At 67.5% G+C, this 114,243-nt stretch carries 100 protein-coding genes and 1 pseudogene (1 of these 101 only partly in view); 51 read left to right on the top strand and 50 right to left on the bottom strand.

Annotated features, from left to right (window positions below; all coding sequences use genetic code 11):
- Nucleotides 1-325: the 3' portion of a DUF2239 family protein gene (locus RKE40_RS10670; RefSeq protein ID WP_316018220.1), read on the top strand. It extends 245 nt beyond the left edge of the window; 325 of the gene's 570 nt are visible here — the last part of the coding sequence; the start codon falls outside the window, past its left edge; it ends in the stop codon at nt 323-325.
- Here the strand turns inward: RKE40_RS10670 and eda are convergent.
- The 8 genes from eda to RKE40_RS10630 all read right to left on the bottom strand — a co-directional run bounded on the left by eda (nt 322) and on the right by RKE40_RS10630 (nt 8,840).
- Nucleotides 322-972: a bifunctional 4-hydroxy-2-oxoglutarate aldolase/2-dehydro-3-deoxy-phosphogluconate aldolase gene (eda, locus tag RKE40_RS10665; RefSeq protein WP_390893311.1), complete on the bottom strand. Its 651-nt coding sequence runs from the start codon at nt 970-972 to the stop codon at nt 322-324. The two genes, RKE40_RS10670 and eda, sit on opposite strands and share 4 nt — an antisense overlap.
- Before the next feature lie 104 nt (nt 973-1,076).
- Complete coding sequence (gene pgl, locus RKE40_RS10660) at nt 1,077-1,766, bottom strand: 6-phosphogluconolactonase (protein ID WP_316018218.1); 690 nt, start codon at nt 1,764-1,766, stop codon at nt 1,077-1,079.
- On the bottom strand, nt 1,763-3,271 hold the full coding sequence (zwf, locus tag RKE40_RS10655; RefSeq protein ID WP_316018217.1) for a glucose-6-phosphate dehydrogenase: 1,509 nt from the start codon (nt 3,269-3,271) through the stop codon (nt 1,763-1,765). The genes pgl and zwf overlap by 4 nt, the downstream gene beginning before the upstream one ends.
- A gap of 259 nt (nt 3,272-3,530) precedes the next feature.
- Nucleotides 3,531-4,286, bottom strand: coding sequence for an ABC transporter ATP-binding protein (locus RKE40_RS10650; RefSeq protein ID WP_316018216.1), 756 nt, complete (start codon nt 4,284-4,286; stop codon nt 3,531-3,533).
- Nucleotides 4,283-5,122, bottom strand: a complete 840-nt coding sequence (locus tag RKE40_RS10645; RefSeq protein WP_316018215.1) for an ABC transporter ATP-binding protein — start codon at nt 5,120-5,122, stop codon at nt 4,283-4,285. The genes RKE40_RS10650 and RKE40_RS10645 overlap by 4 nt, the downstream gene beginning before the upstream one ends.
- A 5-nt stretch (nt 5,123-5,127) precedes the next feature.
- Nucleotides 5,128-6,045 (bottom strand): nickel transporter permease, encoded by a 918-nt coding sequence (nikC, locus tag RKE40_RS10640; RefSeq protein ID WP_390893309.1) that lies wholly within the window; start codon nt 6,043-6,045, stop codon nt 5,128-5,130.
- 5 nt (nt 6,046-6,050) lie between these two features.
- Nucleotides 6,051-7,118: an ABC transporter permease gene (locus tag RKE40_RS10635; protein WP_316018213.1), complete on the bottom strand. Its 1,068-nt coding sequence runs from the start codon at nt 7,116-7,118 to the stop codon at nt 6,051-6,053.
- Between the two features lie 132 nt (nt 7,119-7,250).
- Nucleotides 7,251-8,840: an ABC transporter substrate-binding protein gene (locus tag RKE40_RS10630; RefSeq protein ID WP_390893308.1), complete on the bottom strand. Its 1,590-nt coding sequence runs from the start codon at nt 8,838-8,840 to the stop codon at nt 7,251-7,253.
- A 254-nt stretch (nt 8,841-9,094) separates the two neighbouring features.
- On the opposite strand from RKE40_RS10630, the gene RKE40_RS10625 reads away from it, so the two are divergent.
- The 4 genes from RKE40_RS10625 to RKE40_RS10610 all read left to right on the top strand — a co-directional run bounded on the left by RKE40_RS10625 (nt 9,095) and on the right by RKE40_RS10610 (nt 16,720).
- Nucleotides 9,095-12,481, top strand: coding sequence for a transglutaminase family protein (locus RKE40_RS10625; RefSeq protein WP_316018211.1), 3,387 nt, complete (start codon nt 9,095-9,097; stop codon nt 12,479-12,481).
- Nucleotides 12,482-12,604: 123 nt separating this feature from the next.
- Nucleotides 12,605-15,124, top strand: a complete 2,520-nt coding sequence (locus tag RKE40_RS10620) for a circularly permuted type 2 ATP-grasp protein (RefSeq protein ID WP_316018210.1) — start codon at nt 12,605-12,607, stop codon at nt 15,122-15,124.
- 10 nt (nt 15,125-15,134) lie between these two features.
- A complete protein-coding gene (locus tag RKE40_RS10615) occupies nt 15,135-16,013 on the top strand; it encodes a transglutaminase family protein (protein ID WP_316018209.1) in 879 nt (292 codons plus the stop codon).
- The gene (locus tag RKE40_RS10610) at nt 16,010-16,720 is read left to right on the top strand and encodes an HAD family hydrolase (RefSeq protein WP_316018208.1); all 711 of its coding nucleotides are present in this window, start codon (nt 16,010-16,012) and stop codon (nt 16,718-16,720) included. The genes RKE40_RS10615 and RKE40_RS10610 overlap by 4 nt, the downstream gene beginning before the upstream one ends.
- A gap of 252 nt (nt 16,721-16,972) precedes the next feature.
- On the opposite strand, the gene RKE40_RS10605 is transcribed toward RKE40_RS10610, so the two are convergent.
- The gene (locus RKE40_RS10605) at nt 16,973-18,418 is read right to left on the bottom strand and encodes an aldehyde dehydrogenase family protein (RefSeq protein ID WP_316018207.1); all 1,446 of its coding nucleotides are present in this window, start codon (nt 18,416-18,418) and stop codon (nt 16,973-16,975) included.
- A 205-nt stretch (nt 18,419-18,623) separates the two neighbouring features.
- Between RKE40_RS10605 and RKE40_RS10600 the strand changes: the two genes are divergently transcribed.
- Nucleotides 18,624-20,078 carry a GGDEF domain-containing protein gene (locus tag RKE40_RS10600; RefSeq protein WP_316018206.1) on the top strand — a complete coding sequence of 485 codons (1,455 nt, stop codon included), beginning with the start codon at nt 18,624-18,626 and terminating at the stop codon, nt 20,076-20,078.
- A 6-nt stretch (nt 20,079-20,084) separates the two neighbouring features.
- Here RKE40_RS10600 and RKE40_RS10595 read toward each other — a convergent pair whose 3' ends face one another.
- From RKE40_RS10595 to RKE40_RS10575, 5 genes are all read right to left on the bottom strand, one after another.
- Nucleotides 20,085-20,237 (bottom strand): hypothetical protein, encoded by a 153-nt coding sequence (locus RKE40_RS10595; protein WP_316018205.1) that lies wholly within the window; start codon nt 20,235-20,237, stop codon nt 20,085-20,087.
- Between the two features lie 61 nt (nt 20,238-20,298).
- Entirely contained in the window at nt 20,299-21,009 is a 711-nt protein-coding gene (locus RKE40_RS10590; RefSeq protein ID WP_316018204.1) for a phosphatase PAP2 family protein, read from the bottom strand.
- Between the two features lie 48 nt (nt 21,010-21,057).
- The gene (locus RKE40_RS10585) at nt 21,058-22,008 is read right to left on the bottom strand and encodes a diacylglycerol/lipid kinase family protein (protein WP_316018203.1); all 951 of its coding nucleotides are present in this window, start codon (nt 22,006-22,008) and stop codon (nt 21,058-21,060) included.
- 2 nt (nt 22,009-22,010) lie between these two features.
- Entirely contained in the window at nt 22,011-22,910 is a 900-nt protein-coding gene (locus tag RKE40_RS10580) for a transglutaminase-like domain-containing protein (RefSeq protein WP_316018202.1), read from the bottom strand.
- Nucleotides 22,911-23,118: 208 nt separating this feature from the next.
- Nucleotides 23,119-23,502, bottom strand: a complete 384-nt coding sequence (locus tag RKE40_RS10575) for a PRC-barrel domain-containing protein (protein WP_316018201.1) — start codon at nt 23,500-23,502, stop codon at nt 23,119-23,121.
- A gap of 342 nt (nt 23,503-23,844) precedes the next feature.
- Between RKE40_RS10575 and RKE40_RS10570 the strand changes: the two genes are divergently transcribed.
- The gene (locus tag RKE40_RS10570; RefSeq protein ID WP_316018200.1) at nt 23,845-24,108 is read left to right on the top strand and encodes a glycine zipper domain-containing protein; all 264 of its coding nucleotides are present in this window, start codon (nt 23,845-23,847) and stop codon (nt 24,106-24,108) included.
- A gap of 57 nt (nt 24,109-24,165) precedes the next feature.
- On the opposite strand, the gene RKE40_RS10565 is transcribed toward RKE40_RS10570, so the two are convergent.
- Entirely contained in the window at nt 24,166-24,915 is a 750-nt protein-coding gene (locus RKE40_RS10565; RefSeq protein WP_316018199.1) for a UTRA domain-containing protein, read from the bottom strand.
- Between the two features lie 14 nt (nt 24,916-24,929).
- Complete coding sequence (locus RKE40_RS10560) at nt 24,930-26,297, bottom strand: formimidoylglutamate deiminase (protein ID WP_316018198.1); 1,368 nt, start codon at nt 26,295-26,297, stop codon at nt 24,930-24,932.
- 124 nt (nt 26,298-26,421) lie between these two features.
- Between RKE40_RS10560 and hutI the strand changes: the two genes are divergently transcribed.
- The 5 genes from hutI (at nt 26,422) to RKE40_RS10535 (ending at nt 32,490) form a co-directional block, all read left to right on the top strand.
- Entirely contained in the window at nt 26,422-27,630 is a 1,209-nt protein-coding gene (gene hutI, locus RKE40_RS10555; protein ID WP_316018197.1) for an imidazolonepropionase, read from the top strand.
- On the top strand, nt 27,627-29,153 hold the full coding sequence (gene hutH / locus RKE40_RS10550) for a histidine ammonia-lyase (RefSeq protein ID WP_316018196.1): 1,527 nt from the start codon (nt 27,627-27,629) through the stop codon (nt 29,151-29,153). The genes hutI and hutH overlap by 4 nt, the downstream gene beginning before the upstream one ends.
- A gap of 121 nt (nt 29,154-29,274) precedes the next feature.
- Nucleotides 29,275-30,084 carry an N-formylglutamate deformylase gene (gene hutG / locus RKE40_RS10545; RefSeq protein WP_316018195.1) on the top strand — a complete coding sequence of 270 codons (810 nt, stop codon included), beginning with the start codon at nt 29,275-29,277 and terminating at the stop codon, nt 30,082-30,084.
- Nucleotides 30,081-31,748, top strand: coding sequence for a urocanate hydratase (hutU, locus tag RKE40_RS10540; protein WP_316018194.1), 1,668 nt, complete (start codon nt 30,081-30,083; stop codon nt 31,746-31,748). Before hutG ends, hutU begins: the two co-directional genes overlap by 4 nt.
- A gap of 163 nt (nt 31,749-31,911) precedes the next feature.
- A complete protein-coding gene (locus RKE40_RS10535) occupies nt 31,912-32,490 on the top strand; it encodes a HutD/Ves family protein (protein ID WP_316018193.1) in 579 nt (192 codons plus the stop codon).
- A gap of 129 nt (nt 32,491-32,619) precedes the next feature.
- On the opposite strand, the gene RKE40_RS10530 is transcribed toward RKE40_RS10535, so the two are convergent.
- The gene (locus tag RKE40_RS10530) at nt 32,620-33,696 is read right to left on the bottom strand and encodes a citrate synthase/methylcitrate synthase (protein ID WP_316018192.1); all 1,077 of its coding nucleotides are present in this window, start codon (nt 33,694-33,696) and stop codon (nt 32,620-32,622) included.
- A 95-nt stretch (nt 33,697-33,791) separates the two neighbouring features.
- Between RKE40_RS10530 and RKE40_RS10525 the strand changes: the two genes are divergently transcribed.
- The gene (locus tag RKE40_RS10525; protein ID WP_316018191.1) at nt 33,792-34,949 is read left to right on the top strand and encodes a citrate synthase family protein; all 1,158 of its coding nucleotides are present in this window, start codon (nt 33,792-33,794) and stop codon (nt 34,947-34,949) included.
- On the opposite strand, the gene RKE40_RS10520 is transcribed toward RKE40_RS10525, so the two are convergent.
- The 5 genes from RKE40_RS10520 to RKE40_RS10500 form a co-directional block, all read right to left on the bottom strand.
- Nucleotides 34,907-36,121 carry a class I SAM-dependent methyltransferase gene (locus RKE40_RS10520; RefSeq protein ID WP_316018190.1) on the bottom strand — a complete coding sequence of 405 codons (1,215 nt, stop codon included), beginning with the start codon at nt 36,119-36,121 and terminating at the stop codon, nt 34,907-34,909. The genes RKE40_RS10525 and RKE40_RS10520 overlap by 43 nt on opposite strands.
- Nucleotides 36,122-36,335: 214 nt before the next feature.
- The gene (locus tag RKE40_RS10515) at nt 36,336-37,121 is read right to left on the bottom strand and encodes an ABC transporter ATP-binding protein (protein WP_316018189.1); all 786 of its coding nucleotides are present in this window, start codon (nt 37,119-37,121) and stop codon (nt 36,336-36,338) included.
- On the bottom strand, nt 37,118-37,891 hold the full coding sequence (locus RKE40_RS10510; RefSeq protein ID WP_316018188.1) for an ABC transporter permease: 774 nt from the start codon (nt 37,889-37,891) through the stop codon (nt 37,118-37,120). The genes RKE40_RS10515 and RKE40_RS10510 overlap by 4 nt, the downstream gene beginning before the upstream one ends.
- 2 nt (nt 37,892-37,893) lie before the next feature.
- Complete coding sequence (locus RKE40_RS10505) at nt 37,894-38,385, bottom strand: mismatch-specific DNA-glycosylase (RefSeq protein WP_316018187.1); 492 nt, start codon at nt 38,383-38,385, stop codon at nt 37,894-37,896.
- A 20-nt stretch (nt 38,386-38,405) separates the two neighbouring features.
- Nucleotides 38,406-39,359, bottom strand: coding sequence for an ABC transporter substrate-binding protein (locus RKE40_RS10500; RefSeq protein WP_316018186.1), 954 nt, complete (start codon nt 39,357-39,359; stop codon nt 38,406-38,408).
- A 241-nt stretch (nt 39,360-39,600) separates the two neighbouring features.
- Here RKE40_RS10500 and RKE40_RS10495 point away from each other — a divergent pair, with 241 nt between their 5' ends.
- Together RKE40_RS10495 and msrA are read left to right on the top strand one after the other, a co-directional pair.
- Nucleotides 39,601-41,157, top strand: coding sequence for an acetolactate synthase large subunit (locus tag RKE40_RS10495; RefSeq protein WP_316018185.1), 1,557 nt, complete (start codon nt 39,601-39,603; stop codon nt 41,155-41,157).
- Nucleotides 41,158-41,264: 107 nt separating this feature from the next.
- Entirely contained in the window at nt 41,265-41,771 is a 507-nt protein-coding gene (gene msrA, locus RKE40_RS10490; protein ID WP_316018184.1) for a peptide-methionine (S)-S-oxide reductase MsrA, read from the top strand.
- A gap of 222 nt (nt 41,772-41,993) precedes the next feature.
- Here the strand turns inward: msrA and RKE40_RS10485 are convergent, their stop codons facing one another.
- The 6 genes from RKE40_RS10485 to RKE40_RS10460 form a co-directional block, all read right to left on the bottom strand.
- A complete protein-coding gene (locus RKE40_RS10485) occupies nt 41,994-43,037 on the bottom strand; it encodes a histone deacetylase family protein (RefSeq protein ID WP_316018183.1) in 1,044 nt (347 codons plus the stop codon).
- Between the two features lie 75 nt (nt 43,038-43,112).
- On the bottom strand, nt 43,113-45,434 hold the full coding sequence (locus tag RKE40_RS10480; protein WP_316018182.1) for a putative bifunctional diguanylate cyclase/phosphodiesterase: 2,322 nt from the start codon (nt 45,432-45,434) through the stop codon (nt 43,113-43,115).
- Nucleotides 45,435-45,522: 88 nt separating this feature from the next.
- Nucleotides 45,523-46,143: a TetR/AcrR family transcriptional regulator gene (locus RKE40_RS10475; RefSeq protein ID WP_316018181.1), complete on the bottom strand. Its 621-nt coding sequence runs from the start codon at nt 46,141-46,143 to the stop codon at nt 45,523-45,525.
- On the bottom strand, nt 46,140-47,324 hold the full coding sequence (locus tag RKE40_RS10470) for an acyl-CoA dehydrogenase family protein (RefSeq protein WP_316018180.1): 1,185 nt from the start codon (nt 47,322-47,324) through the stop codon (nt 46,140-46,142). The genes RKE40_RS10475 and RKE40_RS10470 overlap by 4 nt, the downstream gene beginning before the upstream one ends.
- Nucleotides 47,325-47,503: 179 nt before the next feature.
- The gene (locus tag RKE40_RS10465) at nt 47,504-48,517 is read right to left on the bottom strand and encodes a TRAP transporter substrate-binding protein (RefSeq protein WP_316018179.1); all 1,014 of its coding nucleotides are present in this window, start codon (nt 48,515-48,517) and stop codon (nt 47,504-47,506) included.
- A 173-nt stretch (nt 48,518-48,690) separates the two neighbouring features.
- Nucleotides 48,691-50,565, bottom strand: a complete 1,875-nt coding sequence (locus tag RKE40_RS10460; protein WP_316018178.1) for a TRAP transporter large permease — start codon at nt 50,563-50,565, stop codon at nt 48,691-48,693.
- A gap of 204 nt (nt 50,566-50,769) precedes the next feature.
- Between RKE40_RS10460 and RKE40_RS10455 the strand changes: the two genes are divergently transcribed.
- Genes RKE40_RS10455 through RKE40_RS10445 form a run of 3 tightly spaced genes read left to right on the top strand, consistent with a single transcriptional unit; the run spans nt 50,770 to nt 54,121 of the window.
- Complete coding sequence (locus RKE40_RS10455) at nt 50,770-51,621, top strand: IclR family transcriptional regulator (RefSeq protein ID WP_316018177.1); 852 nt, start codon at nt 50,770-50,772, stop codon at nt 51,619-51,621.
- Complete coding sequence (locus tag RKE40_RS10450) at nt 51,621-53,264, top strand: acyl-CoA synthetase (RefSeq protein ID WP_316018176.1); 1,644 nt, start codon at nt 51,621-51,623, stop codon at nt 53,262-53,264. The genes RKE40_RS10455 and RKE40_RS10450 overlap by 1 nt, the downstream gene beginning before the upstream one ends.
- Nucleotides 53,261-54,121, top strand: a complete 861-nt coding sequence (locus RKE40_RS10445; protein ID WP_316018175.1) for a PCC domain-containing protein — start codon at nt 53,261-53,263, stop codon at nt 54,119-54,121. The genes RKE40_RS10450 and RKE40_RS10445 overlap by 4 nt, the downstream gene beginning before the upstream one ends.
- 108 nt (nt 54,122-54,229) lie before the next feature.
- Here the strand turns inward: RKE40_RS10445 and RKE40_RS10440 are convergent, their stop codons facing one another.
- Nucleotides 54,230-55,861 carry a GMC family oxidoreductase gene (locus RKE40_RS10440; RefSeq protein ID WP_316018174.1) on the bottom strand — a complete coding sequence of 544 codons (1,632 nt, stop codon included), beginning with the start codon at nt 55,859-55,861 and terminating at the stop codon, nt 54,230-54,232.
- 166 nt (nt 55,862-56,027) lie between these two features.
- Between RKE40_RS10440 and RKE40_RS10435 the strand changes: the two genes are divergently transcribed.
- A complete protein-coding gene (locus RKE40_RS10435) occupies nt 56,028-56,231 on the top strand; it encodes a hypothetical protein (protein WP_316018173.1) in 204 nt (67 codons plus the stop codon).
- Between the two features lie 148 nt (nt 56,232-56,379).
- Here RKE40_RS10435 and RKE40_RS10430 read toward each other — a convergent pair whose 3' ends face one another.
- Nucleotides 56,380-57,573, bottom strand: coding sequence for a Gfo/Idh/MocA family protein (locus RKE40_RS10430; protein ID WP_316018172.1), 1,194 nt, complete (start codon nt 57,571-57,573; stop codon nt 56,380-56,382).
- 11 nt (nt 57,574-57,584) lie between these two features.
- A complete protein-coding gene (locus tag RKE40_RS10425; protein ID WP_316018171.1) occupies nt 57,585-58,544 on the bottom strand; it encodes a PDR/VanB family oxidoreductase in 960 nt (319 codons plus the stop codon).
- A gap of 129 nt (nt 58,545-58,673) precedes the next feature.
- On the opposite strand from RKE40_RS10425, the gene RKE40_RS10420 reads away from it, so the two are divergent.
- The 3 genes from RKE40_RS10420 (at nt 58,674) to RKE40_RS10410 (ending at nt 62,689) form a co-directional block, all read left to right on the top strand.
- Complete coding sequence (locus tag RKE40_RS10420; protein ID WP_316018170.1) at nt 58,674-60,008, top strand: Rieske 2Fe-2S domain-containing protein; 1,335 nt, start codon at nt 58,674-58,676, stop codon at nt 60,006-60,008.
- A gap of 118 nt (nt 60,009-60,126) precedes the next feature.
- On the top strand, nt 60,127-60,846 hold the full coding sequence (locus tag RKE40_RS10415) for a class II aldolase/adducin family protein (protein WP_316018169.1): 720 nt from the start codon (nt 60,127-60,129) through the stop codon (nt 60,844-60,846).
- 34 nt (nt 60,847-60,880) lie between these two features.
- Complete coding sequence (locus RKE40_RS10410; RefSeq protein WP_316018168.1) at nt 60,881-62,689, top strand: thiamine pyrophosphate-binding protein; 1,809 nt, start codon at nt 60,881-60,883, stop codon at nt 62,687-62,689.
- 74 nt (nt 62,690-62,763) lie between these two features.
- Here the strand turns inward: RKE40_RS10410 and RKE40_RS10405 are convergent, their stop codons facing one another.
- On the bottom strand, nt 62,764-63,369 hold the full coding sequence (locus tag RKE40_RS10405) for a hypothetical protein (protein WP_316018167.1): 606 nt from the start codon (nt 63,367-63,369) through the stop codon (nt 62,764-62,766).
- On the opposite strand from RKE40_RS10405, the gene RKE40_RS10400 reads away from it, so the two are divergent.
- From RKE40_RS10400 to RKE40_RS10385, 4 genes are all read left to right on the top strand, one after another.
- Complete coding sequence (locus tag RKE40_RS10400; RefSeq protein WP_316018166.1) at nt 63,358-63,924, top strand: TetR/AcrR family transcriptional regulator; 567 nt, start codon at nt 63,358-63,360, stop codon at nt 63,922-63,924. The genes RKE40_RS10405 and RKE40_RS10400 overlap by 12 nt on opposite strands.
- 70 nt (nt 63,925-63,994) lie before the next feature.
- The gene (locus RKE40_RS10395) at nt 63,995-65,185 is read left to right on the top strand and encodes an efflux RND transporter periplasmic adaptor subunit (protein WP_316018165.1); all 1,191 of its coding nucleotides are present in this window, start codon (nt 63,995-63,997) and stop codon (nt 65,183-65,185) included.
- Nucleotides 65,186-65,190: 5 nt separating this feature from the next.
- Complete coding sequence (locus RKE40_RS10390) at nt 65,191-68,346, top strand: multidrug efflux RND transporter permease subunit (RefSeq protein WP_316018164.1); 3,156 nt, start codon at nt 65,191-65,193, stop codon at nt 68,344-68,346.
- A gap of 140 nt (nt 68,347-68,486) precedes the next feature.
- A complete protein-coding gene (locus RKE40_RS10385) occupies nt 68,487-69,044 on the top strand; it encodes a LysE family transporter (RefSeq protein WP_316018163.1) in 558 nt (185 codons plus the stop codon).
- A gap of 51 nt (nt 69,045-69,095) precedes the next feature.
- Here RKE40_RS10385 and RKE40_RS10380 read toward each other — a convergent pair whose 3' ends face one another.
- The 3 genes from RKE40_RS10380 to RKE40_RS10370 form a co-directional block, all read right to left on the bottom strand.
- Nucleotides 69,096-69,620: a hypothetical protein gene (locus tag RKE40_RS10380; protein ID WP_316018162.1), complete on the bottom strand. Its 525-nt coding sequence runs from the start codon at nt 69,618-69,620 to the stop codon at nt 69,096-69,098.
- A 227-nt stretch (nt 69,621-69,847) separates the two neighbouring features.
- Nucleotides 69,848-70,063 carry a DUF1059 domain-containing protein gene (locus RKE40_RS10375; protein ID WP_316018241.1) on the bottom strand — a complete coding sequence of 72 codons (216 nt, stop codon included), beginning with the start codon at nt 70,061-70,063 and terminating at the stop codon, nt 69,848-69,850.
- Between the two features lie 392 nt (nt 70,064-70,455).
- Nucleotides 70,456-71,235, bottom strand: a complete 780-nt coding sequence (locus RKE40_RS10370; RefSeq protein ID WP_390893307.1) for a cupin domain-containing protein — start codon at nt 71,233-71,235, stop codon at nt 70,456-70,458.
- 192 nt (nt 71,236-71,427) lie between these two features.
- Here RKE40_RS10370 and RKE40_RS10365 point away from each other — a divergent pair, with 192 nt between their 5' ends.
- Together RKE40_RS10365 and RKE40_RS10360 are read left to right on the top strand one after the other, a co-directional pair.
- Nucleotides 71,428-72,708: a 4-aminobutyrate--2-oxoglutarate transaminase gene (locus RKE40_RS10365; protein WP_316018160.1), complete on the top strand. Its 1,281-nt coding sequence runs from the start codon at nt 71,428-71,430 to the stop codon at nt 72,706-72,708.
- Between the two features lie 4 nt (nt 72,709-72,712).
- Entirely contained in the window at nt 72,713-74,191 is a 1,479-nt protein-coding gene (locus RKE40_RS10360; protein WP_316018159.1) for an NAD-dependent succinate-semialdehyde dehydrogenase, read from the top strand.
- Here the strand turns inward: RKE40_RS10360 and RKE40_RS10355 are convergent.
- Nucleotides 74,188-74,850, bottom strand: coding sequence for a TetR/AcrR family transcriptional regulator (locus RKE40_RS10355; protein WP_316018158.1), 663 nt, complete (start codon nt 74,848-74,850; stop codon nt 74,188-74,190). The genes RKE40_RS10360 and RKE40_RS10355 overlap by 4 nt on opposite strands.
- A 152-nt stretch (nt 74,851-75,002) precedes the next feature.
- Here RKE40_RS10355 and RKE40_RS10350 point away from each other — a divergent pair, with 152 nt between their 5' ends.
- The 9 genes from RKE40_RS10350 (at nt 75,003) to RKE40_RS10310 (ending at nt 86,191) form a co-directional block, all read left to right on the top strand.
- Complete coding sequence (locus tag RKE40_RS10350; protein WP_316018157.1) at nt 75,003-76,097, top strand: ABC transporter ATP-binding protein; 1,095 nt, start codon at nt 75,003-75,005, stop codon at nt 76,095-76,097.
- Nucleotides 76,098-76,154: 57 nt separating this feature from the next.
- The gene (locus RKE40_RS10345; RefSeq protein WP_316018156.1) at nt 76,155-77,261 is read left to right on the top strand and encodes an ABC transporter substrate-binding protein; all 1,107 of its coding nucleotides are present in this window, start codon (nt 76,155-76,157) and stop codon (nt 77,259-77,261) included.
- Nucleotides 77,262-77,356: 95 nt separating this feature from the next.
- Nucleotides 77,357-78,238 (top strand): ABC transporter permease, encoded by an 882-nt coding sequence (locus tag RKE40_RS10340; RefSeq protein WP_316018155.1) that lies wholly within the window; start codon nt 77,357-77,359, stop codon nt 78,236-78,238.
- A gap of 4 nt (nt 78,239-78,242) precedes the next feature.
- Nucleotides 78,243-79,037 carry an ABC transporter permease gene (locus tag RKE40_RS10335; RefSeq protein WP_316018154.1) on the top strand — a complete coding sequence of 265 codons (795 nt, stop codon included), beginning with the start codon at nt 78,243-78,245 and terminating at the stop codon, nt 79,035-79,037.
- Between the two features lie 21 nt (nt 79,038-79,058).
- Nucleotides 79,059-80,657 (top strand): zinc-binding metallopeptidase family protein, encoded by a 1,599-nt coding sequence (locus RKE40_RS10330; RefSeq protein WP_316018153.1) that lies wholly within the window; start codon nt 79,059-79,061, stop codon nt 80,655-80,657.
- Nucleotides 80,658-80,704: 47 nt separating this feature from the next.
- Entirely contained in the window at nt 80,705-81,712 is a 1,008-nt protein-coding gene (locus tag RKE40_RS10325; protein ID WP_316018152.1) for a dimethylarginine dimethylaminohydrolase family protein, read from the top strand.
- A 180-nt stretch (nt 81,713-81,892) separates the two neighbouring features.
- Nucleotides 81,893-83,434: an acetolactate synthase large subunit gene (locus RKE40_RS10320; protein ID WP_316018151.1), complete on the top strand. Its 1,542-nt coding sequence runs from the start codon at nt 81,893-81,895 to the stop codon at nt 83,432-83,434.
- Between the two features lie 8 nt (nt 83,435-83,442).
- Nucleotides 83,443-84,714, top strand: a complete 1,272-nt coding sequence (locus RKE40_RS10315; protein WP_316018150.1) for a Zn-dependent hydrolase — start codon at nt 83,443-83,445, stop codon at nt 84,712-84,714.
- A 91-nt stretch (nt 84,715-84,805) separates the two neighbouring features.
- Nucleotides 84,806-86,191: an FAD-binding oxidoreductase gene (locus tag RKE40_RS10310; RefSeq protein WP_316018149.1), complete on the top strand. Its 1,386-nt coding sequence runs from the start codon at nt 84,806-84,808 to the stop codon at nt 86,189-86,191.
- Nucleotides 86,192-86,228: 37 nt separating this feature from the next.
- Here the strand turns inward: RKE40_RS10310 and RKE40_RS10305 are convergent, their stop codons facing one another.
- Together RKE40_RS10305 and RKE40_RS10300 are read right to left on the bottom strand one after the other, a co-directional pair.
- Entirely contained in the window at nt 86,229-87,128 is a 900-nt protein-coding gene (locus RKE40_RS10305) for a polysaccharide deacetylase family protein (RefSeq protein WP_316018148.1), read from the bottom strand.
- Between the two features lie 467 nt (nt 87,129-87,595).
- Nucleotides 87,596-88,261 (bottom strand): GntR family transcriptional regulator, encoded by a 666-nt coding sequence (locus RKE40_RS10300; RefSeq protein WP_316018147.1) that lies wholly within the window; start codon nt 88,259-88,261, stop codon nt 87,596-87,598.
- Between the two features lie 324 nt (nt 88,262-88,585).
- On the opposite strand from RKE40_RS10300, the gene RKE40_RS10295 reads away from it, so the two are divergent.
- The 8 genes from RKE40_RS10295 to RKE40_RS10260 all read left to right on the top strand — a co-directional run bounded on the left by RKE40_RS10295 (nt 88,586) and on the right by RKE40_RS10260 (nt 98,143).
- The gene (locus tag RKE40_RS10295) at nt 88,586-90,214 is read left to right on the top strand and encodes an amidohydrolase (RefSeq protein ID WP_316018146.1); all 1,629 of its coding nucleotides are present in this window, start codon (nt 88,586-88,588) and stop codon (nt 90,212-90,214) included.
- Between the two features lie 58 nt (nt 90,215-90,272).
- Nucleotides 90,273-91,310, top strand: coding sequence for a polyamine ABC transporter substrate-binding protein (locus RKE40_RS10290; protein ID WP_316018145.1), 1,038 nt, complete (start codon nt 90,273-90,275; stop codon nt 91,308-91,310).
- 65 nt (nt 91,311-91,375) lie between these two features.
- Nucleotides 91,376-92,509, top strand: coding sequence for an ABC transporter ATP-binding protein (locus tag RKE40_RS10285; RefSeq protein WP_316018144.1), 1,134 nt, complete (start codon nt 91,376-91,378; stop codon nt 92,507-92,509).
- A complete protein-coding gene (locus tag RKE40_RS10280; RefSeq protein ID WP_316018143.1) occupies nt 92,506-93,414 on the top strand; it encodes an ABC transporter permease in 909 nt (302 codons plus the stop codon). Before RKE40_RS10285 ends, RKE40_RS10280 begins: the two co-directional genes overlap by 4 nt.
- Complete coding sequence (locus tag RKE40_RS10275) at nt 93,414-94,226, top strand: ABC transporter permease (protein WP_066477921.1); 813 nt, start codon at nt 93,414-93,416, stop codon at nt 94,224-94,226. Before RKE40_RS10280 ends, RKE40_RS10275 begins: the two co-directional genes overlap by 1 nt.
- A gap of 34 nt (nt 94,227-94,260) precedes the next feature.
- Nucleotides 94,261-95,421 (top strand): M24 family metallopeptidase, encoded by a 1,161-nt coding sequence (locus RKE40_RS10270; protein WP_316018142.1) that lies wholly within the window; start codon nt 94,261-94,263, stop codon nt 95,419-95,421.
- Nucleotides 95,422-95,472: 51 nt separating this feature from the next.
- Nucleotides 95,473-96,783 (top strand): NAD(P)/FAD-dependent oxidoreductase, encoded by a 1,311-nt coding sequence (locus tag RKE40_RS10265; RefSeq protein WP_316018141.1) that lies wholly within the window; start codon nt 95,473-95,475, stop codon nt 96,781-96,783.
- Between the two features lie 91 nt (nt 96,784-96,874).
- Nucleotides 96,875-98,143 carry a M20/M25/M40 family metallo-hydrolase gene (locus RKE40_RS10260; protein ID WP_316018140.1) on the top strand — a complete coding sequence of 423 codons (1,269 nt, stop codon included), beginning with the start codon at nt 96,875-96,877 and terminating at the stop codon, nt 98,141-98,143.
- A gap of 212 nt (nt 98,144-98,355) precedes the next feature.
- Here the strand turns inward: RKE40_RS10260 and RKE40_RS10255 are convergent, their stop codons facing one another.
- The gene (locus RKE40_RS10255) at nt 98,356-98,802 is read right to left on the bottom strand and encodes a PPC domain-containing DNA-binding protein (protein ID WP_316018139.1); all 447 of its coding nucleotides are present in this window, start codon (nt 98,800-98,802) and stop codon (nt 98,356-98,358) included.
- A gap of 300 nt (nt 98,803-99,102) precedes the next feature.
- Here RKE40_RS10255 and RKE40_RS10250 point away from each other — a divergent pair, with 300 nt between their 5' ends.
- Nucleotides 99,103-99,324 carry a hypothetical protein gene (locus tag RKE40_RS10250; RefSeq protein WP_316018138.1) on the top strand — a complete coding sequence of 74 codons (222 nt, stop codon included), beginning with the start codon at nt 99,103-99,105 and terminating at the stop codon, nt 99,322-99,324.
- 285 nt (nt 99,325-99,609) lie between these two features.
- Here RKE40_RS10250 and asnB read toward each other — a convergent pair whose 3' ends face one another.
- Nucleotides 99,610-101,139 carry an asparagine synthase (glutamine-hydrolyzing) gene (gene asnB / locus RKE40_RS10245; RefSeq protein WP_316018137.1) on the bottom strand — a complete coding sequence of 510 codons (1,530 nt, stop codon included), beginning with the start codon at nt 101,137-101,139 and terminating at the stop codon, nt 99,610-99,612.
- A gap of 278 nt (nt 101,140-101,417) precedes the next feature.
- On the opposite strand from asnB, the gene RKE40_RS10240 reads away from it, so the two are divergent.
- The 4 genes from RKE40_RS10240 to RKE40_RS10225 are packed head-to-tail and all read left to right on the top strand — an operon-like array spanning nt 101,418 to nt 104,836.
- The gene (locus tag RKE40_RS10240; RefSeq protein ID WP_316018136.1) at nt 101,418-102,071 is read left to right on the top strand and encodes an ABC transporter permease; all 654 of its coding nucleotides are present in this window, start codon (nt 101,418-101,420) and stop codon (nt 102,069-102,071) included.
- Nucleotides 102,068-103,180, top strand: a complete 1,113-nt coding sequence (locus RKE40_RS10235) for an ABC transporter ATP-binding protein (protein ID WP_316018135.1) — start codon at nt 102,068-102,070, stop codon at nt 103,178-103,180. Before RKE40_RS10240 ends, RKE40_RS10235 begins: the two co-directional genes overlap by 4 nt.
- On the top strand, nt 103,173-103,910 hold the full coding sequence (locus RKE40_RS10230; RefSeq protein ID WP_316018134.1) for an ABC transporter permease: 738 nt from the start codon (nt 103,173-103,175) through the stop codon (nt 103,908-103,910). The genes RKE40_RS10235 and RKE40_RS10230 overlap by 8 nt, the downstream gene beginning before the upstream one ends.
- A gap of 41 nt (nt 103,911-103,951) precedes the next feature.
- The gene (locus tag RKE40_RS10225) at nt 103,952-104,836 is read left to right on the top strand and encodes a glycine betaine ABC transporter substrate-binding protein (protein WP_316018133.1); all 885 of its coding nucleotides are present in this window, start codon (nt 103,952-103,954) and stop codon (nt 104,834-104,836) included.
- 147 nt (nt 104,837-104,983) lie between these two features.
- Here RKE40_RS10225 and RKE40_RS10220 read toward each other — a convergent pair whose 3' ends face one another.
- The 9 genes from RKE40_RS10220 to RKE40_RS10180 all read right to left on the bottom strand — a co-directional run bounded on the left by RKE40_RS10220 (nt 104,984) and on the right by RKE40_RS10180 (nt 113,853).
- Nucleotides 104,984-105,979 (bottom strand): MDR family oxidoreductase, encoded by a 996-nt coding sequence (locus RKE40_RS10220; RefSeq protein WP_316018132.1) that lies wholly within the window; start codon nt 105,977-105,979, stop codon nt 104,984-104,986.
- 32 nt (nt 105,980-106,011) lie between these two features.
- A complete protein-coding gene (locus RKE40_RS10215) occupies nt 106,012-107,586 on the bottom strand; it encodes an AMP-binding protein (protein ID WP_316018131.1) in 1,575 nt (524 codons plus the stop codon).
- 58 nt (nt 107,587-107,644) lie between these two features.
- Nucleotides 107,645-108,901, bottom strand: a complete 1,257-nt coding sequence (locus RKE40_RS10210) for an ABC transporter substrate-binding protein (protein WP_316018130.1) — start codon at nt 108,899-108,901, stop codon at nt 107,645-107,647.
- Between the two features lie 40 nt (nt 108,902-108,941).
- Nucleotides 108,942-109,643 (bottom strand): ABC transporter ATP-binding protein, encoded by a 702-nt coding sequence (locus RKE40_RS10205; protein ID WP_316018129.1) that lies wholly within the window; start codon nt 109,641-109,643, stop codon nt 108,942-108,944.
- Entirely contained in the window at nt 109,636-110,352 is a 717-nt protein-coding gene (locus tag RKE40_RS10200) for an ABC transporter ATP-binding protein (protein ID WP_316018128.1), read from the bottom strand. The genes RKE40_RS10205 and RKE40_RS10200 overlap by 8 nt, the downstream gene beginning before the upstream one ends.
- Nucleotides 110,345-111,355 carry a branched-chain amino acid ABC transporter permease gene (locus tag RKE40_RS10195; protein ID WP_316018127.1) on the bottom strand — a complete coding sequence of 337 codons (1,011 nt, stop codon included), beginning with the start codon at nt 111,353-111,355 and terminating at the stop codon, nt 110,345-110,347. Before RKE40_RS10195 ends, RKE40_RS10200 begins: the two co-directional genes overlap by 8 nt.
- Nucleotides 111,356-111,357: 2 nt before the next feature.
- On the bottom strand, nt 111,358-112,242 hold the full coding sequence (locus tag RKE40_RS10190) for a branched-chain amino acid ABC transporter permease (RefSeq protein WP_316018126.1): 885 nt from the start codon (nt 112,240-112,242) through the stop codon (nt 111,358-111,360).
- Entirely contained in the window at nt 112,239-113,111 is an 873-nt protein-coding gene (locus tag RKE40_RS10185) for a hypothetical protein (RefSeq protein WP_316018125.1), read from the bottom strand. The genes RKE40_RS10190 and RKE40_RS10185 overlap by 4 nt, the downstream gene beginning before the upstream one ends.
- Nucleotides 113,112-113,277: 166 nt before the next feature.
- On the bottom strand, nt 113,278-113,853 hold the full coding sequence (locus RKE40_RS10180) for a TetR/AcrR family transcriptional regulator (RefSeq protein WP_316018124.1): 576 nt from the start codon (nt 113,851-113,853) through the stop codon (nt 113,278-113,280).
- 56 nt (nt 113,854-113,909) lie between these two features.
- Here RKE40_RS10180 and RKE40_RS10175 point away from each other — a divergent pair, with 56 nt between their 5' ends.
- Nucleotides 113,910-114,119 carry a hypothetical protein gene (locus RKE40_RS10175; RefSeq protein WP_316018123.1) on the top strand — a complete coding sequence of 70 codons (210 nt, stop codon included), beginning with the start codon at nt 113,910-113,912 and terminating at the stop codon, nt 114,117-114,119.
- Nucleotides 114,120-114,135: 16 nt separating this feature from the next.
- On the opposite strand, the pseudogene RKE40_RS10170 reads toward RKE40_RS10175, so the two are convergent.
- Nucleotides 114,136-114,243, bottom strand: a pseudogene (locus tag RKE40_RS10170) (IS5/IS1182 family transposase); the annotation flags it as partial.

Genomic DNA, 114,243 nt, shown 5'->3' with positions numbered 1-114,243 from the left:
CGTGGTGGCGCGCGAGGTCACCTTGCTGCCGCGGCACTGGGAGTGGCTGTCGGCCCAGCCGGGCGGCGCCTCGCAGGCACTGCGGCGGCTCGTCGACGAGGCGCGACGCGGCGATGGCGGGCAGACGCAGGCGCGTATCGCCCGCGAGACCGCCTATCGCTTCATGTCGGCGATGGCCGGGGACCTGCCCGGTTTCGAAGAGGCGTCACGCGCCCTGTTCGCCGGCGACGAGGCCGGGTTCAGGGATCATGCGGCAAGCTGGCCCGGCGACATCCGGACCTATGCGCAGGAGCTCGCGTTCAGCCGCCTGCGTAGGGCGGACTAGCCGCGCAGCTCCGCAACCTTCTCGCGCGCTTCGCGGGCGAGCTTGGTCACCTGCGCCCAGTCGCGGTTCTTCACCGCGTCGGCCGGGACGAGCCAGGACCCGCCGACGCAGAGAACCTGCGGCAAGGCGAGGTAGTTGCCGAGATTGGCGAGCGAAACGCCGCCGGTGGGGCAGAACTTCATCTGCGGGAACGGGCCGGAGAGCGCCTTCAGGCCGGGCACGCCACCGGCCTGCTCGGCCGGGAAGAATTTGCAGTGCAGACGCCCCGCCGAGACGGCGCGCATGCAATCGGAGGCCGTCGCGACGCCCGGCAGCCAGGGCAGCCCGGTCTTCTTCATCGCCTCGTCGACGCTTTCGGTGAAGCCGGGGCTGACCACGGCGCGGGCCCCGGCATTCTGCACCTCGGCCGCCTGGGCCGGCGTCACCACCGTGCCGGCGACGGGCAGGATGCCAGCTACCTTCTTCGCTACGACCTCAAGCGCGGCCATGGCGGCCGGGCGGCGCAACGTGATCTCGATCACGTCAATGCCACCGGCGAGCAGCGCTTCGGCCAGCGGAACGGCGATCTCCGCCTCATCGATGACAACGACGGGCACGACGCCACAGGCGCCGAGGCGCGCGATCTCGGGGGCGGTGGACATCGACATCTCTCCTGATCTCTCCTTCAGCCCTCATCCTGAGGAGCGCGCTGTAAGAGCGCGGCTCCTCAGGATGAGGGCTGAGGATGTTCGCTGCTTCTCTAGGAGCCCGCTTAAGCCTTCGCCCAGTAGACGTCGAGCCCCTGCGGACCGCCGAGCAGCAGTCCGACCGGGAAGGCTCCGGGCAATTCGACCGCCGAGGCCAGAACCTCATCCTTCTCCTGGCCGGAAATCAGCAGGCAGACATGCTCGGCGCCGCGCAGCCGCGCCGGCGAGAGCGAGAGCCGCGGCGGCAGGTCGGGCGGGCTCGCGGCGATGGCGTGCACGCCGGGGCCGGCCGACAAGCCGCGCTCGTCGCCGGGAAAGAGCGAGGCGATGTGGCCGTCCGCCCCCATGCCGCTGACCACGACGTCGAGCGCCGGCAGGCCGGCGAGCAGACGGTCGAGGCTGGCGGCGGCGGCGGCGAGATCGTCGCCGGCATTGTGGAAGGAGACGAAGCCGGCGCGCCCGTCGCGCAAGGGCGCGAAGGCGGCGCGGATCATCCGCTCGTTCGAGGCGGGATCGCTGGGGGCGACGAAGCGCTCGTCGGTCGGCAGCACCGTGACCTTCTCCCAGGGCAGCTCGTGCTCGCCGAGGGCTGTGAGGAAGCGCGCCGGCGTCGTGCCGCCGGGCACGGCGAGAAGCGCCCTGCCCCGCGCGTCGATGCAGGCGCGCAGCCTGACAGCGACGGCCTCGGCCAGTGCCGCGGAGGCATCGGCCAGCGTCTCGAAGCGATGGCGCAGCAACGGGCCGGCAGCGCTCATTCGCCGAACTCCGGATCGGCCCAGGAGCGGCCCTCGCGCTCGATCAGCCCGATCGACTGCGACGGGCCCCAGGAGCCGGCGGCATAGCGATGCGGCTGGGGATAGTATTCCTGCCAGCCGGCCAGGATCGGGTCGATCCAGGTCCAGGCCTGCTCGACCTCGTCGCGGCGCATGAACAGGGTCTGGTCGCCGCGGATCACGTCGGTCAGCAGGCGCTCATAGGCGTCGGGCGTACGCACGTCGAAGGCGGTCTCGTAGCGCAGGTCGAGCTGGCGCGGCACGATCTTAAGCTTGCCGGAGCCCGGCACCTTCATCATCAGCTGCATCTGCACGCCGTCATTGGGCTGCAGGCGGATGACGAGGCGGTTGGCGTCGAGGCGGCCGCAATCGGCGGCATGGCCGAAGATCGAATGCGGCACCGGTTTGAAGGTGACGGCGATCTCGGAATAGCGCTGCGCCATGCGCTTGCCGGTGCGCAGATAGATCGGGACGCCGGCCCAGCGCCAGGTGTCGAGCTCGCAGCGGATCGAAACGAAGGTCTCGGTGTTGCTGGCGTGGCCGAGTTCCTCGGCATAGCCCTTGACCCTCTGGCCCTCGATGGCGCCCGGCCCGTACTGGCCGCGCACGGTCCAGCGCTGGACATCGGGGCCGACGATCGGCCTGAGCGCCTTGAGCACGCGCACCTTCTCGTCGCGCACCGCATCGGCCTCGAGCAGGTTCGGCGGCTCGATGGCGAAGAGGCAGAGCAGTTGCAGGACATGGTTCTGGACCATGTCGCGCAGATGCCCGGCCTTGTCGTAATAGCCGGCGCGGGATTCCAGCCCGACCGTCTCGGCCACGGTGATCTGGACATTGTCGATGTCGCGGCTCGACCAGGAGCGCTCGAACAGCGTGTTGGCGAAGCGCAGGACGAGCAGGTTCTGCACCGTCTCCTTGCCGAGATAATGGTCGATCCGGTAGGTCCGGCTTTCCGGCAGGATGCGGGCGACGGCGTCGTTGATCGCCCGCGCGGAGTGAAGATCGCGCCCCAGCGGCTTCTCCAGGATGACGCGTGAGGTCGGCGTCAGGATGCCGGCCGCCGCGAGATTCTCGCAGATCGGTATGAACAGGTCCGGCGGCGTCGAGAGATAGAAGGAGCGAACATGCTCGGAATCGCCGAGCGCCTCCTTCAGCGCGCCATAGGTCTCGGGCTTCACGGCATCGAGCATGACCATGGTCAGGCGGCGCTGGAAGGCGGCGATGCGCTCGGGCGACAGGCCCGCCGCGGCGAGCTTGTCGGCGATCTCGCGCGGGATGCCCTCGATATCCTCCTGCTTGCGGACGATGCCGAGGATGCGGCTCTCGGCCGGCAGCACGCCTTCCTCATTGCGCTGGGCCAGCGCCGGAAAGAGCTTGCGCAGAGCAAGATCGCCGCCGGCGCCGAAGATCACCAGGTCGAAGGGCGGCACCGGCGTGCGCTCGGGCGCAGCCTCCGGCTTCAGAAGGCGTTCGGCGATGGCATCCATGACGGCATACTCCTGGGCGGCCCGACGCGCGGTCGGCGCGCATTCTATCCGCTCGACCCGTTCCGCGGTCGAACGAAATGCGCGCGCCAGTCGAACCGAATCCTGCGACGACAATGCGACCAAGCACGCAGCTTGCCAAACGCTTTGGGTGGCAGGGCCCCTATGCCGTCCTTGCGAGGAGCGAAGCGACGAAGCAATCCAGGGGCGGCAGAGCTCTACGTCCCGCTGGATTGCTTCGCTACGCTCGCAATGACGGGGTCTACCCCGCCCGGCGAAAGCCCTCGCTCGCGATCAGCAATTGCCGGGCATAGTCCGTCTGCGGCGTGCGGGCGGCGAGCGTTTCGGCGCTCATCTCCTCGACACCGCGGCCGAACTGCATGACCAGCAGCCGCTCGCACATATGCGCGACGACGGCGAGATCGTGGCTGACCAGGATGTAGGTGAGCTTGCGCTCCTGGCGCAGCGCCTGCAGCAGGTTCAGCACCTCGGCCTGGATCGAAACGTCGAGCGCCGAGGTCGGCTCGTCGAGTAGGAGGATCGTCGGCTCCAGCACCAGAGCGCGGGCGATGGCGACGCGCTGGCGCTGGCCGCCGGAGAGCTGATGCGGGAAGCGGAAGCGGAAGGAGGACGGCAGGCCGACATCCGCCATGGCGCGGGTGATCTTCGCCTCGGCATCGCGGATGCCATGGATGGCGAGCGGCTCGGCCAACGTATCGTCAACGGTTTTCTTCGGGTGCAGCGAACCGTAAGGGTCCTGAAAGACCATCTGGACGGCACGGTAGAAGGCTCTGTCGCGGATCTTGGGCTGGCGCTTGCCGAGGATATCGACCTCGCCACTCCAGTCGCGGTTGAGACCGGCGAGCACGCGCAGCACCGTCGACTTGCCCGAGCCGGACTCGCCGACGATGCCGTAGCTCTCGCCCGGCGAGACCGCGAAGGAGAGGTCCTTCACCACATGGGAGTCGCCGAAGGAGACGTTGAGCCGCTCGACGTTGATCGCGGAGTTCGTGCTCATGCCAGCCATGCCGGGTCGCGGGTGAGGGTCGCGAGCTTTTCGCGGGGATGGTCGAGATCGGGCAGGCAGCCGAGCAGCCCGCGCGTATAGGGGTGCTGGGCCCGGTCGAGTTCCTGCGCCGGCAGGGTCTCCATCGCCTTGCCGCCGTACATGACGATGACCCGGTCGCAGAACGACTTCACCAGATGCAGGTCGTGGCTGATGAAGATCAGCCCCATGCCGCGGCTGGAGACGAGATCGTCGAGGATCTTCAGGATCTGAAGCTGGACGGTGACGTCGAGCGCCGAGGTCGGCTCGTCGGCGATCAGGATCTCCGGCTCGGCGATCAGCATCATCGCGATCATGACGCGCTGGCCCATGCCGCCCGAGACCTCGTGCGGATAGAGCCCGTAAACGCGGGCGGGCTCGCGGATCTGCACAGCCTCCAACATGGCGAGGCTGCGCTCCTTCGCTTCGCTCGCGCTCGCCTTGTGATGGACGCGATAGGCTTCGGCGATCTGGTCGCCGACGGTCTTGACCGGGTTCAGCGAGAACTTCGGGTCCTGCATCACCATGGAGATGTGGCGGCCGCGCAGTTTGCGGCGGCTGCCCTTGTCCATCGCCGTCAGATCCTTGCCGCGGAACTCCATCCGCTTGGCGCTGACCACGCCGGGATGCGGGATCAGGTCGAGGATGGCGCGGCCGGTCATCGACTTGCCGGAGCCGGATTCACCGACGATGCCGAGCCTTTCGCGGCCGAGCGTGAACGACAGTCCACGCACTGCATTGACGATGCCGGTCGGGGTGTGGAAGTCGACGCGCAGGTCGTCGAGCGTCAGCAAAGCTTGTTCAGACATGCCGCTCACCTCGCATCCAGCACGTCGCGCAGCCCGTCGCCGAGCAGGTTGAAGCCGAGGGCCACGACGCAGATGGCGATGCCCGGGAAGGTCGCGACCCACCACTGGTCGAAGATCTGCTCGCGGCCGGTCGAGATCATCGCGCCCCATTCCGGGATCGGCGGCTGGGCGCCGAGGCCGAGGAAGCCGAGGCCAGCCGCGATGATGATGACGCCGGCCATGTCATAGGTGGTGCGCACGATCAGCGAGGGCACGCACATCGGCACGACATGCTTCAGCACGATGCGCATCTGGCTCGCGCCCTGCAGGCGCATCGCCGAGATGTAATCGGCATTGCGGATGATCATCGTCTCCGCCCGGGCGACGCGGGCGTAGGGAGGCCAGGCGGTGAAGGCGATGGCGATGACCGCGTTTTCCAGCCCCGGCCCCAGCGCGGCGACGAAGGCGAGCGCCAGGACGAGGCGCGGGAAGGCGAGGAAGACGTCGGTGATGCGCATCAGCACCGTGTCGACCCAGCCACCGAAATAGCCGGCGGCGCAGCCGATCAAGAGGCCGAGCGGCCCGACCGTGATCACGACGAGCATAACGATCACCAGCGTGACGCGGGTGCCGTAGACGACGCGGCTGAAGATGTCGCGGCCGAGCGCGTCAGTGCCGAACAGGTGCTTGGCGGACGGCGCCAGCAGGCGCTGGTCGAGCGCCTGGGCGAGCGGATCGTGCGGCGCGACCAGCGGCGCGAAGGCCGCCAGCAGCAGCAGGGCAAGGACGATCAGGAGGCCGACCATGGCGGCCGGATTCTTCCTGAAGGCGAGCCATTGCCGGTAGAGCTGGCCGAGCTTGGCCTGACGACGCGATTCCGGCGAGGTCGTGGTCAGCCAGGCCTGCCAAGTGACGGGGGCGGAGACTTGATCGCTCATGGCCATCCTCCTCAGCGCGCCCGCGGGTCGGCCAGCCGGCCGAGAATGTCGGAGAACAGGTTGACCGCGATGAAGACGGCGCCGACCACCAGCGTGGCGCCGAGCACCGCGTTCATGTCGGCGTTGAGCAGCGCATTGGTGAGATAGCGGCCGAGCCCCGGCCAGGCGAAGATCGTCTCGGTCAGCACCGAGCCTTCGAGCAGGTGCATGTAGGAAAGCGCGATCACGGTGACGAGCGGCACGAAGGCGTTGCGCAGCGCATGGCCGCAGACCACCCGCCATTCCGAGAGCCCCTTCACCCTTGCTGCCACGACATATTGCTGCTGCAGCTCGGTGATCATGAAGCTGCGGGTCATGCGGCTGATATAGGCGACGGAGAGCAGGCCGAGCACGGACGCCGGCAGGATCAGGTGCCAGAACGCGTCCACGACCGCTTCCCATTCACCCTGCATCGCCGCATCGAGCATGACGATGCCGGTCATCGGGGTGACGAAATCCTGATAGGCGACCGAGAGGCGCCCGGGCCCTGCGACCCAGCCGAGCTTGGCGTAGAACAGCAGCAGGCCCATCAGGCCGAGCCAGAAGACGGGGATCGAGTAGCCGATCAGGCCGATCACGCGGGCGACCTGGTCGATCCAGCGGCCCTGGTTGACGGCGGCGAGGATGCCGAGCGGGACGCCGAGCGCGACACCGATCAGCGTGCCGAGTGTCGCCAGCTCCAGCGTAGCCGGAAACACCGTCTTGATATCGTCGGTGACCTTCTGCGCGGTCAGCACGGAGGTGCCGAGATCGCCGCGGAAGACCTTGCCGACATAGATCGCGAACTGCTCCCAGAGCGGCTTGTCGAGGCCGAGCTCGAGCCGCGCCTTGTCGTAGACATCGGCGGGTGCGCGGTCGCCAACCACGGCGAGGACCGGGTCGATCGGCATCACGCGGGCGATCAGGAAGGTCACCAGCAACAGGCCGAAGATCGTGATCGCGACCGTGGTCAGCTCGCGGCCGAGGATCCTGCCCCAGCGCAGGGCCCGGTTGCCGGATCGGGAAGCGGCAGGCGGTGTCGGTGCGGTAGTCGAGGCCATGGGCGGCTCCGTTTCTTGTTCTTGGCTCTTCTTGTTGTTTTTGGGCTTTCGCTGACGCCGCCTCGCGTCAAAGCAGAAAACCCGCCGCAGCCTCCTATCGGGCTACGGCGGGTTGCGGCGGCGACAGACGCCTCAGTTCTTGGCGATCGGCGCGTAGAAATTGGTGTCGGAGCTCGGTCCGATCACCCAGTTGTCGACGTTCTTGCGCTGCGCCGAGACTTCGACCTGCTGGAACATGATGACGAAGGGCGAGACCTTCTGGTGTTCGCGCTGCAGATCGCCATAGACGGCGGCGCGCTTGGCCGCATCGGTTTCAAGCACATTCGCCTGCGTGACCTTGGTCATCTCCGGGATGTCCCAGGCATTGCGCCAGGCCAGCGTCTTCGACTTGGCGTCCTCGCCATTGTTCTCGTTGATGGCGAAGGTCTCGGCATTGGTGTGCGGATCGAGATAGTCCGGGCCCCACTGGCCGATATAGATGTCATGGGTGCGGGCACGGTACTTGGTCAGCGTCTGCTTGCCGTCGCCCGGGATGATCTCGAGCTTGATGCCGGCCTGGGCCCAGGTCGACTGGATCGCCTGGGTAATGTCGGTGATCGGATTGACCGAGCGGGTGTCGATGGTGACGGTGAAGCCGTTCGGCAGCCCGGCCTTGGCGAGCAGCTCCTTGGCCTTGGCGACGTCGAGCTTGTAGGGCTTGTCGTCGATTGCGCCGAGGAAGCCCTTGGGCAGGAACGCCTCGTGGCCCTTATAGGTGCCCTCGACGATGTTCTTCTCGATCGCGTCGTAGTCGACCAGCCATTTCAGCGCCTCGCGTACCTCGGGCTTGGCGAGGTTCGGGTTCTTCTGGTTCAGGCCGAGATAGAGGATGTAGCCCTTGTCGCCCTGGACGATCTCGACATTGGCGTTGCCCTTGACCGCGGCAAGCTGGTCCTTGGAGAGGTTGCGGGCGATGTCGATGTCGCCCTTCTCCAGCAGCAGGCGCTGCGAGGCCGGCTCGGCGACATGGCGGACGATGACGCGCTTGGTCTTGGGCGCGCCCTTGTACCAGCCCTCATTGGCGTCGAGCGCATATTGCTCGTTCGGACGATAGGCGCGGACCTTGTAGGCGCCCGAACCGGCCGAGGCCAGCTTCAGCCAGCCATTGCCCCAGTCGCCATCCTTCTCATTGGCCTTGACCAGCTTGGAGTCGACGATCGAGGCGACGCCGGAGGTCAGACAGTTCAGGAAGAAGCTCGGCGCGAACGGCTTGGAGACGGTGATGACGACGGTGTTGTCGTCGGCGGCTTTCACCTTGTCGAGCACCGTGTCCTTCGTCAGGCCGAACTGGGTGAGGATGAAGCCCGGCGACTTGTTGAGCGTCACGGCGCGCTGGAAGGAATAAACCACGTCGGCGGCGGTGAGCGGGTTGCCGGAATGGAACTTGACGCCGGGCCGCAGCTTGAAGGTGTAGGTCAGGTTGTCGGGACTGACGGTCCAGCTCTGGGCGAGCTCGCCGATCAGCGCGTTGTTGTTCTTGAGGTCGACGCCGATCAGCTTGTCGTAGAGGTTGGTGACGACCTCGACGCCGGAGAATTCGAAGGCCTCGGCCGGGTCGAGCGTGATGATGTCGTCGATCTGCTTGGCCATGACGATGGTGTCCTTCGGCGTCTGGGCCTGGGCCGTCGAGGCCATCAGGACGGCGAAGGCCGAAGCCGCCATCAATTTCGCGACATGACGCATGGAAATCCCCATTGTGCGGTTTTGCGGGCGCTCGGGTGCCCGTTGGGGCGCAATGTGGAGCCAGAGCGGGGCGGATGTCCAGCGCCTCGCAATGCGTCCAAAATGCCCCGCCAGGACTGCTCGCTTCTTGCGCATACGAAGCGGGTTTCCGGCGCATTCTTGCGCAAGGACGGGCTTGCTCCGGTCCACTCCCCGATTATCGTGGACAGGTCAGGCCGCCCGGCCCGGCGAACCCTGAACGCAGGCGCCCGCCCTTGGCCATCATCGCTGCTCTGCATCACGTCACACATTACCGCTACGACCGGCCGGTCACGCTCGGGCCGCAGATCATCCGCCTGCGTCCGGCCCCGCATTGCCGCTCGGCGGTGCAGAGCTATTCGCTGAAGGTCACGCCGGCGCAGCATTTCGTGAACTGGCAGCAGGATCCGAACGGCAACTGGCTCGCGCGCTATGTCTTCCCGGAGCCCGTCAGCGAGTTCCGGATCGAGGTCGACCTCGTCACCGAGCTCTCGATCATCAACCCCTTCGATTTCTTCGTCGCGACCGAGGCCGAGAACTTCCCCTTCGCCTATCCCGAAGAGCTGCACGACGAGCTCGCGCCCTATCTTGTCACCGAGACGGCGGGACCGCTGCTGAGCGGGCTTCTCGCGACCATCCCGCGGGAGAAGACCAACACCGTCAACTTCATCGTCGACCTCAACGCACGTCTCCAGAAATTGATCGCCTATGGGATCCGCATGGAGCCCGGCGTGCAGGAACCGGAGCAGACGCTGACGCTGAAGGCGGGCTCCTGCCGCGACACCTCCTGGCTGCTCGTCCAGATCCTGCGCCATCTCGGCCTCGCCGCCCGCTTCGTCTCCGGCTACCTGATCCAGATGAAGGCCGATATCGACCCGCTGGAAGGGCCGCGCGGCACCGACAAGGACTTCACCGACCTGCACGCCTGGGCCGAGGTCTACATTCCCGGCGCAGGCTGGATCGGGCTCGACCCGACCTCGGGTCTGCTTACCGGCGAGGGCCATCTGCCGCTGGCTGCGACGCCGCACTACCGCTCGGCCGCGCCGGTCAGCGGCATGGCGAGCTATGCCGAGACGCAGTTCGACTTCGAGATGGAGGTGACGCGCGTCCACGAGGCGCCGCGCATCACCCTGCCCTTCTCCGACGAATCCTGGACACGGCTCGATGCGCTCGGCGAGCAGGTCGAAACCGACCTTGCAGCGCAGGATGTCCGCCTCACCATGGGCGGCGAGCCGACCTTCGTCTCGATCGACGACCAGTCGGGCGAGGAATGGAACACCGCCGCCGTCGGGCCGACAAAGCGCCAGCGCGCCGATGTGCTGATCCGGCGGCTGCGCGAGCGCTTCGCGCCGGGCGGCATGCTGCATTACGGCCAGGGCAAATGGTATCCCGGCGAGAGCCTGCCGCGTTGGGCGTTCGCCCTGTACTGGCGCCAGGATGGCGTGCCGATCTGGCGCAATGCGGCGCTGATTGCGCGCGAGCCCGGCGCCCTCACCGGCAGCGACCGCGAGCATGAGGTCGTGCCGACGCCGGCCGCCGTCGAGACGCTCGCGACGGGCCTCGCCGAGCGGCTCGGCATCGGCCCCGATCATGTGCTGCCGGCCTATGAGGATACCGGGCACTGGCTGGTGAAGGAGGGGCAGCTACCCGCCAATGTCGACCCGCTCGACCCGAAGCTCTCCGACCCCGAGGAGCGCGCCCGGATGGTGCGGGTCTTCGAGCGTGGCCTCGACAAGCCGAGCGGCTACGTCATCCCGGTACAGCGCTGGCAGGCAGCGGCGAACGACCGCCGCTGGCGCTCCGAGAAATGGAAGCTGCGGCGCGGCAAGCTCTTCCTGGTGCCGGGCGATTCCCCGGTCGGCTATCGCCTGCCGCTCGGCTCGCTGCCGCATCTGCCGAAGAGCGACTATCCGCACATCCACCCGCAGGACCCGCTGGAGCCGCGCGGCCCGCTGCCGGGCTCCTCGGCCGCGGCTCCGGCTCCGCCGGCGGGAATCAGTGCCGTCGCAGCTGCGCCTCCCGCGAGCCCGATCCAGCCGTCCCGCACTGTCGATAGTGCCGGTCCGACCGCACGGCAGGACGTGGTCGAGCAGGACCTCACGGCCGAGGCGGTGCGCACCGCGCTCAGCATCGAGGTTCGCGACGGAGTGCTCTGCGTCTTCCTGCCACCGGTCGAGCGGCTGGAGGATTATCTCGACCTGATCGCCAGCATCGAGGCCGCCGCCGAGGAGAGCGGCCAGCCGGTGCATATCGAGGGTTATGCGCCACCGCACGATCCCCGCCTTGCGGTCATCAAGGTGACGCCCGATCCCGGCGTGATCGAGGTCAACGTCCATCCGGCGCGAAACTGGGCGGAGGCGGTCGCGATCACGCGCGGCGTCTATGAGGACGCAAGGCAATCGCGGCTCTGCGCCGAGAAATTCATGGTCGACGGGCGCCATACCGGCACCGGCGGTGGCAACCATGTCGTGCTCGGCGGCATCACCCCCGCCGACAGCCCATTCCTGCGCCGACCGGACTTGCTCAAGAGCATCGTGCTCTACTGGCAGCGCCACCCGTCCCTGTCCTACCTGTTCTCCGGCCTGTTCATCGGCCCGACCAGCCAGGCGCCGCGCATCGACGAGGCCCGGCACGACCAGCTCTACGAACTCGAAATCGCGCTGGCGCAAACGCCGGGGCCAGGCGAGCCGGCGATCCCGCTCTGGCTGGTCGACCGGCTCTATCGCAACCTGCTCGTCGACGTCTCCGGCAACACCCACCGCACCGAGATCTGCATCGACAAGCTCTATTCGCCGGACGGGCCGACCGGTCGGCTCGGGCTGATCGAGTTCCGCTCCTTCGAGATGCCGCCGGATGCGCGGATGTCGCTCGCCCAGCAATTGCTGATCAGGGCGCTGGTCGCCTGGTTCTGGCGCATGCCGCAGCGCGGCAGGCTGGTGCGCTGGGGCACGGCCCTGCACGACCGGTTCATGCTGCCCGAGATGGTGGCGCAGGATTTCCGCGAGGTGCTCGATGACCTCGCCGGCGCCGGCTACGCTTTCGATCCAGCTTGGTTCGCCGCGCAGCAGGAGTTCCGCTTCCCGTTCTTCGGCAAGGTCGCCCAGGGCGGCGTCGAGCTCGAACTGCGGCAGGCACTCGAGCCCTGGCACGTCATGGGCGAGGAAGGCGCGATCGGCGGTACGGTGCGCTATGTCGACTCTTCAGTCGAGCGCCTGCAGGTCAAGGCCAGCGGCCTCGTGCCCGGCCGGAACGTCATCACCTGCAACGGACGGGCGCTGCCGATGAGCGAGATCGCTTCGGGAGTCGCTGTCGCCGGGCTGCGCTTCAAGGCGTGGCAGCCGGCCTCGGGCCTGCACCCCACGATCCCGGTGCATGCGCCGCTGACCTTCGACATCGTCGACATATGGGCCGGCCGCTCGCTCGGGGGCTGCGTCTACCATGTCGCCCATCCCGGCGGGCGCAACTACGAGACGCCGCCGGTGAATTCCTACGAGGCCGAGGCGAGAAGACTCGCCCGTTTCGAGGCGATCGGCCATAGTCCCGGTCCGCTGGCGATTCCCGCCGAAGAGCGCAATCCGGAGTTCCCCATGACCCTCGATTTGCGTCGCCCGATCGGGGCCTAGAGTATGGCGCGGAAAAGTGGGAACCGGTTTTTCGCCGATGCCATGCTCTAAACCAAAGTGGACGATCACGGTTTTCACATTCGGACGATACCGTCCGAATGCGCTGTGATCTAGGGTCGCGCCATGGCGCTGCACGGCAGGTTGAACTCGGCGCGGACACGGGGTGAGCGGCGCAATGCGCTGCTGGCGGGCTATCGTCCGCTGCCCGGCGCCTATGACGAGCTGATGGCTCCGGACGGAACCGTGCGTCCGCAATGGGAGCCATTCCTCGCCGAGTGGTCCGGTCTCTCCGCCGACGAATTGCAACGCCGCTTCGGCCTTGCCGACCGCCATGTCCGCGACACCGGCGTGTCCTACCGCGTCCATGGCGACGTCGATGCCAACGACCCGCTCGCCGGCGAGCGCGCCTGGCCGCTGAACCATGCCCCGCTGGTGATCACCGGCGCCGAATGGCAGGTGATCGCCGCCGGCGTCGCCCAGCGCGCGCAATTGCTGAACGCCGTGCTCGGCGACATCTACGGGCCGGGCCGGCTGGTCCGCGAAGGCGCGCTGCCGGCCGCGGCTATCACCGGCAGCCCCGACTATCTGCGGCCGCTGCAGGGAACGAACGGCGCCGGCCAGCTCCAGACCTACGCCGCCGATCTCGGGCGCGGGCCGGACGGGCGCTGGTGGATACTCGGCGACAAGACGCAGGCACCATCGGGTGCGGGCTACGCGCTGGAGAACCGGCTGGCGCTCGGCCGCGCCTTCCCCGACCTGTTCCGGACGATGAATGTCGAGCGGCTGGCAGCCTTCTTCCAGAGCTTTCGGACCGGGCTCGTCGCCCGCGCCAGGCGCGTCGAGCCACGCATCTGCCTGCTGACCCCGGGCCAGCTCAACGAAAGCTATTTCGAGCAGGCCTATCTCGCCCGCTATCTCGGCTTCCTCCTGGTCGAGGGCGGCGATCTCGTGATGCGCGACGGGCTGGTGCATGTGCGTACCATCGCCGGCTTCAAGCGCGCCGACGTGATCTGGCGCCGTATCGACGGCGATTTCGCCGACCCGCTCGAGCTCAATGCCGCCTCGGCGCTCGGCGTGCCCGGCCTGGTCGAAGCGATCCGCCAGGACAATGTCGTCGTTGCCAACGGGCTCGGCTCGGGCGTGGTCGAGTCTCGCGCCCTGATGAGCTTCATGCCGGCTTTGGCGCGCGACATCCTCGGCGAGGAGCTGATCCTGCCGAACATCGCGACCTGGTGGTGCGGCCAGCCGCACGAGCGCCGGATCGTGCTCGACCGGCTCGACGAGATGAGCATCGCGCCCGCCTTCCGCGCCAATGGCGGAAGCCTCGACGACCAGCCGGTTCTGGTCGCCGACCTCGACCGCACCGCGCGCGAGCGGCTGCGTGCCGCGATCGAACAGCGCGGGCTCGACCATGTCGGCCAGGAGGTGGTGCGGCTCTCGACCATGCCCGTCCTCCACGACGGACGGCTGGAACCGCGCCCGATGACGCTGCGGGTCTTCGCCGCCGCGACACCGGAGGGCTGGCAGGTGATGCCGGGCGGCTTTTGCCGCATCTCCGACGAGACCGATGCGCGCGCCGTGACGATGCGCTCGGGCGTGCGCTCCAGCGATGTCTGGGTGACCTCGGACCAGCCGGTCGAGCCGGTGACGCTGCTGCCGAGCCCCGACAAGATCGCGATCCGCCGCATCGTCGGCATCCTGCCGAGCCGCGCGGCCGACAACCTGTTCTGGCTCGGGCGCTATCTGGAGCGAACCGAGGCGACGCTGAGATTGGTGCGCGCCGTGCTCGGCCGGCTGATCAACGCCGACGACCAGGCACCCGGCCACGCCGAGACGATCAAGCGCCTCGTCAACCTGCTGGTGGCCTGGGGCGCTGCTCCCGCCGGCCGCGGGAAGGCCATCGCCAGCCAGGCGACCAGCGCCCTTTTCGGACTGGAAGAATACGGCGCCGCCGCGGCGTCGATACGCGAAGCGCGCCGGACCGCATCGGTGATCCGCGAGCGGCTCTCGGTCGATGCCTGGCGCCTCTTCGGCGACCTGCAGCGCCAGCTCACCGCGCCGCGCAAGCCGGTGAGCGAGGGCGAGGCCTTCGAGGTCGCCGACAGCGCCCTGAAATCGCTCGCCGCCTTTTCCGGCCTGTCCCAGGAGAACATGGTGCGCGGCGCCGGCTGGCGCTTCCTCGACATCGGCCGGCGGCTCGAACGCGGCGTCACCACCTGCCGCTATGCCCGGCATTTCGCCGAGAGCGGCACGCCCGGAAACTGCCTCGACGCCCTGCTCGACCTGACGGATTCGCAGATCACCTATCGCTCGCGCTATCAGCTCGGCGCGGCGCTGCAGCCGGTTCTCGATCTCGTCATGCTCGATCCCTACAATCCGCGCTCGGTCGCCTTCCAGGTGGAGCGGCTCGACCAGGAGATCGCGGCATTGCCGACACTCAGCGACGACGGCATGCTGGAAGAGCCGCGCCGGCTGGCGCTCCGGCTCGCAGCAGAATGCCGCACGGCCGAGGCGAGCCGGCTCGACCGCGCCAGCATTCTTCTGTTCGAACAGTTGCTGATGGGGCTGTCGAACGCCGTCGCCGACCGCTACTTCCTGCAGAACGCGCATCCGGAAGGGTCGCGGATGACGCAGCTCGCATGACGGCAGCCGAGTGATCTACGAAATTCGACATCTCACCAGCTACGCCTATGCGCGGCCGGTGCCGTTCGCGCGCTGCATCCTGCGCGTGCTGCCGCGCGAGGGCGACGGCCAGCACGTCGTCGCAAGCGAGCTCAGCGTGACGCCACGCTCCGTCGAGCGGCATGACGGGATCTGCTTCTTCGGCAACCGCACGACCACGTTGACCATCGCGAAGCCGCACCGCGAATTGCGGATCGAGACCAGATCGCGGGTCGAGGTGAACCGCGCTGCGGCGCCTTTTCCGGCGCTGACGCGGAATTGGGAGGAGGTGACGGCCCTGGCCCAGGGCGCACAGAGCCTCGCCCCGGATTCACCGGCGCAATACATCTATCCCAGCCGGCTGGTGCCGACCGTCGACGAGATCACCGCCTATGCGCAGGAGAGCTTCCAGGCCCGGCGCCCGGTGTTCGAGGCGGCTCGCGAGCTCATGGGCCGGGTCCGCCGGGACTTCACCTACGACCCCGAGGCGACGGAGGTCTCGACGCCGATCCGCGAGGCCTTCGCCCAGCGCCACGGCGTCTGCCAGGACTTCGCCCACATCATGATTGCCGGACTCAGGGGCCTCGGCCTGCCGGCGGCCTATGTCAGCGGCTATCTGCGCACCATCCCGCCGCCGGGCCAGCCCCGCCTCGAAGGCGCCGACGCGACCCACGCCTGGGTTATGGTCTGGTGCGGGCCGGAGACCGGCTGGATCGGCCTCGACCCGACCAATGACCTGATCGTCGGCGACGACCACATCATCACCGCCACCGGCCGCGACTATGCCGACGTCTCCCCTCTCGATGGCGTGTTGGTCGGGCCCGGCAGCCAGAAGCTCGACGTCAAGGTCGACGTGATCCCGGTGTCATGAGCGCGCTTCCGACGATACGCGGCATCCTGTTCGACAAGGACGGCACGCTGCTCGACTACCAGGCGAGCTGGGCCCCGATCAATCTGCGCGCCGGCCGCCTCGCGGCGCAGGGCGATGCGGCGCTGGAAGAGCACCTTCTCGTCCTCGCCGGCGTCGATCCTGCGACCGGCTTCTCGACCTCCGACGGGCTGCTCGCGGCCGGCAATACGCGCGAGGTCGCGCAGGCCTGGCACGTGGCTGGCAGCCCGTTCGCCATCGCCGAGCTGACCTTGCGGCTCGACGCGCTGTTCCAGGCCGGCGTCGCCAATGTCGTGCCGGTCTGTGATCTCGGCGCCCTCTTCGCCGGCCTGTCGGGCCGCGGTCTCGCGCTCGGGATCGCGTCCAGCGACAGCGAGGCCGCCGTCGCCGCCACCGCCGAGCGCTTCGGCATCGCCGGCCGGCTCGATTTCCTCTGCGGCTACGATTCCGGCCATGGCGCCAAGCCGGAGCCCGGGATGGTCGAGGGCTTCTGCCGCGCGACCGGACTGCCGGTGGATGCGGTCGCCGTGATCGGCGATTCAGCCCATGACATGCATATGGCTACTGCGGCCGGTGCCGGCCTGCGTATCGCCGTGCTGACCGGGGCCGGCAGCGCCGAGACCCTGCGCCCGCTCAGTCATCTCGTGCTGCCGAGCGTCGCCGATCTCGAGCAGGCGCTGTTCGCGTAGCCGGGCCAAAAGCTCAGACACCAGTCAAGTCGTTATCCCGGACAAGCCGCAGAGCGGCGCCGATCCGGGGTCCATTCCGGAGCGCTTCCGAAAGCGGTTCGGGAATGGATCCCGGGTCTGCGCTTCGCTCCGCCCGGGATGACCGCGCATTCTTCGAAGACAGCGGGAACGGCATTCCGGGAACGCGCAATCCGCCACGAAAAAGGGCCGCGCCTCGCGGCGCGGCCCTGACGTTCTGAATGACGCCCCGGCTTAGGCGAGCGTGTAGGCGGTCTTCACCGTGGTGTAGAACTCCTTGGCATAGGCGCCCTGCTCGCGCGGGCCGTAGCTCGAGCCCTTCCGGCCGCCGAACGGCACGTGATAGTCGACGCCCGCCGTGGCCAGGTTGACCATCACCATGCCGGCCTCGCTGTTGCGCTTGAAATGCGTCGCATGCTTCAGCGAGGTGGTGCAAATGCCGGCCGAGAGGCCGAAATCGGTGTCGTTGGCGAGCGCGAGCGCCTCGTCATAATCCTTGACGCGGATGACGTTGGCGACCGGGCCGAAGACCTCCTCGCGCGAGATGCGCATGGCATTGGTGGTCTCGGTGAACAGCGCCGGCTGGAGATAGAAGCCGGGCGTCTCGCGGTTGAGCAATTCGCCGCCCCAGGCGAGCTTGCCGCCCTCGTCGCGCGCGATCTGAATGTACTTCAGGTCCTGGTCGAGCTGGCTCTGGTCGACCACCGGGCCGATATGGGTGCCGGCCTTCAGGGCGTCGTCGATCGACAGGCCCTTGAGACGCTCGATCGCGGCCTCGACGAAACGGTCATGGATGCCGGCCTGGACAATCAGGCGCGAGGAGGCGGTGCAGCGCTGGCCGGTGGAGAAGAAGGCGCCCTGGACGGCGGCCTCGACCGCGACCTTGAGGTCGGCGTCGTCGAGCACGACGAGCGGATTCTTGCCGCCCATCTCCAGCTGGACCTTCTTCATCGGGTTGCCCGCGATGCAGGCCGCCGCGACCTTGCGGCCGGTCGCGACCGAGCCGGTGAAGCTGATCGCGTGCACGTCCTTGTGCTCGAGTAGCGCCTGCCCGACGACCGAGCCGCGGCCCATCACCAGGTTGAGCACGCCCTTGGGCAGGCCAGCGCGCTGGATGATGTCGACCAGCGCCCAGGCGGAGCCCGGAACGAGGTCCGCCGGCTTGATCACGACGCAGTTGCCGTAGGCCAGCGCCGGCGCGATCTTCCAGGCCGGGATCGCGATCGGGAAGTTCCAGGGCGTGATCATGCCGACGATGCCGACAGGCTCGCGCGTCACTTCGACGCCGACGCCCGGACGGACCGAGGGGATGCTCTCGCCGCCGAGACGCAGACACTCACCGGCGAAGAAAGCGAAGATCTGGCCAGCGCGGCCGGCCTCGCCGATGCCCTCTGCGAGGGTCTTGCCCTCTTCGCGCGACAGCAGGCGACCGAGTTCGTCCTTGCGGGCGAGGATCTCGTCGGAGGCCTTCTTCAGGATCTCGTAGCGCTCCTGCGGCGTGGTGCGGCTCCAGGCCGGGAAGGCGGCCTTGGCGGCAGCGACCGCATTGTTGGCATCCTCGACGGTCGCCTGGGCGTACTCGCCGACGACGTCATTGGTGTTGGAGGGGTTGATGTTGCGCGAAGCGTTCTGCGAGCCGGCCCACTCGCCGGCGATCAAATTCTTGAAGGGAGCATTCATCGAGAAACCTCGCGCCTGATCGGAAGAGGAGGTGGTCTTAACGCCTTTGGCTGGCCAAGGCCATGCTAGAGCGCCTGCCGAAATGCCCGGCGGTCGCGCCGCCAGCGCATGCTTTGGCCACGACGAGATCGGCCATGCTAGGGAGGAGTATTCGCTGCGAAGCGACAGCTGCCCTTAACCTTTTGCGGGCACGGTTCGAATCGATATGACCGTAGGCCGGGATCCATCCCCTTCGCGCGAAACCAGCGCAGCCGAAATCGGCAGGACCACGTCTCCGGCCCTCCTCGCCCTGCGCCGCGCCGCCCTGCTCGCGGTCGTGACTTTCGGCGCCGCGCTGTTCGGCCATCTTACCCGCCCCGTCGGCTTCCTCGCCTCGTTCTGGGTGGCGAATGCGCTGCTGATCGGCATTCTGGTCCGCGCCCCGCAACTGGCGACGTTCACAGGCTGGCTCGCCATTGCCGCGGGATATCTCGCCGCGGATTTCGCCATGGGCGGCGGATTCCTGCTGACGCTCTGGCTGACCGCCGCCAATCTCGCCGGCGTCGTCGCCGGCTTCGTGCTGTTCCAGCGCATCGACCCGACAGATCGCAGGCTCGAACGGCCGCAATCACTGCTCTTCCTGCTGCTGATCAGCGCAGCCGCCGCAGGTGCGGCGGCGATCGTCGGCAGCGGCAGCATCATCGTCTTCTTCGGCGGGAGCTTGCGGCACGCCGTCGAGCTTTACCTGACCAGCGAGCTCGCCAGCAATCTCGTTGTGCTCCCCATGGTGCTGACCGCGCCGCCATTGCGCACGCTGCGCGAGCACGCCGGCGCCCTCGGCCGCTCGGTCCGCCCGCTGCTGCCGGTAGCGGCGCTGCTCGTCTCGATCGCCGCGGGCAGCATGATCGGCGGATCAGGCGCCATCTCGGCCCCGATGCCCGCTCTGCTGTGGTGCGCGCTGAGCTATGGCGTGTTCCCGACGGCGGTGCTGACCTTTGCCACCGGTCTTTGGCAAGGCACGGCTCTGGTGACCAACCTGCCGCCGAGCGCGGCGGAGTTCCTGCCCGCGGTCATCGCGCATCGTCTCAGCCTCGCCCTGCTGGCGCTCGGCCCAATCATGGTTTCCAGCATCAACAGCGCGCGCAGCGAGCTGGTGAAGGAGCTGAACCGGGCGGCCAACGAGGATTCCCTGACCGGAACCTTGTCGCGCAGGGCATTCATGCTGCGCAGCGAAGCCGTGCTGGCGGAAAGTGCCCGCAGGGGCGCCAGCCTCGCGCTGCTGATGCTCGATGCCGACCAGTTCAAGCGCATCAACGACGAGCACGGCCACGCCGCCGGCGATGCCGCGCTGGTCGCGCTGACCCGGCAGATCGGCGCAATGCTCAGACCGCAGGACCTGTTCGGGCGGATGGGCGGCGAGGAATTCGCGATCGTCCTGCCAGAAACCGAACCCGTCGACGCCCTGGCCGTGGCGGAGCGCCTTCGGGAGGCCTGCGCCAACATCGAGCTCATGCTCGATAATGGCAGGCTTGTTCGCATCACGATGAGCATCGGTCTGGTATGCCGCCCGGCGGCCACCGTCTCGCTGCAAAGCCTGCTGAAGCAGGCCGATGAAGCGCTCTATGCCGCCAAGCGGGACGGGCGCAACCGGGTGGTGCAGGCCGCGCCGCTCGCAGCCTGAGTGGCCTCACTTCTCCTTAATCGAGAGCCCGTTCTTTCCGACCGAGATCTCGACGCCTTCCGGCTGCTTCTTCTCCTGATAGAGCGCATAGCTCGTCGCGGCGAGGCCTGCGATGAGCAGGCCGACGAGGAGGAAGAGAAGGTTGCGCGAGACGGTCATGAATTAGGACTCCAGTCATGAAAAAGCGCCGCTCTCGCGCGGCGCTCTGACTGGAACGCGCTTATTCGCGTGCGGTTCCCGGGGGCATGCCGAGTTCGGCGCCACCTGCCCCCGCCTCGCGTGCCTCCGCCTGGGCTGCGAGCCTGCCGAGCCAGGCGACCGCGACGCTCGACCAGGTGATGCCGAGGCACCAGCCGCCGAGCACGTCGCTCGGCCAGTGCACACCGAGATAGATGCGGCTGACGCCGATCGCGATGATCAGGAGCCAGGCGACCCAGAGACAGATCCGCGAGATATCGGCCCGGCGCGAAGCGATGCCGACGAAGCCAGCAATGCCGAGCAGCACGACCGCCGAGAGGAAGGCGTGCCCGCTGGGAAAGCTCGCGGTGAAAGTCAGGGCCGCATGCTCGACGATGTCGGGGCGTTCGCGCCCGATCGCGATCTTCAGAAGCGTGCTGGCCGCCACCCCCGACAGCACGGTCACGATGAGCCCGAGCGCCAGGCGCCAATGGCCGCAGAGCCGCAAAGTGAGGGCCGCCACCACCGTCATCGTGCCGAGCGCGACGAAGCTGCCGAGCGCGGTGACATCGCGCATCATCTCGCGAAACCAGGCCGGCCCGAGCGGGGTCGACGGGTCGGCGGCGTCGCGAAACAGCATCACCAATCTGGTGTCGAAGGCGAAATCACGGCCGGCGATGACGAAGATCGCGAGGCCGAGGAAGCCGAAAGCCGCGGCGGTCGGCAGGAGAAAACGCGGCTGCAGGAGAAACATCGAGAGCTATCCAGGAGGGAGTGGCGGCGGCCTATGACGAAAGCGTGTTCAGATTTCGGCCGGCCGCGCAGCGATGACCTGCAGCGCGGCGGGCAGCAACCGGTATTCGAGCGAGCCAGCGCGGCGTTCGACCTCGCCATCGAAGGTGACATGGCCGCGTCTCTTGTCGCGACGCGTCAGCGTCACCGCTTCGGCGGTCAGCGAGACGAGGTTGCGCGAGGTGCGCCAGCTTCCGGTCAGCATCGAAAGCGCCGCCTTGGCGCGCGAGAGCAAGCCACCGGTATCGAGGATGTGCACCTCCAACTGGCCGCCATCCAGCCGGTTGCGACGCCACTCGGCGCCGTCGAACTGGTTGACCGTGACCAGCACGGCGTCAGCCTCGACCTGGCGCTGCTCGCCGCCGATCTCCATCGCGACGCGGATCGGACGGGTGAACAGGATCGAGCGCGTCGCGGCAAAGGCGAAGGCGATGGTGCGGCTGAAGGGAAAGCGCCGGCGGGCATGCTCGCGTTCGCGGGCCATCAGGCTGAAGAAGCCCATGCCGGAAATCGAGTGGAACGGTCTCCCATTGATGCTACCGAGGTCCATGGCAACGGGCTCGCCCCGGCAGAGCGCCGCGACCCGCTCCTCGATCGTTCCGAGCAGGCCGAGATCGCGGCCGAGCACGTTGACGGTGCCGAGCGGCAGGATGCCGACCGGCCGCGTGCAACCGAGCAGCACGGGCAAGGCGCCGTTGACGGTGCCATCGCCCCCGGCGATCACGGGAATGATGTTCTCGTCCTCGATCGCCGTGCGCAGGCGCTCCTGAATCTGGCGCGGCGGCAGCAATTCGATCTCGGCACTGCAACCGGCCGCGGCGAAAGCCTCCTCGAGGCGATGCGAGAAATTATCGGCCCCGGCCTCGAGCACGGTACCCGCACGCGCATTGGCGATGACCCGGAAGCAGCGGAGCTGCGCCCTCGCCTCAGGCTCGACCGATGGTTCCGACAGGTCCGGCATGGCTAGGCGGCGATATGGGCACCCCTTTCGTCCGGCACAAGGCGCGGCCGCGGCGACGACGCGCACAGCGGAATCTCCTCGGCGACTTCCTCGGTGACCACTTCAAAACGCTGCAGGAGGTGGGAGCCGAAGGAATTCAGCATCGGCACGTCGGTGGCGTCGCGGCCGCGCGCGATGACGACCCGGCCGATACGGGGTTGGTTGTGCCGCGCGTCGAGCGTGTACCAGCGCCCGTCCAGCCAGACCTCTAACCAGGCGTTGAAATCCATGGGCGCCGGGTTCGGCGGCACACCGATGTCGCCGAGATAGCCGTTGCAGTACCGGGCGGGAATGTTGAGGCAGCGGCAGAAGGCGACGGCGAGGTGCGCGAAGTCGCGGCAGACGCCGATGCGCTCCTCATAGGCCTCGGCGGCGGTGCGGGTGCTGCGCGCGAAGGCATAGCCGAAAGTCAGGTGGTTATGGACGAAATCGACCACCGCCTGCACCCTGCCCCAGCCCGGCTGGAGATGGCCGAACAGGTTCCAGGCCGTGTCCATCAGCTTGTCGGTCTCGCAATAGCGGCTGCCGAGCAGGAAGACCATCAAGTCAGCGGGAATCTCGGCGGGCGACAGCTGGCGCGCAGTGGGCGCAACGACGTCGGGCCGGCCGCCATCATAGATCAGGCCGCTCGCCTCGAGCCGAACGCCGCCAGCCGGCGCAACCATGCGGCGGCAAATGTTGCCGAACATGTCGAAATGCCGCTCGACACGCAGCGGAACGCCAGCGTCCGCAAGGCCGGTCGCGCAGATATCGTCCGGCGCCAGCCGGTCGTTACGCCGAGAAGGGTGGACGTCGAGCATGGTCACCAGCGGGGTCGGCCGGTCACAGACGATCTCGATGCGATAGCCGTAGCGGATCTGCATTCCCGTCTCCTCTATCACTCTGGAATTCGCCGGTGGGCCCCGGCGCGTCTTCTGCGGACACCGCCATGCGCGCCTGCCCGGAGCCGGAGCGCCTGCCCTAAAAAAGATGCGGGCCTTTCGGCCCGCATCACGCTGTCGCAGCGATCCGGCTGGGGGGATAGCAATCGCCGCGACGGGCGCCTTGGAGAAGCGACAGCCGCAGGGGCCGTCACATCATCCAGTAGGGCATGGTGCCGTAGTAGTCGTGCACGCGCTTGCCGTATTCCTTGTCGTGCCAATCGGGCTCGCCATCGCTGCCGTACATCGGCGCGGCCTCGAGCTTTTCGCGCGTCAGCGGCACGACATAGCCGCCACGGTCGACATCGTAGTCGAGCATGCTCCACGGGACGGGATGATACTTCTCGCCGAGCCCGAGGAAGCCGCCGAACGACATGATGGCGTAGGCGACCTTGCCGGTCGCCTTGTCGAGCATGACGTCATAGATCGAGCCGAGATGCTCGCCTGCGGCATTGTAGACGTCGGTGCCGGCGACGCGGGCGCCGGCGATCAGCGGGTTGGCAGCAGTCGCAGCCGCGGTCATCGTTGCGCTCATCGTTTCCCTCCATCGAATTCACGGGCCAGCGCGAACCGGCCTGCCAAACCAACGCCGCAACTTGGTCGCTGTTCCACGGCAAGAGAGACAAATTCGACGAGCCTGCCGGCCGGACGGGTTCGCCCGCTGCAGGCACTGGCTTGGAGTTCCGGACCTGCGACCCGCAGGCCTCATCCGGAACCTTTGCCGACACGGTTCGTTGATGCCGCAGGTGATGGGCCGTTGCCGTCTCGCTGCGGTGGCTGCCCGGAGCGTGTCGGACCATGCCCCGGCGAAAGACGACCCAAGCCGAGGAGGCGAGGCAGCCCCTCCCGCCTCCGGCGCAAAGCAAGGACTAAAGCCATGAAAAAACTCATCATCGTCGCCCTGGCCGCCGGTTCTCTCGGCGCCTGTACGGCGCGTGAGGAAAACACGGCGACAGGCGCCCTGATCGGTGCCGGCACGGGCGCCGTCATCGGCGGCCTTGCGACCGGCCGCGCGGGTGGTGCAGCGGCAGGCGCAGCGATCGGCGGCGTCGGCGGTGCCATCATCGGAAATGCGACCACGCGCGACCGGGTCTGCGTCGGACGAGACGAATGGGGTCGCCGCGTCAGCTACGCCTGCTGAGCCGGCCAGGATATTCTCTAGCCGCGAGGGGCGGTGCCCAACCGCTCCTCGTCGGCGCTAGACTTTGCCATAGGGCCCGAAGCGGCCGATGAAGCGATGGCGGCCACCCGGATAAAGCAGGCGCACCGCGGTTACCGGTTCGCGCTGGTTCCAGGTCCGCCGCTCGACAAGCAGGCAGGGCTCTCCCTCGCCGATGGCGAGGAGCTGTGCCTGATCGATCTCCGCCGCGACGGCGCTGATCGCGTGCTCCGCCTGCGACCACAGGCTGTTCTGCAGCAGCCAGTCCCCCGGCGGCATGGCGGCAAACTGCTCCTGTCCGGCCGCCAGCACGGTGGCGAGATGGATCACCCGCTCTTCCAGCACATGCGGCACGCCGTCAGCGAAGTGCAGCACCGTCAGATGCACCACCTCGACGGCTCGGCCGAGTTCGAACAGGGCGACGACCGGCCGTTGCGCCCGGCCGTCGCGCCGCGCCAGGATCCTGTAGGAATACTCATGGCCCAGCCCGCGCACCTCTTCGGGAATCGAGAGGATGTCGAGCATGGCATGGCTCGCCGGCGGGCTCGCGACGATGGTGCCGGAGCGGCGCCGGCGTGTGATCAGCCCTTCGCGCGCCAGCTGCCCCAAAGCGCGGTGCACCGTCATGCGGGAGGCACCGAGGCGCTCCATCAGGGCATGCTCGGGCGGCACGACCGTCCCCGGCGGCCAGGCGCCGTTCAGGATGAGGTCGCGGATGGCGCGCCGGATCTGGTCATAGAGCGGACCGGCGCCATCGAGAGCTACGGCGTCGATCTGGCTTGCGGACATGGACTCTTTCCGGCTCAGGCGAGCAGATTTCGGATGACTGCGCCATAGCGCGCGGCGATGCGCGCCCGGTCAATGTGCCGGCCGCCGCTGACCACAGTCTTTCCACCGACGATCACGGTCTCGACCGGCAGGGCGGACGCCGCGAAGACCGCGCTGTCGAGCGCGAAGTCGCCGGACTTGCCGACCACGGCCGGATGGTCGGCAGCGAGCGTCACGAGATCGGCCCTCGCGCCCGGGGCGATGACGCCGATGGCCCGCCCGCAGGCCTGGGCGCCACCGGCGCAGGCATCCTGCCAGAGCCTGACGCCGGCCGATGTGCCGGGTTCGGCCCAAAGCGCGCGGCGTCGGTCGCGCAGGCGCTGCGAATATTCGAGCAGGCGCAGTTCGCCGCCGGCCCCGATCTCGATATTGGAATCGCTGCCGACACCGATGCGCCCGCCGGCGGCGCGATAGCGAACGCCGTCGAAGATGCCATCGCCGAGATTGGCCTCAGTGATCGGGCACAGGCCCGCCACCGCGCCGCTGCGCGCCATGGCGTCGCGCTCGGCGTCGCTCAGATGCGTCGCATGGATCAGGCACCAGCGCCCGTCGACGGCGACGCTCTCCAGCAGAAGCTCGACCGGGCGGTGGCCGGTAATGGCGATGCTGTCCTCGACCTCGCGCATTTGCTCTGCGACATGGATATGCACCGGGGTTTCAGGCCTGAGCGCGGCGATCCAGGGCAGGTCGTCGAGCGCCACCGCCCGCAGCGAATGCGGCGCGACGCCGACCCTGGCGTCCGGCAAAGAAGCGACCGCCTTCTCGCTGCTCTCGAGAAGCCGCTGATAGGCGTCGCGATCATTGAGGAAGCGGCGCTGGCCGGGCGCGGCCGGCGCCTTGCCGAAATTACCGTAGCGATAGAGCACCGGCAGCAAAGTGAGGCCGATGCCGGCCTCTCCGGCTGCCGCCGCGATCGCCCCGCCCATCGCGGCGATGTCGGCATATTCGCCGCCATCCTTGTCGTGATGCAGATAGTGGAACTCGGCAAGCGCGGTGAAGCCGCCTTCAAGCATCTCGACCATGGCCTGGGCGGCGATCGCCTGGACATCGTCGGGGTTCAGCCGGTCGAGGAAGCGGTACATCACCTCGCGCCAGGTCCAGAACGAATCCTCGGAAGCGCCGCGCCGCTCGGAGAGACCGGCCATGCCGCGCTGGAAGGTGTGGCTGTGCAGATTGGGCAGGCCGGGCAAGGTCAACCCCGGCAGGCGGGTCGCGGCCGCCGGGGCCGCGCCATCGCGGGAGACCGAGGCGATGACGCCGTCCTCGACATGCAGCGTGACGCCCTGGGCAAACCCCTCCGGCAGCAACGCTTCCTCGAGATACAGTTCCTGCCTGACCGCCATGCCATCCACCTCTCTAATTGCATATGCAATTAAGCGCTTGCCTTTTGCATATGCAATTGGCTAGCTTACCCGGAACGAAAGCGAAGTCGAGAGGGTGCGACGGGCAATGGTGGCGGAAACGTCTTTGAGCTGCGACCGGCTCTGGCTGAATGCGCGACTGGCGACGATGGCCGAAGGCGCCTCCTCCGCCTATGGCGCGATCGAGGACGGGGTCATTGCAGCACGCGACGGGCGCATCGTCCATGTCGGCCCGCGCGCCACGGCGCCCGCCTTTTCGGCGGCCGAGACCATCGATTGCGAGGGCCGCTGGATCACCCCCGGCCTGATCGATTGCCACACCCATCTCGTCTATGGCGGCGATCGCGCCCATGAGTTCGAATTGCGTCTGAAGGGCGCGAGCTATGAGGAGATCGCCCGCGCCGGCGGCGGCATCGTCTCCTCGGTCAAGGCGACGCGCGGCGCGAGCGAGGACGAGCTCTTCGCCAGCGCCGACAAGCGCCTCGCCGCCCTGATCGCCGAGGGCGTCACCACCGTCGAGATCAAGTCGGGCTACGGGCTCGATACCGCTAGCGAGGTCAAGGTGCTGGCCGTCGCGCGCCGGCTCGGCCGTGAGCGCCCCGTCCGGGTCCTCACCACCTTCCTCGGCGCGCATGCGGTGCCGCCGGAGTTCAAGGGCCGGTCCGGCGATTATATCGACCTCGTCACCGGGCCGATGCTCGACGCCGTCGCGGCCGAGAACCTCGCCGACGCCGTCGATGTGTTCTGCGAAGGCATCGCCTTCTCGCCGGAGGAGACCGCGCGTGTCTTCGCCGCGGCCAAGGCGAAGGGTCTGGCGATCAAGATCCATGCCGAGCAGCTCTCTAATCTCGGCGGGGCGGCGCTCGCCGCCGGCATGGGCGCGCTCTCGGCCGACCATCTCGAGCATCTCGACGAGGCCGGCGTGATCGCGATGGCCAAGGCCGGCACCGTCGCGGTGATCCTGCCCGGCGCCTTCTACTTCCTGCGCGAGACGGTGAAGCCGCCGATCGAGCTCTTGCGCAAGCACGGCGTGCCGATCGCGCTCGCCACCGACGCCAATCCCGGCACCTCGCCGCTGACCTCGCCGCTCCTGACGATGAACATGGGCTGCACCCTGTTCCGGCTGACGCCGGAGGAGGCGCTGGCCGGCATGACCCGCAACGCCGCCCGCGCCCTCGGGCTCCAGGACGAGACCGGCACGCTGGAAGCCGGCAAGGCCTGCGACCTCGCGATCTGGGAGATCGAGCGCCCGGCCGAGCTTGCCTATCGCATCGGCTTCAACCCGCTTCACGCCCGCATCCGGAACGGACAATGACCACGCTCTCTCTCACCCCCGGCGAGGCCCGCCTCGCCGATTGGCGCCATGTTCTCGACGGCGCCACCGTCGCTCTTTCCGACACCGGCGCGATCGCCGGCGCCCAGGCGATCGTCGACGAGATCGTCGCCAAGGGCACCGTGACCTATGGCGTCAACACCGGCTTCGGCAAGCTCGCCAGCGTCCGCATAGCCGACGCCGACCTCGCCACGCTGCAGCGCAACCTCATCCTCTCTCATGCGGTCGGCACCGGCCCGGCCCTGCCGGACGAAGTCGTCGCGCTGATCCTTGCCATGAAGGCGGCGAGCCTGGCGCGCGGCGCCTCCGGCATCCGCCCCGTCGTGGTCGAGGCCCTGGTCGGCGCGCTCAGGGCCGGCGCATTGCCGGTCGTGCCGGCCAAGGGCTCGGTCGGCGCCTCCGGCGACCTTGCCCCGCTCGCCCATCTCACCGCCGCGCTGATGGGCGTCGGCGAGATCAGGCTGAAGGGCGAGGTGCTGCCGGCCGCCGAGGCGCTGAAGCGCATCGGCCAGGAGCCGCTCGCGCTAGGGGCCAAGGAAGGCCTCGCGCTGATCAACGGCACGCAAGTCTCGGCCTCGCTGGCGCTGGCCGGCCTCGCCAGCATCGCCCGTGTCTTCGACGCGGCGCTGATCGCCGGCGCGCTCTCGGTCGACGCTCTCAAGGGCTCCGACACGCCATTCGATCCACGCATCCAGAAGCTGCGCGGCCAGCCCGGCCAGATCAAGGTCGCGGCCCTGCTGCTCGACCTCGTCGCCGGCAGCGAGATCCGCGAGAGCCACCGCTTCGGCGACAGCAAGGTGCAGGACCCCTATTCGCTGCGCTGCCAGCCCCAGGTGATGGGCGCGGTGCGCGACCTCCTCGGCAACGCCGCCGCGACGCTCGCGATCGAGGCCAACGCCGTCACCGACAACCCGCTGGTGCTGGGGCCCGGCGAGATCGTCTCGGGCGGCAATTTCCACGCCGAGCCGGTCGCTTTCGCCGCCGACATGCTGGCGATGGGCGTCTGCGAGATCGGCAATCTCGCCGAGCGCCGCATCGCGCTGCTGGTCGACCCCGTGATGAGCGGCCTGCCGCCCTTCCTCGCCCGCGATGCCGGCCTGAACTCGGGCTTCATGATCGCGCAGGTAACCGCCGCGGCACTCGCCTCCGAGAACAAGCAGAAGGCCTATCCGGCTTCCGTCGACACCATCCCGACCTCGGCCAATCAGGAAGACCATGTCTCGATGGCGACGCATGGCGCCTTCCGCCTGATCGAGATGGCGAAGAACGCTGCCAGCATCATCGCGGTCGAGCTGATGGCCGCCGCCGAGGCGATCGAGCATCACCTCCCGATGAAGACCTCGCCGCGGCTCGAGCCCGTACTGGCGCTGATCCGGGCCAAGATCGCGCCTCTGACCGAGGACCGCTATCTAGCGCCCGACCTCGCCGCAGCGACGGAACTGGTGCTCTCGGGTGCGCTCGGCAAGGCCGCCGGCGTCGACAGCTACGGGGAGCTCTCGGCGTGAAGAACTCACCCTTTCCGTCATGGTCGGGCTTGTCCCGACCATCCACGTCTTCCTCGGTCGAGCGTGGTGTTCAAGACGTGGATGCTCGGCACAAGGCCGAGCATGACGAGGGAGGAAGCGCATGAGCGCCGGCATCGTCTCCGTCACGCGTGGCGCCTCGCCGCTCGTCCTGTCGATGCCGCATCCCGGCACCGGCCTGCCGGCCGAGGTTGCGGCGCAGCTCAATGCCCGCGGCAAGCAGGTCGAAGACACAGACTGGCACATGCGCCAGCTCTATAGCTTCGCCGAGCGCTTCCAGCCGACCATCGTCGAGGCCTCGCTGTCGCGCTTCGTCATCGACCTCAATCGCGACCCGGCCGGGGTCTCGCTCTATCCCGGCCAGGCGACCACCGAACTCGTGCCGACCACGACCTTTTCCGGCGAAGCGATCTGGACGATGCCTCCCGGAGAGACCGAGATCGAGCGGCGGCGAAAAGCCTATTTCCAGCCCTATCATGACGCGCTCGCCGCCGAGATCGCGCATGCCAAGGCGCAGCACGGCTTCTGCCTGCTCTGGGACTGCCACTCGATCAAGTCGGCGATCCCACGCCTGTTCCCCGGCACGCTGCCGACGCTCAATCTCGGCACCAATTCCGGCCGGAGCGCCGCGGCCGCAGTCGAAGCCGCCGCGGTCAAGGCCATGGCCGGCAGCGCCTTCACCCAGGTCGTCAACGGCCGCTTCAAGGGTGGCTGGATCACCCGGCATTACGGTCATCCCAGTGACCATGTGCACGCGCTCCAGATGGAGATCGCGCTCAGCGCCTACCTCGCCGACGAAGCTCCGCCCTGGACCTTCGACGCGGCCCGCGCCGCCAGCCTGCAATCCGCCCTCTCCGCCATGATCGAAGCCGCGCTCGCAGCGGCCAGCCACATCGAACGGACGAAGTCATGACCCGCATCGACAACAGCCGCGTCATCCGCAGCCCGAAAGGCACCGACCGCACCGCCAAGTCCTGGCTGACCGAAGCGGCGCTGCGCATGCTGATGAACAATCTCGACCCGGATGTCGCCGAGAAGCCTGGCGAGCTCGTGGTCTATGGCGGCATCGGCCGCGCCGCCCGCACCTGGGAGGATTTCGACCGGATCGTCGGCGCCCTGCGCGGGCTCGAGGCCGACGAGACGCTGCTGGTTCAGTCGGGCAAGCCGGTCGGCGTCTTCAAGACGCATCCGGACGCGCCGCGCGTGCTGATCGCGAACTCCAACCTCGTCCCGGCCTATGCCAACTGGGAGCATTTCCATCATCTCGATAAGGCCGGGCTGATGATGTACGGCCAGATGACGGCCGGCTCCTGGATCTATATCGGCACGCAGGGCATCGTTCAGGGCACCTACGAGACCTTCGTCGAGGTTGGCCGCCAGCACTATGATGGCAGCCTCAAGGGCAAGTGGATCCTGACCGGCGGCCTCGGCGGCATGGGCGGCGCCCAGCCGCTCGCCGCGACCATGGCCGGCGCCTCGATGATCGCGGTCGAGTGCAAGCCGTCCTCGATCGATTTCCGCCTGCGCACCCGCTATCTCGACGAGAAGGCGGACAGCGTCGACGAGGCGCTGAAGATCATCGAGGCCGCCCATGCCAAAGGCAAAGCCGTCTCGGTCGGCGTGCTCGGCAATGCCGCCGAGATCTTCCCGGACATGGTTCGCCGCGGCATCCGCCCGGATGTCGTCACCGACCAGACCTCGGCGCATGACCCGCTCAACGGCTATCTGCCGGCCGGCTGGACCCTGGAAGAATGGGAAGAGCGCAAGGAGCGCGACCCGGCCGGCACGATCGAAGCGGCGAAGAAGTCGATGGCCGAGCACGTCAGGGCGATGCTCGACTTCCAGCGCATGGGCGTGCCGACGCTCGACTACGGCAACAATATCCGCCAGATGGCCAAGGATATGGGCGTCGACAACGCCTTCGATTTCCCGGGCTTCGTGCCGGCCTATATCCGCCCGCTGTTCTGCCGCGGCATCGGCCCGTTCCGCTGGGCCGCGCTCTCCGGCGACCCCGAGGACATCTACCGCACCGACCAGCGGGTCAAGGAGCTGCTGCCGGACGACAAGCACCTGCACAACTGGCTCGACATGGCGCGCGAGCGCATCCAGTTCCAGGGCCTGCCGGCGCGGATCTGCTGGGTCGGCCTCGGCGACCGCCACCGGCTCGGCCTCGCCTTCAACGAGATGGTGGCCAAGGGCGAGCTCAAGGCCCCGGTCGTGATCGGCCGCGACCATCTCGATTCCGGGTCGGTCGCCTCGCCCAACCGCGAGACAGAGGCGATGAAGGACGGCTCGGACGCGGTCTCCGACTGGCCGCTGCTCAACGCGCTGCTCAACACCGCCGGCGGCGCGACCTGGGTCTCGCTGCATCATGGCGGCGGCGTCGGCATGGGCTATTCACAGCATTCGGGCGTGGTGATCGTCGCCGACGGCACGCCGGAAGCGGCCAAGCGCCTGGAGCGCGTGCTCTGGAACGACCCCGCCACCGGCGTGATGCGCCATGCCGATGCCGGCTACGACATCGCGCTCGACTGCGCCCGGGAGAAGGGGCTGAAGCTGCCCGGGATTTTGGGCTGAACCCACCTGTCATTCCGGGGCTCCGCGTAAGCGGAGAACCCGGAACCCACGACCGGGCGAGCATTGCCCAGACACGGCGTTGTACCCCGTCGTGGGTTCCGGGTTCGCCCTTCGGGCGCCCCGGAATGACAAGGGTGGCTGCTTGAATTCGAAGGACCGTTCCATGCGCATCATCCGCGCCGCCGACTGCCTGGTCATGCCGTGGAAGAACGGCGGCGGGACGACGACCGAGATCGCGGTGGCGCCCGAGGGCGCCTCGCTTGATAATTTCGACTGGCGCATCAGCATGGCCCATGTCGGGCAGGACGGGCCGTTCTCGTCCTTCCCGGGCATCGACCGGACGCTGTCGGTGCTGACCGGCTCGGGCATTACCCTCGCCTTCGGCGATGGCGAGCGCGTCAGGCTCGATCGCAGCAGCGCGCCCTACCCTTTCGCCGCCGACCGGGCCGTCGACGGGGTGCTGGTGGATGGGCCGATCGACGACCTTAATGTGATGAGTCGGCGCGGCCGCTGGCGCCACCGGGTCGAGCGGCTCTCCGGCGCAGGCGTGCTCACCGCAGCTGAGGGCTTGCTGATGCTGGTTGCCCGCAAGGGCGACTGGTTGGTGAATGGTGCGGCGCTACCCGCTGGCGACAATGCGATCCTGGAGGCGTCGGGGCATGTGGAGCTGGTCGTGCGCGGCAATGAGGCAGAGCTTTATGCGGTCTGGCTGACGATGAAGACGCGGGGAACCCTCTCCTGAAAGGAGAGGGCAGGGTGAGGTGTTCGGGAGAGATATCGCGAGCCTGAACCCATCCGCGTTCGACGTTCACGCAACTGGTCGGGCGGCCTACCCCTCTCCTTACAGGAGAGGGGATCCCGCGCGTGACATTCAGGCCGCCTGCCTCGGCTGCGGGCCGACATAGACCGATTGCGGCCTGATCAACCGGCCGGTCTCGATCTGCTCGCGGGCATGGGCGAGCCAGCCGGTGGTGCGACCGAGCGCGAAGACGCAGGTGAAGGCCTCCGGCGGGAAGCCGAGTGCCTCCAGCAGCAGCGCCGTGTAGAACTCGACATTGGTCTCGAGCGAGCGGCCCGGCTTGCGCTCGCGCAGGATGGCGAGCGCCGCCTGCTCGACCGCCTCGGCATGGCGCAGGCGCCCGGCATCGGCGCCGAGTTTCGCGATCGCCTGCTTCAGTGCATCGGCACGCGGATCGCGGACGCGATAGATGCGATGGCCGAAGCCCATCAGCCGCTCGCCGCGACCCAGCGCTTCTTCCAGCCAGGCGCGGGCATTGGCCGGCTCGCCGATCGCATCGAGCATCTCGATCACCGGCCCCGGCGCGCCGCCGTGCAGCGGCCCCTTGAGCGCGCTGATCCCGGCGAGCACAGCCGAAACCAGCCCGGCGCGGGTCGATGCGACGACGCGCGCCGCGAAGGTCGAAGCGTTGAGGCCGTGATCGGCGACCGTGACGAGATAGGTGTCGAGGGCGGCGGCCTGAGCTGCGGTCGGTGTCTCGCCGCGCAGCATGCGCAGCGTGTCGACCGCCTGCGACAGCGCCGGATCGGGGGCGATCGGGGCAAGGCCGCGCCGCTTGCGCACGGCGGCAGCAGTGAAGACGGCCGGCGCGGCGAGCAGCTTCAGCGCGGTGTCGGGCCCCTCGCCATCCGCGATCTGCGCCGTCCAGGCACGGATCGCCTCGACCGGCCCGAGATCATCCGACAGCGCAGTACGCTCGACGATGCCAAAGAGATCGGCGCGGGCCTGGCCAAGCGCTGCCGTCAGGTCACGCCTCTGCGGCAGGCCGGGCAGCAGGCCGTCGAACATCAGCGCCGCCATCTCCTCGAAGCTGGCGCGGCCGGCGAGCTCGGCGAGGCTGTGGCCCCGGATCACCAGGCGGCCGGCGGCGCCGTCGACTTCGGAGAGCACGGTATGGGCGGCGACGACGTCATCGAGACCATCGGACATGTCAGGAACTCCTCAAAGGCTTCGCCTGAGGATCGGCTCCCGCATTGCAACAATCAATCTTGAACAATATAATCAATATATCCGATGGAGGGGCGATGCAGGACTGGCTAACGGCACAGGAGGCGATGGCCCGGCTGCGCCTGAAGCCGCAGACGCTCTACGCCTATGTCAGCCGCGGGCTGATCGAGGCACGCGGCGATAGCGAGGATTCGCGCCGCAGCCTCTACCGAGCCGAGGACGTCGCCCGGCTGGCGCATCGCAAGGCGCGCGGGCGCCGTCCCGCCGCGATCGCCGAGGATGCGATCGCCTATGGCGAGCCGGTGCTCGCCTCCGCCATCACCACGATCGAGCGCGGCGGCCTCTGGTATCGCGGACAGGATGCGGCGCACCTCGCAGAGTGTGCCAAGCTGGAGGATGTCGCCCGCCTGCTCTGGGATTGCGGAACCCAGCGCTTCCCACCCTTGGCGACGATCGTCCCGCCGGGCGAACCGCTGGCGCGCATCTTCGCGGTTATCGCCGCACGGGCGGCGAGCGACCGTCCTATGGCCGGGCGGGCCAAGAAGGCGCTCTATCTCGAGGCTGCCGCGGTGCTCGACGCGCTGGTTGACGCCATCGCCGGCGGGCCGGGCGAAGGGCCGATCCATGCGCGGCTGGCGCGGGCCTGGGGTTGCGAAACGGAGGGCGCTGAGCCGATCCGGCGGGCGCTGGTCCTGCTCGCCGATCATGAGCTCAACGCCTCGACTTTCGCGGCCCGCGTCACCGCCTCGACCGGCGCCTCGCTCGCGGCCTGCGCCATGGCGGGCCTCGCCGCGCTCTCCGGCCCCCTGCATGGCGGCGTCGCGCCGCGGGTGCTGGCGCTGATGCGGGATATCGAGCGCGACGGGCTGGAGACCACCCTTGCGGCGCGGCTGGAGACCGGCGCGGGGCTGCCGGGCTTCGGCCATCCGCTCTACACCGACGGCGATCCGCGGGCGCGGGCCCTGCTCGCCGCCTTCGAGGCGCCGCCGGCCTATGCGCGGGCGCAGGGCGCCATCGGCGCACTGACAGGCGAGGAACCGAACATCGACTTCGCGCTGGCGGCGCTCGCTGCGCGGTTCGGCTTGCCGGCGGACGCGCCCTTCCAGATCTTCGCAGCCGCGCGCTGCACAGGCTGGCTCGCCCATGCGCTGGAGCAGAACGAGACCGGAAGGCTGATCCGGCCGCGCGCCCGCTATGTCGGCCCGGCACCTGCGGCTGCGGCCGGAGCCATGTAGTCGCGCGTCATCGGCAAGGTGTCGAGACGCTTGGCGAGCTGGAGCTGGAAGACCACCAGCCCGTCATAGCGGAAGCTCGCCTCGGAGGCGGCGAGGTAGAACTCCCACATCCTGGCGAAGCGCTCGTCATACATCGCGACAGCCTCGCCACGGCGCGCCAGGAAGCGCTCGCGCCAGGCCTTCAGCGTCTGCGCATAATGCAGGCGCAGCACCTCGACATCGGCGATGACCAGCCCCTCCTTCTCGACGGCCGCCGATATCTCCGACAGCGCGGGGATATAGCCGCCCGGGAAGATGTGCTTGGCGATGAAGGGGTTGGTCGCGCCGGGTGGCGTGGCGCGCCCGATCGTGTGGATCAGCGCGACGCCATCATCGACGAGCAGTTCCGAGATCTTGCGGAAATAGTCACGGTAGTAGCCGACGCCGACATGCTCGAACATGCCGACCGAGACGACCCGGTCGAAGCGTTCCTTGACGTCGCGATAATCCTGCAGGCGGAACTCGACCGGCAGGCCAGACTCCGCCGCGCGTTCGCTGGAGCGGGCGAACTGCTCCTCCGAAAGCGTGATGCCGGTGACGTGGCCGCCGGTCTGTCGGGCGATGCTCAGGCCGAGCCCGCCCCAGCCGCTGCCGATGTCGAGAACCCGCTGGCCGGGCTCCAGCGCCAGCTTCGCCGCGATCCGGCGCTTCTTGGCCTCCTGGGCCTCCTCCAGCGTGGCATCCGGCCGCTCGAAGAAGGCGCAGGAATATTGCTGGTCACCATCGAGGAAGAGCTCGAAGAAGGCGCGCTTGAGATCGTAGTGGTGATGGACGTTGCTTTTCGCCCAGCTCGGGGTGTTGTGCTGCTTGATGCGGCGGATCGAGGTCCGCAAGCGCCCCAAAGCCCCGGCCCAGGCCGAGGGCGGCTGGCGCGACAGCCCGCAGACCAAGGCTTCGAGCAGTTGATAGAGCGTGCCGCGCTCGACGATGACGCGGCCGTCCATCACCGCCTCGCCGAGGGCAAGCTCGGGATCGAGCGCGAGCCGCCATTCGGTCTCGCGGTCGGCAATCCTCAGCCGCACGGCCGCGGTCGAGCCCGACCCGGCCGAATGCAACGATCCATCGGCGAAGACGACGTCAATCCTGGGCTCCCGGACCAGCCGGGACAGCATTCTCGCAATCAGTGCGCGCATGGCCCCACCTCATGGCAGTGCCCCTTTGCAGTGTAGAATGGCAACGGCACCCGGCCTTGCGGCAGATGAGCCGATGCAATTCCGCTCTACACTGGCCGCATATCGCGGCCGTCAGCCCCATTTGCAGGAAAGATGGTGGTGCGCTTCACCTGTCGCCAGTGCCGCCGGCCACTACGCCGCTGCAACTGCAGGGCGGTACCGCAACCGCGCCGCCTCAGTGCCCCTCGGCGGCCAGCACGGCCTCGACGCGGATCTCCTCGACCAGCCGCTCCTTGAGCGCGACGAAGTTCGGCGTGGTCTTGATGGTGTAGGGGCGCGGATGCGGCAGGTCGATGGCGATGTCGGCCTTGATCCGGCCGGGCCTCGCACTCATCACCACGACGCGCGAGCCGACGAAGATCGCCTCCTCGATGTCGTGGGTGACGAAGAGCACGGTCTTCTGCTCGCGCTCCCAGATGCCGAGCAGCATTTCCTGCATCAGCGCGCGGGTCTGGTTGTCGAGCGCGCCGAAGGGCTCGTCGAGCAGCAGGATCTTTGGATCGTTGGCGAGGGCGCGGGCGATCGCGGTGCGCTGCTGCATGCCGCCGGAAAGCTGCTTCGGGAAATGATCGACGAAGCCGGACAGGCCGACGCGCTCCGCCCATTTGCGGGCGATGTCGAGCCGCTCGCGCTCCGGAACGCCCTTCTCGCGCAGGCCGAAAGCGATGTTCTGGACCACGGTCAGCCAGGGGAAGAGCGTGTAGCTCTGGAAGACGAAGCCGCGATCGGCGCCCGGCCCGGTGACCGGTGCACCGTCGAGCAGGATCTTGCCTTCGCTCGCCGTCTCCAGCCCGCCGATGATGCGCAGCAGCGTCGACTTCCCGCAGCCGGAAGGACCGAGGATGGTGATGAAGTCGTTGTCGGCGACCTTCAGCGAGGTCGGCATCAGCGCCCGCGTCGGCTGACCCTTGCCGCGCGCCGGAAAGACCTTGCCGACCTGGTCGATCAGAAGCTTGCTCATGCCTGCGCCCACGGAAACAGGCGCTGGTTGACCGCCTTGAACAGGAAATCGGAGATCAGGCCGATCAGGCCGATGACGATGATGCCGAAGATGATCTGCCCGGTGTTGAGCAGCGCCTGGCTGTCGACGATCATATGGCCGATGCCGGAGGAAGAACCGATCAGCTCGGCGACGATGACATAGGTCCAGGCCCAGCCGAGGACGAGGCGGAAGATCTCGGCGATCTCGGGGGCGGCATTGGGCAGGAGCACCCGGCGAACAACCGAGGAATCGCTGGCGCCGAGCGTATAGGCCGCATCCACCAGGTCACGCCGGATCGAGCCGACCGAAACGGCGATCATCAGGATGAGCTGGAAGACCGAGCCGATGAAGATGACGAGCAGCTTCTGGGTCTCGCCGATGCCGGCCCAGAGGATCAGCAGCGGAATGAAGGCAGAGGCCGGCAGATAACGCGCGAAGGAGACGAAGGGCTCGAGGAAAGCCTCGATCGGCTTGTAGGCGCCCATCAGGATGCCGAGCGGCAGAGCGACGAGCACGGCAAGGACGAACCCCCCGAGCACCCGCCAGATCGTCATGCCGATATCGAACATGAAGCCGTGGACGGTGAGCAGGTTCCAGCCCTCCGCCACCATGGTCAGCGGATCGGCAAGGAAGAGCTTCTGAACATAGCCGCCGAAGGTCGCGACCGACCAGAAGGCGACGAAAAGCGCGAAGAAGGCGACGCCGTAACCGATGCGGACGCCGCCGGAGACCGGCTGGAGGGGTTTCATCGTCAGAAACTTGTTTCCTTCACGAGAGCGGCGAGTTCACGCCAGGGCTCGATGGACCAGTAGCCGGAGGCCGCCCCCGAGGTTGAGGGCAGGATGAAGACGCGGCTTCCTACAAGGAGGGAGGGCTGGAGACCATAGCCGAGCTTCAGTCCCCTCTCCTCTCCCAGCGCAGCCTGAGCAGCACGCTTGCCGTTGAACGCGATGATCGCCGGAGCATGCTCATGAAGCTTGGCCAGAAAGCCCGCAATGTCGAAATGCTGCCGCGTCAATGCCGAGGCGGGCCCCGACGTCGCTTTCGCAACGTCGGTGAAGCCGATGCCGTATCGCGGCAAGTCCGGGAAGTCCGCAGGGCCCAGCTGCCGAGGAACCAGCCCGGTCTCGAACAAGGTCTTCCAGAACTTGTTGCCGGGGCCGGCATAATAGGCGCCCCGCCGGGCGGAGGCCGCGCCGGCCTGCGTGCCGCAGAACACGACATGCAGGCCGGGCGTCAGCACATCCGGCAGGACATCATCGCTCACTTGCCGGCGACGTACTTCGTCTCGACCAGCGTGTTGATGTCGGGCTTCGTCTTGATCAGGCCGATTTCGAGCAGGAGGTCGGCCGCCTTGTTGGTGAAGGTCTGCCAGTCGCCGGCGAAGAACTTCTTGTTGCCCTCGGCGTCGGACCAGCGCAGGAAGCCGGCCGACTTGCCGAACTGCTCGCCCGACTGCTTCACATCGGCGCCCATGATCGTATAGGCCTTGTCCTTCTCGGCCTTGATCATCTCGAGCGCTTCGAAATAGCTCTTGGTCAGCGCCTGCGCGGCGGCATCGTTCTCGCTCAGGAACTTCGGCGTGCAGCCGAACGTGTCCATCACCATCGGATAGTCGAGCGTGGTGGCGATGATCTTGCCGGAATCGGGCTTGTCGCGCACCGCCGAGAGATAGGGCTCGTAGGTCATCGCCGCATCGTTCTGGCCGGCGATGAAGGCCTGCGCCGCCGGGCCCGGCTCCATGTTGACGACGTTGACGTCCTTCACCGACATGCCGTTCTCCTTGAGGAACCAGGCAAGGGCGAAATAGGGCGAGGTGCCGGGCGCCGAGGCGGCGACGGTCTTGCCCTTGAGATCCTTGATCGAGCCGGTCGAGCCGCGCACGGCCATGCCGTCGGCGCCGTAGCTCTTGTCGAGCTGGAAGATCTGCTTGGTCCTGATGCCGGCGGCATCCCAGACGATCCAGGTCTCGACCGTGGTCGCGGCGCACTGGATGTCGCCCGAGGCGATGGCGAGATGGCGGTCCTTCTGCGGGATCTTCTTGATCGTCACGTCGAGGCCGTTCTTGGCGAAGATGCCGGCTTCCTTGGCCAGCGTCAGCGGCGCGAAGCCGGTCCAGCCCGACATGCCGATCGTCAGCTTGGTCTGCGCCTGGGCGGCGCCCGCCGCCAGGAGCGCCGCAAGCCCGAGGCCAGCCGCCGCTCCGATACGCTTCATACCCGTCATCCGAAACCCTTCCCCGTTTATCTGCGCCGGCCTCGCTCGGCGGAGCTGAACACAGCCTCGTCGTGGCACGATGCAACCTTTGTTCCAAGGCAGGTTAAATGCCTATGCAAATCAGTCAAGCCAGCATCAACGACGCTGGGGGAGGCAATGAATTTCTCTTGTTTGACAGCAGGCGGGATATCTCCTCCCCTCGCCTCCCCGGCGCCTGCGCCTACTGGACGAGGTTTTCCGAATGAACGGCGCCGACCGCCTCTGCGACACCCTCCTCATCAACGACGTCGACGTCTGCTTCGCCAATCCCGGCACCTCCGAAATGCACTTCGTCGCGGCGCTCGACCGCAAGCCGCAGATGCGCTGCGTGCTCGGCCTGTTCGAGGGCGTGGTGACCGGCGCCGCCGACGGCTATGCCCGCATGGCCGACAAGCCGGCGGCGACGCTGCTGCATTGCGGGCCGGGCATGGCGAATGCTCTCGCCAACATGCACAACGCCAAACGCGCCCGCACGCCGATGATCAATGTCGTCGGCGACCACGCGACCTATCATCTCCAGCACGACGCGCCGCTGACCAGCGACATCGAAGGGCTGGCCTGGCCGATGTCCAATTTCGTCCGGCGCATCGGGAATCCGGAGGATGTCGGCCCGGCGATCGGCGAGGCCTATGCCGCTTCGCTCTCCCTGCCCGGCGTCACCACGGTGATCCTGCCGGCCGATTGCGCCTGGGGCAGTGTCGAGCCCGCCACGCTTGCGCCGACCAAGGTTCCCGCCCTGAAGAGCGCTGATCCGGTCCGGGTGCGCGAGATCGCGGCGCTGCTGCGCAAGCACGGTTCGCGCGCCGCGCTGATGATGACCGGCCTCGCGCTGCGCGAGGGCCCTATGGAAATGGCCGCGCGGATCTGCGCCGCGACCGGAGCGCGCGTCTTCGGCCAGATGTCGAACGGCCGCATCGAGCGCGGCGCCGGCCGCGTCGCCCTACCGAAGGTGCCCTATCCGATCGACATGGCGCTGAAGCAGCTCGAAAATGTCGATCTCCTGGTGCTGGTCGGCGCACAGGTGCCGGTCGGCTTCTTCGCCTATCCCGGCAAGCCCGGCCGGCTGATTCATGACGGCTGCGCGGTGGAGACGCTCGCCGCCCCCGGCGACGATCTGCCCGGCGCGATCGCGGCATTGGCGGACGAATTGTCGGCCCGCGCCGTGGCGCCGGCCTTCATCGCCGAAGCCGCCCCCGCAAACGGAGCGCTCCCGACCGGCACGCTCGACGCCGACAAGGTCTGCACCATCGTCTCGACGCTGCTGCCCGAGAACAGCATCATCTGCGACGAATCGATCTCGTCGGGCCGGATGTTCTATGCGCAGTGCCATCACGCGCCGCAGCACGACTATATCCAGCTCACCGGCGGCGCAATCGGCGAGGGCATCCCGCTGGCGATCGGCGCGGCGGTCGCCTGCCCCGACCGCAAGGTCATCGGCATGCAGGCCGACGGCTCAGGCATGTACACGGTCCAGGGCCTGTGGACGCAGGCGCGGGAGAACCTCGACGTCGTCACGGTGATCTTCGCCAACCGGACCTATGCGATCCTGCATGGCGAGATGCGGGCGGTCGGCGTCAACGACTTCGGCAAGAACGCCACGCAGATGCTCAACCTCGACCAGCCGGCACTCGACTGGGTCGCGATGGCCAAGAGCATGGGCGTCGAGGCCGGCCGCGCCACCACGGCCGAGGAGTTCACCCGGCTGTTCAAGGGCGCGCTGTCGCGCAAGGGTCCGTTCCTGATCGAGGCGGTGATCTGAGCTGCTGCCCTTCTTCCCGATAAGGGCGTTGCCAGCCGCAACCTAACGCTGTGACATGGCGAATTCGCTTGCCGATGCTTATGTCGCCGCAAGCAAGGAGGTTTGACATGACGGAACGTGCTGTACTCGCAGGCGGCTGCTTCTGGGGCATGCAGGACCTGATCCGCAAGCTCCCCGGCGTCGAGACGACCCGGGTCGGCTATACCGGCGGCGACGTGAAGAACGCGACCTATCGCAATCACGGGACGCACGCCGAGGGGATCGAGATCGTCTTCGACCCCGCCAAGATCGGCTATCGGCAGCTGGTGGAGTTCTTCTTCCAGATCCACGACCCGACAACGCTGAATCGCCAGGGCAACGATCTCGGCACCAGCTATCGCTCGGGGATCTACTATGTCGACGAGGCACAGAAGCAGATCGCCGAGGAGGTGATCGCCGCCGTGAACGCCTCCGGCCGCTGGCCGGGCAAGGTGGTCACTGAAGTGAGGCCCGAAGGCGATTTCTGGGAGGCCGAGCCGGAGCACCAGGATTATCTGGAGCGCTACCCGGCAGGCTATACCTGCCATTGGGTCCGGCCGGACTGGGTGCTGCCGCGGCGCGAGGCCGCGGAGTAACGAAATCGACCTTCTTCCCACCGATCTCGGGCTCGCCCGAGATTGGTACTTTGGGAGCCGCATGTCGGAAACGTCCGACATGCGGCGGGAGAAGGTGGCAACGCCTAGCGCTGACGGATGAGGGAAGGGTCGCACAAGCGGCCCTTTTCTCGTTTCACCCGGTCGAAGCGCCCTCATCCCCCAGCCGGGACCTTCTCCGCCCGTAGGGGGAGAAGGCAGCCGCTATTTGAACCCACCCAGGAACGCATCGAGGCACTCGCCGATCGCCTCGATCGCGTAGCCGCCTTCCTGCACCACGAGGGTCGGCAGACCCATCGCCTTGACCTGGCGGCCAATGGTGCCGAAATCGGCGGATTCGAGCTTCAGCACGCCGATCGGGTCGTCCTTATGGGCGTCGTAGCCGAGCGCGAGGACGAGCGCCTCGGCACCGAACTCGCGAATCGCGCGTCCGGCCCGGTCGATCGCCGCCTCCATTTCCGGCCCGGCGGCGCCATGGACGAGCGGGAGGTTGAGGTTGAAGCCCTCGCCCGGCCCATTGCCGCGCTCGTCGTCGTAGCCGGTGAAGAACGGGTAGTAATTCGACGGGTCGGCGTGGATCGAGACCGTCAGCACGTCGTCGCGCCGGTAGAAGATCTGCTGGGTGCCGTCGCCGTGATGGGCGTCGACATCGAGGATCGCGACCTTGCCGTAGCGGCTGCGCAGACGCTGCGCGGCGATCGCGCTGTTGTTGACATAGCAGAAGCCGCTGGAGCGGTCGGCCCGGGCATGGTGGCCGGAAGGGCGGCAGAGCGCGTAGACGGCACGCTCTCCGGCGAGCACCGCGTCGGCGCCGGAGACCGCCGTTTCGGTCGAGCGCAGCGTCGAGACCCAGCAATGCTCACCGATCGGCACCGAGAGATCGCCGAGATACCAGCCGAGCTGGCCGAGGAAGCCCGTCGGGCGACAGGGCGGGCGCTTGTCCTCGTCCGGCCTGCCGCTCCAATAAGGGAAGGTCGCAGGCCAGACCTCCGGGCCGCGCTCGGCCGGCAGCTCCTGCCAGCGGGCCCAGGCCGTCTGCAGGAACTGGATGAAGCCCTCGTCATGCACCGCCAGGATCGGCGCCGTGCCGTGTTGCTGCGGCGTCTCCGGGCCGATGCCGTGGCGCGCGAGCGCGGCCAGCAGCTTTTCGGTCCGCTCCGGCAGGTCCTTCGGCGGGACGACACGGCCGAAGCGCATGTACTGCTGGGGATCGTGGAGCGATTGTTCGGGATGGTAGAAGGCGCGCATGCGGATTCGACTCGCTTCGATGCTCGGACGGGCGCCATTCGGCCATGAAAAACCTGCCGCCGCCAGCGCGCAGGATCAGGCCGCGGCGCTGTCGTCACGCATGGCGGAGGCGCTCGGAAACAGGTTCGGCTGCTGCAGCAGCAAGGGGACACGCGCGGCCGCGACCGGCCGCGCATAGCGATAGCCCTGGGCGAGCCCGCAGCCATGCTGGCGCAGGAAGGCCTCCTGTCCCGGCGTCTCGACGCCTTCCGCAACGATGCCGAGGCCGAGATCGGCGGCGAGACCGATCATTGCCCGGACGATCGCCGCATCCTCGCCCTCCTCCTCGACCTGGCTGACGAAGCCGCGGTCGAGCTTAATCGTATCGACAGGAAAGCGCTTGAGGTGGGTGAGCGAGGCGTAACCGGTGCCGAAATCGTCGAGCGAGACATGCAGTCCCGCTGCCCGCAGCGCCTGCAAGGTCCGCTCGGCCTCGCCCGCACTGCGTGTCAGCAGCACGCTCTCCGTGACCTCAATGCCGAAGCAGCGGGCGGGAACCCCGGCCGCCGCGAGTTTGCCGAGCAGGCGCTCGGGCAGCTCCGGATCGCGGAAGATGCCCGCCGACAGGTTGACCGAGACGACGCCCGGCTCGAGGCCGGCATCGAGCCATTGGCGCAGATCGCGCAGGACGGCGCGAACGATCGCATCGCCAATTCCGGCGGCGATCTCGACATCCTGGAAGCCCTCCTGGAAGGCGGCTGCCGGGATGATGCCGCGCTCCGGGTGGCGCCAGCGAGCCAGTGCCTCGAAACCCGCGACCTTGCCGTCCGCGAGCGAGACCTGCGGCTGGTAGAAGGGCAGGATCCGATCCTCCCGCAGGGCCTCCGCCAGGTCACGACAGATCGCGACGCGCCGGATCATCGCAGCCCGCATCGAGGGCTCGTAGACCACCGCGATGTTGCGCCCCCTGGCCTTGGCCCGATAGAGGGCGAGGTCGGCATCCTTCATCAGCTCGCCGCCGTCGAGATCGTGCTCCGGCGCGAGGGCGATGCCAAGGCTGGCACGCGCGCTGATCATCTGGCCGGCGTGCTCGAAGGGTTCGCGCAACGCATCGAGCAGGATTGCGGCCTTGAGACGGGCCCCGGCGATGTCGAACACCTCCTGCGAGAGCACGACGAACTCATCGCCGCCGAGACGGGCGACCATGTCCGCGGGACCGATAGCCCCGGCGAGCCGTGCCGCCGCCTGGAAGAGCAGTTCGTCGCCGGCATCATGGCCGAGCGTGTCGTTGACCGATTTGAAGTCGTCGAGGTCGATCAGGAACAGGCCCACCGTGCCGCCAGCCTCGGCCATGACGTCGAGCGCCTCCTGCAGGCGCTCCTGGAACAGCAGGCGGTTCGGCAAGCCGGTCAGCGCATCATGGGTCGCCTGCCGCCGGGTGCGAGCCTCCGCCGCCTTGCGATCGGTGATGTCAACAATGCCGGCGACCACGGCGAGCCCGCCGTCGATCGGCACGCCGGTCGCGGTGATCAGGACGTCGCGCCGGACGCCATCGCCGTCTCGCATCTGCGCCTCGTAGCCGGCGATCTGGTCCTGGCGCTCGAGCTTGAGCAGGATCTCGCGCCGGTCGCGCTCCGCGAACAGGATGTCCGAGACGCGCGCAGTGGCGAGCTGCTCGCGGCCGAAATAGCGCTTGGCCGCATCATTGCTGCGCAGGAAGCGGCCATCTTCGCGAGAGGCGACCACGAGCGGGATCGGCACCGCCATGAACAGGCGCTCGATCATCGCCTGGCTGACGCCGAGCGCATCCTTGGCCTGCCGCTCGGCCTGGGTCGCCGTCCATTCCAGCCGGCGCAGGCGGTTGCCATGGATGACCACCAACCCGAGCGCGAAGTTCAGCATGACCAAGACGAGGACCAGCCCCGGCAGGGTCGTCGGGAACGGACCGCGGCCGAGATAGCCGGCAAGCATCAGGACACTGCAGCCGATCCCCAGCGTCATCGTCCAGCGGAAAGCGGTCGGCGCAACCAGATAGAAGATCGAGGGCAGCATCAGCACGACGAAGAGCGCAAGATCGCTGCGCGAGGAGACGAGTAGCGCCACCGCCAACGCGGTCGCCATCTCCCAGCCGATCAGGATCGCCTGCGCCTCGTCGAAGCGCGTCGCCTTGCGCACCAGCGCGTAGCAGAGCAGCGAGGCGGCGACCACGACGAGCCGGGCCGGAACCGCGACGAAAAAATGCGCGGTGCCGTAGAAGCGCCAGTCGCTGGCCAGGAACAGTGTGTTGAGGACAGCCGAAACCAGGAAGATCAGGCGGCACTGTCGCAGCGTTTCGGCAAGGCGTGCCTGGCGAAACGTCGCCTCGCGGTCGGAATCGAGAAACTCGCCACCGAATCGAAACAGGTTGTCGCGCGCCATGCGCCATCGTCGCCGGCGAACCTCAAAGCGAGGTTAAGGCTGACTGCTGCCTTCAACGGAAAACCGCCGAAAACGACAGGAACCGACGCTATTCCGGGGCTCTGCCGCCATCGGGAGCGACTAGTGCCGCGAATTCGCGGGCCAGCGCCCCGATGTCGAAGCGCTCGGGCCGGTACCAGTCGATCGAGCCATTCATGGCACCGAGCAGGAAAAGGCGCAGCGCCTCGGGCGGACGCCCCGGCGCAATCGCCCCCGCCTGCTGCAGCTCGGCGACGAGGCCGCGCCAGACATCCTCGTAGAGTCGGCGTGACTGGCGCACGCCCTCCGGCGTCGGGCCGCTGCCGAAGGTAAAGACCTTGATCGCCGCGCTGGTGTAGTCGCCATGTCCGTGCAGGGCGGAAAGATGGGCGGCGATCGCCGCCTCCAGCCGCTGGCGCGGCCCGGCCTGCGCCGCCGCCTCCAGCGCCGCCGCGACCGCCTCGTGGACGAAGCGGACGCCATCGTTGACCACGGCCTCGACGATCTCCTCCTTCGAGGCGAAGTGATGATAGAGGCTCGCCTTGCGGATGCCGACCGCCTCGGCGAGCTCGCGCAGGCTCGTCTGGTGATAGCCATTGCTGCGCAGCAGGCGCGCGGCACGGTCGAGGATCAGGCGACGGGCGCCTCCCTCCAGCTCCGCCCGCTCGGCGCGCCCCGACACCACCGTCACAGCCGCTTCGCCACCTCTTCGAGCATCACCTCGGTCGCACCGCCGCCGATCGCCTGGACGCGGGCATCGCGGGCCATGCGCTCGATGGCGCTCTCGCGCATGAAGCCCATGCCGCCATGGAACTGGACGCAGGCGTACATGACTTCGTTGACCAGCTCGCCGCAATAGGCCTTGACCATAGAGACCTCTCGGGTGGCGTCGAAGCCCTCCGCGTCGAGCCAGGCGGCATGGTAGACGAGCTGGCGCCCGGCCTCGACCTTGGCAGCCAGCATGGAGAGCTTCTGGCGGATTGCCTGCTTCTCCCAGAGCGGCGCGCCGAAGGCTTTTCGCGTGCGGACATGGTCGAGCGTCAATTCGATCGCGGCCTGCGCCTCGCCCATCGCCATGGCGCCGATCACCGTGCGCTCGTTCTGGAAATTGCTCATGATCGCGTAGAAGCCGCGCCCCTCGCCGCCGAGCAGGTTTTCGGCCGGCACGCGGCAATCCTCGAAGATGAGCTCGGCGGTGTCCGAGCAGCGCCAGCCATGCTTGTCGAGCGCGCGGCCGACGCGGAAGCCCGGCGTGCCCTTCTCGACCAGGAACATCGAGACCGATTGCGACGGCTTCGCCGAAACATCCGTCTTGGCGGCGACGCAGTAGAGATCGCCATGGACGCCATTGGTGATGAACATCTTGGCGCCGTTCAGCACGTAATGGTCGCCTTCGCGCCGCGCGGTGGTGCGGATGCCCTTCACATCCGAGCCGGCATCGGGCTCGGTGACGGCGACCGCGCAGATCGCCTTGCCGGCGACGACGTCGGGCATCCATCGGTCTCGCTGCGCCTTGCTGCCGGCATTGAAGAGATGGACCGAGGCCATGTCGGTGTGGACCAGCGCGGTGATCGCGAAGCCGGAAAAGGTCGAGCGGCCCAGTTCCTCGGCAAGGACGACGGTCGCGAGCGTGTCCATCTCCGCGCCGCCATACTCGGCGGGATAGCGGATGCCGAAGAAGCCGAGTTCGCCCATGCGCTCGAGCACGGCGCGCGGCACCATGCCGGCCTCCTCCCAGGCAAGGCCGTGCGGCTTGACTTCGGTCTCGACGAAGCGGCGGATCTGGTTGCGCAAGGCCTCGTGTTCCTCGCCGAAATAGGGCGAGCGCCGCTGCACCATATCCCCTGCCCCGAAGCCCTCCGCTGCCGTCATCACGATCCTCCCCGGCACCTTGAGGCGCATGTCCAAGCCATCTACCTACCGGACGGTAGGCTGATTGAAAGCCCGGCACAAGCGAGTTTCCCGCTCCAAGCAAGAAGGCCCGGCGCAAGAGCGCCGGGCCTTCGAGTGATGACGGTTGCCGGTCCGGCTCGCGGCCGGGCTCGGAGCGCTCAGGCAAGCTTGCCGCCGACCGCCTTTTCGAGGATCGCCCAGGCCTCGTCGCCGTACTTGCCCTTCCATTCGGCGTAGAAGCCGGCCTTCTGAAGCGCCGCCCGGAATTCGTCGGGCTTGGTCTCGTTGATGACCATGCCCTTGGAGGTCAGCTCGGCCTGCAGGCCGGCATTGAGCTTGGCGACGTCGGCGCGTTCGAGAACGGCGGCAGCGTCGATGTTCTTGGCGACGATCGTGCGCAGGTCCTGCGGCAGCCGCTCCCAGGCGCGGCGATTGGCCAGGAACCAGAAGCCGTCCCACATATGGTTGGTCGCGGAGAGATACTTCTGGACCTCGAAGAGCTTGGCGGTCGCGATGATCGCGAGCGGGTTCTCCTGACCGTCGACGATCTTGGTCTGCAGCGCGGTGTAGACCTCGGCGAAGTTGATGCTGGCCGGGGCGGAGTCGAAGGCCTTGAACATCGAGGTCCAGAGCGGCGAAACCGGCACGCGGATCTTGAAGCCCTTGAGGTCGGCGGGGCTCGCGATCGGCCCCTTGGACGAGGTCATCTGGCGGAAGCCATTGTCCCAGATCTTGTCCATGACGTGCAGGTTCGCCTTGGCGATCTGACCGCGGACATAGGCGCCGAGGTCGCCATCCATCGCCTTCCAGACCGCGTCATAGTTCGGGAAGGCGAAGCCGATGCCGCTGACCGAGGCATTCGGCACCAGGGTCGAGAGGATCAGCGGCGACAGCGTGAAGAACTCGACGCCGCCGGAGCGGACCTGGTTCAGCATGTCGGTGTCGGAACCGAGCTGGTTGTTCGGGAAGATCTGGATGACGACGCGGCCATTGGTCTCGGCCTTGATCTTCTCCATCGCCTCGGCAGCACGCACGTTCATCGGATGCGCGAGCGGGAGGTTGTTGGCGTATTTGTAGGTGAACTCGGGCGTCTGGGCCCGGGCTATCGAGAAGGTCCCGATCGTGGCAGCGGCGGTGGCGCCCTGCAGGATGGTGCGGCGTGAAATCGACATTCTATTTCCTCCAGGGGGGCGCTGTTATCGATCGCGACGGTCTGCGCCGTCACTAGGCACGAAGCGAAGCAATCCGGCGGGGCTTGCGCAATCCCCCCGCATCGCCTCTTCGACTGAAGTCTGATCGCAAGGGCGACGCGGCGACATGGCGGCGTTCTCCCCGGCGCTCAGCATCACAGGAACATGGTCGAGAAGGACGGCACATAGGCGATGATCAGGAGGCCCGCGATCAGCGCCAGGAGATAGGGCCAGATCGCGCCCATCGCCTCGTCGGGCTGCACATTGCCGATCTTGCAGGCGATGTAGAAGCCGATGCCGATCGGCGGGGTCATCAGGCCGATGTTCATCGCGGTGACGACCACCATCGAATAATGCACGTCGTTGATGCCGAGGCTCTTGGCGATCGGGAACATCAGCGGCGCCATCAGCACGATCGCGGGCAGCCCCTCGAGCACGCAGCCGAGGATCATGAAGACCACGATGGTGACCGCCATGAAGGTCACCCAGCCGCCGGGCAGGCCGGTCATCAGCGTCGCAAGATCGCGCGCGAAGCCAGTTTGCGTCAGGGCCCAGGCCATGGCCGAGGCGGTGCCGAGGATCATCAGGATCGCGCCGGAGAGCGCCGCGGTCTCGACCAGCATCCCGTAGAACTTGCGCCAGCCGATGCCGCCATAGAGCACGACGCCGACGATCAGCGCATAGAGCACGGCGATGGTCGAGACCTCGGTCGCGGTCGCGACACCGCCGCCGACCGCGCCGCGGATCAGGAAGGGCAGCACAAGGGCAGGCGTCGCGATCAGCGCGGTCTTGCCGATCACCGCGAGCGGTGCGCGGCGCACGCCCTTGAGCACCTCGCCGCGGGCTTTCCAGCGCGCCAGGATGGCGAGGACCAGGAGGAGCACGGTGGCGACGACGAGGCCGTTGGTGAAAAGCCCGGCGATCGAGACGCCGGCGACCGAGCCGAGCACGATCAGGACGATCGAGGGCGGCACGGTCTCGGCCATGGCCGCGCCGGTCGAGAGCAGCGCGATCAGTTCCTTGGGCTGGTAGCCGCGCCGCTTCATCTCCGGGAACAGCGCCGGGGCGACCGTCGCCATGTCAGAGACCTTCGAGCCGGAAATGCCCGAGACCAGAAAGAGCGAGCCGAGCAGCACATAGGACATGCCGGCGCGGATATGGCCCAGCATCGAGGCAAGGAAATCGACGATCGCCTTGCCCATGCCGGTGGCGTCGAGCACGCAGCCGAGCAGCACGAAGATCGGCACCGAGAGCAGGATCAGGCTCGACATGCCCTCGTCCATCCGGCCGATCATCACGAAGATCGGCACGGAGGTGCTGAAGGCAAGGAAGCAGAGCGCGCCCATGCCGAAGCAGAAGGCGATCGGGATGCCGGCGACGAGGCAGAAGCCGACGACGCCGATCAGGAAGATCAGGATGTTGAGATAGCCGAGCGTCTTGAAGACCGGCGTCATCAGATAGCAGATGGCGGCCACCGCGGCGATCAGAAGCCCCGCCATGACGAGGTCACGGAAGCTGCAGACCCGCACGGCATAGCTCAGCACCAGCGCGAGCATGGCGATGATGCCGAAGGCGATCGCCGAGACACGCCAGCTCGCGGGAATATTGAGCGCGGCGGTCGTGACGTAGGATTCTTCGATGACGTAGTCGATCGCCGGCCAGGTCATCACGAGCAGGAAGGTCGCGACCACGAGCAGGCCGAAGGCGTGGACCGGGCCGCGCCATTTCTCGGGCAGCATGCCGACGAACAGCGTCAGGCGCAGGTGCTCGTTGCGGTCGATGGCGATGGCGGCGCCGAGCATGGCGAGCCAGAGGAAGGAGATCGAGGCTGCCTCGTCGATCCAGACCACGGGGATCGAGAGCACATAGCGCGAGGTGACTCCGCCGAGCAGCAAGGTGATGATGATGACCAGCAGGGCCGCCGCGACCATCTCGAGCGGCCGCACCAGTGGCGAGCCTGTGCGCGCCGGCTCGTGATCGAGACTGTCCAGGACGGCGGCGGCGCCGTCACTCGTACCGGTATCGGCCATCCGGCCGTCCTCCCATTCACCCGATCCGCCGAATCTAGCGCCGGCTGCAGGTCCATATCATGGCCTTTTCGACCATTGTTTCCGGCTGGACCATACACGGATCGAGGGTCGTTGCAATCGCAACCGCGCCGAACTACAGATTTATGGAGAAATCGAAGGTCCGCATAATGGACCCATGAGTGCGAGGAAATGCGAGCAGGAGCCATGCCGACGCCAGATTTGCCGGGCTCGCAAAGCGTCGACCGCGCCTTGCGCCTGCTCTCGCTCGTCGGCCGCGAGAGCGCAGCCGGCCTGCCATTGAGCGAGATCGTCGAAGAGACCGGGCTGAGCAAGCCGACGGTGCGGCGCCTGCTGCTGGCACTGATGCGCGCCGGACTGGTCGAGCAGGCGGATGCGACCAAGCGCTATCATCTCGGCGAGGAGGCCTTCGTGCTCGGCCTGCTCTCCGGCAGTCGGCATGGCCTGCTCGACCTCGCCATGGCGAGCCTGCGCCGGCTCTCCGACACGACCCAGGACACCAGTTTCTTCTCGGTCAGGCGCGACCGCTCCGCCGTCTGCCTGCATCGCGAGGAAGGCACCTGGCCGGTCCGCACCCATGCGCTCCAGGCCGGCGACCAGCACCCGCTCGGCATCGGCGCGGGCTCGCTCGCCATGCTGGCGGCCCTGGCCGACGACGAGGTTGAGGCGATGATCGAAGCCAATCGCGCCATCCTGGTCGAGAGCTATCCGAGCTATACGCCGGCCAGCATCCGCACCGACGTTGCGCAGGCCCGCGAGCGGGGCTTCTCGCTCAACCCCGGCCGCATCGTCGCCAGCTCCTGGGGTATCGGCGTCGCCGTGCGCTACCCGGACCGGCGCGTCGCCGGCGCGCTCAGCCTCGCCGCGATCGATTCGCGCATGCGGCCGCAGCGCCAGGAGGAGCTCGCCGTGCAGTTGCGGCACGAGGCGAAACAGGTCGAGCAGCGCCTCGCCGGCATGCTGAGCCGGCAGCCATTCCTGCACGTGCCGCCAGATGCGCCGGCACGTGCGCCCAAGCAGCCAGCGGAGACGAGTTGATGACGACATCCGGAGAGGCCTCCGGCCCGCTCGGCGGGCTGAAGCCCGTCTCGACGCGGGTGATGAACCTCGCGCATTTCCTGACCCGCAATGGCCGGCGCTTCGCCGACAGGCCCGGGCTGATCTGGGGCGAGCGGCAATGGAGCTGGGGGCGGATCGACGCCGCCGTGCATGCGCTCTGCGCGGCGCTTGCCGCCCGCGGCATCGGCAAGGGCGACCGCATCCTCGTGCATTCGAAGAACTGCGAGGAGATGTTCTTCTCGATGTTCGCCGCTTTCCGGCTGGGTGCGGTCTGGGTGCCGACCAATTTCCGGCTGATGCCGGACGAGGTCGCCTATCTCGCAACCTCCTCCGGCGCCAAAGGCTTCCTCTGCCATGGCGATTTCCCGGAGCATGCAGTGGCCGTCGCCAAGGAAAGCAAGGCGCTGCAATTCACCTGGCGGATCGGCAACGGCAGTTTCGGCGAGCAGACGGTCGGCGAAGCGATCGCGGCCCATGAAGGCGCGCGCATGCCCGACGCCATGGTCGAGCGCGACGATCCCTGCTGGTTCTTCTTCACCTCGGGCACGACCGGGCGCTCCAAGGCCGCGGTGCTGACCCATGGCCAGATGGGCTTCGTGATCACCAACCACCTCGCCGACCTCGTGCCGGGCTCGACCGAGAAGGACGCCTCGCTCGTCGTCGCCCCGCTCTCGCATGGCGCCGGCGTGCACCAGCTCGTACTCTCGGCGCGCGGCGCGCCGAGCATCCTCCTGCCGACCGAGCGCTTCGACATCGACGAGGCCTTCCGGTTGGTCGCGAAGTACCGGGTCACCAACATCTTCACCGTGCCGACGATCCTGAAGATGCTGGTCGAGCATCCGGCCGTCGACCAGCACGATCACTCCTCGCTGCGCCATGTCATCTATGCCGGCGCGCCGATGTATCGCGAGGACCAGAAGGCGGCGCTGAAGAAGCTCGGCAAGGTGCTGGTGCAGTATTTCGGCCTCGGGGAGGTCACCGGCAACATCACCGTGCTGCCGCCCTATCTGCACGAGGTCGAGGATGGGCCGCAGGCCCGGATCGGCAGCTGCGGCGTCGAGCGCACCGGCATCCAGGTCCAGATCCAGAACGACGAGGGCAAGGAACTCGCCCCCTTCGAAACCGGCGAGATCTGCGTGATCGGCCCGGCCGTCTTCGCCGGCTATTACGAAAACCCGGAGGCCAATGCGAAGTCGTTCCGCGACGGCTGGTTCCGCACCGGCGATCTCGGCCATATGGACGAGCAGGGCTTTGTCTACATCACCGGCCGGGCTTCGGACATGTACATCTCCGGCGGCTCGAACATCTACCCGCGGGAGATCGAGGAGAAGATCCTGACCCATCCGGCGATCGCGGAAGCCGCCGTGCTTGGCGTGCCCGATGCGGTCTGGGGCGAGATCGGCATCGCCGTCTGCGTCGCCCGCGGCACGGGGCCGAGCGAGGCGGAGCTCGCCGAATATCTCGGCGAGAAGATCCCGCGCTACAAGATGCCGAAGCGCTTCTTCTTCTTCGAGGAACTGCCGAAATCCGGCTATGGCAAGGTGCCCAAGCGCCTCGTCCGCGACGAGCTGGAGAAGCGCGGCCTGCTCGACTTCGTGCGCGCGCCGGGAGCCCAGGCGTGAGGACGGTCCGCCAGCCGGGACCGGCCCAGTCCGAGCGCGTGCAATGGGTCGCGGCAGGCGGCCAACGGCTCACGCTCGCGCTGAAGCCCGGCCAGTTGCTGCTCGACGCGGTCGCCGAGGCCTTTGCAGCGCAAGGCTTTGCCAGCGGCGTGCTGCGCCTGCCGGCAGGACTGGCGCTCTCGCCCTTCGCCTATGTGATGCCGGCGCTCTCGGCGACGCCGGAGCACGCCGCCTTCTACAGCGAGACCTTCCGGCCGGATGGCGTGGCGCGGATCGAGACGGGCGCGCTGACCTTCGGCGAGCGCGACGGGGCGCCCTTCTTCCACGGCCATGCGCTCTGGCGCGAGGCCGATGGCCGGCGCAATGGCGGCCACATACTGCCCGACCAGAGCTTCCTCGCCGAGCCGATCACGGTCGAGGCGGTCGGGATCGATGGCGCGGCCTTCGTCGCCGGGCATGATCCGGAAACGAATTTCAAGCTGTTCATGCCGGCGGAAGCGGCGCCGGCCGCTCCGCGGGCCGCAGGGCGCTTCTATGCGGTGCGCCTGCGCCCGAACCAGGACGTGTTCGCAGCGCTGGAAGGCTTCTGCGCCGAACGCGGCATCGGCCGCGCCACGATCCATGGCGGCGTCGGCTCGACGATCGGCGCGCACTTTGCCGATGGCGCGCAGATCGAGCCCTTCGCCACCGAGATCGCGATCACCGCCGGCGGTATCGCGCCTGATCGCGACGGCAATCTCGAGGCCGAGATCGCCATCGCGCTGGTCGACTATACCGGCGGCATCGCGCAAGGCAGGCTGAAGCGCGGCGAGAACCCGGTGCTGATGACGCTGGAGCTGGTGCTCGAAGCGGAGTGAGAGGGGACGCGAAGGGGCGCGCGCCTGCCCTTCCTGGAGCCTGACCGAGTTGCCCCTTGCCGTTCCACGGCACTCGCGGCGAAGCCGACTGCGCTTCACCGGGCGCTGCTAGGCTCGCGCCGCCTTGGCATCCTCGCGGATCATCTGCGCGCCCTTCTCGGCGATCATCATGGTCGGCGCCGCGGTATTACCGGAGGTGATCGCCGGCATCACCGAGGCGTCGATCACGCGCAGCCCCGAAATGCCGCGCACCCGCAGGCGCTGGTCGAGCACCGCCATCGGGTCGTCGTCGCGCCCCATCTTCACCGTGCCGGCCGGGTGGAAGATCGTCGTGCCGATGCGCGCGGCCGCCTCGGCGATCGCCTCGTCGGTCTCGCAACCGGGTCCGGGCAGGTATTCCTGCGGCCGGAAGCGGGCGAGAGGCGGCTGCGCGACGATGCGGCGCGCCAGCTTCAGCGCATCGACCGCAACCTGCCGGTCCTCCTGCGTCGCCAGATAGTTCGGCGAGATCGCCGGCGCCGCCTTCGGGTCGGGGGTCTTGAGATGGACACTGCCGCGGCTGGTGGGCCGCAGATTACAGACGCTGGCGGTGAAGGCGCCGAACGGGTGCAAGCCGTCGCCCCATTTGTCGAGCGAGAGCGGCTGGAAGTGGAACTGGAGATTGGGCGTGGCGTAATGCGGGTCCGAGCGGGCGAAGGCACCCATCTGGGAGGGCGCCATGGTCAGCGGGCCGGTGCGACGCGCGGCATATTCGAGCGCCATCAGCGGCCGACGCCAGAGCTTGGCGTATTCGGTGTTGAGCGTGCGCACGCCCTCGACCTTGTAGATCGGCCGCAGCTGCAGATGGTCCTGCAGGTTCTCGCCGACGCCGGGCGCGTGCCGGACCGTCTCGATGCCGAGGCTCTGCAGATGTGCCCCGTCACCGATGCCCGAGCGCTCGAGGATGGCGGGCGAGCCGACCGCGCCGGCACTGAGGATGACCTCGCCGGAGACATGGGCGATGAAGCTCTCATCGGCATCGCTGACGACGACGCCGGTCACCCTCCCGTCCTCGACGATGATGCGCTCGACGGTGACGCCAAGCTCGACCCGGAGGTTCTCTCGGTCCAGCGCCGGCTCCAGGAAACCCCGGGCCGCGCTCCAGCGCCGGCCGCGCTTCTGGTTGACCTGGAAATAGGAGGAGCCCTCATTGTCGCCGGTGTTGAAGTCGTCGATCTTGCGGATGCCGGCGGCCTCGGCGGCGTCACGGACCGCATCGAGGATGTCCCAGCGCACCCGCGGATGCTCGACCCGCCATTCGCCGCCCGAGCGATGGAAGGCGTTGGCAGGCGCGATATGGTCCTCCTGCTTGAGGAAGAGCGGCAGGACGTCGTCCCAACCCCAGCCCTCCAGGCCGAGCTGGCGCCAGCCATCATAGTCGGCCGACTGGCCGCGCATGTAGATCATCGCGTTGATCGCCGAGCAGCCGCCGACGACCTTGCCGCGCGGATAGGCCAGCGAGCGGCCGCCGAGGCCGGGCTGCGGCTCGGTCTGGAACAGCCAGTCGGCCCGGGGATTGCCGATGGCGTAGAGATAGCCGACCGGGATGTGGAACCAGACCCAGTCATCCTTGCCGCCGGCTTCGAGGATCAGGACGTTCTTGCGCCGGTCGGCCGAGAGCCGGTTCGCCAGCACGCAGCCGGCCGAGCCTGCGCCGATGATGACATAGTCGAAGGTGCCGATGCTGGTCTCGCCCGCCATACGCTTTCCGCCCTGGTCGTATCCTTATCTTCAGGGATAGGGCGTGTGGACGGCGGCGGCAACGCGCTGCCAGTGCGAAAAGGCCTCGCTGCGAATGCGTCTTTGTCTTGGACTGTGGCGCATCGGCAGGTTCAATGACGGCAGCACGAGATCGGAGCCCCCTGCCATGCTGCTGCGCATCGAGCCCTTCGAGGACCCGCAGACCGGGCGCTATGCCATCGCGATCCACTATCCGGCCGATGCCGAACGCCCGCTGGTGACGACGGCGGCGCGCTACAAGAGCGCCGCGGCGGCCGAGCAGGACATGATCGCGATCCTCTCCGCCGCCGCCAACAATCCGCCGCCGGTGGAGCCGCCCAGCCGGCGCTGAACACGGCTCCAACTACTCAGCCTCATCCTGAGGAGCGAGCCTCAGCCCGCGTCTCGAATGATAGTCCAGCCGCTTCCGGAGTCTCCTGAAACATCCTTCGAGACGCCGCTGCGCGGCTCCTCAGGATGAGGGCTGGAGAAGATGCAGGTCAGCCGACAGCGACCTGATACTGCGGTCTGACCTCGCGCCCGCGTTCAGCCGAGTCGAGTATGGCGAGGCAGATCTCCAGCGTCGCCATGCCCCATTCGCCGGTGTGCAGCGGCGCCACGCCATGGCGGATGGCGGCGTGCATCTCATCGACCACCTCGGCCCGTGGCACCGAAGGTGCCGGCAGCGGCTCCAGCCAGCGCTCGGCGTCGGCATAGACCATGACGCCGTCGGCGAGCGGGCGCAGATCGGCCCGCTCGCAGGAGATCACGACCTGGCCGAAATGGTTGTGCGCGACTGGGGCTGCGGCGACGGAACTCTTGGCGACGCCATAGGTGCGGGTGTTCTTGAGGGCCGCCTCTTCCTCCGGCGTCGCGACCTTGGCGAGGCCGCGCCGGGCCGCACCGTAATTGTCGGGGTCGCGCTGCTGGCCGAGCTCGCCAAGCCAGCCGAACTGCTCGTCGCTGTCATAGCGGCCATAGCCGGAATAGGTCAGGCTGGCGCTGGCGCCGCCCTCGAAGGTCAGCAGCGCCTGATAGGCCCCCTCGGTCGGCCGCGCGGGGTCCCAGCGCCCGGTGACCGCCCGCACGCTCTCGACCCTGCCGCCTGCGATCAGGCGGGCGACATCGACCTGATGGGCGCCCTGGCTGAAGACGACGCCGCCGCCCTGGGCGGTGTCGAGCTCCTCCGGCCGGCGCGGACGATAGAGGAAATCGGTGTAGTTCAGCGCGGTGATCATGCGGACCGCGCCGAAGCGGCCGGAGCGGATCAGCGCCGCGGCATGGAGATAGGGCGTATCGAAAGAGTGGCTGTGGCCGACCATGAGATGAACGCCGGCCTGCCGCGCCGCGGCGATCATCGCCTGGCAATCTGCGATGCTCAGCGCCATCGGCTTCTCGACCAGGATGTGCTTGCCGTGGCGGGCGGCGAGCCCGACATGCTCGACATGGAACTGGTGGGGCGTGGCGATATAGAGCGCCTCTACGTCCGGGTCGGCGCAGAGCGCCTCGATCTCGGCATAAGCCCTGGCAGGTGCGCCGGGCCGCGAGAAATCGGCCTCGAACTGCGCCCGCGCCTCGGGGCGAGGATCGGCGGCGGCGACCAGCCGACAAAGTGGATGCTGCGACAGCGTCGGCAGCATCAGCATGAAGGCACGGCCGAGGCCGAGGACGCCGAGGCGCAGGGGTTCGCTCATCGGCGGCTCCTCTAGAGGTCCAGCACCAGCTCGGACGACTTCGCCCGCGAGACGCAGATCATGATGTTGCGGGCGCGCTCGTGCTCGGACAGCGCAAGGTCGCGATGGTCGGGCTCGCCGGCGATTAGCCGCGTCCGGCAGGTGCCGCAGGTGCCGCTCTCGCAGGAGCTGGGCAGGACCTTGCCGGCCTCGCGCAACGCCTCGAGGATCGACTTGTCGGCGGGCACCTCGACGCTGCCGCCGCTCTTGGCCAGCCTGACCGTGAAGGGCGCATTGTCTTCCGGCCTCGCCTTGGCGGCGCCGAAATCCTCGAAATGCACGGCCGCCGACGACCAGTGGCCGGTCATGTCGCGCACCGCCTCCATCAGGCCCCGCGGTCCGCAGCAATAGAGATGGGCGCCCTTCGGCTCCTCCAATACCGGCCAGAGATCATAGGCTTTGGCGGGATCGCCGCCATCATGGTGGATCACCACCTTGCCGCGGAATTCCGGGGCGGAGAATTCCTCGCGGAAGGCCATCAGCTCGGGTGAGCGGGTGAAGTAGTAGAGTTTGAAGGGCTTTGCCCTGGTCGCCGTAAGGTGCTTGATCATGGCGCGGATCGGCGTGATGCCGATGCCGCCGGCGATGAAGATGTAGCTGGCCGGGCCGGGCTTCAGCTGGAAATCGTTGCGCGGCGCGCCGACCGAAATCGCGTCGCCCTGCTGCGCCTGCTCGATCAGGCAGACCGACCCGCCCCGGCCGCCGATCTCCTTCTTGACCGCGATGACATAGCGATCGCTCTCGGCCGGGTCGTTGCAGAGCGAGTATTTGCGGGTCTCGCCATTGGGGACGGTTACGGAAAGATGCGCCCCGGCCGTGAAGGCGGGCAGATCCGAGCCATCGCCGGCCCGCAATTCGAACAGGCAGATATCCTCAGCGATCATCGTCTTCTCGGCGATCCTGAGGGTGATCGCCTCGCTTCCGTCAGCCATGCGCACCGCCTTGCCAGCGCCCCGCGCCTGCCTCTCTCGACAAGCGTTTTGAACCCGACTAATCTCAGACTTAGATAACTAAGTAATTTGCCTCTGGCTAGTACCGGGGCAAGCGCCGGGGAGGCCGCCATGCTGACGCATGAGGAGAACGAGATCCTGACCCGCGTCGAGGGCGATGCCCCGATGGGGCAGTTGATGCGGCGACACTGGACGCCGGCGCTGCTCTCCGAGCAGCTCGTCGAGAGCGATGGCGCGCCGGTCCGGGTGCGGCTGTTCGGCGAAGACCTTGTGGCCTTCCGCGACACCGATGGGCGGATCGGCGTGCTCGGCGAGTACTGCCCGCACCGCAAGGCCTCGCTGTTCTTCGGACGCAACGAGGAATGCGGGCTGCGCTGCCTCTATCACGGCTGGAAGTTCGACGTGGACGGCAACGTCCTGGAGATGGTCTCCGAGCCGCCGGAGAGCGGCTTTGCCGAGAAGGTCAAGCACAAGGCCTATCCGGTGGAGGAGGCCGGCGGCTTCATCTGGGTCTATATGGGCCCGCCCGAGCTGAAGCCTGACTTCGAGGCGCCGGCCTGGGCGCCGACGCCACAGGCCAAGGTCTCGATCGTCAAGATCGACCTGCCGGTGAACTGGGCGCAGATCATGGAAGGGCAGATCGACTCCGCCCATTCCTCGAGCCTGCACTCCTCCGACATGAAGCCGGCGCGCGTCACCTCGGCCGGGGCCAATGCGACGCACTGGACGCGCCCCTCGACCGACAAGAACCCGCGCATCCAGGTCCAGCTGACCAATTACGGCTTCCGCTACGCCGCGATCCGCCGGCCGATCAGCAATGCGCAGACGCATGACTACATCCGGCTGACCGTCTTCGTCGCGCCCTATACGGCGCTGATCCCGCCGAACTCGTCCTACAACGTCGCGACGGTGATCGTGCCGAAAGACGACGTCTCCAGCTATTTCCACTTCATCGCCTGGGGCAATGACGACTGCATCGACCAGGAGGCCTGGCGCAAGTTCTGCGTCGCGCAGGTCGGCATCGATCTCGACAAGAACTACCGCAAGATGCTGCGCAGCAAGGAGAACGACTATCTCCAGGACCGCAAGGCGATGAAGCTCGGCGACTTCACCGGCGTGCCCGGCATTCCCAATCAGGACATCATGATGTGGGAATCGATGGGGCCTATCGCCGACCGCACCAGCGAGCGGCTCGGCGCCAGCGACATCGCCATCGTGCAGTTCCGGCGGGTGATGATCGACGCGGCGCGCAAGCTCGCTGCCGGCGGCGAGGCGATCGGGCGGATCGAGCCGCATATCCCGCAGGCGAGGCTTTCCTCCTATCAGGGCATCGTCCCCAAGAGCGAGGATTGGCGGAAGCTCGGCGCCTCGAGCGAGGAGATCGCGGCGCTGGACGGCATAGAGCAGGACGAGACGGAAGCCGAGATGGCGGGCGCCGGGCGCTGAGCGCACCGTCCGCCAGCAGGTTTCCCGTATCGGTGCCCAACGGCGAAAGTCTTGGAAAGGCGGCGACGGCCGGGCGAGTGTCCGCGCAGAGGCACTCAGCCCGAGCTTGGAAACGCCGATGCCAGACACGCCCTCTGCCCTCGCCCAGACCATCCAGGATATCGTCGACGCCAACCGGATCCTCGCCAACGAGGATGTGCTCGACGGGTTCGGCCATGTCAGCGCCCGCCATCCCGAGCGGCCCGACCGCTTCCTGATCTCGCGCTCGCGCAGCCCTGCCCTCGTCACCGCCGCCGACATCGTCGAGCTCGATCTCGACGGCGAGCCGGAAGCGCCGCTCTCCGTCGGGCTCTATGTCGAGCGCGTCATCCACGCCGCCTTCTACAAGGCGCGGCCCGATGTGATGGCGGTCAGCCATCACCATGCCGCCTCGGTGATGCCGTTCTGCCAGACCGGGGTGCCGGTCGTGCCGGTCTTCCATATCGGCGCGGTGATCGGCGCGCAGGTGCCGTTCTGGGACAGTCGCGACGAGTTCGGCGACACCAACCTCCTGGTCGAGAACATGGCCCAGGCGGACTCGCTGGCGCGCGCCTGCGGCCCGCATTGGAGCGTGCTGCTGCGCCGCCATGGCGCCTGCAATCTCGGCCGCTCGGTCAAGGAGATGGTGTTCCGCTCGGTCCATCTGAAGCAGAACGCCGAATTGCAGTTCCAGTCGGCGATGCTCAGCGAGGTCTCGCCCCTGACCGCGAAGGAGATCGAACTCGCCGCCACGCTCAATCTCGGGCCGCTGGTCCAGACCCGGCTCTGGGATTTCTGGAAGGCGCGGCTCGGCCACTGAGCGCCCGACCCGACGGCCCCGCGGAGAAGCACCGATGACCGATCTCGGCAAGGCCGGCGGCAAACTTGCCGGCATCGATCAACCCCTGCCCTGCGCCGATAACGGCGTCTGGGGCAGCGACGTCGTCGCGCAGATGCTGCGGGCGCTCGACATTCCCTATGTCGCGCTCAATCCCGGCTCGAGCTTCCGCGGCCTGCATGACAGCCTGGTCAACCACACCGGCAACCAGGCGCCGCAAATGCTGCTCTGCCTGCATGAGGAGCACGCCGTCGCGCTCGCCCATGGTTACGCCAAGGTGACTGAGAGGCCGATGGGCGTGATCCTGCACAGCAATGTCGGGCTGATGCACGGCGCCATGGCGATCTACAATGCCTGGTGCGACCGGGTGCCGATGCTGATCTTGGGCGCGACCGGCCCGGTCGACGCCGCCCAGCGCCGGCCCTGGATCGACTGGCTGCACACCGCCAAGGACCAGGGCGCGCTGATCCGGCCTTACGTGAAATTGGACGACCAGCCGGTCTCGGTCCCCGCCGCGATCGAGGCACTGACCAGGGCCGCCAACCTCACCCGCATGGCGCCTTGCGGGCCGACCTATGTCTGCCTCGACGTCTCCATGCAGGAGCAGCGGCTCGACGAGATGCCCGCACTGCCTGATCCGAAGCGCTATGCCGCCGCCGCGGCCCCGGTTCCCGCGGCCAAGGATATCGCAACCGCGGCCGACTGGCTTGCCGCCGCCAGGGAGCCGCTCCTCCTGATGGGCCGGATGTCGCGCAGCCCCGTCGACTGGGCGAGGCGCGTCGCGCTCGCCGAGCATCTCGGCGCGCGGGTCCTGACCGACATCAAGACCGGCGCCAGCTTCCCGACCAACCATCCACTGCATGTGACCAAGCCTGGCTTCTTCCTCGACGAGGCCGCCGGCGCGGCCATCCGCGCAGCCGACGTCATCCTGGCACTCGACTGCGTCGATCTCGGCGGCATGCTGAAGCAGGCCGGCGGCCTGCCGGCAGCGAAGATCGTCAACATCTCGCCGGACCATCAGCTCCATAATGGCTGGAGCATGGATCATCAGGCCCTGGCCCCGGCCGATCTCCACCTTGCCTGCCCACCGGACGCCGCCCTGCATCTCATCGCCGACGCGCTCGGCATCGGCCCCGGCGAGCCGCCGCGTGACCTACCTGCCCTCCCCGCCCTCTCCGCCGACGAGGACAGGCCGCTCGACGTCGTCAGCCTCGCCGCCGCGATGGGCGAGGCGCTGCGCGAGGAGGTGATCTCGCTGGTCCGGCTTCCGCTCGGCTGGGCCGGCGAATCCTGGCATTTCCGTCATCCGCTCGACTATCTCGGCATCGATGGCGGCGGCGGCATCGCGGCCGGCCCCGGCATGCTGGTCGGAGCGGCGCTGGCACTGAAGGATACCGGCCGACTCCCGGTCGCGGTGCTCGGCGATGGCGACACGCTGATGGGCATCTCGGCGCTCTGGACCGCCGCGCATTACCAGCTGCCCTTCGTGGCGATCGTCTCGAACAACCGCTCCTTCTTCAACGACGAGATACATCAGGAGCGCGTCGCCAGGCAGCGCCAGCGCCCGGTCGAGAACAAATGGATCGGCCAGCGCATCGCCGAGCCCGACATCGACATCGCCGCCATGGCGCGTGCGCAGGGGCTGGAAGGGATCGGACCGGTGGCGACCATGGCGGAGCTGACACAGGCCGTGCGGGAGGCAACGACGCTGGCTCGAAAGGGACGCCCGGTGCTGATCGATGCGCGCGTCCTGCCGGGCTACAATCCGGCGATGGCGTCGAGCATGACGCGCCATGCGAGCGACAAGCCGGCCGGCGCCTCCTGACCGATAACGCGGCGATCTCTTTCCCCGGCGACAGCGGACTGCTCTGAGCGGCCAGCCGTCGCGAACGGCGCGCGCTACTCTGGAGCCGCCGAACGCGTCACACGCGTGCGAAGAAGGGCGAGCACCTCGGCGAGGCTGCCGGGCGGTACGAAAATGTGCCCGCCGCTCTTCTGGCTGCTCCACTCCAGATGGCTGGCCTCGAAGATCGGCAGAAAGCGCTTGTTGAAGGTGATCTTCTGCAGGCGTGGCGGGCACGCCTCCAGCCCGAGGGCGAAGACCCATGAGGCAGGCTCGTGCGTGCACGAAAAACTGATATGCGAGCTTTGCCGGCCCTTTGGGTGACCGTCCTGCCAGAGCTTCGACAGACCGAAGCGGATGGCGGTCTGGACGACGGCCACGACCTCCTCGGTCATTTTCCAGCGCAGGGCCAGATAGGACCGGCCATCCTGACTGACGGTCAGAACGCCGCCCTCCTCGGCGAGAAGAATGTCGTTCTCGAGATCGTGAAAATAGGCCGTCCGCAGGATCCTGCTCCTTCCACGTACGCATTTCGCCGCGCGCCCTGGCGCCGCCGCGATCGCCGAGGATGCCCCATCGCCGGGCCGGGTGGCTTGACATAGCGCAACAGAATTTATATCCAACCGGTCGGATATTTTCAATGAGGATATATGGGCCGCCATCGCACCATCGACCGGGAAGCCGTCCTCGACGCCGCCGAAAAGGTGGTGAGCCGTGACGGCGCGGTGCATCTCACGCTGGAGGCCGTCGCGGCCGAGGCCGGGATCAGCAAGGCCAGCGTGCTCTACGACTACAAGACCAAGCGCGCCCTGATCCGGGCGGTGATCGAGCGGCGCGTCGCCGTCGAGACCGCCTATATCCAGACCTTCGTCGATGCGCTCGCGGGCGAGCCCGATGCGCTGATACGCGGGCGGCTCGCCTCCGCTTCGCGCCTCCGCTCCGACGAGGAACGCGCCGTGGCGTTCAACCTGTGCGCGGCCCTGGCCCAGGATGCCGAGCTGCGCGAACCGATCCAGCAGATCAACCGCGTGCAGGTCGCCGAGATCGCCGAGCAGTCCACTCATCCGCGCGGCGCCATGCTCGCCTTCCTCGCCGCCCAGGGGCTGATGTTGATGGAGTGGTTCGAGCTGCATTGCTGGTCGGCGGAAGAGCGCGAGCGCCTCGTCGCCGATATCGGCTGGCTCGTCGACCAGTCCCCGGGCCTGCCGACCGCCTAGCCGGCGGACCTGCCGCAGCCGGCCAGAACTCCGCCCCCTCCTTTTGCACCGTCCCCTCCGGATTCTCCGCATGACCTTTCCGATCTCGCATCTCGGCCGCGGCCTCCTGCTCGGCGCGCTTCTGCTGACCGCCGCCTGCTCCGAAGAGAAGAAGCCGGCGCAGGGCGCCGGTGCGCAGCGCCCGCCTGTCGCCGTCGGCGTGATCACCGCCGAGCCGCAGACGCTGCCCGTGACCAACAACCTGCCGGGCCGCATCGCGCCGACGCGGATCGCCGAAGTGCGCCCGCGCGTCTCGGGCATCGTCGTCGAGCGCGTCTTCCAGCAAGGCACCATGGTCAAGCAGGGCGACGTGCTCTACCGGATCGACCCGGCGCCGTTCCGTGTGCGGGTCGCCAGCGCCGAAGCGGCGCTGAAGCGCGCCGAGGCGAGCCAGCTTCAGGCCCGCCAGCACTCTGACCGGATCGTCGAGCTGCTCGATCGCAAGGTCGCCAGCACCCAGCAGCAGGAGACGGCGGTCGCGCAATTGGCCCAGGCCGAGGCCGATGTCGCCGCCGCCCGCGCCGGTCTCGACGCAGCGCAGCTCGATCTCCAGTATTCCGAGGTGCGGGCGCCGATCAGCGGCCGGATCGGGCGCGCCCTGATCACCGAAGGCGCCCTTGTCGGCACCGGCGCCGCCGATATCCTGGCGACGATCCAGCAGCTCGACCCGGTCTATGCCGACTTCACCCAGTCAGCCGGCGAATTGCTCGCCCTGCGGCAGGCGCTCAAGCTCGGCGCGCTGACCGGCCCCAATCCGGGCGCCGCCAATGTCCAGCTGCTGTTCGACAATGGCGCCACTTACAAGCACCGCGGCCAGTTGCTGTTCTCCGAGGCCACGGTCGACGTGACGACCGGACAGGTGACGTTGCGCGGCCAGTTCCCCAACCCTGACGGCGACCTGCTGCCGGGCATGTATGTCCGCGTCGTCCTCGAGCAGGGCGTGCAGAACAACGTGCTGGCCGTGCCGCTGCAGGCGATCCAGCGCGACGGCGCCGGCCAGGGACAGCTCTATGTCCTGCAGGCCGACGGCACGCTCGAGCTGCGTCCGGTCAGGACCGGGCGCACGGTCGACAACCTCCAGGTGATCGATGACGGGCTGAAGCCCGGCGATCAGGTCGTCGTCGAAGGCTTCCAGAAGATCCGCCCCGGCGCCAAGTTCACCGGCGCGCCCTGGAAGCCGGCCGCCGCCGACCCTGCCCCCGCCACCGAGAAGCAGGGCTGAACGCAATGCCGAGTTTCTTCATCGACCGCCCGATCTTCGCCTGGGTCGTCGCGATCTTCATCATGCTCGCCGGCGTCATCACCATTCCGATGCTGCCGATCGCGCAGTATCCGAACGTCGCGCCGCCGCAGATCACGATCAGCACCAACTATCCCGGCGCCTCGCCGGAGGACATCTACCAGAGCGTCACGCGCCCGGTCGAAGAGGAGCTCAACGGCGTCCCGGGCCTGCTCTATTTCGAGTCGACCTCGGAGGCGAACGGCCGGATCAACCTGACCGTCACCTTCGCGCCCGGCACCAAGATCGGCGAAGCCCAGGTCGAGGTGCAGAACCGGATCAGCCGGGTCGAGCCGCGCCTGCCGCAGACCGTGGTGCAGCAAGGTATGCGCGTCGAGCAGGCCGGCACCGGCTTCCTGATGCTGGTGACCCTGACCTCGCCCGACGGCAAGGTCGATGCGATCGGCCTCGGCGACTATCTCAACCGCAACGTGCTCGGCGAGATCCGGCGCATTTCCGGCGTCGGCAGCGCCCAGCTCTTCGCCACCCAGCGCTCGATGCGGATCTGGATGGACCCTGAGAAGATGCTCGGCCTCGGCCTGACCTCGGCCGACGTCATCGCCGCGGTGCGCGCCCAGAACGCGCAGGTCGCGGCCGGCCGCATCGGTGCCCAGCCGAACCCGATCAACCAGCAGCTCTCCGCGACCGTGCTGGTCAAGGGCCAGCTGACCTCGCCCGAGCAGTTCGGCTCGATCGTGCTGCGCGCCAATCTCGACGGCTCGTCCGTGCGCCTGCGGGACGTCGCCCGGATCGAGGTCGGCGGCGAATCCTACAACTTCTCGACGCGCCTCAACGGCCAGCCGAGCGCCGCCATCGGCGTCCAGCTCTCGCCGACCGGCAACGCACTCGCGACCTCGCAGGGCGTTCAGGCCAAGATGGAGGAGCTCGCCCGCTTCTTCCCGGCCGGGCTGAAATACGACATCCCCTACGACACCTCGCCCTTCGTCGAGGTCTCGATCCAGAAGGTGCTGAACACGCTGCTCGAGGCGATGGCCCTGGTCTTCGTGGTGATGTTCCTGTTCCTGCAGAACTTCCGCTACACGGTGATCCCGACGCTCGTCGTTCCGGTGGCGCTGCTCGGCACCTGCGCGGTGATGTTCGCGGCCGGCTTCTCGATCAACGTGCTGACCATGTTCGCGATGGTGCTGGCGATCGGCATCCTGGTCGACGACGCCATCGTCGTGGTCGAGAACGTCGAGCGGATCATGGCCGAGGAAGGGCTGTCGCCGAAGGAGGCGACCCGCAAGGCGATGACGCAGATCACCGGCGCGATCATCGGCATCACGCTGGTGCTGACCGCGGTGTTCGTGCCGATGGCGTTCTTCCCCGGCGCGGTCGGCATCATCTACCAGCAGTTCAGCCTGACCATGGTCGTCTCGATCCTGTTCTCGGGCTTCCTCGCCCTGACGCTGACACCGGCGCTCTGCGCGACCTTCCTGAAGCCGATCGCGAAGGGCCATCACGCGGAGAAGAAGGGCTTCTTCGGCTGGTTCAACCGCAATTTCGACCGGATGTCGCACGGCTATAGCGGCATCGTCGGCGGGATCACACGTCGCACCGGACGCTATATGGTGATCTATCTCGCGCTGCTCGTCGGCCTCGGCTGGTCGTTCATGCGCCTGCCTTCCGCCTTCCTGCCGAACGAGGACCAGGGCTATCTCCTGGTCGACGTGCAGGCTCCACCGGAGGCCAGCGCCAACCGGACGCTCGACGTGCTCCAGCAGATCGAGAAGATCGCGCTCGCCGAGCCGGCCGTCTCGCGCATGGTCGGCATCTCCGGCTACAGCTTCGCCGGCGCCGGCGAGAACGCGGCGCTCGCCTTCATCACCCTGAAGGACTGGAGCGAGCGCGGCCCGAACGATTCCGCCACCGCTATCTCGGCGCGGATGAACGGCAAGATGTTCGGCATCAAGGACGCGCAGACCTTCGCGCTGTCGCCGCCGCCGATTCAGGGCCTCGGCAACTCCAGCGGCTTCACGTTCCGCCTGCAGGACCGCGCCGGTCTCGGGCAGGAGGCGCTCTCGGCGGCACGCGCGCAGTTGCTCGCCGCGGCTTCGCAGAGCCCGGTGCTCGCCGGCCTGCGCGTCGAGGGGCTCGCCGACGCCGCCCAGGTCAGCCTGGTCATCGACCGCGAGAAGGCGAACACCTTCGGCGTCGCCTTCGCCGACATCAATGCGACGATCTCGGCCAATCTCGGCTCATCCTATGTCAACGACTTCCCCAATGCCGGCCGCATGCAGCGGGTCACGGTCCAGGCCGATGAAGGCCAGCGCATGCAGACCGCCGACCTGCTGCGCCTGAACGTCCGCAACGCCCATGGCGGGATGGTGCCGTTCTCCTCCTTCGCCAGCATCGAATGGTCGAAGGGCCCATCCCAGGTGGTCGGCTACAACGGCTATCCGGCGGTGCGCATCGCCGGCCAGGCCGCCCCGGGCTATTCGTCCGGCGCCGCCATCGCCGAGATGGAACGGCTTGCGCGCGAGCTGCCGTCCGGCTTCGGCTATGAGTGGACCGGCCAGTCGCTGCAGGAGATCCAGTCGGGCTCGCAGGCACCGTTGCTGATCGGGCTCAGCATCCTCCTGGTCTTCCTGCTGCTGGCGGCGCTCTATGAGAGCTGGTCGATCCCGCTCTCGGTGATGATGGTCGTGCCGCTGGGCGTGATCGGCTCGGTGGCGGCGGTGACGCTGCGCGGCATGCCCAACGACGTCTACTTCCTCGTCGGGCTGATCGCGATCATCGGTCTTTCCGCCAAGAACGCGATCCTGATCATCGAGTTCGCCAAGGACCTGCACGCCGAGGGCAAGCCGCTGAGGGAGGCGACGATCGAGGCGGCGCATCTGCGCTTCCGGCCGATCCTGATGACCTCGCTCGCCTTCACGCTCGGCGTCGTTCCGCTGGCGATCGCGTCCGGCGCCAGCGCGGCGAGCCAGAACGCGATCGGCACCGGCGTGCTCGGCGGCATGATCTCGGCGACCGTGCTCGCGATCTTCTTCGTGCCGGCCTTCTTCGTGTTCATCATGAACATGTTCGCGCCGAAGGAAGCGAAGCCCGAGCCGAAGCCGGAGTCGGAGCCGGCACAGGTCGCGATGGCCGCAGAAGACTGAACGACCGACCCGGCCTCCGCACGCGGTGGCCGGGTCCTCGTTCTGATTCCCGAAGGAGAGCCGGGCCGCCTTGCGGCAAGTCAATGTGCCGGTCGCGATCCTGGGGTAGCTGATGGCGACCGCTATCCCGAGGCGCCCCCTTGCAAATCGCGACCTTCCTGCTGACATCCGCGGCGATCCTGCTGACGCCGGGGCCGACCAACACCATCCTCGCCGCATCCGGCGCGGCGATGGGGCTGCGCCAGGCGAGGCTGCTGCCGCTAGCCGAGGCGCTAGGCTATGCGTTCGCCATCGGCTTCTTTCTCTCGCTCGCAAACCTGCTTGGGGATGTTCCGCAGGCTTTGCCGCTGATGAAGGCGGTCGCCGCCATCTGGTTGCTGCTGTCGGCGCGAAAACTCTGGTCCTTGCCGGTCGTTCCCGAGATGCCGGCACGCTCCGGTGCCTTTGCGCGGGTGCTCGTCACGACGTTGCTCAACCCGAAGGCGATGCTGGTCGGGACGCTCTCGATCCCGTCGCTGCTGCCGGGGCAGCCGGTGCTCGGCCTATTCGCCTTCGTCGCGCTCTCGATCGCCGCCGGCTTCGGCTGGACGCTGCTCGGCGCCAGCCTGCCGGTAAGCCTGCGGCGACATTCCTACAGGATGGCAGCGATGATCGTCTGCGGCTTTGCCGTCGCAGCCGCCGTCAGCGCGGCGCAGTGAGAAACCGAGCGGCGCCGGTCGAAACCCGGCGCCGTCCTGTCCTGACCGCGCCTACGCGCCTTTCGCGTCCCGTCTGGCCTGGGCGCGCTTGCCGGCCTGCGAGACGCTGCCAACCTTGGCACGGTTGACGCTGAAGCGGCGCTTGCGACTCTCGATCGCGATCATGCCGTCACTCGCGGTCTTGTCGGCAGGGCGGGCCTTGGCCTTGCCGTCAGCCTTGAGCGCGAGCGCTCTGCGGGCGGCATCCTTCATCTCCTCATGGGCGGCGATCGCCCGGCGTCGCGCCGTCTCCCGGTTGAGCCGCTTGGCGGCCTGCGCCCAGACCTGCTTGCGGCGGGAGGGGCGCTCGACCTCGCCCGGAAAGCTCGCGCCGCGGGCATCGGCCTTGCCGCGAATGCTGCGGCGCATCTGCCGGACGAAGGTGCGCTCCTTCTCCTGCAGGTCACGGATGCGCTTACGCATTTCCGCGAGCGCCTTGTCGTCGGCATCGACGATTGCCGGGTAATGCGTCCCTGCGACGAAGGCGATTTCGTCCTGTTTAAGCAGGGAATTCTCGGTCTTGATCGACAATGTCATCACATCACCTCCTCGCCTACCGGGAGGCGTACTATCCGGCGGCGCGCCCACGCTGGCAACCGCCGGCCCCTGGCCGCGGGCTTCGTGGGGGCGCTTGGAGCAGAGCTGACGGCCGTCAGCCACACGGCCCCGCCTTCGCCGAGTTATGGCGCCCGGTGAAGGCAAAGCGTGAAGCGATGTCATGTCCGGGGCCGTGGAGGATAGCGGCCGTCCGAGGGTCCAGAGCGTCAGGCGGCGCGGCCTGGCGCCGTCTCGCTCGGCATGCCATCCTTGATGACCCCTAGCAGCTGGCCTCTTAGTTCGGGGCTGTCCTTGTGGCCATGCACTGCGACGGCATGCTGGACGGCAGCCTCCAGCAGCTCCTTCTCAGAATCGGCGCTGATCGCGATCGAGCACTTCATCTCACTCGGGAATGCGCGGCAGTCGATGAACTTGCGTCCCATGACGTCCTCCCCTGTGGAAGGCATCGAGCTCCCTCCATCGCCTCGTCGCGATGAAGGCGCCCGGTCGCATTGTAGCCTATCCGGCAGCTCCTGAAAGGCGTCCTGCCTCTTCTGCATCGTTGGAAGCTCGTGATGCCGGCCCGCTATCGATCAGGTTCAGCACTGGCCACGATACTCGTTCTCGCCCCTTGCGGATCCAGGCTGCGAACCTGTTCGGGATGAGGCATCCAGCGCCAGGACATGACGGCGCAGCCTCTCAACGAAGCCATCTTGCATCAGCTTGCCAAGGTGATCTTGCGCCACGCGACTCGGTTGCTTTCCTGCGCGCGGTGCGGTTGTCGCGGCGACCAGCATGTGGCGACAGAGGCGAGGCTCCGGCGGAGCTTCACAGCCTAGAAGCTCGACGGCGTGTTGATCCAGACGACCACCGTCTCCTGTTCGCTGGCATTGCGCCAGGCATGCGGGCGGCGGCTCTCGAAATAGAAGCTGTCGCCGGCTTCGAGCAGGAAGAACTTGTCTCCGTCGAGGACGATCTCGAGGCTCCCCGAGAGAATGTGCAGGAACTCCTCGCCCTCATGCTCGTAGGTGCCTTCGCTCGAAGCTCCCGGAGCGAGCTGGAAGCGATGGCATTCCATCAGGGTCTGGCCCCGCGCGAGCGCCTGTACGGTGACGCCGGGCGAGGTGGGCGGCCATGTCGCCCAGGCGCCGGCGCGCACCAGGGATTCGCGCCCGTCATGATCCTCCTGGCCGCTGATCGCCGCCACCGTCGTCCCGAAGTGACGGGCGAGCTCATGCAGGGCCTTGAAGGACAGGCCGACCGAGGTCCGCTCGAAGGTTGAGAGCACCGAGACCGGGATCGCCGTAGCCTGGGCGACATCCTCCAGCGTCTCATGCGCCGCCTGACGCAGCCGCCGCATCTTCAGCCCGACCGGCACTTCCCGCGCTGACACGTCAGCGGCCGCTCCGGCTGGCGCCTCGGATGCGTCCTCGCGGCCCATGCGATCGGCGATCGCCGGCGGGTTGAGCCCCTTCTCGCGCCGCAGCCAGGCAATCTCCTGCAGGCGGTCGAGCTGCTCGCGGCTGTAGAGCCGCTGTCCCGACGCGGTCCGGATCGGTTCGATCAGCCCCTGCGCCTCCCAGAGCCGCAAGGTAGAGGCCGAAACCCCCGCCATGCGGGCGGCCTCGGTAATGCGAAATCGAACAGGCTCCACATCCGGTCCCGGGCTGCGCCGATCGTCACGGCGATCGGGCGAGAACCTATGGCGGAAAGCGTCCCGCGGCCATCTTGTCTTCTTGCAGAAAAACTGCAAGAAATTCCTCAAAGAATTGCCGGCGCAGGCGCGGCCATCCGAGGGGAGCAAGCAATGTCCAATTCCGCCATCGAAGCCCGCAGGGTTGCCGCCGTCTCCCGCGGCGTCGGCGTCGCGACACAGATCTATGCCGACCGGGCGGAAAACGCCGAGCTCTGGGACACCGAGGGCAAGCGCTACATCGACTTCGCCGCCGGCATCGCCGTGGTGAACACCGGCCACCGCCATCCGCGGGTCATCGCGGCGGTGAAGGAGCAGCTCGAACGCTTCACCCACACCTGCCATCAGGTCGTGCCCTATGAGAACTATGTCGGGCTGGCCGAGCGGCTGAACGAGGCCGTGCCGGGCGACTTCGCCAAGAAGACCATCTTCGTCACCACCGGTGCCGAGGCGACCGAGAACGCGGTCAAAATCGCCCGCGCCGCCACCGGCCGTTCGGCCGTGATCGCGTTCGCCGGCGGCTTCCACGGCCGGACCTTCATGGGCATGTCGATGACCGGCAAGGTGGCGCCCTACAAGGTCGGCTTCGGCCCGATGATGCCGGAGGTCTACCACATCCCCTTCCCCGTCGAGCTGCATGGCGTCACCGCGGAGGTTTCGCTGGCCGCGCTCGACCGGCTGTTCAAGGCCGATGTTGACCCGTCCCGCGTCGCGGCGTTCATCATCGAGCCGATCCAGGGCGAAGGCGGGTTCTACGAGGCGCCGCGCGCCTTCATGACGGCCCTGCGGGCGCTCGCCGACCAGCATGGCATCCTGCTGATCGCCGACGAGGTTCAGACCGGCTTCGCCCGGACCGGCCGGATGTTCGCGATGGAGCGCGCCGGCGTGGTCGCGGACATCACCACCATGGCCAAGGGCCTCGGCGGCGGCTTCCCGATCGCAGCCGTGACCGGCCGCGCGGAGATCATGGACGCTCCCGGTGCCGGTGGCCTCGGCGGAACGTATGGCGGCAACCCGATCGGCATCGCGGCGGCCCATGCCGTCCTCGACGTCATCGCCGATGAGGGGCTTTGCGCACGGGCCGAGCAACTCGGCGCCCGCCTGAAGCAGCGCCTGCAGTCGCTGACGCCGGACATACCGCAGATCGCCGACATCCGCGGCCCCGGCTTCATGAACGCCGTCGAGTTCGCCCTGCCTGGCACGAATACGCCGGCTCCGGAGTTCACCAACCGTGTCCGGGCCCGGGCGCTGGAAAAGGGCCTGATCCTGCTGAACTGCGGCGTCTACGGCAATGTGATCCGCTTCCTCTCGCCGCTGACCATCAGCGACGAGATCTTCTCCGAGGCGCTCGACATCCTCGAGGACAGCCTGCGCGAATGCGCAGCGGAGGCCTGAGGCGATGGCGATCGCAGCAAGCCTCCTTGCGCGGCTGAAGGACACCTCGCTCGCCGTCGAAAGCGGCTTCATCGCCGGCCGGCCCGTCGCCTCGGCGGCGACGGGCCGGACCTTCGAGGTCACCAATCCCTCGACGGGCGAGGTCCTGGCGACGCTGCCGGACCTGAACCGCGCCGAGGCGGCCGCCGCCATCGACGCCGCGCAGGAGGCGCAGAAGGACTGGGCGGCCCGCACCGGCAAGGACAGGGCGACGATCCTGCGCCGGCTGTTCGACCTGATGGTCGCCAATGCCGACGACCTCGCGGCGATCCTCACCGCCGAGATGGGCAAGCCGCTGGCCGAGGCCAAAGGCGAAGTCCTCTACGGCGCTTCCTATGTCGAATGGTTCGGCGAGGAGGCCAAGCGAGTCTATGGCGACACCATCCCCGGGCACCAGCCCGACAAGCGGATCATCGTCGTCAAGCAGCCCGTCGGCGTGGTGGCGGCGATCACGCCCTGGAACTTTCCGAACGCGATGCTGGCGCGAAAGCTGGCGCCGGCCCTGGCCGCCGGCTGCGCCATGGTGGCCAAGCCGGCGTCGGAAACCCCGCTCTCGGCCCTCGCCCTCGCCGTTCTCGCCGAACGTGCCGGGCTGCCTGCCGGACTCTTCAGCGTGCTGCCCTCGACCGATTCCGTCTCCGTCGGCCGCGAGTTCTGCGAGAACCCGAAGATCCGCAAGCTGACCTTCACCGGCTCGACCAATGTCGGCAAGATCCTGATGCGGCAGGGCGCCGACCAGGTGCTCAAGCTCGGGCTCGAACTCGGCGGCAATGCGCCCTTCATCGTCTTCGACGATGCCGATCTCGACGCCGCGGTCGAAGGGGCGATCGTCTCGAAATACCGCAACAACGGCCAGACCTGCGTCTGCGCCAACCGCCTCTACGTCCAGGCCGGGGTCTACGACGCCTTCGCGCAGAAGCTCGCCGAGCGGGTCGGGCAGATCAAGGTCGGCGACGGCTTCGAGGCGGGCGCGCTCGCCGGCCCGCTCATCTCGGACAAGGCGCTGGCAAAGGTGGAGGAGCATATCGCCGACGCGACCGCCAAAGGCGCGCAGGTGCTGACCGGCGGCAGACGCGACCAGCGCGGCGGCCTCTATTTCGAGCCGACCGTGCTGACCGGCGCCACCGCGACGATGAAGGTCGCGCGCGAGGAGACCTTCGGCCCGGTCGCGCCGCTCTTCCGTTTCGAGACCGTCTCGGAGGTGGTGGCGATGGCCAACAACACCGAGTTCGGCCTCGCCTCCTATCTCTACTCGCGCGACGTCTCGAAGATCTTCCGCGTCGCCGAGGCGCTGGAATACGGCATGGTCGGCATCAACACCGGGCTGATCTCGACCGAAGTCGCGCCCTTCGGCGGCATCAAGCAATCGGGCCTCGGCCGCGAAGGCTCGAAATACGGCATCGAGGACTATCTCGAGATCAAATACCTCTGCCTCAGCGTCTAAGGCAGCGCGCCCGGAGCCTCCGGGCGCGCCTGTCTGGGCATGACGCCGAGAAAGGTCATCAGGACATGTTTCTCGATGTCCTGCTTCAGCGTGTCGAGCGTCATGTTCTCGTCCGAGACGCGGCGGCCGAAATGATAAGTCCCGATCGCAGTGATCAGTTCGGCGAGCGCCCTGATGTCGACATCGGCATCGAGCTGGCCGCGCTCCTGGAAGGTGCGCAGCATGCGCCGGTAATGGCGCTCGATCAGCCAGCCAAAGATGATTCCGGCGCGGTGGAGGCGGCTGCCGGGCTGGAGATAGGGCGCGGCCAGGATGACCCGCCAGCATTCCCGGCCGAGCGTGCGCATCGCCTGGTCGGCGAGCAGGCGCTCGAAGCCCTGCACGGCCTCCACGGGGTCGCTCGGCGGGTTCTGAACATAAGCGCTGCGCTCGGCCCAGGAGCTGTAGACATGCCGCGCAGCCAGCGCGGTGAGGATGTTCGCCTTGTTCGTGAAGTAGTTATAGACCGTCGCCGGCGCGACCTCCGCCGCCTCCGCGATCTCCTCGATACGCGTGCTGTCATAGCCGCTCTGCGCGAACAGGCGAGAGGCTGCGCCCAGAATGAGCCCGACGCGGTGCTGCCGGTTGCGCTCTCTCAGTCCGATCACCTTGCTGGCCAAAACGTCCTCCTGCCGATGCCCGAGCTTACCTCAAAAAATTAGAGTTGGCTCTTTTTTTATAGTTGACTCTGATTTTGACGCGGCTAAGCTCTGCAATCACTCGACCAGACAGCCAAGGTCGAAATAAATATAACAGAGGGGCTGCCTTGACAATGACGGCAATGATTCCAGGTCACGACCTGTCGATATCTGGTGTTTCGAAGACATTCGGCACATTCAAAGCTGTCAAAGACGTGTCCCTCGACATCAAGGGCGGCGAATTTCTTACGATGCTTGGTCCTTCCGGCTCCGGAAAGACCACCTTGTTGATGATGATTGCCGGGTTCGTGCAACCCGACCAAGGTAGCATCCACCTCGACAAGCAGCCGATTACGCACCTGCCGCCGGAACGCCGCAATTTCGGCATGGTCTTTCAGGGCTATGCCTTGTTCCCGCATCTGTCGGTCTTCGACAATGTGGCCTTCCCCCTGAAGGTCCGCCGGCGCCCGCGCGCCGAGATCGAGGAAAAGGTCAAGGCGGCACTGGATCTGGTCAAGCTGACGACCCAGAGCGAGCGCCTGCCGCGCCAGCTCTCGGGCGGGCAGCAGCAGCGTGTGGCGCTTGCCCGTGCGCTCGTATTCACCCCTCACCTGCTCCTGCTCGACGAGCCCTTGAGCGCGCTCGACAAGAAGCTGCGCGCCGAACTCCAGGAGGAGCTGAAACGCCTGCACCGCCAGGTCGGGCTCAGCTTCATCTATGTCACGCATGACCAGGACGAGGCACTGTCCATGTCGGACCGCATCGTCGTGATGAGCGACGGGCGACTGGTCGAGCAGGGCACGCCGGGCGAGCTCTACGACCGGCCCCGGACGGCTTTCGTCGCTGACTTCCTCGGCAAGAGCAATTTCGTGCGCGGCAAGGTCGAGTCCCATATCGGGGACGGCTTCGTGTTCTCCGGGGATGGCGTGCGCTTCGTGCAGAAGGCACGCGATACCAAACCGGGCATCGGCTCGAACGTCACGGTCGCGCTGCGGCCGGAAAAGCTCTCCATCGTCGCCCCGGGCACCGAAAGCGACAACCGGCTGAGCGGCGTCGTCAGTGAGTGGAACTACTTTGGTTCGGAGTTCCGCATCCTCGTCGAAACCGCGGGCTGCGGTCCGATCAGCGTCTCGCTGCCGGCCTGGAATGCCGGCGCGGCTCCGGAAGTCGGGCAATCCCTCGAGCTGGGCTGGAGCGCGCGGGCGGGGATGGAAGTCCAGGAGGCCTGACGGCCGGGCTAGGCGACCGGAAAGCCTCATCTTCATCATCAACAAGAACAGGGGATCATGATGGAAAAGCAGAGCTTCGCGGAAGATTGCAGGGCCCTCGCGGCCGAACTCGGCGGCAGTCAGACCCGTCGCGACCTGATCCGCAGCGCGCTCGCGCTCGGCATCGCGCCTGCGGCGCTCGCACTGGGCGGTGGCGCCGCGCGGGCCCAGGCCGGCAAGGAAGTGGTGCTGGTCAATTTCGGCGGCGTCGCCATGAAGGCCTTCGACGAGGCCTATGTGAAGCCGTTCGCCGCCCAGGGCGGCAAGATCGTGCTCGACGGGAGCGGCGCGCTCAACGGCAAGATCCTCACCATGGTCCAGTCGCGCCACGTCACCTGGGACATCTGCGACGCCGGCATCACGACGCTGGCCGAACTCGGCCCGCATGGCGCGCTGGAAAAGATCGATTACTCGATCGTCGACAAGACCAAGCTCGATCCCACCTTTGCCTATGACGAAGGCGTGGTGAACTACATGTTCAGCTCGGTCCTCGCCTGGGACAAGAGCAAGATTTCCGGCGAGCCGACGCTGGCGGACTTCTTCGACACCAAGAAGTATCCGGGCCGGCGGATGATGCGCAAGGACTCGCAGGCCATGCTCGAGTTCGCGCTGCTGGCAGACGGCGTGCCGAAGGACAAGCTCTATCCGCTCGACGTCAAGCGTGCCTTCGCCAAGATCGCGACGATCAAGAAGGACCTGCTGTTCTGGAACAGCGGCTCGGAAAGCCAGAGCCTGATGCGCGACGGCGAATGCGTGATGGGCCTGCTCTGGCACACCCGCGCCAATGTGCTCGCCGACGAGACGCAGGGCCGCGTCACCTACACCTTCAAGGACGGCCTGCTCCAGCCCGGCCTCTGGGTCGTGCCCAAGGGCAATCCCGCCGGCAAGGAAGCGATGCGCGCCATCGCCTCGATGCAGCAGCCGGAAGGCCAGGTGAAGCTCCTGGCGGCGATGGGCAATGGCCCGTCGAACCCCGCCGCCGATGCGCTCGTGCCGGCGGAGCTGAAGAAGAAGAACCCGTCGGACGCCGCCAACGCCGCGGTCCAGGCCAAGATCAACGCCGATTGGTACAAGGCCAACCATTCGAAGACCTTCCAGAGCTTCCTGGATCTGATCTCCTCGTAACGGCTCGGCGTCTCGCGACGCACGACGGGTCATGCCCTCCCCAAAGGGGGGCATGACCGCGCCCGAGGGCGCTTTCCCACCCGATCGGACATGTGATGACTGCTCCTGCCGACTCAGCGCGCAGCCGGGCCGGTCTCAGCCTCTTCGCGTCGCCTGCGACGCGCTATTGGCTGCTGATCGCGCCGGCTCTCCTCCTGATGGGGGTCTTCTACATCTACCCGATCGGCCGCGTGCTCTGGATGAGCTTCACGGTGCCGACGACGGGGCTCGACAATTACGAGTTGCTCGCGACCAGCGCCTCGATCCAGCGCATGCTCTGGACCACGGCCCGCATCAGCGTGCTGACGACGATCTTCACGCTGCTGCTGGCCTATGTCGTCGCCTATGCGCTCGTGCACGCCTCGCCCAAGGTCCAGCGCTGGATGTTCCTCGGCGTGCTCGTGCCGCTCTGGATCTCCGTGCTGGTGCGCGCCTTCGCCTGGTTCGTGCTGCTGCGCCGCGAGGGGCTCATCAACTCGGCGCTGATGGCGACGGGCGTCACCGACTCCCCGCTGAGCCTGATCTGGAACGAGACCGGCGTCATGATCGGCATGGTGCACTACATGCTGCCGCTCGGCATCCTGCCGATCTTCTCGAACATGCGCGACATCGACCAGCGCTGCATCGCCGCCGCCCGCGGCCTTGGCGCCTCGCGGTTCGAAGCCTTCTGGCGGGTGTTCCTGCCGCTTTCGCTCCCCGGTGTCGTCGGCGCGAGCATCCTGGTCTTCATCTTCTCGCTCGGCTTCTTCGTCACCCCGGCCCTGCTCGGCGGCGGCAAGACGCTGATGATCGCCGAATACATCAAGGTCCAAATCCTCGAGGTCGTGCGCTGGGGCGTCGCCAGCATGCTCGCCGCGGTGCTGCTGATCGTCATCGGCGTGCTGCTCGCGGCACTGAGCCGGCTGGTCAATCTGCGCAAACTCTTCGGGGCGGGCTGAGACCATGACCGCAAACGGCTTCGGCAACATCTCGATCATGACACGCTCGCTGGCGTGGCTGATCATCTGCTTCCTCGTCCTTCCGATCACCGTGGTCTTCGCCGTTTCGGTGACCGACCGGCACTATCTCTCGCTGCCGGAGTCGGAGGTGTCGTTCCAGTACTACCGCAACCTGTTCAGCAGCGGCCCCTGGCTCACCAGCATCCTGCAGAGCTTCATCATCGCCTGCGTCTCGACGGCGGTGGCCGTCGTCGCAGGCACGCTCTGCGCCATCGGCTGCTGGCGCCTCGGCAACCGCGCCAGCGACTTCGTCCGCATGCTGATGCTGGTGCCGATCATGGTGCCGACCATCGTCTACGCGCTCGGCATCTACCAGTTCTGGATCGACCTGCGCCTGCTCGACACCTACACCGGCCTGATCATCGCCCATGCGGTGACGGGTGTCCCCTATGTGGTGATCACGGTTTCGACCGCGCTCGCCGGCTTCGATCCGCGCCTCGAACAGGCCTCGCTCAGCCTCGGCGCCAGCATGAGCCAGACGCTGCGCCTGGTGATCATCCCGAACATCATGCCCGGCGTCGTCTCGGGGCTGATCTTCGCCTTCATCCATAGCTGGGATGAGCTCGTCCTCGCCCTCTTCATCGCCGGTCGCGCCGTCTTCACCCTGCCGCGCCGCATGTGGGACGGCATCAACGAGGCGCTCGATCCCACCATGGCCGCCGTCGCGGCGGTCCTCATCGCCGTCACCGTGAGCCTTCTGTGCGCGGACGCCTATGTGCGCTCGCGGCGCGGGAACTGAACCATCCGAAAAGGCAGAACCATGTCCGATATCAGCGGTTTTGGCGCCGACAAGCAGAGCGCCCTCACCTGGCTGGAAGAGAACGCAGAGCGTCTCTCCGCCGACCATATGACGATCTGGGACCTGCACGAGCCGTCCTGGCGCGAGTACCGCTCCGCCGCCTGGTATGTCGAGCGCCTGCGCGCCGAGGGCTTCACGGTCGAGGAGGGGTCCGGCGGCATGCCGACGGCGTTCTGTGCCGAATGGTCCAATGGCGAAGGCCCGACCATCGGCGGCTATGCCGAGTACGACGCCGTGCCCGGCACCTCGCAGGAGGCCGTGCCCTTCCGCAAGCCCCGCGAGGGCGTCAGCCGCCACGCCGCCGGCCATACCGACCCGCATTCGGCGCTCGGCATCGGCGCGTTCGCCGGTTTCCTCGCCGCCAAGCACGCCATGGAGAAGCACGGCATCAAGGGGCGCATCAAGTTCTTCGGCGAGCCGGCCGAGAAGATGTGCGGCTCGAAGCCGGTGCACGCGGCGAAGGGCTACTACAACGATCTCGACGCGGCGATGAGCTTCCACCCGCACTCGTTCCCGGCGCTGGCGAACAGCTGCTTCTGGGATACCCACAGCGCCCCCTACTGGAGCCGCGTCTACACCTTCGAGTGCCCGAACCCGGAGACCTGGCAGCAGACCGGCGCCTTCGCCGGCGTGACCCACAGCCACTCGACCGCGCGCGCGCCGGGCGCGATCGACGCGGTCTGCCTGATGTACACCTCGTCAAAGTACATGAAGGAGTCGATGCTGCCGCATCACGGCAGCTGGACGCTCAACGAGCACATCATCCAGGCGGGCTATGCGGCCGCGGACAATCTCGCGCCCGGCCTCGCCCAGATCCAGTACTCCCTGCGCGCCCCGACGCTCGACATGTGCGAGCGCGTCTTCGCGGTGCTCGACCGCAATGCCGAGCATTGCGCCGCGATGAGCCACTGCACGGTCAGCCCCGCCTGGATCACCCGCACCCGCGCCGGCCTGCCGAACCACGCGATGGCGCAGGCGGCCTGGCGCAACTTCGCCGCGATCGGCGCGCCGCAATGGGGCGAGGAAGCGCGCGCCTTCGGCCGTGAGATCCAGCGCAATCTCGGCCTGGAGCCGATGGACGACCCGTTCATGCCCGAAATCCAGCGCCTGACGGCGCCCTGGGAGGGCGAGGAGGCCTTCCGCGCGCAACTGCCGTCCTGGCAGAAGAACCTCGCTGCCGACGACTATGTCGACTACACGTGGCACGCGCCGACGGTGCGGCTCTATGTCGGCCGCCCGACCCTCAAGGCCCCGCCCGGCTACCGCTATCCGGAGTGGACCCGCTACGCCATGGGCGGCATGCCGGCCTGCATCGACCCGATGTGGAGCACGGCCGCCAAGGTCATCGCCACCACCATCGTCGACCTCTTGACCGACGGCACCAGCCTCACTGCCGCGCAGGCGGAGTTCAAGGATCGCACCGGCGGCGGCATCGGCGGTGAGAAGTGGGTTGCGCCGCTTCTGCCGGCCGATTTCGAGGCCCCCGTCAATTATCGCTGGCCGGAATACGTCACCACCGCCCGTGGCGACGAATGGACCATTCCGACCGCTGCCGGCTGAGACCCGGCTGCGAGAGATCAGTTCAGCATCGGATTCAGGAGAAGACCATGTCGATCATTTCGGAACACGAATACCGCTACAACATGCTCATCAAGACCTTCGCCTCGCGGGCCGAGCCGGCCTTCGAGGCCGAGTCCGAGCAGGTCGAGGTCTGGGGGCAGCGCTGGGGCTGCAACAACGATGTCGGCCAGATCCGCAAGGTGCTGATGCACCGCCCCGGCCCGGAGCTCAACGTCGTCGATCCCACCAAGCGCATCCCCGACATCGGCGCCTTCGGTGACCCGGAGAAGGGCTGGTACTGGCGCGGCGACTCGATCCCCGACCTTCCGGCCCAGCAGGCCCAGCATGACAAGCTCGTCGCCGCCCTGCGCGAGGAAGGTGCCGAGGTCGTCTTCCTCGACGAATGCGCGCCCGGCAAGATGAAGTCCGTCTACACCCGCGACAGCGTCATCGCCATCGATGGCGGCGCCATCGTCACCCGTCTCGGCCCGCCGATCCGCCGTGGCGAGGAGCTGCCGGTCACGCGCACCCTCGGCAAGCTCGGCATGCCGATCCTGCGGACCATCGGCGGCACCGGCCTGATGGAAGGCGGCAGCTTCGCCTTCATCACGCCGAAGGTCGCCGTCGTCGGCCTGTCGAGCCGCGTCAACGAGGAAGGCGCCCGCCAGCTCGAGGAAGTGCTGCGCGTCCACGGCGTCGAGCTGCTCCGCGTCGAGCTCACCGGCTATCGCCTGCACATCGACGGCATGTTCGTGATGGTCGACGCCGAGACGGCGTTCGTGAACCCGACGCTGCTGCCCTTCTGGTTCCTCGAGCGGCTGAAGCAGCTCGGCATCCGCCAGATCGAGGTCTGCCCGGACGACGGCAACTGGGTCATCAACTGCCTTGCGGTTCGCCCGGGCCGGGTAATCATGGCCGGCGGCCTCTCCGAGCGCACGCAGGCGAAGTTCGACAAGGCGGGAATCACCGTCCGTGTCGTAGAGTACGACAAGGTCGCGCTCGGCGGCGGCGGCATTCACTGCTCGACCTCGCCGCTGGTTCGCGATCCGCTCTGAGAATGGAGCACGCGCCGATCCGATTGCTCCGCAGTCGGATCGGACCTCGCGTTCTCTGTCAGTATGTTAGAGGCGGATTCGCCGGTCGGGTTGCTTCGATCTGATCGGAACGGGCTCCGCGGGCCGGGCTAGACGCCCGGCTCCTCCATGTTTCGGCAATGCAAGGCGGGACAAGAAGGCATGAACGGCGCGGAAAGCCTGGTCAGGACGCTGATCGCCAGCGGGATCGACACCTGTTTCGCCAATCCCGGCACGTCGGAGATGCACTTCGTCGCGGCGCTCGACCGGGTCCCCGGCATGCGCTGCGTGCTCGGGCTGTTCGAGGGCGTCGTCTCCGGCGCGGCCGACGGCTATGCGCGCATGGCCGACAAGCCGGCCGCGACCCTGCTCCATCTCGGCCCCGGCCTCGGCAACGCGCTGGCCAATCTCCACAACGCCCGCAAGGCCAGTACCCCGATCGTCAACATCGTCGGCGATCATGCGACGCATCACGCCGTCTACGACGCGCCCCTTTCCTCCGATGTCGAAGGCGTCGCCCGGCCGATGTCGGACTGGGTGAGGACCTCGAAGGATGCCCGCGCCGTCGCCCGCGACGGCGCCGAGGCGGTGCAGGCTTCGCTCTCCGGCGCAGGCCGGGTCGCGACACTGATCCTGCCGGCCGACACCGCCTGGAACGATGCCGACGGCCCGGCGCCGCGCCTCCTCCCGCCGGCGCGCCCGAAGGTCTCGGACGAGGCACTGAAGGAGGCGGCTGCGGCCCTGCGCTCCGGCGAGCCGACGCTGCTCATGGTCGGCGGGCGCGCCTTGCGGGCACGGCCGCTGGAACTGGCGAGCCGGATCGCGCAAACCCATGGTGCGCGCCTGATGGCGCCGACCTCCAATGCCCGGATCGCCCGCGGCGCCGGGCGCGTCGCGCTCGAACGCGTCTTCTATCCCGTCGCCGACGCGCTGGCGCAGCTCGCCGAAGTGCGCCGCGTCGTGCTGGTCGGCGCGCCGGAGCCGGTCGCCTTCTTCGCCTATCCCGGCAAGCCGAGCCTCGTCCTGCCGCCGGACTGCGCCGTACACCACCTCGCCGCGCCGGAGGACGATCTCGAAGACGCGCTCGAACGCCTCGCCGACCTGATCGGTGCCGGCGCACCACCGGTCCTGCAGGCACTGGCCCGCCCGGACCTTCCCTCGGGGGCGCTCACCGCCGAGGCCGCCGCCGCCGTGGTCGGCGCATTGATGCCGGAGGACGCGATCCTCGTCGACGAGAGCATCAATGCCGCGGGCTTCTGCTACCGGCACACGGCCGGCGCACCCGCGCATGACTGGCTGCAGCTGACCGGTGGCTCGATCGGCATCGGCCTGCCGCTGGCGACCGGCGCTGCCGTGGCCTGCCCGGAGCGGCGCACTGTGGCGCTGCAGGCCGATGGCAGCGGCATGTACACCTTGCAGGCGCTGTGGACGCAGGCACGCGAGAATCTCAATGTCACCAACATCATCTTCGCAAACCGGGCCTATCAGAGCCTCGAGACCGAGCTGTTCAATGTCGGCGCGCTGAACCCCGGACGGACGGCGCTCGACATGCTCGACCTGCGCCGCCCCGATCTCGACTGGGTCAAGCTCGCCGGCGGCATGGGCGTGGAAGCCGCCCGCGCGGACAGCGTCGAGCGCCTGATCGAACTCGTCGGGACGAGCTTCCGCCAGCCGGGGCCGTTCCTGATCGAAGTCCCCTGCTGAGAAACGTCATGACGAAGCGCGCGAACAATCTGAGCATCGATGCAAAGCGTCTCTGGAGCGATCTCATGGAGACCGCCCGGATCGGCGGCACCGCCAAGGGCGGCATCCGGCGCCTGACGCTGGGCGAGGAAGATCGCCGCGTCCGCGACTGGTTCCGGGCCGAATGCGAGAGCCTCGGCTGTAGCGTGCATGTCGATGAGGTCGGCAACATGTTCGCGATCAGGCCGGGCCGGAACAACGCGCTGCCGCCGATCGCGATGGGCAGCCATCTCGACACGCAGCCGACCGGTGGCAAGTTCGACGGCGTGCTCGGCGTGCTCGCCGGGCTCGAATGCCTGCGCACCCTGCACGCCGCCGACTATGAGACCCATGCGCCGGTCATGCTGGTCAACTGGACGAACGAGGAGGGCTCGCGCTTCGCGCCCGCCATGCTCGGCTCCGGCGTCCATGCCGGCGTGTTTGACCGCACCTATGCCGATACGCGCAAGGATGGTGAGGGCGTGAGCTTCGCCGAGGCGATCGAGGCGATCTCCTATCGTGGCGAGGTCGGGATCGGGTCGACGCCGATCGGCGCCATGTTCGAGCTCCATATCGAGCAGGGGCCGATCCTCGAGGCCGAGGGCGATACGATCGGTGTCGTCACCGGCGTCCAGGGCATGCGCTGGTACGATGTCGAGATCACCGGCCGCGAGTCGCATGCCGGCTCGACCCCGATGGCGATGCGCAGGGACGCCCTCCCCGCCGCGGCCGCGCTGGTGCTGGCCGTGCAGGCTGCCGCCCGCGCCTGCCCCGGGGCCGTCGCCACCGTCGGAACGATCGCGGTCCATCCCGGCTCCCGCAATGTCATTCCCGGCGCAGCCTCGCTCTCGGTCGACCTGCGCCATCCCGATGCCGGCGCGCTCGACGGGACCGAGGCTGCCATCGAGCAGGCTCTGGCGGCAATCTGCGCCGAACACGGCGTCACCGGCACGCTGACGCGGATCTGGGACTCGCCGCCCGTGCCCTTCGATCCCGGCTGCATCGCTTCGGTGCGCGATGCCGCCGGCAGCCTCGGCTACCGCATGCGCGACATCGTCTCCGGCGCCGGCCACGATGCCGCCTATATCGCCCGCATCGCGCCGACGGCGATGATCTTCGTGCCCTGTGCCGGGGGCCTCAGCCACAACGAGGCGGAGGACGCCTCCTTTGAGGATTGCGGCGCGGGAGCGCAGGTGCTGCTCCAGGCCGTGCTCGACTACGACCGCCGGCTCGCCGAGACGAAACCAGGAGCGACACCGTGAAATCCTGGCGCCGGCTCGATATCGGCGGCCGCCGGGTTCCGGCCGCCGACGCCGCGGCCAACTTCGGCCACGGCTGCGAGAACGCGGCGGCATGAGCCAGCCCCAGGAAGTGCTGGCGGCGCTCAGGACCGCCCTCGGCGACGATCAGATCCGCGTCGGGGACGCCGTGCCCGTGCGCAACCGCGCCGACAGCGCCGGGCTGCCGCCTTGCGCGCCGGCGGCGCTGCTGCTGCCACGCAGCACGGCCGAGGTCTCGGCGGCGCTGGCGATCTGCCACCGCTTCTCCCTTCCAGTCGTCGTTCAGGGCGGCCTGACCGGGCTGGCAGGCGGCGCTCACCCCGTCGAAGGCGAGATCGCGCTCTCCCTCGAACGGATGAACGGCATCGAGGAGCTCGATCCCGTCGGCCGGACGATGACCGCCCTCGCCGGCACGCCGCTGGAGGCGATCCAGCAGCGGGCGGCCGAGGCAGGCCTTCTGTATGGCGTCGATCTTGGCGCGCGCGGCAGCTGCACCATCGGCGGCAATGTCGCGACCAATGCCGGGGGCGTGCAGGTGCTGCGTTATGGCATGACCCGCCGCAACGTGCTCGGCCTCGAAGCGGTGCTGCCGGACGGCCGCATCGTCAGCTCGCTCGTCAAGGTCATCAAGAACAATGCCGGCTACGACTGGACCCAGCTCCTGATCGGCAGCGAGGGCACGCTCGGCGTCGTCACGCGCGTCCTGTTGGCGCTCCAGCCGGCCGTGCCGAGCCACCACACCGCGCTCTGCTCCGTCGCGGGCGTCGCTGAAGCCTTGCAGGTGCTCGACCGGTTGGAGGCGAAGCTGCCGGGCGGCCTCCTCGCCTTCGAGGCGATGTGGCGCGACTATCTCGCCGCCACGGCAGCCCATGCAGCGCTGCCGCCGCCCTTCACATCGGGCCCAGCGCTCACCCTGCTGGTCGAGGCGGCGCTTCCCGCCGGCGAAGCCTATGCGGACCTGTTCCTGGAGGCGCTCAGCGCGCTCGTCGAGGAAGGGCTGCTTGAAGACGTGCTCGTCGCGCAATCGAGTCGGGAACGGGCGCGCTTCTGGACCTATCGCGAAGCGAGCTCGGAGTTCTACCGGCACCTGCCGACCGGCCTGCATTTCGACATCAGCGTGCCGCTCGCAGCGATGGCTCAGGGTGCCGATCTCCTGCATGCCCGGATCGCGCAGGCCAGCCCCGGCGCGAGCCTGATCATGTTCGGCCACCTCGCCGACAGCAATCTGCATCTCTCGATCCATCCGCCCGAAGGAACGGGCTTCGACGGGCTTGCCGAGGTGGTGTACCGCACCGTCCGGGACGTCGAGGGCAGTATCTCGGCCGAACACGGCGTCGGCGTGCTGAAGCGCCCCTATCTCGGCTACAGCCGCTCCGATTCCGAGCTCGCCTTGATGCGAACCCTCAAGGACGCGCTCGACCCGGCGGGGATACTGAACCGCGGCCGTATCCTGGCATGATGTACCGTCCAGCGGTTCCTGGTCACCGCTCGCGATCTCAGGTCAATTCCCTGTCCTGCAGGGGCTCGGGCCAGAACGGCACCTGATCGCGCCGCGGCTGCCAGATCCCCTGTTCGGCGAGACCGCGGACATGGGCGGCGATCTCGGCAAGGGTAGCGAACCAGACGCCGCCCTTCTCCTGCATGTATTCGATCAGCCCGGCGAAGGCGTCCGCGCGAGACGGCCGCCCCGAGACGAAGGGGTGCCAGACGGCGTTCCAGAGGCCGCCATGGCGCCAGGCCGCGTCGAATTCGGCCCGGAAGACCTCCATCGCCCGTGCGGGCGAGGCGATCGGCAGCATGTAGCCGAACTCCTTGACGCAGACATATTGCGTCCAATCGTCAAGCGACATGTCGGTCGGCAGCTCGACGAGATCTCCGCGTGCATTGCCGATCAGATAGGGCTGGTCGTCGCCCAGCAGCGAGCTGTCGTAGCTGAAGCCGCTATCCTGCAGCAGCTCCAGCGTGTGCCGGGAAAAGGCGTAGGCCGGGGCACGATAGCCCGCAGGCTTCTGCCCGCTCAGCCGCGCCAACGCCTCGATCCCGCGCCCGAGGCTCTCCGCCTCCTCGTCTCGGCTCTGCGTATTCGGCCGCCTGTGGAGGTAGCCATGATGGCCGAGCTCATGCCCCGCCGCGAGAATCTGTTCGACGGTCGCCGGATAGGCTTCGACGCACCATCCCGGGATAAAGAAGGTCTGCCGCAACCCGGAGCGGCGGAAGATTTCCAGAAGCCGCGGCACGGCGACCTGCGGCTCGTAGCGCAGCATCGAGGCCAGTGCGACACGGTCCGGCGCCTGCTCGCGGAAGTTGATGTGAAGCAGCGCCTCCGCGTCCATGTCGAAGGTATAGGCGACGGCGCAACGCGCATTGTTCGGCCAGGGGATCGGATTGCTGATCATCGACGCTGGCCCCGGGTGCAATTCACGGTCTATCGCGCACTGCTGCTGCGACTGCGACTGTAAGAAAATTTGTGAGCGAACAGCTCAATGCCGTGCCGGAAAGGTCGAGCCAGATGCCGCGCGACGTTCTCCCGCCATGCCCGGCTCATTCATGATGCGTAATGGCATGCACGGCATCTCCTGGCGACCCGAGCAGGCTGGACATCCAAGATCATGCCCGCCCCCGGACCGTCGCGTTGGTCGTTTGAATGCACGGGCTTGTCAAGCTTGGCAGGCTTGCTCGGCCCGCGATCCCACAGCGTCGCCAACCAGGCTGGCCAGTGCAATTCCTCGCGATGTGGCCGCTGCGCGCGGCCCGTGACGGCTGCGCAAGACCCACCTGCCCGACCAGCGAGCCGAAACTAACGCCTTTTCACGAGAGCGGTCGGATCACTTCCGAAACCACTCCGGCAGAAACCTCGCCAAGACTAGGAAAACACAAGACTATTCGCGAGCCGCCTCCTCAGGAAAGACTCCATCTCATCGAGGAATTTCGTCGCGGCCTCCAATGACCGATCGACATCGCCGCGCCCGATCGCCTCGATCGCATCAGCATGCGCATGCCCTATGGGAATGTTCGTCGCCTCGAGATGCATGAAGTACACGCGCCGGGAATTGGCCTGAATGGGAGCGAGCGCCGCAGTCAGGAACTTGTTGCGCGCCACCCGCAGCGACAAATCCTTGAAGCTTCGGTCGACGTTCATCAAGCCGACCTTGTCCCCGGCGTCGACGACAGCCCGCATGCGCTGCGCCATCTCCATGAAGCGCGCCCTGTCCTCGCTCGAAGCGAGCCTGGCGGCCCGCACCGCAACCTGACACTCCAGGGGGCGACGAACCTCCATCAGCAGAAACTGGTCCCGGAAGTCGACATCCGTGACGAAGACGCCGGAGCGCGGCAGGATATCGACGAGATTGTTCTCGCGCAGCCTCTGCAGGGCCTCGCGAATCGGCGTGCGCCCCAGGGCCAGGGCCTGCGCCAGCGTCTGCTCCGACAACCGCGTTCCTGGCCTGAGCTCGCCGAGGATGATCATTTCCTCGAGACGCCTGTAGGCTTCCACGGCCAAGGTCGAGGACGCCTCCCCCGCAAAACCCATTCATCTCTCCTCAAACCGCCCAGGGCGCTCGGTCAAACTGACATATCAGATTAGGCTGCAACCTCTCAGATCGGCAAGACAGCTACGCTCGCGTTTCCGTGAAAATTCATGATTGACAACGCCTCTCAGCTTTGTGACGCTGCCTTTACTGACATGTCAAACAAGACCTGACGCAGCGCTGCAGCTGCGATTATCGGGCGCCGGGCATGCAGCTTCGTTTTCCGGCCGACGCCACCCTACGCTGTCCGCGGACGCCCGCGCGACGGCCGGCGATGCGCGGGATTTGTCGAGCGCCGCGCTGAGCGGGAGGGAGTGGGACCGGCGATGACAGTGCCTCGGATCGACAGGATCGTGATCAACGGCAAGATCGCGACGATGGAGCGACCGGACCATTTCGTGGAAGCTCTCGCGATCAGCGGCTCGAAGGTCGTCGCACATGGGAGCAACCAGGAGATCAAGGAACTCGCGCCCTTCGCCGAGCGGATCGACTGCGGTGGCCGGACTGTGCTGCCGGGCTTCATCGATAGCCACTGCCATCCCGACATGCACGGCGCCCGGCTCGGCCGCTGGTCGGACCTTTCCACCGAGTTCGGCAGCAAGGAGGACGTGCTCGCCCATGTCCGCGCCACGCTCGAGGGCAAGCCGGCCGATCACTGGTTCGTCGGCTTTCGCTACGACGATACCCGGTTGGGCGGCTATCCGACCCGTGACGAGCTCGACCAGGCAGCCGGCGGGCGACCGGCCTTTCTCTATCGGCGCGACGCACATCTCGGCTTCGCCAACAGCGCGGCCCTGGCCGCCGCCGGCTTCACGCGCGAGAGCAGTGATCCGCCCTTCGGCCGCCTCGACCGTGACCCGCAGACGGGCGAACTGACCGGGCTGCTGCGCGAGACGGCAGCCCATGAGATCGTCAATCTCTGCCAGCGCGGATTCACGCCCGACGATTTCGCCGGCGGCCTGGTGCGTGTCTTCGACGATTTCGCGTCCTACGGCATCACCTCCGTGCACAACAGCCTGTGCTCGACGCAAGGCATCGTCGCCTATCAGAAGATGCGCGAGAACAACGAGCTGCGCATGCGCGTCGGCCTCCTGGCCAGCGGCCGCGAGGACGAGCTGATCGATGCGATCATCCGCTCGGGCTGGCGCACCGGCTTCGGCGACGAATGGATCCGGCTCACCGGGGTGGAATGGTGCCCCGACTGCTCGACCAGCGGACGGACCGCCGCCTATTACGAGCCCTATATCGGCGAAAAGGTGCTCGGCGAGCCCGAAGATAATCGGGGGATGCTGCTCTACGAGCTCGAGGACTTCAAGCAGCGGGTCCTGCGCGCGCACAAGGCGGGCCTGCTCGTCGGCGCGGACGGTGTCGGCGACCGCGGCATCGACTTCGTGCTCGATGCGTTCGAGCACGCGCTCCAGCATCACCCGGTCCACGACCACCGGCTGCGCGTCGAGCATTGCTGCAACGTCACCCCGGCCATCCTCGAGCGCCTCAAGAAGCTGCAGGTCATCTGCTCCTCCGCCACCGGCTTCGCCTACGATCTCGGCGACGCGTATCGGCGCAATCGCGGCGCGGCGGCGATGCGGTACATGTGGCCGCACCGGAGCATGATCGATGCAGGCGTGAAGGCGCCGGGCCATTCCGATTGCCCCGTCTGCCACCCCAATCCGTTCCGCGGCATCTACTCGATGGTGAACCGCAAGACCGACAGCGGCGCCGATCTCGACCGCCGCGAGGCGGTGAGCGTCTACGAGGCCGTCGAAGCCTACACGACGCTCGGCGCCTATTGCGGCAAGGAAGAACACATCAAGGGTGATCTCGGAGTCGGCAAGCTTGCGGACTTTTCCATCCTTCACGAGGATGTCTTCAGCGTGGATCCAGAGACCCTCGCCGACGTCCGTGTCGATGAAACCTATCTCGGGGGAGATCGAATATTCTCGCGTCAGACGTGACGCGAGAAGGAGAGCACAGCCTCATCTGCATGCGCGCATAACCACAAGGGGAGATACCATGAAATTCGTCGCTCACGCCCTCGCAGCCGTGGCACTGGCCGCGACCGCCGGCCATATCGCACCGGCCGCCGCGCAACAGACCCTGACGATCTCGTCCTGGGGCGGCGCCTACCAGAAGGCGCAGAGGGAGGCCTGGTTCAACATCGTCGAGAAGGAACTCGGCGTGACGATCAAGGAGGAGACCACATCCGGCGTCGCCGATGTGCGCGCGCAGGTGGCCTCCGGGCGCCCGACCTGGGATCTCGTCCAGCAGGGCAATTATGGCTGTGCGCTGCTCGACAAGGAGGGCAACACCGAGCCGCTGACGCCGGCCATCCTCGGGGTCAAGGGCATCGCCGACAACATGAAGGGCAAGGGCTGGATCTCGAATCTGGTCTACGCCACGACCCTGGCCTGGAGCGACGAGAAGTATCGCGACAAGAAGCCGTCGAGCTGGGCCGACATGTGGGACACCAAGACCTTCCCCGGCGGCCGCACCATGCGCCGCAGCCCGGTCTACGCGCTCGAATCCGCCCTGCTCGCCGATGGCGTGCCGATGGAAAAGCTCTACCCGCTCGACACTGCGCGCGCCTTCAAGAAGCTCGAGGCGATCAAGAAGGACGTCGTCGTCTGGTGGGCCTCCGGCGCCCAGTCCCAGCAGGTGCTGAAGGATCGCGAGGTCGAGATGGCGGCGATCTGGAACGGCCGCGCCGAAGCCCTCGCGACCGAGGGTGAGAAGGTGAGCCTGACCTTCAACCAGCAGATGCTGCTGACGGACTGCTGGGTCGTGCCCAAGGGCGCCAAGAACAAGGACCTGGCGATGAAGGCGATCGAGATCATGAGCCGTCCGGAGGTCCAGGCCCGTATCGCGCTCTACATCAATTACGGTCCGGCCAATGTCGAGGCCTTCAACACGGGCATCATCAAGCCGGAGGTCGCGGCCAAGCTGCCCAGCTCCCCGGAGAACGCCAAGAAGGGCTTCGTGCTCGACGCGAACTACTGGGCCGCGAATCTCGACGAGCTGACCAAGCAGTTCGACCTGTTCATCCAGCGCTGAACACGAGCGGCCGGGCTCGCCCGGGCCCGGCCGCCCTCGCATGAAAAGGTAACAGGATGACAGTCATGGCTACACCTGCCGACGCTCCGGCGGCCGGTGGCAACCGCAGCGGCTCCCTGCCGATCACCATCGAGCGCCTGGTCAAGTCATACGGCTCCTTCAAGGCGCTCGACGATGTCAGCCTCTCGATCAGGAGCGGCGAGTTCATCACGCTGCTCGGCCCCTCCGGCTCCGGCAAGACGACGCTGCTGATGGTGCTCGCCGGTTTCGTGCGGCCGCAATCGGGCAGCGTCCGCTTCGCCGATCGGGAGGTGGTGCTGCTGCCGCCGCACAAGCGCGACATCGGCATGGTGTTCCAGAACTATGCGCTGTTCCCGCACATGACGGTCGCGGGCAATCTAGCCTACCCGCTCAAGCTGCGAAACGTGCCGGCGCGGGAGATCGCCGGGCGGGTCGAGCGCGCGCTCGATCTCATTCAGCTGAGCGCTTTCGGCGAGCGGCGCATCGACCAGTTGTCCGGCGGCCAGCGCCAGCGTGTCGCGTTGGCGCGCGCGGTGATCTTCGAGCCGCGCATCCTGCTGATGGACGAGCCGCTCTCCGCGCTCGACAAGAATCTGCGCGAGCAGATGCAGCTCGAGGTCCGCCGCCTGCATGATCGCCTCGGCATGACCACGGTCTATGTGACGCACGACCAGCGCGAGGCACTGACGATGTCGGATCGGATCGCGGTGATCAACCGCGGCCGCGTCGTCCAGCTCGACCGCCCACGCGAACTCTACGAGCGGCCGGCCACGCATTTCGTCGCGAGCTTCATCGGCGAGTCCTCGACCTTGCCCATCGAAGTCCGGGATGGGCGGGCGAGCTTCGCCGGCGCCCCACTGCTCAGCGCGGCGCCGGCACCGGCGAGCAGCGCGTCGAGCTTCCTCGTGCTGCGACCGGAAAAGCTGCGCCTCCTTGCCGATGCGGCGCCGACTGAGGCCAATGTCATCGCCGGCCATGTCCGCCAGAACGTCTTCCAGGGCGACAGCATCGTCACCTATGTCAGGACCGCGAGCGATCATGAGATCGCGATCCGGCGCTCCCTGCGCACGGACGAAGTCCTCGCCGAGGTAGGCACCGCGGTCCGGGTCGGGTTTTCCGCCGAGGACGCGATCATCGTCCCAGCCGACGCGGATACCCCGCAAACGGGCCGGCCATGACGCTGGCTCTGGATCAGATCGCAACCGGCGGCACGGCTTCCGGAGCCAATGAGGAGGCGCTGCGGCGCCAGGCCCATGGCGAGCGGCGCTCGATGCTGGCGCTGACCCTGCCGGCGCTCCTGCTCGTCGGCTTCGTCGTACTCATCCCGATCGGCTGGCTGTTCTGGCTGTCCTTTGTCGACAAGAGCGGCTTCACCCTCATCCACTACCAGAGATTGCTGCACCCGACCTATCTGTTGACGCTGCGGACCACTTTCGAGCTGGCCTTCACCGTCACCGTGGTCTGCCTGCTGCTCGGCTACCCGCTGGCGTACCTCGCCTCGCAGCTGCCGCGGCGCTGGGCCAGTCTCGTCCTGCTCTGCGTGCTCTTCCCGTTCTGGACTTCGCTGCTGGTGCGGACCTACGCCTGGCTGGTGCTGCTGCAGCGACGGGGCCTCGTCAATACCTGGCTGCAGAAGCTCGGCATCATCGAGGAGCCCCTGCGGCTGGTGCATAATTTCACCGGCACGGCGATCGGCATGACCCATATCATGCTGCCCTTCATGGTGCTGCCGCTCTACGCGACCATGAAGACGATCAGCGATGACTACATGCGCGCGGCCGCCAATCTCGGCGCCTCGCCGATCCGCGCCTTCTGGCAGATCTATGTGCCGCTCTCCTTCCCGGGCCTCGCGGCCGGCCTGATCGTCGTCTTCGTGCTGTCGCTCGGCTTCTACGTCACCCCGGCACTGCTGGGCGGCGGCCGCGTGATGATGTGGGCGATGCAGATCGAGCGTTCGACCACCGTCTATGCCGACTGGGGCGCCGCCAGCGCCATGGGCGTCGTCCTCCTCGTCATCACGCTCGGCATCCTCTGGCTGGTCTCGAGGCTGACCGGCTCGGCGAAACTCGGGGAGGCACGCTGATGCTGCGACAGCCTGCGACGAGCACGCAGATCACCCATCTGGACAGGCTCTGGCTCTATGTCCTGTGCGGTCTGGTCATCGTCTTCCTGATCGCACCGACGCTGCTCGTGATCCCGATGAGCTTCTCGGATTCGCGCTACCTGTCGTTCCCGCCGGAATCCTGGTCGCTGCGCTGGTATCGTGCCTATTTCGGCTCGCTCGAATGGCGCGACGCCACTGTCGTGTCGCTGCAAGCCGCCTTCCTGACGACCATCGTCGCGACCGTGACCGGCACGCTCGCGGCCTATGGCCTCCATCTCGCGCGCAGCGGCGCCGGCCGCCTCGTCCAGGTCGCCCTGACGTTACCGATGATGATCCCGGTCATCCTGCTCGCCATCGGCATCTTCCTGTTCTTCGCGCCGCTCGAGCTGAACAATTCGCTCTCGGGCCTCGTGCTCGCGCATACGGTGCTGGCGCTGCCGCTCGTGCTGATCTCGGTCACGGCCGGGTTCAAGAGCTTCGACATGAACCAGGAGATGGTCGCCCGCAGCATGGGCGCGTCGCGCCCGCGCGCCTTCCTCACCGTGACCCTGCCGCAGATCCGCAATTCGGTGATCTCCGGTGCCCTGCTCGCCTTCATCACCTCGCTCGACGAGGTGGTGATCGGCCTGCTGATCGCCGGCGGCGACAAGGCGACCCTGACGCGGCGCATGTTCCTCGCCCTGCGCGACGAGATCGACCCCACGATCGCGGCGATCTCTTCGCTGCTCATCGTCCTGTCGATCGTGCTGCTGGCGGTGTCCCAGTACTTCCAATCCGAACCTCGCGATTAGACGACCCGCTCAAGGTCGCCGAAGGAGATTTGACGTGGTGCTGCATTTCGAGAGAGCCGAATTCGATCAGCGTGTCGCCAATGCGCGGGTCGCGATGCGACGCGAAGGGCTCGATGCCCTGCTGCTCTTCGCCCAGGAGAGCACCTATTACCTCACCGGTTTCGACACGAGCGGCTTCGTCTTCTTCCAGTGCGCGGTGCTGACGGCGGATGAGCGGCCGATGACGCTGCTGACGCGCCGGCCGGACCTGGAACAGGCGCGGCGGACCTCGACCTTCGAGGACATCAGGCTCTGGTACGATGCGCCCGGCATGGACCCGTCGCGCGAGCTGATGGCGATCCTGGAGGAGAAGGGCCTGAAGGGCGCCCGGGTCGGCATCGAGATGCGCACCTTCGGCCTGACGGCCGACAATTACGCCCTCGTGCATAACCGCCTGTCCCCCTGGTGCACGCTGGTCGACGCGTCCAACCTCGTCCGCGGCCTGCGCGTCGTGAAGTCGGCGGCGGAAATCGCCTATGTCAGGCGTGCCGCCGAACTCGCCGACGACTCGCTCGTCGCAATGATCGAGAAGGCGCGCCCGGGCAGCTTCGAGGGCGACATCGCCGCGGCGGGCTCGGTCCCGATCCTGGCAGGCGGCGGCGATCCGCCGCCTTCCGGCCCCGTGCTCGGATCAGGCGATCGCGCCTTGCTCGTCAGGAGTGCCACCGGCTTCCGGACGCTCGACGGCGAGGACCAGCTGACGATCGAGCACGCCGCGAGCTATCGCCGCTATTGTGCCTGCCTGATGCGGACAATCGCGATCGGCCGCGCCCAGCCGCTGCAGCAGCGCATGTTCGCGGTGACGCACGAGGCGATCACGGCCATGACCGAAGCCGCCCGGCCGGGCAACACGATCGGCATGATCGACGACGCCCATCGCCGCGTCTTCGACAAGGAGGGCTTCGGCGGCTCGCGCATGTCGGCTTGCGGCTACTCGCTCGGCGCAACCTATCGGCCATCCTGGATGGACGTCCCGCCGATGATCTATTCCGGCAATGAGATGCCGGTCGCGCCCGGCATGATCCTGTTCCTGCACGCCATCCTGATCGATGCGCCCAACAACCTCGCGATGTCGCTCGGCTACACGATCCTGACGACCGAAGGGTCCGCCGAGGTGCTGAGCCGCATCCAGCCGGAATACGTGGTCACGACCTGATCCTTCGCGGCCGGCTGCTTCGGACGCCCTCCTGTCTCCAGGTGAGAAACCATGCCTGCGAACGACCTGTTCACGCCCGATTTCCTGCCGCATCCCTATTGGTGGGATGCGGCCCACCCGGTGAAGGAAGCGGACGGCGCCCTGCCGGAACGCGCGGATGTCGCGATCATCGGCGGCGGCTATACCGGTCTGTCCTGCGCGCTTGAACTCAGGCGGCAGGGCGTCGAGGCCGTGGTGATCGAGGCCGACGAGATCGGCTTCAACGCCAGCTCGCGCAATGGCGGGTTGGTCACCGGCGGCGTGAAGCTGGCGCTCAGCGATTTCTCCCGCGAGCTCGGCAAGGAACGCGCCGACCGCCTGACCGCCGAAGCAATAGGAACCCTCCAGTTTCTGGAGGACGTGATCGCCCGGGAACAGATCGACTGCGACTTCGAGAAGACCGGCCGCTTCGTCGCCGCCTATTCGCGCAAGCATTACGACCACCTCGCCGCCAACAGCGACCGCATCGCCGCCCTGACCGGCGCCCGCTGCGAGATGGTGCCGCGCGAGCGGCAGCGGGAGGAGATCGGCAGCGATCATTATCGCGGCGGCCAGTTCGTCGAGGCCGCCGGCGGCCTCCACCCCGCCAAGTACGTTCGCGGCCTCGCGGAAGCCGCACGTCGCGCTGGGGCGAAGCTAGTCGACCGCACCAAGGTGCAGCGGATGAGCCGCAGCGCCGATGGCTGGCGCCTCGAGACCAGTGCCGGCGCGATCACCGCGCAGAAGGTCATGGTGGCGACCAATGGCTATACCGGCGAAGCCACGCCATGGATGCGGCGCAGGGTCGTGCCGGTGGCGAGCTTCCTGATCGCGACCGAGCCGCTGCCGGACGGCCTCGCCGCCGAGTTGGTTCCCAATCGACGGATGCTGGCCGACACCCGCCGGGTGCTCAGCTATTTCCGCCTGTCGCCGGACGGAAGGCGCGTGCTCTGGGGCGGCCGCGTCGGAACCGCCGCCATGGACCCGCGCGAGAGCGCGCGGCGCCTCCACGCCGTCATGACGACAGTCTGGCCGCAGCTTCGCGACGTGCGGGTCAGCCACAGCTGGAACGGCAATGTCGCCTTCACCTTCGACTTTCGGCCGCATCTGGGCAGCCATGAGGGGGTACACTACGCGCTGGGCTGCCAGGGCAACGGCGTCGCGATGCAAAGCTGGCTCGGCTTCCAGGCCGCCCGGGCCATCGCCGGCGCGGCCAACGAACCGAGCGCCTTCGCCAACCTGCCCTTTCCGACCGCGCCGCTCTATGACGGCCGGCCCTGGTTCCTGCCGATGATGCTGGCCTGGTACCGGCTGCGCGACCAGATCGACCGGGTGGCCTCCTGAACGAACGCACGTTTCCGCGTGCCTTTGGCCCGGCCGGTCATGATTGGAGCCGGCCGCATTGCTCCCCAGCGTTTTCGACGAGGACACGACCATGACGACGATGGCAGATGAGCGGCGCAGGCTGCTGGAGTGGCTCGACGCGGAGCGCGACGAGATCATCGACCTGCTGCGTGCCCTGCTACGGGAGCGCGGACCGAACCCGCCGGGAGATACGCGCTCGACCGCGGATGTCGTACGCGCTTATCTCAACGGCCGTGGCCTCGACCACCGCATCATCTCCCCGCATCCCGAGATGCCGAATATCGTCGCCAGTTTCGAGGGCGGCAATCCCGGCCGGCATCTCGTGCTGAACGGCCATCTCGACGTCTTCCCGGTCGCTCCGGACCTCGCAGGTTGGACGAAGGATCCGTGGGGCGCCGAGATCGCCGACGGCAAGATTTACGGGCGCGGCGCCTGCGACATGAAGCCGGGCACGACCGCATCGATCGTGACCTACGCCATGCTGCACCGCCTGCGCGAGAGCTTGGGCGGGCGGCTGACCCTGACCTGCGTCTCGGACGAGGAGACCTTCGGCCCCTGGGGCGCGCGCTACCTGATGGAGCACCACCCGGAAGTGCATGGCGACTGCCTGCTGAACGGCGAGCCGGGCGGCCCGGAATCGATCCGCTTCGGCGAGCGCGGCCCGCTCTGGATCGCCTTCACCCTGCGGGCCAAGGGCGCGCACGGCGCCTATGTGCACGCGACCGACAGCGCGACCAAGCTCGCCATGCGCCTCGCGACGGAGCTCGAGAGCCTGACCGAGATCGAGGCGCCGATGTCGCACAATCTGCAGCGCGCCGTCGAACAGAGCCGGCCGGTGATGGACCGGATGATGGGCGAGGGAGCCGGCGCGCTGGTCAACCGGGTCACGCTGAACATCGGCACGATCCAGGGCGGCGAGAAGGTCAACATGATCCCGTCGCACTGCACCTTCCAGGCCGATTTCCGCCTGCCGGTCGGGATGAGCAAGGACGATCTCCTGTCGAAGATCGCCGAGATCGCCGCGCGCTACCCGCAGGCGAGTTGGGAAGTCGTCGGCGGCGACGAGCCGTCCTGGTGCGACCCAGACCACGAGATGGTGGCGATCATCCAGAAGAACGTCGAGGAGGCCGGCCGGCCGCGCCCGCAGCCGATCGTCAGCCTGGGCGGAACCGATGCGCGGCTCTGGCGGCACCGTGGTGTCCCCGCCTATGTCTATGGCCCCTATCCACACGGCATGGGCTCGCATGACGAGCATGTCGACATCGAGGAGTTCCTCCATGTCGTGCGCACGCATGTCCTGTCGGCCTTCGACTATCTCAGCCGTTCCGCGCCCCGGTGACCAGGCCGCCTTCCTAGCCGACAGCAGCGGCCGACGCGCCAATGCGTGAGCCTTGCTTCCTGAGAAGGCGAGACCGCCGCCCTGCTGCCCAGGTGTCGCTTCAGGCCCTCGGCCATCTAAGGTGCCTGGTGCCGCGGACAGCTCACCGGAAGCCGGCCGTGGAGGCACGGCGATAGCGCTCATGTGGCCGGTCTCGCGGGAAGCGAGGCCGGCTACTGCGATTGCGGGCGGAGCAAGGCGATGCCGAGCTCCCGGACCTGCTGGCGGCGCAAATGGCCGGGTGTTTCGGTCAGGACCACCTCGAGCGTCGGCCGGACGATGCCTTTCAGCAGATGGCCGCCCCTGGTGCTGCCGTCCCGCAAGCCGAGCACCGCATGAGCATGCAGGCTGGCACGGCCGTCATCACCTTCGGCAATGTCCCCGATCAGGCTCAGCACCTCGGCCTGCACATCCACTGCGATCTCGATATAGGTTTTCGCTGCGGAGTCGAAAAAGCCGACGATCGCGGTTTCGAATGCCCCGATCGCAGTGAGCGATGCAGCCGTGAGCCCCTGCTCAGTGGCGAAACGGGTGATGCAGGCAAAGGCTTCGTCACCAGCGTCGAGGACAAGGGCGAAGACGCGCTTCCCATCATTCTCCGCCAAAAGAACATGATCCATGCAGTATCCTTTTCAAGCCGGGATCCGGCGGACGTTGATCTCCACGAAAATCGAACGGCCGGCGGCTGCAACAGTTCCATGATCCTCGCTCGACTGCCCGGGCGCGCCGTTGATCCTGGCCGGCTTCTTCGAGCGGCCTCCTGAAATACCGGCTCTCGCGGAAAGCTCGCGATCCCGTCCAGACACGGACAGCCGGCGCGCTCAGCCCTCCTGCAAACCCGCCCGGCAGGGCATTGGCGTTTGCTTGACTCTCCGCACTATTATGTTCCCTTAATGTTCTCATCAACGCGAGTGAGGACGATGCCAACAACCGAGCCGCAGACGGCGCTGGAGAGCGGCGATCTGGAATGGGAGCTCGTCGAGCTCGTCGAAGAGCACGGCAGCGAGAGGGCAGCGCTTCGGGCGCTGCTGCATGATTTCCACATGCTGCTGGCGGATGCCGATCGCTCCGTCTCGCGTGGCTTCCTGCGCGGCGCATTCTCCGCAGGCGCGCGCCCGCTCACGACCGACGAAGAGCCGTGACCCCACCCGCGCAGACGACGCGCGAGCACGATGGATCGCCGTTGGCCGCCGCTGCGTGCGCTGCTTCAGCCATGCCCCCCGCGCAGCCGCGGACCAGGAGCGGTGGTCCGCCCCTGGCCAGAGTTGGAAGCGGCGGAGCCGACGAGAAGGAAGGCGACCTGATTGACGCTGCAATGCCGCCACAGGTGTGCGTGTCCTTCCTTCCGCCGTCGATGAACCCGAGCCTTGTCGACGCCCCCGGTCGGCAACGGGCACGCGGCGCTCTTGCCAAGGCTGCGTGGGGCGTCAGGCGGCGATGCGGTTGGCGTTCCACTGCCCGGCCTGACTCAGGATCATGCCGGGATCGCTGAATCGGCTGCGCAGGATCTCGCGGTACAATGCGCCCTCGCGTTGCCGATCGACCCCGCCTTTGGCTCCGATCAGGATCCGCAGGGCCTGTTGCAGCGCATCCACTGTCCCCGAACCTTCGTCGAACTGCGCCTTCTTGCGCCAGACGAGATCGTCCGGCAGCAGGTCGGCGCAGGCCTTGCGCAGCAGCCATTTCTCGGTGGTCGGCCCGGTCGATTCAGCGATCGCCGGGTCGGTCCGGCGCAGCTTGAGCTGCGCGGGGATGGACTGGGCGAAGGCGATGAGGTCGCGGTCGAGGAACGGCGTCCGCGCCTCCAGCGATTCCGCCATGGTCATGCGATCGACCCGCTGCAGGTTGATGTTGTGCATCGTGCCAAGGCTGCGCGTCAGCTCGTCGGCGAGCGCGCGCGGCTCATCGACATAGCCGTGATGATAGGCGTAACCGGCAAAGAGTTCGTCGGCCCCCTCTCCGGTCAGCACCGCCTTGACCTGGGTACGCGCCAGCCTGGCTGCGAACAGCGTCGGGATCGCGCTGCGGGCCAGGTCGATATCGGCGCTTTCGAGATGGTAGATCACATGGGGCAGGTTCTCGGCGATATCCTGCGCCGTGAAGGTGAACTCATGGTGGTCGGTGCCGATATGCTCTGCCACGCGCCGCGCGGCGGCGAGGTCGGACGAGCCGGCCGTGCCGACGGCGAAGGTCTTGAGCGGCCCATGCCCCGCGGCAGCCCTGATCTTCTGCGCGATCGCCGCGATGATCGAGCTGTCGAGGCCGCCGGACAGGAACGAGCCGACCTCGACTTCGGCGACCATCCACTTGGCCACCGCCTCTTCGAGGCTGAGCCGCAGTTCGCCGGCCACGCCATCGATGTCGAGGCCCGGCTCGGCTTTGGCGGCTCCTGACGGGACCCGGTACCATTGCCTCAGCCCGCTCTGGCTGTCGAAGAGCGAGCCCGGCGGGATCGCTCCGATCTCATCGAAGCCGAGGCCGTCGAAGGCCTTGAGCTCGGAGGCGAAGGCCAGCCCCTTGCCGCGCTGGGCCATGTAGAGCGGCTTGATCCCGAGCGGATCGCGCGCCGCGATGATCCGGTCCGGCGTGGCCAGCACGAAGGCGAACATGCCGTCGAGCCGGCTGACCCAACGCTGTGCGCCGCTGCGGGACAGATGAAGAATAGTTTCGCTGTCGCTGGCCGTTTCGAAGAGTTCCGCGCCAAGGATCGCTCTCAGATCCTCATGATTATAGATCTCTCCATTGGCGACAAGCATTTCTCCGTCCGCTCGAATGGGCTGGCGGCCATTCTCCTGACCGATGATCGACAGCCGGCAATGGCCCATCACGGCCGGAGCCCCGCCCAGTCGGGCGATCTCGGTCGCATCGGGGCCGCGATGTCCAAGGCGTGAAAGCATCGCTGCGATCAGCGCCCCGTCCTGGTCATCGATCTCCCACAGGCACACGAAGCCACACATGGAACGTCCTTCTCATCGGCGGCCTTTCACGACAGCGCGCACCGCGACGCGCCACACATGAAAGGTCGCAAGGTTTCATCAAAGAGTTTACGAGCTGAATTCTGAAATTCAATTTGAAACATAAAAGGTATGCATTCGTCATAATGGAAATAAATATTTCGTATTATATAGATTCAGAGAATAGCCATTCTCAGCAATGACTATCAAAATATCATATAAAATTTCCACAAATGGGTTGCCAACGCCAGATAGGCTGCTCTAAAAGCCGCGGCAACGCAATGGACATTCTCAATTACATCATTTCGAACTGGGGGCTCATCGTCACCCGGACCGGCGAGCACGTCGCCATCGTCGGGGTCGCGGTCGCTCTGGCTATCCTCACGGGCGTGCCGATCGGCATCGCGATCAGCCAGAACCGGCGCGTGGCGGATGCCGTGCTCTATGTCGCGTCGATGATGATCACCATCCCGTCGATCGCGCTGTTCGGAATGATGATCCCGCTGCTGTCGCTGGTCGGCCACGGAATTGGTTATCTGCCGGCGGTGATAGCGGTATTACTCTACTCTCAGCTCCCGATTATCCGGAATACGTACGCCGCGATCCGCAATCTTGACCCGTCCCTGCGTGAAGCTGCGCGCGGCATGGGTTTGACCAGAGGCCAGCGGCTGCGGGAGGTCGAGCTGCCGCTCGCGTTGCCGGTGATCATGACCGGGGTGCGGCTCGCGGTGGTGATGAATATCGGCGTCACGGCGATCGCCGCCTATATCGGCGCCGGCGGGCTCGGCACCTTCATCTCCCGTGGCATCAGCCAGACCGACCCGCGCCAGCTCATCACCGGAGCGCTCGCCGTCAGCCTGCTCGCCGTCGTCGCCGACCTCTCCCTGCTGTGGCTGCAGCGGAAGCTCACCTCACCGGGATTGAGGACCAGATGATCAGACTGCACCAGGTCAGCAAGACCTTCGCCGGCAGCACCATGCCGGCCGTGGACCGTGTCTCGCTCGAGGTCCCCGCCGGCGAGATCTGCGTCCTGCTCGGCCCCTCCGGCTGCGGCAAGACGACGACGATGAAGATGGTCAACCGGCTGATCGAGCCGAGTTCCGGCGACATCCTGATCGACGGAAGGAGCACGGCCGATTGCGACGTCACGCAGCTGCGGCGCAGCATCGGCTACGTCATCCAGCAGATCGGGCTGTTCCCCAACAAGACCGTCGAGGACAATATCTGCATCGTCCCCGACATACTCGGCTGGGACCGGCGCAAATCGCGTGAGCGGGCGGCGGAGCTGCTCGACATGGTCGCGCTCGAGCCCGGCGCCTTCCTACACCGCTATCCGCGGGAGCTTTCGGGCGGGCAGCAGCAGCGCATCGGCGTGCTGCGCGCCATCGCCGCCGATCCGCCGGTGCTGCTGATGGACGAGCCCTTCGGCGCCATCGACCCGATCAACCGGGTGATCATCCAGGACGAGTTCCTGAAGATGCAGGCACAGATCCGCAAGACCATCCTGTTCGTCAGCCACGACATCGACGAGGCGGTGAAGATGGCCGACCGGATCGCGATCTTCAAAGACGGGCGCCTCGTCCAGTACGACACGCCCGACAATATCCTTGCTCACCCGGCCAGCAGCTTCGTGTCCGATTTCGTCGGCGGCGACCGGACGCTGAAGCGCCTGCAATTGCTGACGGTGCGCGACGCAATGCTGGCGGACCCGCCGCGGGTCAGGGCCGCCGACAGCCTGAAGCAGGCTGTCGCGACGATGGAGGAGCACGGGCACCAGGCGATCGTGATGGTCGGCCCGCGCGGACGGGCCCGCGGCTACGTCTCGCTCCAGGCGGCGCGCGGCGCCAGCGGCATGGTGGGCGAGAACCACGAGACCCTGCCGACGACGATCCGGCCGCACGAGGATCTGCGCACCGCGGTCTCGACCATGTTCCGCCATGACGTCTCCTGGCTCGCCTGCGTCGACGAGGACGGCATGTTCGTCGGCTACGTCACCCTGCGCGGCATGACGCGCCTGCTCTCGGAGACCTACCGGGATGGCTGACGGCGCGCTGCCCATGCTGACCAGGCTGCGCCGCAATGGAGTCCATCTCGCCGTCTTCCTGCTGGGAGCCTGGGCCTGGGCCGGCGGTCTGCTGCCCGGCCTGCTCGAAAAGTGGGACGACATCGCCTTTCTCGGCTGGCAGCATGTCGAGCTGGTGGCGCTGTCGGGCGGTGCCGCGATCCTGATCGGCGTGCCGCTCGGTGTCCTCCTCACGAGGCCGCGCTTTCGCCGGCTCGGCGACATGGCGTTGCAAGTCCTCAATGTCGGCGCGACGATTCCGACGCTCGCCGTGCTGGCCCTGTCGATGAGCCTGCTCGGCATAGGCAACGGTTCGGCGATCTTCGCGCTGTTCGTCGCCTCCTTGCTGCCGATCGTCAGCAACACGATGGCGGGCTTGCGCGCCGTGCCGCCGCATCTGCTCGAGGCGGCGCGCGGGATGGGGCTTTCTCCGCGCCACACGCTGTTCCAGGTCGAGCTGCCGAACAGCCTGTTCGTGATCTACACCGGCGTCCGCACCGCTCTGGCGATCAATGTCGGCACCGTGCCGCTGGCCTTCCTGATCGGCGGCGGCGGGCTCGGCGAACTGATCTTCACTGGCATCGCGCTGAACGAGTTCGGGACCATGCTCGCCGGCGCCATCCCCACCGCCCTGCTGGCGGTGCTGATCGATTTCATCATGGCCCAGCTCCAGTTCTGGACCATTCCCCGAGGCGTCAACCCGCTGCGCTGACCCCTCCGGCCTTTCCCGCAGTAGCTTCAAGGAGACCTGGCATGAAGCTTTCGTCGCGCATCTTCGCCATCACCGCGCTCACGGCGCTCTGGGCGATGCCCGTGCAGGCCAAACCCATCGTCGTCGGGGGCAAGAACTACACCGAGCAATTGCTGCTCGCTGAGGTCACCGCGCAATTGCTCAAGCAGAAGGGCTTCGAGGTCGACAAGCGCGACGGCCTCGGCTCGCAGGTCCTGCGCGATGCCCAGATCGGCGGCCAGATCGACGTCTACTGGGAATATACCGGCACGTCGCTGGTCACCTACAACAAGATCAGCGAGCGCCTGAGCGCCAAGGACACCTATGAGCGCGTCAAGGAGCTCGACGGCAAGCTCGGCCTGACCTGGCTTCAGCCTTCGGCAGCCAACAACACCTACGCGCTCGCCGTCCGCGCCGACGACCCCAAGACGGCCTCGGTCAAGACGCTGTCTGACCTCGCGGCCGCCTTCAACGCCAAGAAGCCGCTGAGCATCGCGGTCAATGCCGAATTCTCCGGGCGCCCCGACGGGCTGCCCGGTCTCCAGACGACCTATGGCTTCAAGGCCGGCCGCGCCAACCTGAAATCGATGGATTCCGGGCTGACCTACCAGGCGCTCCGCGACTCCCAGGTCGATGCGGCCCTTGTCTTCGCAACCGACGGGCGCATCCAGGCCTTCAAGTTCCGGGTGCTGACCGACGACAAGGAGTTCTTCCCGAACTACGCCGCCGTTCCGGTCGTGCGGAGCGAGGCGCTCAAGGCCAATCCGGCGCTCGAAGCGACGCTCAACGCGCTCTCCGGCAAGCTCTCCGATGAAGTCTTGCAGGGACTCAATGCCAAGGTCGATGTCGACAAGACCCCGATCGAAGAGGTCGCGCGCCGGTTCCTGGCGGAAAGCGGCTTGAACTGACGGCATGATCGCCGGCCGCTTCGCGAAGAGACGTGCCCGGCGGATGCAGCACCAAGAAAGCCCGGCTTCGGCCGGGCTTTGCGTTTTTTAGGCGCACGCCGTCGGCAGGAAACCGGCTCGTCTTGAGGAACGAGCCGAGAGACGGGGTCAGCGCGAGACGTCGATCACGACGCGACCGCGGATCTGGCCGGCGACGATCTGCCCGGCGAGGTCCGGCAGGAGCGACATCGGCTCGACGCGGCTGATGGCCCGCAGGGCGTCGCGATCGAGGTCGCGCGCCAGACGGGCCCAGGCGCGCTCGCGCTTCGCATGCGGCGCCATGACGGAGTCGATGCCGAGCAGGGCGACGCTGCGCAGGATATGCGGCAGGACGGTCGCCGGCAGGTCGGCGCCGCCGGCCAGGCCGCAGGCGGTGACTGCCGCGCCATAGCGGGCCTGCGACAGGACGGTCGCCAGCGTCTGGCTGCCGACAGTGTCGACGGCGCCGCTCCAGCGCTCCTTCTGCAGCGGCGCGCCCTTCTCGGCGAGCACCGCGCGATCGACGAAGGCACTGGCGCCGAGGCTGCGCAGATAGTCGTGGGTCTCAGGACGACCGGTCGCCGCCGTGACGGCATAGCCGCGCGCCGCCAGCAGGGCGATGGCGGTCGAGCCGACGCCGCCCGCCGCGCCCGTCACCAGCACCTCGCCGGAGCCGGGACGGATCTGCCCCCAATCCTCGAGCGCATCGACGCACAAGGCGGCGGTATAGCCGGCCGTGCCGATCGCCATCGCCTCGACGAGGTCGAACCCGTCCGGCAGACGCGTCAGCCATTCCGGCTTCAGGCGCTGGTAGCGTGCATAGCCGCCCCATTCGGTTTCGGAGAGGCCCCAGCCATTGACGACGACCTTGTCGCCGGGCTTCCAGTCCGGCGAACGCGATTCCTTGACGATGCCGGCGATGTCGATGCCGGCAACCATCGGCAGACGGCGCGCGATACGCCCCTTGCCGGAGACTGCAAGCCCATCCTTGTAGTTCAGCGTCGAATAGTGGACCTCGACCAGCACGTCATGGTCGGGCAGGTCGCCAATGCCCATCTGGCGGAACGAGGCCTTCGGCTTGCCGCCCTCGTCTTCGATCATCAGCGCGGTGAAGGTCTCGCTCATTGTGCTGTTCTCTGCATCTGCCTGGTCATGGATCAGCCCTCATCGAGCTGGCTCATCGCCATCGCGCGCAGGCGGTGACGTTGAATTTTCTCGCCATTCGGCCCCATCGCGACCGGGAACTGGTCGATCTCGACGATGCGGCTGGGAACCTTGAAATCGGCGATGCGCCCCCGTAGTTCCGCGAGGAGCCGCGCCATGTCCGGCGGCTGCGTACCCGGCGCCGGACGCAGGAAGGCGACGGCCTTGTTACCGCGCGGGGTCGCCGCCTCGACGACGACGACCTCGCAGCCGGGCGCATCCTGCTTCAGCGCATCCTCGATCTCGACGGGATTGACGAGGAAGCCGCCGAGGCGAAGGAAATCGCCGTCGCGGCCGACGAGATCGAAGGTTCCGCCGGGACCGAGAGCGGCGAGGTCGCCGGTGCGGAAGAAGCCGTCGGCCGTGAAGGCGGCGGCGGTCGCGCCGGCATCGCCGAAATAGCCGCTGAACAGGGTGTCGACCTTGACCTCGAGCCGGCCGACCTCGCCGATCCCGAGCAGTTCGTCGCCCGTGGTCGAACGGACGCGCAGCTCCCCTTGCGGATCGAGCGGCCTGCCGCCCGGCCGCTGGCGCAGCTCCGGCGGATCGTCGGGCTGCCGGCGCGAGAAGAAGGAGAAGATCTCGCTCATCCCGAAGCCGTTGACCATGCGCAGGCCGCGGCGGTCGATCGCCGCCGTGAAGTCATCCAGCGTCGGGTTGAAGGTCGAGATCAGCGCCTCGCGCAGCGTCGGAAACGGCCGTTCCTCGGGAAATGCCGCGAAAAGCCGCTGGATCAGGTCGTCGGGGCCGCTGAGATGGGTGATGCCGCGCGCACGGATCAGTTCCCCGGCCGTGCGGGCCTCGAAAAAGGGGATGAGCGAAGAGCTCGCAGCACCGGCGACGGTGCCCATCCACTGGCTGAAGCCCCAGATGCCGCAGAACGGCACCGCCTGCAGCAGGTGGGCATCGCCTGCGTCGAATCCGAAGGCGGCGGCGATCCGCGCGCCGTGTCGGGCGATATTGCCCTGCCGGTGCAGCGCGAATTTCGGCGCGCTCGTGGTGCCGGAGGTCGCGAAGATGGCGCCCGGCAGTTCGGGATCGGCGCGGCTAGCGACGGGATCGGCCTCGAGCAGGCTGCGATGTGCGACGCTGGCGACGCCGGGCAGCGCGCCAGGCGCCTCATCGCCATCGCCGACGATCAGGCGCAGCTCCGAAAGCGCGGCGCGATCCATGCCGGCGAGCATGTCGAGGAAGGCGATGTCCTTGAAGCCCGGTGCGATCGCCAGCACGCGCGCGCCGGTCCGCTGCAGGATGGACTGCGCCTCCGCGGTCCGAAAGCGGGTGTTGATCGCCACCGCGATGGCGCCGAGATGATGGCAGGCGTGGACGAGATCGAGATAGGCCAGACCATTGGGCAGCCAGAGCGCGACCCGGTCGCCCTCGCCGATCCCGTGGCGTGCCAGCCCTCCGGCGACGCGCAGGCTGCGCTGGTAGAGCTCCGCATAGCCGAGCGCCTGGGCGCCGTCATGGATACGAGCCTGCGGCGCCTTTGACGCGGCCGAGCGCAACTGCGCGACGAGGGTCTGCATGTCTACCTCTGCAAGGTGAGCCGGGCGCTTCCGTGCCCGGCTCGTTCGCATTGTCTTATCAGCGCTTGGACCAGGCCGGCAGCGGAACCGAGACCGCCTCCTTGACGGCGATGCTCTTCGGCCAGACGACCTCGAGCTTGCCGTTCTGCCACTGCATCACCGACAGCAGGGCGCGGGTGTTCTGGCCCTGCTCCTTGTCGCCTTCCGGCTTCAACTTGACGCCGGCGCCGGTCAGCAGCGAGCCGTCCGGCAGGTCGACCGCATAGGCCGCCTTGCGCAGGCTCTCGATCTTGGTGTCGGGCGCCTTGGCCAGCACCTCGTTGAAGAGCGTCCAGAAGCCGCCGAAGGAGATCAGGGCGAGCGGGCCGGGATCACGCTTGGCCAGCGTCTTGAAGCGCTCGATGAACTCGCCATAGAGCTTCTGGGTCGCCGGCGGCAGGTTCGCGACGTTCGGCGTTGCGGGAGCGTCGACATCGAAGATGCCTTCGGCGTTGGCGCCGGTGGCGGCGAGGAAGTCCGGCAGGGCGTAGCCGGTGCCGACGCCGACCAGCGCGCCGATGTTGAAGTCGAGCTCGCGTGCCTGACGGACGAAGAGCACGCCGTCATTCAGATAGGAGGTCGCGATCACGACGTCCGGTGCCTTGGCCTTCAGCGACAGCACCAGCGAGGACAGGTCGGTGACGGTACGGCTGTAGCGCTCGTTGGCGACGAGGTTCTGGCCGTTGGCCTTGACGCGCCGGGCGGCGGCGTCGCCGACCGACTGGCCGAACTCGGAATCCTCGGAGATCACCGCGACCTTGAGCTCTTCCGGCTTCTTGCCGAGCTTGGCCGCGAGATCCTTGGAGAAGTCGGCGGCGGTCTCGCCCATCATCGAGGCGTTGAACGTTAGGCGGATCGCGTTCTTGTAGTTGCGCTGGGTGAACTTGTCGGCGACCGCGATCGTCTCCCAGTAAAGGACGCCTTCGCGCTCCGTGACCTCGCTGGCCGCCAGCGCGATCGAGGAAGCGTAGGTGCCGGCGATGAGCGGAACCTTCTCGCGCACGATGAGGCGCGTCGCCTCGGCATTGCCCTGCGTCGGGCCAGGCGCATCGGCCACGGCGAAGGCGATCTTGCGCCCCTTCACACCGCCGCGCTCGTTGATCATGTCGCGGGCGACCTGGGCCGCCTGATAGGCCTCGTTGCCGATCAGCGCCATTGGCCCCGAAAGCGGAAACATCACGCCGATCTTGAGGTCTTCCGCCGCGGAGGCCCCCGTGGCCGCAGTGAGGCTGGCCGCAAGCGCGGCAGCCAGGAATGTCCGTCTCGAATTCACCATGCTCTCCTCCCGTTTTATCGTTGTGGTCAAATGATCGCGGTCACCCGCCGAGATAGGCCTGCTTCAGGCGCGCATCCTCGAGCAGCGCCGTGGCGGCCCCCTCCAGCACGACACGTCCGTTCTCGATGACGTAGCCGCGGTCCGACGCGGCGAGCGCCTGCTTCACGTTCTGCTCGACGAGCAGGATGGTCATGCCGCTCGCCTTGATCTCGTCGAGCAGGCGGAACACCACCTCGACCATGATCGGCGCGAGGCCGAGCGTCGGCTCGTCGAACATTAGCGCCCGGGGTTTTGCCATCAGCGCGCGCCCGATGGCGCACATCTGCTGCTCGCCGCCGCTGAGCGAGCCGGCGAGCTGGCCGGAACGCTCGGCGAGCTTCGGCATCAACGTGAAGACGCGTTCCAGCGTGGCAGCCTTGTCGGCGCGCGCGCCGGGCGCGTAGGCCCCGAGCTCGAGGTTCTCGCGCACCGTCATGAAGCGGAAGAGCCGCCGGCCTTCTGGAACCTGGACCAGCCCCGCAGCAGCGATGAGATGCGGCTCGGTCCCGTCGATCTCGCGTCCGGCGAAGCGGACATCGCCGCTGCGCTCGATCGTGCCCGAAAGCGCGTTGATCAGCGTCGTCTTGCCGGCGCCGTTGGCGCCGACCACCGCGACGGTCTCGCCCTCCGCTACGCGCAGGTTGACGCCGAAGAGCGCCTGCACATCGCCATAGAAGGCATCGAGATTGCGGACCTCAAGCATTGAAGCCCTCGCCCAGATAAGCCTTCACGACGCGCGGATCGGCCATCACCTCGGCCGGCTTCCCCTCGGCGAGCTTCTCGCCGTGATGCATGACGACGATGCGGTCGCTGACCGCCATGATCACCCGCATCAGATGCTCGATGATGAGCACGGAAATTCCCGAATCCCGGATGGCACGGATGAGGGCGATGGCGCGATCGACCTCGGACGGGTTGAGCCCCGCCATGACCTCGTCGAGCAGCAGCACCTTCGGCCGCGTCGCCAGGGCACGCGCCACCTCGAGGCGCTTGCGCCGCGGCAGAGGCAGGCTTGAGGCGAGATCGTCGCCGATCGGCGCGAGCCCGGTGATCTCCAGGGCCTCCTCGGTGAAGCGGCGCGCCTCGGCGAGGCTCTCGGCACGGTTGAGCGCGCCGACCATGACATTGTCGCGCACGGTCAGGCCGGCGAAGGGCTTGACGATCTGGTAGGTGCGGCCGATCCCCGCGCGGCAGAGCTTGTGCGCCTTCTGGCCGGTCACGTCGCGGCCGTCGATCCGCACACGCCCGGCACTCGGCGCCATCGCCCCGGCGACGCAGTTGAAGAAGGTGGTCTTGCCGGCGCCGTTCGGGCCGATCAGGCCGAGAATCTCGCCCTCGGCCAGCGACAGGCTGATATCGCGGACGGCCGTCAGCCCGCCGAAGCGCTTGGAGAGGTTGTCGACCTCAAGCATCGCCCTTCCTCCCCCGCTCGGTGCGCCGCCGCAGCGTCAGGCGGCGCAGGGTTCCGCGCGGATCGCGCACGACGCTCATCAGGCCGTTCGGCATGAACATCACCATCAGGATCAGGATCGCGCCGTAGACGAGCAGGTAGAGCCCCTGGAAGCTGCCTGCGAATTCGGCGCGCAGGTACTCGCTGAGCGGAACGATCAGCAGGGCGCCGATCGCCGGACCGAGCACCGTTCCCATGCCGCCAATGATCGCCATCAGGGCCATCTCGACGGACATGCCGATGCTCAGCACCGTCGAGGGCTCGATCAGTAGGATGTAGAAGGCGTAAGCCGTGCCGCCGAGTGCGCTGACGAAGGCCGACAGTGCGATCGAGATCAGCTTGACGCGGATCGTGTCGACGCCGAGCGCCTCGGCCGCCTCCTCGTCCTCCTTCAGCGCGGCGAGCGCGTAGCCGAGGCGCGAGCGCTCGACGATAAAGGTCACGACCGCGATCGCGAGCAGGAGCGCCGCGACCAGGACGACCGAGCCGGCCCGGCCAGAGAACATCATGTTGCCGAGCCCCGGCGCGAAGGGAATCGACAGGCCTTCTGCGCCGCCGGTCAGATCGCGCATGTTCACCACCGCGATACGCAGCACCTCGGCGAAGGCGATCGTCGCCAGCGCGAAGAACGCCCCGCGCAGCCGCAGCGTCAGCGCGCCGATCAGCAGTGCGAAACCTGCGGCGAGAGCCCCACCGACGAGCATGCCGATCCAGGGCGAGATGCCGAGCTTCAGATAGAGCAGCACCGAGGTGTAGGCGCCGATCCCGAAGAAGGCGGCATGGCCGAGCGAGAACTGGCCGGCATAGCCGCCGGCGAGGTTCCAGGCGCTGGCGAGCGCCGCCCAGAACAGGATCTTCCAGATGAAGTGCAGCGTGTAGGAATCGCTGATGAAGAGCGGCGCGAAGAGCGGCAGCACCAACAGCAGCAGGCTCAGCGCGGCGAAACGGTCGACAGTCCGGCCCATCGTCAGCTCCCCAGCGTTTCGGCGCCACGCTGGCCGAACAGCCCGGCGGGCCGCAGGCAGAGCACTGCGATGAAGACGAGGAAATAGGCGATCTGGCTCATGGCCGAGCCGAGGAAGAAGCCGCTCAGCGTCTCGACCAGCCCGATCAGGAGCCCGCCGATCAGCGCGCCCTCGACACTGCCGAGGCCGCCGAGGATGACGACGACGAAGCAGATCAGCACGAGGTTGACGCCGACCGTCGGAAAGGCCGGAAAGACCGGAGCCAGGAGGGCGCCGGCAAGACCGGCGCAGGCGGTACCGAGACCGAAGGTCAGCATGTCGATGCGCTTGACGTCGATGCTCATCAGCGAGGCGGCACGGCGGTCCTGCGCGATGGCCCGCATCGCCTTCCCCGTCAGGCTGAGCCGGAGGAAAATGGTGAGCCCTGCGATCACGACCATTGCCACGACGAAGGCGATCAGCAGGGACGCCGGCAGGGCGACGCCGGCAAAGCGCAGCACCTTGCCGGAGATGATCGAGGGCGTGGAACGGAAGTCGGCGCCGTACATCATGAGTGCGAGGTTCTGCAGCACGAGGCCAAGACCCACGGTCGCGAAGATCTGTGCCACCTGCGGCGCGCCCTGGATCGGCCGGATCAGCGCGAAGGAAAGTAACAGGCCGAAGCCGAACAGCAGCAGCACGACGACCGGAGCGAGCAGATAGGGGTCGAGCCCGGTCGCGACGGTCAGCGCGTAGGTCACATACATGCCGACCATGACGAGGTCGCCATGCGCGAAGTTCTTGATCCGCGAGACGCCGAAAATCAGCGTCAGGCCTACCGAGACGAGCGCGTAGATGCCGCCGAGCAGCAGGCCGGAGATCACCAATTGGAGAAGGATCGCCGTCATGTCTGCCCCCCGGCGCGAGCAAGGCGGGCCAGCGGCGAGCTCAGCACCAGATCGGCCGTCACCTTGCCTTCGCCGTTGCGGCTTTCGGCAGCGATGACGGCGCCTGAATCGTCACGACGGACCCAGAGCGTCGCGGCAGCATCCCAGAAGACCGGGCGCAGATAGCGCATCTCGGCGTGGAAGGTTTCCGGCGGCGTGCCCGTCGCGTCGGAGAGCGCGGAAAGCAGCCAGACGGCCGACATGATCCCCTGCGCCAGCGGCGCCTGGAAGCCGTAACGCGCCGCGAAGTCAGCGTCGAAATGGATCTCGTTGCCGATATCCTGCGAGAAGACGCGAACATCCTCGGGTGTCACCTGCTTTTCGGCGAGGAGCTCCCAGCCCTGGCGCGACAATTCCTGCCGGCGCGGCAGAGCCGGCGCATCGGCGCGCCCGAACGGGGCGCTCGCGCCGATCGCGTCCGCCAGCAGGCCGGTCAGCTCGGATTCGAGCACGACCCGGCCATTGGCGTCGATGAAACGATAGATTTCGTCGACGAGGACGCCGCGACGCATCGTCTGGCGATGGCGGACATGGCCGCTGATCCGCAGCGCCTCGCCAAGCGCGACGGGCGCGACCTGCCGGTAGCTCTGCGACAGGAAGACATAGCCGTCGATGTCGAGGCCCGCATGCGTCATGCAGTCGAAGCAGTCGAGGCCGAAAAGCCCAGCCTCGCTCGCGCCCTGATAGCGCGCGGGCGCAACGCCCGCCGCCCGCAGCCGCGGCTCCTGATAGGCGGCATCGTGAGAGATGCCGCGCTCCGCAAACGTCGCGCCAGGCGCGAGCCAGCGTGCGCCATCGCTCCCCGGCTTTGCCGTGGCCTCAGTCAGCAAGGCGGTCCCTCCGAACCCAATCTCGTTGGGAGCAGGCTTAAAGAGGTCGCCCCGAGGCTGTCAACTCTTGAGTCACATTTTCGACCCTAGAGTCGAAAAGCAAAAATGAGGACAACCCGCCTCCCGCTTCGAGGCTGCCGAAAACTCAGGAGCGCGGTTCGAAAACTCAGGCGCAGGCTTGCGTGGCGACCGGTGCGCGAAGGCCGGAGCAGACGAGGTCGGCGACGCCTTCAGCGATCTGGGCGACGCTGAGCGGGCCGGTCGGCCGATACCATTTGGTCACCCAGTTGGCCGCTCCGAGCGCCGAGAACAGGGCCAGCTTCGCATCGCAGGGAGCGATCGTGCCGTCGGCAAGCCCCTCCTCGATCAGTCCCTGGATGCGACCGTCGAAAATGTCCCGCCTGGCTATGACGACATCGAGCTGCTCAGGGCCGAGCGACTTCTCCTCGAGGATCACGACGCTCGCGCTTTCTTCGCCGATGATCGCCACGATGTAGTTGGCGATCGTGCGACGCACCTTCTCCAACCCGCTCAGGGCGGGATCGTCACAGATCGCCGCAATCGCCTGATCCGCGGCGACGAGATGGCACTGGAACAGGAGGTCCTGCTTGTTGGCGATGTAATGATAGAGTGTCGGCTTGGAGACGCCGAGCTCACGCGCGATGTCGACGAGCGAGGTGCCGTGATAGCCGTTTCGTCGGAACGCCGCCGCCGCCACGCGGTAGAGAGCGTCCAGGCGCAACTCCCTTTGAGCGCCGAGGTCCGGAACTGCCTTTTTCCAGCGTGGAACGGCGGTTGATGTCTGCTTGGCCATGCCCCAGTTACGGCACTCGTCCCGGTTTTGCCAACGCCACATTTTCGATCCGGCGCCTAGCGCAGGACACCCTCCCGCAGAGCGCGGCAGCGCCGTTCCAGGCACTGGCGGAGCAACGCGAGCATGAGGCGCAGATCGAACAGGATCGGCGCGAGACATTCGTCGCCGACATCCGCTTCGGGCTCTACGGCTAGGCTCAGGACTCATTGATCAGATCCAGAAGATGACGGCTGCGGCGATGCAGATGGCTGAGAAGAAGGTGTGGGCGCATCGGTCGTAGCGGGTTGCGATGCGCCGCCAGTCTTTGAGCTTGGCGAA

Origin of the sequence: Allobosea rubneri (genome assembly GCF_032464875.1) — a bacterium.
Lineage (GTDB): Bacteria > Pseudomonadota > Alphaproteobacteria > Rhizobiales > Beijerinckiaceae > Allobosea > Allobosea rubneri.
Note: the sequence above shows the minus strand (reverse complement) of the source record. Positions and strands in the feature narration are given on the sequence as shown.

Coding starts and splice junctions, on each gene's coding strand:
- RKE40_RS10530 (WP_316018192.1), bottom strand. CDS start 33,696: ATGTCCGATGGTCTCGATGACGTCGTCGCCGCCCATACCGTGCTCTCC.
- RKE40_RS10210 (WP_316018130.1), bottom strand. CDS start 108,901: ATGGTGAATTCGAGACGGACATTCCTGGCTGCCGCGCTTGCGGCCAGC.
- RKE40_RS10285 (WP_316018144.1), top strand. CDS start 91,376: ATGGCTACACCTGCCGACGCTCCGGCGGCCGGTGGCAACCGCAGCGGC.
- asnB (WP_316018137.1), bottom strand. CDS start 101,139: ATGTGTGGCTTCGTGTGCCTGTGGGAGATCGATGACCAGGACGGGGCG.
- RKE40_RS10430 (WP_316018172.1), bottom strand. CDS start 57,573: ATGAGCGAACCCCTGCGCCTCGGCGTCCTCGGCCTCGGCCGTGCCTTC.
- RKE40_RS10565 (WP_316018199.1), bottom strand. CDS start 24,915: ATGTCCGCAAGCCAGATCGACGCCGTAGCTCTCGATGGCGCCGGTCCG.
- RKE40_RS10635 (WP_316018213.1), bottom strand. CDS start 7,118: ATGGCCTCGACTACCGCACCGACACCGCCTGCCGCTTCCCGATCCGGC.
- RKE40_RS10590 (WP_316018204.1), bottom strand. CDS start 21,009: ATGTTTCTCCTGCAGCCGCGTTTTCTCCTGCCGACCGCCGCGGCTTTC.
- RKE40_RS10410 (WP_316018168.1), top strand. CDS start 60,881: ATGACCGATCTCGGCAAGGCCGGCGGCAAACTTGCCGGCATCGATCAA.
- RKE40_RS10605 (WP_316018207.1), bottom strand. CDS start 18,418: ATGAATGCTCCCTTCAAGAATTTGATCGCCGGCGAGTGGGCCGGCTCG.
- RKE40_RS10175 (WP_316018123.1), top strand. CDS start 113,910: ATGTCTGCTTGGCCATGCCCCAGTTACGGCACTCGTCCCGGTTTTGCC.
- RKE40_RS10435 (WP_316018173.1), top strand. CDS start 56,028: ATGCTGCTGCGCATCGAGCCCTTCGAGGACCCGCAGACCGGGCGCTAT.
- RKE40_RS10460 (WP_316018178.1), bottom strand. CDS start 50,565: ATGGCCGATACCGGTACGAGTGACGGCGCCGCCGCCGTCCTGGACAGT.
- RKE40_RS10585 (WP_316018203.1), bottom strand. CDS start 22,008: ATGCCGGACCTGTCGGAACCATCGGTCGAGCCTGAGGCGAGGGCGCAG.
- RKE40_RS10525 (WP_316018191.1), top strand. CDS start 33,792: ATGCAGGACTGGCTAACGGCACAGGAGGCGATGGCCCGGCTGCGCCTG.
- RKE40_RS10215 (WP_316018131.1), bottom strand. CDS start 107,586: ATGCAGACCCTCGTCGCGCAGTTGCGCTCGGCCGCGTCAAAGGCGCCG.
- RKE40_RS10280 (WP_316018143.1), top strand. CDS start 92,506: ATGACGCTGGCTCTGGATCAGATCGCAACCGGCGGCACGGCTTCCGGA.
- RKE40_RS10230 (WP_316018134.1), top strand. CDS start 103,173: ATGGCTGACGGCGCGCTGCCCATGCTGACCAGGCTGCGCCGCAATGGA.
- RKE40_RS10315 (WP_316018150.1), top strand. CDS start 83,443: ATGACGAAGCGCGCGAACAATCTGAGCATCGATGCAAAGCGTCTCTGG.
- RKE40_RS10195 (WP_316018127.1), bottom strand. CDS start 111,355: ATGGGCCGGACTGTCGACCGTTTCGCCGCGCTGAGCCTGCTGCTGTTG.
- RKE40_RS10600 (WP_316018206.1), top strand. CDS start 18,624: ATGACCGTAGGCCGGGATCCATCCCCTTCGCGCGAAACCAGCGCAGCC.
- RKE40_RS10200 (WP_316018128.1), bottom strand. CDS start 110,352: ATGCTTGAGGTCGACAACCTCTCCAAGCGCTTCGGCGGGCTGACGGCC.
- RKE40_RS10535 (WP_316018193.1), top strand. CDS start 31,912: ATGCGCATCATCCGCGCCGCCGACTGCCTGGTCATGCCGTGGAAGAAC.
- RKE40_RS10465 (WP_316018179.1), bottom strand. CDS start 48,517: ATGTCGATTTCACGCCGCACCATCCTGCAGGGCGCCACCGCCGCTGCC.
- RKE40_RS10205 (WP_316018129.1), bottom strand. CDS start 109,643: ATGCTTGAGGTCCGCAATCTCGATGCCTTCTATGGCGATGTGCAGGCG.
- RKE40_RS10515 (WP_316018189.1), bottom strand. CDS start 37,121: ATGAGCAAGCTTCTGATCGACCAGGTCGGCAAGGTCTTTCCGGCGCGC.
- RKE40_RS10345 (WP_316018156.1), top strand. CDS start 76,155: ATGATGGAAAAGCAGAGCTTCGCGGAAGATTGCAGGGCCCTCGCGGCC.
- RKE40_RS10300 (WP_316018147.1), bottom strand. CDS start 88,261: ATGGGTTTTGCGGGGGAGGCGTCCTCGACCTTGGCCGTGGAAGCCTAC.
- RKE40_RS10485 (WP_316018183.1), bottom strand. CDS start 43,037: ATGCGCGCCTTCTACCATCCCGAACAATCGCTCCACGATCCCCAGCAG.
- RKE40_RS10340 (WP_316018155.1), top strand. CDS start 77,357: ATGACTGCTCCTGCCGACTCAGCGCGCAGCCGGGCCGGTCTCAGCCTC.
- RKE40_RS10620 (WP_316018210.1), top strand. CDS start 12,605: ATGGCGCTGCACGGCAGGTTGAACTCGGCGCGGACACGGGGTGAGCGG.
- hutU (WP_316018194.1), top strand. CDS start 30,081: ATGACCCGCATCGACAACAGCCGCGTCATCCGCAGCCCGAAAGGCACC.
- RKE40_RS10400 (WP_316018166.1), top strand. CDS start 63,358: ATGGGCCGCCATCGCACCATCGACCGGGAAGCCGTCCTCGACGCCGCC.
- RKE40_RS10380 (WP_316018162.1), bottom strand. CDS start 69,620: ATGACATTGTCGATCAAGACCGAGAATTCCCTGCTTAAACAGGACGAA.
- RKE40_RS10610 (WP_316018208.1), top strand. CDS start 16,010: ATGAGCGCGCTTCCGACGATACGCGGCATCCTGTTCGACAAGGACGGC.
- RKE40_RS10440 (WP_316018174.1), bottom strand. CDS start 55,861: ATGGCGGGCGAGACCAGCATCGGCACCTTCGACTATGTCATCATCGGC.
- RKE40_RS10580 (WP_316018202.1), bottom strand. CDS start 22,910: ATGCAGATCCGCTACGGCTATCGCATCGAGATCGTCTGTGACCGGCCG.
- RKE40_RS10405 (WP_316018167.1), bottom strand. CDS start 63,369: ATGGCGGCCCATATATCCTCATTGAAAATATCCGACCGGTTGGATATA.
- RKE40_RS10290 (WP_316018145.1), top strand. CDS start 90,273: ATGAAATTCGTCGCTCACGCCCTCGCAGCCGTGGCACTGGCCGCGACC.
- RKE40_RS10575 (WP_316018201.1), bottom strand. CDS start 23,502: ATGAGCGCAACGATGACCGCGGCTGCGACTGCTGCCAACCCGCTGATC.
- RKE40_RS10320 (WP_316018151.1), top strand. CDS start 81,893: ATGAACGGCGCGGAAAGCCTGGTCAGGACGCTGATCGCCAGCGGGATC.
- hutH (WP_316018196.1), top strand. CDS start 27,627: ATGACCACGCTCTCTCTCACCCCCGGCGAGGCCCGCCTCGCCGATTGG.
- RKE40_RS10275 (WP_066477921.1), top strand. CDS start 93,414: ATGCTGCGACAGCCTGCGACGAGCACGCAGATCACCCATCTGGACAGG.
- RKE40_RS10190 (WP_316018126.1), bottom strand. CDS start 112,242: ATGACGGCGATCCTTCTCCAATTGGTGATCTCCGGCCTGCTGCTCGGC.
- RKE40_RS10645 (WP_316018215.1), bottom strand. CDS start 5,122: ATGTCTGAACAAGCTTTGCTGACGCTCGACGACCTGCGCGTCGACTTC.
- hutG (WP_316018195.1), top strand. CDS start 29,275: ATGAGCGCCGGCATCGTCTCCGTCACGCGTGGCGCCTCGCCGCTCGTC.
- RKE40_RS10350 (WP_316018157.1), top strand. CDS start 75,003: ATGACGGCAATGATTCCAGGTCACGACCTGTCGATATCTGGTGTTTCG.
- RKE40_RS10595 (WP_316018205.1), bottom strand. CDS start 20,237: ATGACCGTCTCGCGCAACCTTCTCTTCCTCCTCGTCGGCCTGCTCATC.
- RKE40_RS10520 (WP_316018190.1), bottom strand. CDS start 36,121: ATGCGCGCACTGATTGCGAGAATGCTGTCCCGGCTGGTCCGGGAGCCC.
- nikC (WP_390893309.1), bottom strand. CDS start 6,045: ATGGCCATGAGCGATCAAGTCTCCGCCCCCGTCACTTGGCAGGCCTGG.
- RKE40_RS10415 (WP_316018169.1), top strand. CDS start 60,127: ATGCCAGACACGCCCTCTGCCCTCGCCCAGACCATCCAGGATATCGTC.
- RKE40_RS10360 (WP_316018159.1), top strand. CDS start 72,713: ATGGCGATCGCAGCAAGCCTCCTTGCGCGGCTGAAGGACACCTCGCTC.
- RKE40_RS10250 (WP_316018138.1), top strand. CDS start 99,103: ATGCCAACAACCGAGCCGCAGACGGCGCTGGAGAGCGGCGATCTGGAA.
- RKE40_RS10395 (WP_316018165.1), top strand. CDS start 63,995: ATGACCTTTCCGATCTCGCATCTCGGCCGCGGCCTCCTGCTCGGCGCG.
- RKE40_RS10225 (WP_316018133.1), top strand. CDS start 103,952: ATGAAGCTTTCGTCGCGCATCTTCGCCATCACCGCGCTCACGGCGCTC.
- RKE40_RS10560 (WP_316018198.1), bottom strand. CDS start 26,297: ATGGCGGTCAGGCAGGAACTGTATCTCGAGGAAGCGTTGCTGCCGGAG.
- RKE40_RS10265 (WP_316018141.1), top strand. CDS start 95,473: ATGCCTGCGAACGACCTGTTCACGCCCGATTTCCTGCCGCATCCCTAT.
- RKE40_RS10480 (WP_316018182.1), bottom strand. CDS start 45,434: ATGGCGCGCGACAACCTGTTTCGATTCGGTGGCGAGTTTCTCGATTCC.
- RKE40_RS10310 (WP_316018149.1), top strand. CDS start 84,806: ATGAGCCAGCCCCAGGAAGTGCTGGCGGCGCTCAGGACCGCCCTCGGC.
- RKE40_RS10295 (WP_316018146.1), top strand. CDS start 88,586: ATGACAGTGCCTCGGATCGACAGGATCGTGATCAACGGCAAGATCGCG.
- RKE40_RS10325 (WP_316018152.1), top strand. CDS start 80,705: ATGTCGATCATTTCGGAACACGAATACCGCTACAACATGCTCATCAAG.
- RKE40_RS10510 (WP_316018188.1), bottom strand. CDS start 37,891: ATGAAACCCCTCCAGCCGGTCTCCGGCGGCGTCCGCATCGGTTACGGC.
- RKE40_RS10255 (WP_316018139.1), bottom strand. CDS start 98,802: ATGGATCATGTTCTTTTGGCGGAGAATGATGGGAAGCGCGTCTTCGCC.
- zwf (WP_316018217.1), bottom strand. CDS start 3,271: ATGGATGCCATCGCCGAACGCCTTCTGAAGCCGGAGGCTGCGCCCGAG.
- RKE40_RS10330 (WP_316018153.1), top strand. CDS start 79,059: ATGTCCGATATCAGCGGTTTTGGCGCCGACAAGCAGAGCGCCCTCACC.
- RKE40_RS10365 (WP_316018160.1), top strand. CDS start 71,428: ATGTCCAATTCCGCCATCGAAGCCCGCAGGGTTGCCGCCGTCTCCCGC.
- RKE40_RS10220 (WP_316018132.1), bottom strand. CDS start 105,979: ATGAGCGAGACCTTCACCGCGCTGATGATCGAAGACGAGGGCGGCAAG.
- RKE40_RS10455 (WP_316018177.1), top strand. CDS start 50,770: ATGCCGACGCCAGATTTGCCGGGCTCGCAAAGCGTCGACCGCGCCTTG.
- RKE40_RS10240 (WP_316018136.1), top strand. CDS start 101,418: ATGGACATTCTCAATTACATCATTTCGAACTGGGGGCTCATCGTCACC.
- pgl (WP_316018218.1), bottom strand. CDS start 1,766: ATGAGCGCTGCCGGCCCGTTGCTGCGCCATCGCTTCGAGACGCTGGCC.
- RKE40_RS10335 (WP_316018154.1), top strand. CDS start 78,243: ATGACCGCAAACGGCTTCGGCAACATCTCGATCATGACACGCTCGCTG.
- eda (WP_390893311.1), bottom strand. CDS start 972: ATGTCGATGTCCACCGCCCCCGAGATCGCGCGCCTCGGCGCCTGTGGC.
- RKE40_RS10630 (WP_390893308.1), bottom strand. CDS start 8,840: ATGCGTCATGTCGCGAAATTGATGGCGGCTTCGGCCTTCGCCGTCCTG.
- RKE40_RS10375 (WP_316018241.1), bottom strand. CDS start 70,063: ATGGGACGCAAGTTCATCGACTGCCGCGCATTCCCGAGTGAGATGAAG.
- RKE40_RS10370 (WP_390893307.1), bottom strand. CDS start 71,235: ATGGCGGGGGTTTCGGCCTCTACCTTGCGGCTCTGGGAGGCGCAGGGG.
- RKE40_RS10420 (WP_316018170.1), top strand. CDS start 58,674: ATGCTGACGCATGAGGAGAACGAGATCCTGACCCGCGTCGAGGGCGAT.
- RKE40_RS10260 (WP_316018140.1), top strand. CDS start 96,875: ATGACGACGATGGCAGATGAGCGGCGCAGGCTGCTGGAGTGGCTCGAC.
- RKE40_RS10500 (WP_316018186.1), bottom strand. CDS start 39,359: ATGAAGCGTATCGGAGCGGCGGCTGGCCTCGGGCTTGCGGCGCTCCTG.
- RKE40_RS10570 (WP_316018200.1), top strand. CDS start 23,845: ATGAAAAAACTCATCATCGTCGCCCTGGCCGCCGGTTCTCTCGGCGCC.
- RKE40_RS10305 (WP_316018148.1), bottom strand. CDS start 87,128: ATGATCAGCAATCCGATCCCCTGGCCGAACAATGCGCGTTGCGCCGTC.
- RKE40_RS10235 (WP_316018135.1), top strand. CDS start 102,068: ATGATCAGACTGCACCAGGTCAGCAAGACCTTCGCCGGCAGCACCATG.
- RKE40_RS10470 (WP_316018180.1), bottom strand. CDS start 47,324: ATGACGGCAGCGGAGGGCTTCGGGGCAGGGGATATGGTGCAGCGGCGC.
- RKE40_RS10425 (WP_316018171.1), bottom strand. CDS start 58,544: ATGGCTGACGGAAGCGAGGCGATCACCCTCAGGATCGCCGAGAAGACG.
- RKE40_RS10495 (WP_316018185.1), top strand. CDS start 39,601: ATGAACGGCGCCGACCGCCTCTGCGACACCCTCCTCATCAACGACGTC.
- RKE40_RS10650 (WP_316018216.1), bottom strand. CDS start 4,286: ATGAGCACGAACTCCGCGATCAACGTCGAGCGGCTCAACGTCTCCTTC.
- RKE40_RS10390 (WP_316018164.1), top strand. CDS start 65,191: ATGCCGAGTTTCTTCATCGACCGCCCGATCTTCGCCTGGGTCGTCGCG.
- RKE40_RS10450 (WP_316018176.1), top strand. CDS start 51,621: ATGACGACATCCGGAGAGGCCTCCGGCCCGCTCGGCGGGCTGAAGCCC.
- msrA (WP_316018184.1), top strand. CDS start 41,265: ATGACGGAACGTGCTGTACTCGCAGGCGGCTGCTTCTGGGGCATGCAG.